Source organism: Rhizobacter sp. P5_A1, from assembly GCF_056400745.1.
Genome location: NZ_JBFUKR010000011.1, coordinates 53,896 through 161,451, shown reverse-complemented (window position 1 = coordinate 161,451; position 107,556 = coordinate 53,896). Strand labels below are relative to the sequence as shown.

Below are 107,556 nucleotides of genomic sequence, written 5' to 3'. Positions count from 1 at the left end.
GAGCTGCTGCCAGTGTGCGCCATCGTCCGAACGCATCACCAGGCCGCGCTCGCCCACCGCGATCCACGCAGCGCCGGCCTGTGCCGCCCCGAGCAGCACGGCGCGCTCGAGTGCACGTACCGCCTGCGCCGGCCGGTCCGGCGCCGCGCCGACGGGCTCCGTCGCGCACGCTGAAGCGCTCGCCGCGAGCAGCGCAACGCCCATCAGGAACCGCTTCATCCTCCGCTCCAGCACGACGAGGTGCTGCAGCTTGCGCCGCACGCGCACCGCACCGGCGTCGCCGGCCAGCAGCACGGGGTTCAGCGACCAGAACTCGGCCGTGCCAATGCGGCGCTGCTGTGCCTCCAGCACGGGCTTGTCCTGCTGCGAGAAGGCGTGCTCGATGAGACCGCGAATGTGCGCGTTGGCGTGCGGGTTGACGGCGAAGGAGCGCGTGGTCCAGAACCAGTAGTGGCAGGTGGTGGCCGTCTCCGGCGTGGCCAGATGCAAGTTGGCGGTGTCGACGCCTTGCTCGCGGGGCTCGCCCAACAGCGTCGAGCCCACGTTGAGCTGCATGCAGCCGGGCGCCGTCCAGGTGACCTCGGTCCACTGGTCGGTGGGACGCCCCTGCTCGCGCAGGTGCATGTCGAACACCTTGGGCGTCAGGTCGCCGCTGGAGAGCCAGGCGATGCGCACGCTGCGGTCGCCCAGGTCAGTCACCTGCGGCCGGCAGCGCGACAGCGCACCGCTGCCCAGCGTGCCGGCATGCAGATAGTCGGCGTGGGTCAGGTCGAGGATGTTGTCGACCAGCAGCTGGTGGTCGCAGGCGGTCGGCATGTAGCCCCGCACGGTGGCATCCTCAGAGGCCGAGGTGACGTGCGAGAAGTCGGGGATCAGCGACTCGTCGGCCTGCGCCGGATCACCCGCCCACAGCCAGACGAGGCGGTCGCGATCGCGCACCGCGCGGGCCGCGACGCTCGCCGCCTTCGGCACGCGGCCATCCCCATGCGGGTTGTGCACGCAGGCCCCGCTGGTGTCGAAGCGGAGACCGTGGTAGGCGCACTCGATCGAGCGGCCGTCGTCGCACAGCTTGCCGGCCGATAGCGGCGCGAAGCGGTGCGGGCAGCGGTCGGCCAGCGCGGCGATGCTGCCGTCGTCGGTACGGAACAGCACCAGCGGGTCGCCGAGCAGCGTGCGCGCCACCAGCTTGCCGCGGGCGAATTCGTCGGCAAAGCCAGCGACGTACCAGGTGTTGCGCAGATAGGAGGTCATACCGGGCTCCTGGTCACACGGCGTGCCGTTCGTAGATGGGCACTTCCGTCGCGTAGACGAAGAACGATTGCGCCGGCTCGTAGAACATGCCACCTTGTTCGGCGTTGATTGCCAACAGCGCGCGCTCATAGGCACGGAATGCGCCGACCGACGCCGTGTCGTCGAACCAGTGGCTGGCGACGCCTTCGTAGATCGGTACGTCCTTGGCGCCGAAGTAGGCGAGCATCGGATTGAACTCGCTGACCTGGTGGTTGTGCACGCAGCGGCGCATCTCCGCTGCCGCCAGCGGCGATGAGTCCAGTGCGCGCTCGTGCGCGCGCGCCCAGCGCTCGAAGAACAGCGGCAACGCCAGGGTGTCGGCCTTGCGCAGGTAGTGCAGGACCTTAGCCCCGCAGGCGCGGCCCGGGTTCGACACCGGCTGCTCGACCTCCACAGCCACCAGGCTCAGCGTTCGGCTGGTGTCGGCGAAATTCTCGGCGTCCGGCCCGACCTTCGTGCGCACATGCTCGTGCGCGAAGTTCGCGCGCATGTCCTCGGCGCTGTCCCACCAAAGCTCGGTCACCGAGTCGCGCGCCACCGTCATCGCGTGGGCGGTTTCCGCGCTGCTGCCGAACGCGGCGTCGAACACGTGGTTCTGCACATAGCGCCCGAGCTTGAGCGGCTTTTCCTTGGAGATCGCGCCATGCACGTGCTGCACGTAAGCGACGTACTCCGCATGCGTCATGCCGGGTTTGCGGCAGATCACGGCCATCATCTTGATCATCGTGGACCTCCTTCGGCGACTTGCATCATCGGGCGCCGGCAGCGGCCATCGCGTCGGGCGTGAAGGTGCTCTCCGAGTACGGCGGCACGATCGCGTACTGCACGTTCTTCGCGTTGTAGAGATTGCCGACGAAGGCGGTGCCCGAGATCAGGTCATTGAAGCCCATGGCACCGACCACGAGGCCCGGCAGGTCGGGGGCCACGAAGGTCTGCGCCCACAGCGTCTTCCAGAGCTGGCCGTTGGCGTCCCAGCGGTCGCCGAGCACGCAGGTCCAGGTGTCTTCGTCGCAGTAGTAGCGGCTCTTTGGCGCCTGGTGGCGCTTGCCCTCGCGCAGCGTGGCCTCGACGACCCAGACCCGGTGCAGTTCCCAGCGCACGAACTCGGGGTTCAGGTGGTGCGTGCCCAACACCTCGGCGTCGGTCTTGGGTTGCAACAGCCGGTTGGAGTTGTACGGAACGATCATCTCCTTCTTGCCGATCAGCTTGAAGTCGAAGCGCTCCAACCGGCCGGTGAAGACCTCGATCTCGTCGAAGGACATCACGCCCGCGGCCGCCGGCGTCGGCGTGTCGCAGCACGGGTTGGGCAGCTTGCGCACGCGGCGCTGGCCAGTGAGGTAGACCCAGGCCTGGGCCTTCGCCGCGTCGATGTTCTCGTTGCCGACGATGGCCTCGCCGGCGCGGATCGGCGGGCCGGAATTGACCAGGCGCACCTGCCAGTACACACCGCGCGGGCCGAATTGCTCGGGCGTCCCGTTCTGCAGGTAGTACGGCATCATCTGGTCGCCCACGCCATCGGTCGCGAGCACGGCCTTGCCGTCGTTGGTGAGCTGGTACATGTTGGTGTGGAACTGCCACGCCGTGCCGCGCCAGCGCAGCAAGTGGTTCCACATTGCCTCGGTGCCGGTCTTCGGGATCGGGAACGGGATGCCGCCGTACGCGCCTTCGACCAGGTCACCGTCGAGCTTGGCGCGGGTCGCGTTCTTGAAGGTGTTGTCGTACACCCATTGCGGCGCCGCTGCGGTGCGCCGCGTCTGATAGACATCGACGCGGAAGCTGTCCGGGTACTTCTTCAGCATCGCCTTGGTGCCGTCGGTCAGCTTGTCGGCGTACTGGTCGACGTTCTTCGCCGTGACCGAGTATTGCGGCTTGTCGTCCTTGAACGGGTCACCGCGCCGGCCGCCGGGCTTGTCGCCGGGAATGGGCGTGGTGTAGCCGCCGGTCCAGGCGGGAATGCTGCCGTCCTTGTTGCCGGCTTTCTCGGCGCCGAAGGGCGTCAGTTCGGTCTTCAGGCGCGCGGCTTCTTCAGCGCTGATGCCGGCCGACGCGGCGAAGGGCAGGCCGAGCGCGGCCAGGCAGGCGGTGACGATGAGGTGTCGTGTCATGGGTTGGATTCCAAAGTTCAGAACGTGCGGCGCAGCGTCAGTGCGACGAAGTTGCGGTCGGCCAATGCGTTGCCGCGGCCGAAGATCGGGCTGCCTCCGGTCTGGGTCGGTGCGAAATCGACAAACGGAACGGCGTTGCCGATGAAGTGCGTGTAGTTCAAGGCGAATTGCCACACCCCGAGGTAGTTGCCTTCGAGGCCGATGTTGGCGCTGCCATTGCCCCGCGCGTCCCAGGCGGTGATCGACGAGGCCCCATCCAGCGTGTAGCGCAAGCCGACCGGCACGCTCAGGTCCAGGCCCGACAACGCCTGCCGGTACGTGGGCGTGAAGATCAACTGAATGGCTGTGGCGTCGCGGGTACGACCCTGGTCGAGTTCGCCGTCCGGGTCATCCTTGTGCAGGACGCGGTTCCAGGCGATCTCGCCCACCAGGCTGGATTCGCGCGCGATGAAGCTGGGCCCGAAGGTGGCCAGCGTCGAGAGGTTCACGTGCGCGGTGCGCCCGGTGGCGTACTGCGGCTGTGGCTGGCCGGGGAAGAAGCCGTACAGCATGTTGGTGCTGCGAAGCGGCATGTTGTCGCGAATCGATGCTTCGCCGGAGAAGTTGAAATCGCCGAACGAGCGCGAGGCGCTGACACCGTAGGTCTTCACCGCCTCGGGAAAGACGAAAAACCAGTTGCCGGGCAGCGTGCCCTGCGCATTCAGCTGGCCGTAGAGCTGGCCGCCCTTGTCGTGGTAGCGCGCGGCATAGAAGCCCAGGTCGGTGTCAGCCAGGCGCCACTTCAACTGCAGGCCGAATTGGCCGGAGTTCTTCGGCTTGCGGTCTCCGCCTGGCGCCAGCACGAAGTTGCCGACATTGGGAATGCCAACGAACTCGGGTTGCTCGGAGCCCCACGGAATGTTCGTCGTCGAGAAGTAGCTCCCCGCGGGAGGCAGTCGATCGGCCTCCCAGCGAAACTGGACGTAGCCGCCTACCGAAAGCTCGGGCGAGATCTGCAACTGCCCGGACAGCTGCGGCACCGGGCGGATGATCTCCTTGAATTGCGCGTTCGGCGAACCCAGCAGCTTGAAGATGTCGATCGGCCCTTGCGCCCTGGCGATGCCGTTGTCGCCGAAGAACAGGCTCTCGCCGTACTGCAGCGCATGGCGACCCAGGCGGCCAGTCAATTTTCGACCGTCGCCTAGATCGAAGCCCCCGAAGACGAACGCATCGAGGACCTCGGCCTTGCGGCCGGCAAGTCGGCGCGTGTGTTCGGGGAACTCGTTGGCCGGCGTCTGGCCGTTGACCGGATCGGACGCGTCGCTCGTGCCGCGGTAGGCGGCGTCGTACCAGGCGGCAGTGCTGAGTCGCAGCCCATAGTCCTTGCGGTACACCGCGTCAAACTCGCTGAGCAAGTCGAGTCGCTTGGACACGAGGCCGCGCTTACGGAAGTTGTCGTCGCCGGCGTTGAAATTCAGGGCCTGCGGAAAGGCCGACGCTGGCACCCCAGGCACCAGCAGGCGAAACGAATCGACCAGCGCGGGGTCGGCGTTCTGGGTACGCGCCAGCAGGCCGGCCTTGACCGTGTTGTCGAAGCGCAGCGACCAGTCCGACTCGCCGAGGTCGATGCCGACGGCTTGTGCGGCGCCGGCCGCGAGTGCGGCGGCCAGCGCAACGGCGGTGCGGCCAGGCCGCGGTGAAGCTTGTCTCATTTGGAGATTCCTCTCTCTGTGGTTGATTTGTGCGAACAAGAGCAGCTAGGCGGGTGTTGCGACCAACCTGTCGATCTCTCCCGCCAGCTGCGACAGATCGGTTGCCGGCTCGGGTTGCGCCGTCCAGCGGGCTGCGCGTTCGGTCAGGTCATGCAGGCGCCGCACGCGCTCGCCGCGCCGTTCGGTGAATCGCCGCAGCAATCGCTGGCGGTCGAGCCCCTCGGCCACCAGCTCGCCCAACACGACGGCGTCTTCCAGGGCCTGCGCGGCCGACTGCCCGAAAGGAGGCGCGATGGCGTGCGCGGATGCGCCGACACACAACACCGCACCGCGATGCCAGGGGGCATCGCGCAACCGGCTGGTCACGCGGCGCAGCACGACCGGTGCCGACGGGTCCATCGCCGCCGCAACACGTCGCGGAAAGGAACCCCAAGACTTCAGCAGTCCTGTCAGCGCGTATCCGTCGGTCGGCCCATTCGCCTCGTCGGTGCCGACGACGGCCACGCCCGCTCTCGACACGCTGGTGGGCACGAGCAACAACTTGCGACCCACCGACCCGGCCATCCACGTCGCACGATCCAGCCAGGGCGGACGTGGAAGCAATGCGTGCCACCAAGCGTGGCGCAGAACGCCCGGTCGCGAGGGGCCGAGCAGCGCACTGGCCAGCGGCGATTCGGCACCTGCAGCAATCAGGACAAGATCTGCATCCCATATGCGTCCGTCGTCGGCGATGACGCGCCCGCGTTCGGAATCGACCGTGGTCACCGAGCAGCCACGATGCACCGCCGCACCGGCATGCACCGCGGCAGCTTCGAGCAGATCCAACAGGTCTGCGAAGGCAATGCCGACCGCGGGCGGTAGTTGCGGACCGGCAAGCAATGGCGTCGGCAGCCGAAAGCCCTCGTCTCCGTGCTCATCGACGACCGACAAACCGCTGTACACAAAACCGCGCCGCACACAGGCCTGCGCGACGCCGAGTCGCACCAGATCGCGCAGCAGATTCGGAACCACATCGATGTGCGCAGGCAGCGGAGATGCCGATGCCCGTGCCTCGAGCACTTGCACCTTCGCACCGGCCCGCACGCAGGCCAACGCGCAGCTCAATCCGGCGATGCCGCCGCCGACGACGACGATGCGACGGACCACAGCACTCGCCGCGGGAGGCTCCCCTGAAATTCCGGGCAAAAGCTCGCCCGACGCATGGTCGACGACCATTCGTTGCCTCCGTTTATTGGTGTGAGCCCTGTACCGGACTCGATGAACGGCAGCCTAAACTTCGCGTGGATTCAAGAGAAATCCTTTCGATCGAAGCGTCGATTCGATGGCGCGGAACGATCGAGGGCAAACCCGCATGAACACGCCTCGTTCGGACCATCGAGCGCAGCTGCGCGACCGCGCGTGAGATTTATATCCCTCCAACCTCCGATCCAAAGGCAAGAAACCCACGTGCGATTCCACAATTTCGATCTGAACTTGCTCGTGGCTCTCGACGTGCTGCTGAAGGAGCGCAGCGTGACGCGCGCCGCCGAGGTTCTCAGTCTCAGCCCGTCGGCCATCAGCAATTCGCTCTCGCGATTGAGAGCGTATTTCGACGACGACTTGCTCGTTCAGATTGGCCGCAAGATGGAACTGACCCCGCGCGCCGAGAGCTTGAGAGAGGGCGTGCGCGACCTGCTGCTGCGCTTCGACAGCACGATCGCCGTGCCACCTGCCTTCGCGCCGCACGACAGCGACCGGACGTTTCGCATCTTCGCCTCGGACTACACCCAGTTGGTGCTGGCACCGGCAATGATGACGCTGGCGGCCCGGCAGCGAAGCAAGGTCCGCTTCGAGTTTGCGCCGCAGGTTGCAACGCCGCACCTGGATCTCGAACGCGGCGAGGCCGACCTGCTGATCATCCCGACCGGATTCATGTCGCCCGATCACCCGCGCGAGGTCCTCTACCGAGAAGGCTTTGTCTGCATGGTGTGGCGCGGCGGAGCGCTCGCCGACGGAGAGTTGAGCTTCGATCGCTTCGTCGCCGCGGAGCACGTGGTGATGCAACCTGCCGGAGGACGCGCCGATGCTTTCGAGGGGTGGTTCCTCAAGCGCTACGGCGTCACGCGCCACGTCGCCGTGCAGACCTACAGCTTCATCACGTTGCCCGCGCTGCTGGTCGGCACCGACAGGATCGCGACCGTGCACGAACGCGTGGCACGCCGCCTGGTTGGCGCCTGGCCGCTCGAGATTCGCCCCACGCCGATGAAGATCGATCCGATGGAGCAAGCCATGCAATGGCACAAGTTCCGCACCAAGGATCCCGGCCTGACTTGGCTGCGCGGTCTGATCGTCGAGGCAGCGCGTCGGATCGACGAGTTCTGAATGGAGGGCCTTACTCGAAGCGCAGCCCGGCCTGCTTGGCGATCTGGCGGTGCAACTGCACGTCGTCGCGGATCTGGCGCAGCATGCGCTGGGCGTCGCCTCCTTCCGGCGTCAGGCCCATCTCCTGCAAGCGCTGACGCAGCGTCGGCGCGGCCAGGGCCTCGTTCAGCGCCACATTCAGGCGCTTGAGCGTCGCTGGCGGCGTGCCGACCGGTGCGAGAAGCCCGACCCAGCTCACGATGACAAAGTCCTTGAGCCCGGCCTCTACCGCCGTCGGCACCCCTGGCATGCGAGGGTCGCGATGCGCACCGGTGACGGCCAACACGCGCACCTTGCCCGCGTCGGCGTAGGCCTTCGCGGTGGCATCGAAGGTCATGTCGAGGATGCCACCCGCCACGTCGTTGAGGGCACCCGAGCTGGAACGATAAGGGACGTGGACGATGAACGTGCCCGTCAGCGATTTGAAGTACTCGCCGAGGAAATGGGTGCCGCTGCCTGGGCCCGAGCTGCCATAGCTCAATTTGCCGGGATGGCTGCGCGCATAGGCCACCAGTTCGGGCAACGTCTTCGCCGGCAGTGCATTCGACACCACCAGCGACAAGCCATAGCTGGCCAACATCCCGACCGGCAACAGGCTCTTGTCGGCCTCGTATTTCACCGCCGGATCGACAATCGGGAGGATGGCGTAGCTCGGGTTGGTGAACAGCAGGGTCTGGCCGTCCGGCGCCGCCTTCATCACCGCGTCGGTGCCGATGCGCGATCCGCCGCCTGGCCTGTTCTCAACGATCACCGTCTGCCCGAGCGCCGGGCCGAGCCGCTCGGCCAGCGAGCGCGCCGCCAAGTCGGTCACCCCACCGGCTGGAAACGGCACGACGAGGCGCAGTACCGGTGCCGCGCTCTGGGCGGCGCACGACAGCGAAACCGCAGCCGCAGCCAGCCCGATGAGGAAGCGATGTCGTCTCATGCCCATTTTCCCCCCGCGCACACCTCAGACCGCATCGAGCCCGTCCCAGCAGAGGTACTTCACCTCCACGTACTCATCGATTCCGAGGTGCGAGCCCTCGCGGCCCAGGCCGCTCTGCTTGATGCCGCCGAAGGGCGCCACCTCGTTGGAGATCAGCCCGCAGTTGATGCCGACCATGCCTGATTCGATGCGCGCGGCATTGCGCCAGATGCGCGCCGCATCGCGGCTGTACAGGTACGCGGCCAGGCCGAACTCGGAGTCGTTGGCCATTGCAATGGCCTCGTCCTCGGTCTCGAAGCGGAACAGCGGCATCACCGGGCCAAAGGTCTCTTCGTGCGCGATGCGCATTGCGCTCGTCACGTCGGCCAGCACGGTCGGCTCGTAGAAGTTGCCGCCGAGCGCATGGCGGCGCCCGCCGTGCAGCAGACGCGCGCCCTTGGCAAGCGCATCGGCCACGTGCTCCTCGACCTTGTCCACGCCCGCGACGTCGATCAGCGGGCCAAGGTTCACGCCGTCTTCCAGGCCGTTGCCCACGCGTAGCTTCGCGACACGCGCGACGATGCGCTCGGCCAGTGCGTCATACACACTCGATTGCACCAGCACGCGGTTGGCGCCGATGCATGACTCGCCGGTATTGCGAAACTTGGCGGACATCACGCCGTCGGCGGCAGCGTCGAGATCGGCATCGTCGAAGACGATGAACGGCGCATTGCCGCCCAGCTCCATCGAGCACTTCTTGATCGTCTGCGCAGCCTGCGCCAGCAGCATGCGCCCGACTTCGGTCGAACCCGTGAACGTGATCTTGCGAACCACGGGGTTGGACGTGAGCTCGCTGCCGATGGCGCGCGTGTCGTTGCCGGTGAGCACGCTGAACACGCCCGCCGGCACGCCGGCACGGTGCGCCAGCTCGGCCAGCGCAAGCGCCGTCATCGGCGTCTGGCTCGCGGGCTTGACGACCATCGTGCAGCCGGCGGCCAGCGCCGGGCCGGCCTTGCGCGTGATCATCGCGGCCGGGAAGTTCCACGGCGTGATCGCGGCGCAGACGCCCACAGGCTCGCGCAGCGCGATGATGCGCTGCGTTTCCTTGACGCCCGGGATCACGTCGCCGCGCACGCGCGTGGCCTCTTCGGAGAACCAGCGCACGAAGCCGGCCGCGTAGTCGATCTCGCCGCGCGACTCGGTCAGCGGCTTGCCCTCCTCGAGCGTGATCAGCGTCGCCAGGTCGTCCTTGTGCTGGACGATCAATTCGTACCAGCGGCGCAGCACCTCACCACGCGCCTTCGCGGTGGTGCGGCGCCACGGGCCAAACGCGGCCTGCGCGGCATCGATGGCGCGGCGTGTCTCGTCTTCGCGGCAGCGCGGCAGCTCGACCAGACGCGAACCATCGGCCGGGTTGTTCACCGCATAGCGGCCATGCGGCGTCTCGGCGAGCCATGCGCCGCCGATGTAGGCGGCTTCGCGCCACAGCGTGGCGTCGTTGAGCAGGTGTTTCATCGTGGACCTGCACTCAGCAGGGATACCGGCCGACGATGAACGCCGAATCGGGGTCGAGCGTGACTTCGCAGTCCGAGGCCGCCAGACCCTGGCGCAGCGACTTCATCCAGCGGTCGGGGATGCGCAGCGACGGCGCCCGCAGCGGCCCGCCGTTGAAGCCTGCGAGCCAGTCCTGATACTTCCACTGGGTGCGGTTGAGCGCGCCGATGGCAGGCGCCGAGGCCGCCGACGCAGCCATGTTGGCCTGGCGCGCTGGGTTGACCTTCCAGTAGAGCTTCATCGCCTCTTCGAAGCGGCCGGTGCGGGCCAGTTCGAAGGCGCGCGGGTAATAGTCGCCCATCCACTGCGTGTTGCTGGTGCCCGAGAACTGCAGCTTCATCAGGCTCATCAGCGGGATCGCATCGCCCTCGATCGGGCAGCTGATCACCACGTCGTCGCGGAAGTGGTGGTACATCTCGCAGATGCCCGCCGGCAACGGAAAGCCCTGCTCGGACTTGATCGCCACGACGTTGGGGCAGTCCTTCAGCAGACGGTGCATCAGCGCCAGCGACATGCCCGCGGGGTCCACGCGCTCGAATCCCCAGGTCGGGATCGGGAAGAGCATCACGCCCAGGTCGGTCGCATCGCAGAAGGCCTTCGTGTAGTCGTAGATCTCCTGCTCGCTGGTGGGCCAGAAGGTCGACGGGTACGACAGCAGCACCAGGTCCGCACCGGCCTTCTCGGCCAGTTTGACGGCCTCGATGTTGTCGGCCAGCGTGCCGAACGCGGCGTGGAAGAACAGGCCGAGCTTGCCGCCCGCCGTGTCGCGCGCCACCGCGGTGAACTGCGCGTTCTCCTGGGCAGTGATCGCCAGCTCGGAACACAGCAGCGTGTAGCTGAACCCCAGCTTCACGACCCGCTCGACGTCGTGGCGGATGCCGCGTTCGTTCAGGCGCTTGAGGTCGGCGCTGTAGCTGGGGATGGTGACGGACGAGCAGCCAACGAGGTGCTGGCGGGCCCAGGCGCGGGCGTCAGATTTCTTGTAAGCAGGCATGGGAGATTTCCTTGAAACGGAGTTATTTGGCAATGGGCAGGATGCTGACCGGCAGCTCCACGCCCAGGCCGAGTTGGCGGGCGCGGGCGAGCAGCATCTCGGCGACGACGATGTCCTGCAGCGCCGAACCGACGGACTTGTAGAGCACGATGTCGCCGTCGCTGCGCCGGGGCGCGATGCGACCGGCCACGAGGTCCGACAGCGGCACCAGCTTGCCCGCGATATCCACACTGGCCTTCGAGGCGGCGATGCCGTCACCCGTGTCGTGCGCCACCTCCTCGGGCATGTCGGCCACGATGCAGGAGGCGCGCGCCATCGTCTCTACGTCGACCTCGCGCTGCTCGGGCAGAGTCGAGCCGAGCGAGACGACGGTGGCGCCGGCGGGCAGCCAGGCACCGCGAAGCACCGGCGATTCGTCGCGGCTGCGCGCCGCGCACAGCACGACATCCACGCCCTGCGCCGCGGCCTCGGCCGAGTCGACCGCGGTCACATCCATAGTGGGGCGGAAGCCCTCGGCGAAGCGTTCGCGGCTGGCCGGCGTCGGGCTGAAGACCCGCACCGACTTCAGCGTGCGCACGGCCGCCAGGCATTCGAGCGCGTTGCGCGCCTCGAAGCCCGAGCCGATGACGCCCACGGTCAGCGGCCGCTGCGGTGCCAGCCGGTCCACAGCCAACGCTGCGGTGGCGGCGGTGCGCAGGCCGGTGACGCGGTTGCCGTCGATCAATGCCGCAAGCGCCATGGTCTGCTGGTCGAACAGCGAGATCAGGTAGCTGGCGCGGCGCCCGCGCGGTGAGGCCGCGATGAGCTTGCAGCCCATGGTCGCGCCGCTCGGCGAGATGGCCGTCAGGCTACGCAGCCAGAAGCCCTCGCCGCGCGCCATCGAGCGCGGCGGCACCATGGCAGCAGAAACCAGCAGACCGTAGGCGCCGGCCAAGGCGTCGACTGTTGAACGCCAGTCAGCGAGTGCGGCAACGTTGGCGTCGGAGAGGAACAGCGTGGGCGCGGGCAGCGTCAGGGCAGCGGTGGTGGACACGGGGCGGCGGCATTGGTGAGATGGATCGGACCATACTGACTTGGCCACGATCCGGGCACTGCTGTCCGCGCAAAGCAGAGTTGCGAAAAGTCGATGGACCAGCGCGCGCTCGTCAGCCCGCGGCGATGTCGTCCGCGAGCGCGCAGACCAGACGGTGCACCTCGCGTGTGGCGCGCGTGTGAGGCCGGCGCGGCGATTCGGCGAGCACGATGAAGCGCTCGAGCTCGGGCTGCACGATGCGCGCGGACGTGAGCCGCGCGTCGATACGGCCCGCGGCGACCGAAGCGATCGCATAGCCGGCGCCGGCGGCCGCAACCTCGTACTGCAATTGCACCGAGTCGGCTTCGATCGCCACGCGCAGATGCAGGCCGTGCTCCGCCGCGAGGCGGTCCAGCCGTGCGCGCAGCAGGTGCGGTCGAGCAGGCAGGACGAGCGGCAGCCCGGCAAGCTCTGCCAACGGCACCTCGTCGCGCGCGAGCGCCATGTCAGCGTGGCGCCCGATCAGGTGCAACGGCAACCGGGCGAGGAGGCGCGCGTCGCCAACGCTTGCTTCGTCCTCGCGGAGCACCACGGCCATGTCGAGCCGGCCCTCGCGCAGCTGCTCCTCGAGCAGCGCACTGGCGCCCTCCATCAGATGCAGCCGCACGCCAGGCATCTGCGCACGCACCGCCGTCGCGAGCAGCCCGGTATAGCGCGGCACAGCCGAGGGCAGCAGACCGATCAGCACCTCGCCGACCGGCCGACCGCGTGCGGCTCGGATATCGTCGGCGATCACCTCCGCATCCAGCGCCAACCGAGCCATGCGCGGCAAGAGCTGCGCACCGAACTCGGTCAACACGACGCCTCGACCGGTACGCACGAAAAGGCGCTCGCCGCATTGGCGTTCCAGATGCGTGATCGCACGGCTCACCATCGATTGCGGCATGGCCAGCGCCGTGGCACCTTTGCTCAGGCTCCCTGCGGCGGCGACACGCAGGAAGACTTGCCAGCGCGCATCGATGATGAGCGCCGGGAGTGGCAGTGCACCTTCGTCGGGCAGCGTAGTCGTGGGAGATCTCGAGCGAGCGCTGTTGGTCATCGATCAGTCAGGCTGATGCACCTGTTATCGGCTTGGAGGAAGTCTCTTGCGACGGCGCCATTCGTGCAACATGGAGTCAAAAAGTTCACGGCGCCTTAAACGCAGCACACCGCAACCGCGCCCATCGTGGCGATCCTTCGCAATTTTGACAGCGGCGTTTGCAGCCTCCCGATGCCACGCACCGGAGTTGGTGCTGGCCGGACGACAGCACTGATTGCAAAATACTACGCAGCGCGTCGGATCAGGACTGATCATCTCCGAGGGCTACGTCGATCGGCTTCCTGAACATGGGAGTCTCAGCGCGCCCGGTCCTCCGAGCCTCACACGGCTAGGGAAACCACCGCCTCGATGGAGCTTGCGTGTTTAGTCAGGATACCTGACTATATCGAGCGCTTCTTTCGGAACGAAAGTCCCGCGGACGGACGGGCTCGCCTGGTGTACTTCACTCCCAAAGGAATGGACTGGCTCGACGACTTCCGCCGTGCATTGCTGAGGGCCGAGGCCGAAGTCGCCAAGACCATCGGCGCGCAGGCCTTGCACGTCACCAAGCACGCATTGAGCCGGTACATCCCGCCCAGCCAAGCCACAGCCACCTGACGGGAATCTAAATCAGGGCGACAGCAGTCATTTTGGTCCGCGACTGGCCGTTGCCCGATTGGCAGAGGACTCGACGATGGTCGCACGAATCGACGAAGAGATCACCTTCCGGAAGCTCGAGCTCCTGCTGGCGTTCATGGAGACCGGGAACCTGGCACGTGCGGCGGAACAACTGGGCGTCAGCACCGCCAGCGTGCACCGCGCACTTCATTCGCTGGAGGCCGGCACGCGCTGCGCGCTGTTCCGCACGGAGGGGCGGAATCTGTTGCCCAATGAGGCCGCTCGCGCACTGGCCGAGACCGCTCGCGAGGTGCTGCGCGCGATGGATGAAGGCATTCGCTTGACCCGTGAACTGGCCGGCTATGGATCCGACCGCATTCGCATCGGCTCGCTCTATTCGTTGACCAGCCGGGTCGTTCCGGCGGTGGCCATGGGGCTGAAGCTGCGCAAGCCTGACATCCAGACCGAGCTGGTGCTGGGCTCGAATGCCGACCTGCTCCGCAAGCTGCACGAAGGCGTGATCGACGCGTCGTTGATGGGGCTTCCGGAGGATGCGCCCGACATCGAGTCCCAACTGCTGTTCGAAGATGACATCTTCTTCGCCGCACCGGAGAACTCGCGCTACGCGGGTCAGTCGGAGGTGGACCTGAGCGTCTGTGTCGAGGAGCGCTTCGTCAGCCTGAGCGAGGGCTTCGTCACCTACAGCGGTTTCCTGGAGGCGTTTCGCGTGGCCGGGTTCAGGCCGAACGTGGTCATGAAGACCGGCGACATCTTCTCGCTGATGAACCTGGTGGGCGGTGGCATGGGTTGCACGCTGCTGCCCGGGCGCGTGCGCGCGACGCTGCCGAAGAACGTGCAGTTGATTCCGCTGCAGACCAGGTTCTCCATGCGCCAGAAGATCAGCGTCAACTTCCTGCGCACGCGCGAGCGCGATCCAAACCTGCTTGCGCTGCTGGCCACTTGCCGCGGCTGCCAGCCTGACCTCGGCTGACCTTCGGGTCGGGCAACCTTCGCCTCGATACAAGGGTAACCCCTCGATCGTTTCGAAGCGTGCAACGGTTGTCTCCCGTGCTTGATTGATCGGAATCGGACCCACGAATAACGTGTGGTCCATGGATTCGCGCCCCTTCGATTGGCGAGCGGCGACAAGTCCTCCCACAAGCCGACGACGCGCGGCTCAATACTGGAGACATCAACCATGATCATCTACGGCACCGCGCTGCTGGCCGTCTGCCACCTGCTCGGCATCTTCCTCGGCGACCTGCTGGGCCACGCGTTGGGCGTGAAGACCAATGTCGGCGGCGTCGGCATCGCGATGCTCCTGCTGATCGTGATCCGCCTCTACATGGCGAAGAAAAACATCCTGCCGAAGCTGACCGAACTCGGTGTCGAGTACTGGGGTGCGATGTACATCCCGGTCGTGGTGGCGATGGCCGCCCAGCAAGACGTGGTCGCGGCACTGCGCGGCGGCCCGGTGGCGCTGCTGTCGGCGCTCGGCGCCGTTGCCCTGTGTGCCTGTGTCATCGCCGTCATCAACCGCACGGAGCACCGGCCGGCCGGCGCCGAACCTGCACCGGTGCTGCACGACAACCCCCTGCTGCTCGACGTGGAGTGAACCTCATGATTGAAATCCTTCAAAAGGCCGCCGCCCAGAACGGCCTCGTGACGGCATTCGCCGCGGTCGGCCTGGTGATGCTGCTGTCGATGCAGATCTCGAAGCACCTGACGATGGGGCGCGTGCACGGCTCCGCCATCGCGATCGTGATCGGTCTCGTGCTGGCCTACTGGGGCGGCATTTCGACCGGCGGGCACAAGGGCCTGGCCGACCTGTCGCTGTTCGGAGGCATCGGCCTGATGGGCGGCGCCATGCTGCGCGACTTCGCAATCGTCGCCACGGCCTTCGAGGTGCAGGCAACCGAGGCGCGCAAGGCCGGTATGGTGGGCGTCGTCGCGCTGCTGCTGGGCACGGTGCTTCCCTTCGTCGTTGGCGCCTCGGTAGCCTGGAGCATGGGCTACTCGGACGCGGTCAGCATGACGACGATCGGTGCCGGTGCCGTCACCTACATCGTCGGCCCGGTGACCGGTGCCGCGATCGGTGCGAGCTCAGACGTGATGGCACTCTCCATCGCCACGGGTCTCGTCAAGGCGATCATGGTGATGATCGGCACGCCGATCGCGGCCAAATTCCTCGGACTGAAGACGCCGCGCTCGGCGATGGTTTTCGGCGGTCTGGCGGGCACGGTCAGCGGCGTCTCCGCGGGACTGGCCGCCACCGACCGCAAGCTGGTGCCCTACGGCGCCTTGGTGGCCACATTCCACACCGGACTGGGCTGTCTGATGGGCCCGTCGATCTTGTACTTCGCCGTCAAGGCGCTGGTCGGCTGAGCGAGGTGAACACGATGGACCGCATGAACTGGAACACCAAGGCGCTCAACCGCGAGGACCGACTGGCTCGCGCCCGGCACGAACTCGGCTCGGACCTGACCGGCAAGCTCGTCGCCACCAAGGCAATCGGCATCCTGCTGGAGGCGACGCTGGAGCCCGGTGACCGCGTGTGCCTCGAAGGCAACAACCAGAAGCAGGCGGATTTCCTGGCTCAGGCGCTGGTGCAGGTCGACCCGCAGCGCGTGCACGCGCTTCACATGGTGCAGTCGGTGTTGTCCTTGCCCGAACACTTGGACATTTTCGAGAACGGCATTGCCAAACGGCTGGACTTCAGCTTCTCCGGGCCGCAGGGCGCCCGCTTGGCCAAGCTGGTATCGGCCGGCGGCATCGAGATCGGTGCGATCCACACCTACCTCGAACTGTTCGCGCGCTACTTCGTCGACCTCACGCCCAAGGTCGCGCTGGTGGCCGCGCACGCCGCCGACGCGGCGGGCAATCTGTACACCGGGCCCAACACCGAGGACACGCCGGCGATCGTCGAGGCGACGGCCTTTTCCGGCGGCATCGTGATCGCGCAGGTCAACGAGCTGGTCGACGGCAAGACGACCACCCTGCCGCGCGTCGACATCCCCGCCGACTGGGTCGACTTCGTCGTCAAGGCACCGCGTCCCAACGTCATCGAGCCGCTGTTCACCCGCGACCCGGCGCAGATCAGCGAGATCCAGGTGCTGATGGCGATGATGGCGATCAAGGGCATCTACGCCGAGTACGGCGTGCAGCGTCTGAACCACGGCATCGGCTTCGACACCGCGGCGATCGAGCTGCTGCTGCCGACCTACGGCGAAGCGCTCGGCCTGAAGGGCAAGATCTGCCGGCACTGGGCGCTGAACCCGCACCCGGCGCTGATCCCTGCGATCGAAGCCGGCTGGGTCGAGTCGATCCACTCGTTCGGCTCGGAGCTCGGCATGGAGGACTACATCCGTGCGCGCTCCGATGTGTTCTTCACCGGCGCCGACGGCTCGTTGAGAAGCCACCGCGCGTTCTGCCAGGCCGCCGGGCACTACGCCTGCGACCTGTTCATCGGCTCGACGCTGCAGATCGACCTGGACGGCAACAGCTCCACCGCGACGCTGGGCCGCATCTCCGGTTTCGGCGGCGCGCCCAACATGGGCGCCGATGCCCGCGGCCGCCGCCACACCAGCCCGGCCTGGCTGAAGGCGGGGCGCGAAGCGCGCCAGGGCCGCGCGGGGGCCGCCGGCACGCCACGCGGCCAGAAGCTGGTGGTGCAGACGGTCGAGACCTTCCGCGAGCACATGCAACCGGCCTTCGTCGAGCGCCTCGACGCGTGGACATTGCAGGAGCAGGCGGGCATGGACCTACCGCCGATCATGATCTACGGCGAGGACGTGACCCACATCCTGACCGAAGAAGGCATCGCCAACCTGCTGCTGTGCCGCAGCGACGCCGAGCGCGAGCAGGCCATCCGCGGCGTGGCCGGCTACACGGCCGTCGGCCTCGGACGCGACCGGCGCATGGTCGAGAACCTGCGTGACCGGGGCGTCATACGCCGGCCGCAGGACATGGGCATCGACCCGCGCGAGGCCACGCGCAACCTGCTGGCCGCGCGCAGCATGCGCGACCTGGTGCGTGCCTCGGGCGGCCTCTACAGCCCACCCAAGCGCTTCCGCAATTGGTAGATCGGAGACACGACATGAGCGACATCGCACCGGGGCTCGAAACCCTGGACTACAGCTTTCCCGGCCAACGCCCGGCGGGTGCCTTCGCGCCCGTGCTGGTCGGTGTGGTCGGTTCGGGCAACCTCGAGGTACTGCTGGAGCCCGGGCCGGGCACCCACTGCGACATCCACATCGAGACCTCGGCGCGCGGCTTCGGTTCGATCTGGGAGGCGGTGGCGCGCGACTTTCACCAGCGCCACCCGCTGGCCGGCGTGCGCGTGTCGGTCAACGACATGGGCGCGACGCCTGCGGTCGTCAGCCTCCGGCTGGACCAGGCCGTCTCGGAGCTCGCATCATGACCGCCAATGTTTCCGTGAGCTATGCCGAATGCTCGGCACGCGAGCGCCTCGCGCGCCTGGTCGATGCAGGCAGCTTCCACGAATGGCTGCCGCCGGCCGAACGCATCACCAGCCCGCATCTCGCGCAACTCGGCGTGCCATCGGCCTTCGACGATGGCGTCGCGATCGGCCGCGCGACGCTGGCCGGCCGACCCGTCTTCATCGCCGCGCAGGAAGGCGAGTTCATGGGCGGCGGCGTCGGCGAGGTGCATGGAGCCAAGCTGGTCGGGCTGCTGCAGCGCGCATTGCGCGACCGACCGGATGCGGTGCTGCTGCTCGCCGAATCGGGCGGCGTGCGCCTGCACGAGGCCAACGCCGGGCTGATCGCGGTGTCCGAGGTCATGCGCGCGTTGCTCGATGTGCGCGCGACGGGCATTCCGGTCGTGATGCTGATCGGCGGTGCCAACGGTTGTTTCGGCGGCATGGGCATCGTGGCGCGCTGCGCCGATTGGGTCGTGATGAGCGACATGGGGCGCCTCGCGATGTCCGGCCCCGAGGTGATCGAGGCCTCGCACGGCGTCGACGAATTCGATGCGCGTGACCGTGCCCTGGTGTGGCGCACCACCGGGGGCAAGCACCGCTGGCTCAGCGGCGATTGCGACGTGCTGGTCGAAGACGACGTGGCGCAGTTCCGCGCCGCGGCGATCGCTGCGCTCGACACGTCGACTCCCGTGACGCTGGAACGGCTGGAGGCCGAACACAGGCTGCTGGCGAAGCGGCTGCGGCTGCTGCCCGACACCGTCGACGGTGACGAAGCGATGGCCTTGTGGGCGCGTCTCGGTGTCGCCGACGCTGCGTGCGTGCCTGGTCTGGATGTCGATGCCGTGCGCGCGCTGCGCACCGTTTGAGGAGCCTGCGAATGGACTGGAACACCCTGGCCACGACCTTGTTCGAGGTCGATCATGGCATCGCGCAGGACGGCGATGTGCTGTGCGGCACCGCGCGCTTCGACGGCAAGCTGCTCGCGGTGATCGGCACCACGAACCACGCGCCGATCGGCGTGCGGCTCGCACTGGCTCAGGCGCGCGCCGTGCTCGATACGCTGGCGAAGCATCCCGGTCGCCCGATCCTGCTGTTGATCGACACCCAGGGACAACAGCTGCGCCGACGCGATGAGCTGCTCGGCATCAACCGCGCGATGGCCCACCTCGGCATGTGCATCGATCTCGCACGCCGGCGCGGACACCGCGTGCTTGGGCTCGTCTACGACCAGGCCTTGTCCGGCGGCTTCATCACCTCCGGCCTGATTGCCGATGCCTGCGACGCGCTGCCCGAGGCCGAGATCCGCGTGATGAGGATCCCGGCGATGGCACGCGTCACCAAGCTTCCCGAGGCGATGCTGACCGCGCTCTCTCAGACCAACCCGGTGTTCGCGCCCGGTGTCGCCAACTATGTGGCGATGGGCGGTGTGCGTGCGCTGTGGACAGGGGACCTGCCCGCGGCGCTGCGCGAGGCGCTGGCCGATGCACCTGTCGAAGACCGGCGTGCACGCGACGGCGAGCGGCGCGGCGGCCGCCGGCTCGCGGCGAGCGTGGTGCAGCGCGTGCTCGACGCCGCCTGAGGAGGTTGGCCATGGTGCCCCTGCGTCGACACCAGATCGTCTGGCTCGGTGATGCCGGCTGGCGCAGAGTGCACGATCGCGACTGGGACGCCGCTGCGCGCGACTGCCTCGTCCACTGGGCCGCAAGGCGACTGCCGCTCGTCGTGACACGGCAGACCGACCCCGCCCGCGAAGACTCGATCGCCGTTGGGTTGCCGGCGCCCGGGCGATGGGGGCGTCGGCGCCTGGCTCTCACCGTCGCACGCAACGACGTGCTGTATTTCGACGAGTTCCCCGTCGCAGCAAAGGTGCTCGACCTGTTGCCGGTTCCGGCGCGTCCGGCATGGCGCCGTCTTTGCGTCGAACTGAAGGCGGCGAAGGCCAATGCACGCGTATACGGCAGCTACGGCTGGCAAGTGCTGAGCGGGTTCGATCACGTGCGTGCCGGCTCCGATGTCGACCTGTGGGTGTCGGTGTCGGACATGGCCCAGGCCGATGCGGTGGCAGCATCTCTTCAATCCATCTCGGACGACCTTCCACGTCTGGACGGCGAGTTGATGTTCGACGATGGCGCGGCGGTGGCCTGGCGCGAATGGCTCGCCTGGCGCGCCGGACGCGTGAAGTCGTTGCTGGTGAAGACCATCGCCGGCAGCGCGTTGGTGCATTCGCCGGGCCGGCAAGGGTCTCCTGCGGCTTTCGCGCAGGCAGCATGATGCGCAGAGCCGTCGCCGGGGTTGCCGACCATGGCCGGGCTCCCTCACTACCGGCGCCCCGAGCCATCGGCCATGCCGCCACGCTCGCGCTGTACGACGAACTGGCCTTGTGGCCGAAGCCGGGCTTGGTCACGCTCGTCGACACCGGCAGTCACGACGACATGGACGCCCACACGTTCATGCGAAGCCTGTTCGCATTGCGCGGCTACTTCGTGCGCATTGCGGGTCTGGGCGAACTGCGTGCGCCGTTCGACGCCCTGGAACGCTGCGGCATCGAAGCCGAGGCCCGAATGCTCGCAGCCACCGGTGGCGTCAACACCCACCGTGGCGCGATTTTCACCCTCGGGCTGCTGTGCGCAGCGGCGGGTGCTGCCGTCGGCTCCGGACGCGACCCGACTCCTGCGGTGCTGCGCAGCACACTGCTGCAGTGCTGGGGCGATGCGCTCGCTGTGCGGGCCACGCGGCAGTCAGGCCTGCCGGGCGGCATCGCCGCGCGCCGACACGGTCTGCGCAGCGCCTCGGCGGAAGCGGCGCTGGCTTTTCCGGTGCTGTTCGACACCGCGCTGCCGGCGATGCAGGCCGCCGCGGCGCGCCGGCTGGCGCGGCGCAAGGTGCTGCTGGACACGCTGTTCCACGTGATGGCGATCCTGGACGACAGCAACCTGGCGCACCGGGGCGGCCTGGAAGGTCTTCGCCATGCCCAGCACACGGCGAGCGAGTTCCTCGCCGCCGGCGGCGCGGCGCGGCCCGGCGCAGTCGCGGCGGCCTTCGACATCGGCCGGGACTTCGTCAGCCGCCGCCTGTCGCCCGGCGGCGCGGCCGACACGCTGGCCGCCGCCTGCCTCGTCGTGCGCATCGGATCACTGCGGACGGCGTGACAGGCATCATGGGCTTCGCGGTTCTCTTCTCCGGACAGGGCATGCAGCATTCGGCCATGCTGCCCTGGCTGGACAAAGATGACCTCGTCGAACAGACGCGCCACGAACTCGGCATCGACGATTGGCGCGCCCACCTCGACGATCCGGATTGGGCCTCGCGAAACGTCAACGCCCAGACGCTTTTGACCGGCCTCAACCTCGCTGCCTGGGCACAGTTGTCACGATTGCTGTCACCTCCCGCGGCCGTGGCGGGCTACAGCGTCGGTGAACTTGCAAGTTTCGCCGCTGCTGGCGTGTTCGACGCGCGCACGGCCCTCGCGCTGGCTGGCACCCGAGCGCGTGCGATGGACCGCTGCGCCCATGCGGCACCTGGGGGCTTGCTCGCCGTCAGCGGCTTGGCGCCCGCGCAGATCGAGCGACTGTGCGCCGAGTCCGGTAGCGCGATCGCGATCGACAATGACAGTCACGCTGTCGTGCTGGGTGGGCCGCACTCGGCATTGGAGTCGGCACAGCGAGCGGCTGAAGCTGCGGGCGCGCAATGTACCCGGCTCAAGGTCAACGTGGCTTCGCACACGCCATGGATGCAAGCAGCCGCCGACGAGTTCGCGCTCGCCTTGTCGACGCTGCCGTTGCAGGCGCCGCGAGTGCACTTGTTCAGCAACGCTGCCGACCGCATCACGAGCGGCACGCAAGCCGCTCGCGCCCTGGCATTGCAGATCGCGCAGACGCTCCGCTGGAGCGCTTGCATGGACCACATCCATACGCGCCGGGTCGGGTGCGTGCTCGAAGTCGGGCCCGGCGCGGCCCTCGCGCGCATGTGGAATCAACGTTACCCGGACGTGCCCGCCCGCTCGGCCGATGAATTCCGAAGCGAGTCAGCGATCGTCGATTGGGTGCAGCGCAATCGCAGGGACTGAGCGCGCAGCATGTCGAGGCGGCAGCCGAGTCCGCCCCGACCGGCAAGTCTCAATGACTGTGCGGCGGCGCCAGCGGCAGCTCGAGAACGAATTCGGCACCGCCCTCCGCACGGTTGTGCGCGCTCAGCCGGCTGCCGCGCTGCTCGACGATGCCATAGCTGATCGACAGCCCGAGGCCCGTGCCCTTGCCCACCGGCCTGGTCGTGAAGAACGGCTCGAAAATGCGCGACAGGTGCTCGGGCAGGATGCCCGGGCCGTTGTCGCGCAGGCGCATGCGCACCTGCGCGTCGTCGCGCTCCAGCGTGAGCCAGAGCTGCGGGTGGCTCGCGCCCGGCCGTGAGGCCGCATCGACCGCGTTCTGCAGCAGGTTCATCAGCACCTGCTGCAGTTGCCCTGCACTGCCGATCACGATGCACGGCGGGCCGCGCTGCGCTGCCCCCGGCTTTCGTAGCACTTCGATCTAGAGCTCGAGGGTTTGCATCGTAGTTGATGCGGTGGTTTGCGCAGTGSCGCCMGCGAGCTGGCGGCACTGCGCGGCGAACATGGCCGGTGGCACGTACCCGAGGGTGCTGTGCGGCCGGTGGTGGTTGTAGTCGTCGCGCCAGTTGTCGATCACGCTGCGCATGTGGCTCAGGCTGGCGAACCAGCGCTGCGACAGGCGCTCGTCGCGGAAGCGGCTGTTGAAGCTCTCGATGTAGGCGTTCTGCACCGGCTTGCCCGGTTGGATGAAGCGCAGCTCCACGCCATTCCTTGCTGCCCAGGTCTGCATCGTGCGGCCGGCGAACTCCGGACCGCTGTCGGTGCGGATCACCTTGGGCAGGCCGCGCTCGGCCTTGGCCTGGTCGAGCACGCGCGTCACGTACAACGCCGGGATGGATGTATCGGCCGTGATCTGCACGGCCTCTTTGCTGCAGTCATCCACGACCGTCAACGTCTTGACCCGCCCACCGTTGGCCAGTTCGTCGAACGCGAAGTCCATGCTCCACACCTCGTTGGGTTGCATTGGGCGCACGAGCGGCTGTCGCTCGGGCACGGGCAGCTTCTTGCGCCGGCGCTTGCGCACCATCAGGCCTTCCTCGCGGTAGACCCGGTACGTGCGCTTGACGTTGATGGCCCAGCCGTCGATCCGCCTTCGTGGCGATGTGCGCGTTCATCTGTGATTCGGCCGAAGGCTACGAGGCCGCCATGCAGGAGCACGGCGCCGAGATCCGGGGCGACATCGCCAACTACACCGACATCGCGCCGGTGCTCCAGTTCAGCGAGGTCGTCCCGTCGAGCGGTCTGATCGTTGAACGCACCAGATCGAGTCTGAAGACACCCAGGCGCTGGTATCGGCCATCTCCGGACATTGGCGAAAATCAGCTGAGGGCGGGGCCAGCCTGGCATCGTCGTGGCCACGTCGGGATGACCTGCAGCTGCAAGCGTGCAATCAAAGTCGTCGAGCCTACAGCGACACTCGGCCAGGCAAAGCATCCATCCGCCAAACTCCGCCGGATAGCATCACCTCTCACAGACTTCTACCTCATCGCCATGAAGACGTACCAGATCACCGACCTAACCTTCCTCGGCGAACTGGTCGCGGCGGTGGCGAGGGACGAGATCATGCCACGCTTCGAGCGCCTGGCCTTCGTCGATGCGCGGCAGAAGACCTCGGCCTTCGATGTCGTCACCGAGGCCGATGAACAGGCTGAAGCAGGCATCGGCTCTGCCCTGCATGCGCGGTACCCCGGCGCTTCGCTGATCGGCGAGGAGGCCACGCACCGGGATCCGTCCCTGCTCCGGTCCATCGACGCGGCCGACTTGGCGTTCATCATTGATCCCATTGACGGCACCAAAAACTTTGCCTCGGGTCTTCCTCTCTTCGGTGTGATGGTGGCTGTGACCGTCGCCGGAGAAGTCGTCGCAGGGGTGATCCACGACCCGGTGCGCCGCGCTACCGCGTACGCGATGAAGGGCGAAGGCGCGTGGCTCGACCGCCCCGACGCCGGACGGATCTCGCTCCATGTGGCGGCGCCGGTGCCCGTGTCGGAGATGCATGGCATCGTGGGCACGAACTTCCTGCCGGAGCCGATGCGCACGCAGGTCAATTCGAGACTGTCGCGGTTTGCGACGACCGCCTGGTTCAGGTGCGCGGCTCACGAGTATCGACTCGCAGCGGCCGGCGGGGTGCACACGCTCTTCTACAACAAGCTGATGCCCTGGGATCACGCCGCGGGATGGCTGCTTCACCGGGAGGCCGGCGGCTACAGCGCTCACTTTGATGGCAGCCCCTATCGTCCCTCGCATATCAGCGGCGGATTGATCTGCGCCACTGACGAGGCAAGCTTCCATGCCGCACGAGCCGCATTGCTGAAGTAGGCACCTTGCACAAGTACGAACCGGCGGCTTCAAGAGCGGGCTTCGGGTGGGCAAGGCTTGGTTGAGCGTCGGCTCCGAGGCGTCCAAATGATTGGCGCGGAGGACAGGAGTGGGTCGTCCACGGGCGCGCGGTCTCCGCGAACAGGAGACCGCGAAGCGGTCCGCCGTCGTCTCGATGCTTCCATAGCTGACGCCCGCGAACAATCGTTCACGGCTAAAGAGCTGACCGTCGGCCGATCGTCCGAAAGCAGCCATTGATGACCACGCAGTGCGCATCCTGTCTGGATGTGGATGCGCGCTCAGCGCGGCAGTCAGGTACCACCCCCGAGGAATTGGCCGAGATTGCCGTTGCGCGCGCCAGACACCGGCACGCAGCCATCCGCTGTCATGCCGTACCAGATCTTGTTTATCGCGTTGGCCTGCGTCACCGTCACGTACGCGGACGACGTGTTGATGCCTCCGGCCGATACACAAAGCACGTTCGGCTCGGTGGTCGGATCGTAGGTGCAGGCGCCGGGTCCGGTATGTAGCCCCAGCGGCTATCACGACTACGCCGATGAGAAGCGAGACGCTTGGGCCGAACTCGGCAGCCGCATCGATGACATTCTCGCGAGCGGCATCGCATACAAAGCCAACATCCTCACCCAATGCGCGGAGAACCCCAGCTCGGTCGCGCGAAATGTCGCGCGATGCTTCCCGTGCGCCGCACTGAGATCCTTTCACGAACGATTCGTGGGTTCAGAAGCCGTAGCGCGCCAGAGATGCGGCTCTGCCGCGTGAGTACCGACAACGACTAGCGACGGTCGCGTGCTTAGCCAGCACTCGACAGATCCGCGAGTGCCTCGGAGAGCCCGCGGATGCCGAATCGAATCTGCTCGGTCGTCAGGCTCGCATAGCCGATGACAAGGCCTGCGGGCCTCATGCCGTGGTGCGGCATCGATCGAGCAAAGAGTCCCGACACGGTGTGCACGCCAACGCCTCGGCGGCGCGCCGCCTCGAGCAGGGCAGGCTCGGCCTTTGGAAGGAGCCGGGGGAACCAGACCACAACATGCAGGCCCGCGGCCGCGCCTTGCACCTGCGTGTCATCGGGCAGATGCCGAGCAATGGCCTCCAACAAGGCCGTGCGTCGACGTTCGTTCTCGCGTCTGATGCGCCGTACGTGTCGCTCGTAGGCGCCGCTTTCAATCAGCGAGGCCAGCACGCGCTGCTCGAGCAAGGGGGCATGGCGGTCGGTCAGACGCTTGGCCTGACGGAAGGCCGGGACCAGCGCAGACGGCAGCACCAGGTAACCGAGCCGCATCTGCGGCGAGAAGGCCTTGGAGAACGTGCCGACGTAGATCACGCGGCCCTCGGTGTCGATCGCCTGCAGTGCGTCGATCGGCCGTTGCCCGTAACGGAACTCGCCGTCGTAATCGTCTTCGATCACCCACGCTCGCTGCTGCCTGGCCCAGTTCAGCAACGCTTGCCGCCGTGCGATCGGCAGCGTTCCGCCAAGCGGGAACTGGTGGGATGGGGTCACGTAGGCTAGACGTACCCTGGCGTCGCGGGGCAAATGGTCGGTGTCGATGCCGTGCGCGTCTACCGGTGCGGGCAGCAGCCTGGCACCGGTCGCCTCGAAGCAGCGCCGCGCCATCAGGTAGCCCGGGTCCTCGAAGACGAAGGCATCGTCCGGATCCAGCAGCACCCGCGCGCACAGATCGATGGCCTGTTGCGAGCCATGGACGATGACGATCTGCTCGGCGTTGCAGCGCAAGCCGCGCGCGCGCCCCAGGTAGCCCTGCAGTGCGCGCCGAAGCGACAAGTCGCCCTCGGGCAGCGAGTAGTACAGCCGCTGCGGCGGATTCAGTAGCGCCGCGAGGTAGGCGCGCCGCCACGCCATGGCTGGAAAATCCCGCGTGGCGATCGCGCCGTAGAGGAAGTCGATCGGGGCCGGCTCGGCGGCAGGCAGCGCCGAGAGGACCATCTTCTCGACGCGGCGCCCGAAGCTCGAGAGCGGTGCAACGGGTCGGCCGTCGCGCTCGACGGCGGCCGGAACGCTCGGTGCCAGCGTGCTGGCCACGCACGCTGCGCGTCCGGCGGACGTGACCAGGAAACCTTCCGCCGCCAATTGCTCGTACACGGCTGTGACCGTGGTGCGCGACACACCGAGTTCGGCCGCCAGCGCGCGGGTTGAAGGCGCCCGCGCCCCGAGCGGCAGGGTTCCGTCGGCAATTTGGATTCGCAGCAGGTCATAGATCCGCCGGCCCGCTCCCGTGGCACCCGGGTGCCGGGACGAAGGAGGCGTTCGAGACTGGCCCATTGAAACTCCACAAGACTGGCACTTGCGATTGTGCCGGTGACCCGGGATAGTCCCAACCAGCCACAGTGACGAAAGGCTCCCGTCTCGCCATGTACATCCCGCCCCACTTTGCCGTTGCCGACCCGGCCGTGCTTCACCGGATCATCCGCGAGCATCCGCTCGGCGTGTTGGTGACACACGGAGGCGACAGCCTCGATGCTGACCACCTTCCGTTCGAGTTCGATCCCGGCGTTGGCCCGCACGGCACCTTGACCGCGCATGTGGCCCGCGGCAACACGGTGTGGCAGCGTTGCCCCATCGGCTCGTCGGTGATGGTGATCTTCCGAGGGGCCGAGGCCTACATCTCACCCAGCTGGTACCCGAGCAAGCACGAGTCGCACCGCCAGGTGCCGACCTGGAACTACGAGGTGGTCCATGCGCATGGCACGCTCACCGTGCGCGACGACGAGCGCTTCGTGCGCGGCCTGGTGGCGCGACTGACCAGACGGCACGAAGCCGCCGAGCCGAAGCCCTGGAAGATGTCCGACTCGGCACCGGAGTACATCGACGCGCAGTTGCGCAACATCGTCGGCATCGAGATCGCCATCACGTCGTTGGTGGGCAAGTCCAAGCTCAGCCAGAACAGGGAAGCGCGCGACCGGCTCGCTGCCGCCCAGGTCCTTGGCGAGCGGGGGCATGCCGAACTGGCGTTGCGGATGCGCAGCCCAGATTGACCGAGCGATCCTGTCCCTCCTCGCCCCATGTACACCGCCACCTTCACCTTCGCCAAGCGCGAGTTCGACGATGCGTTTCACGCGCTCGACCAGGTGATCGCGCAGATCGCCAAGTCCACGCCTGGCTACCTGGGCGAGGAGAGCTGGGAGAGCCCGGCCACGGGCTTGATCTGCAACGTCTACTACTGGGCGAGCCTCAACGCCCTGCAGCAGATCATCGAGCATCCGACGCATCTGGCAGCCAAGCAGAGACAAGGTCGGTGGCTCAATGGTTACCAGGTGACCATCGCCCACGTGCTGCGGAGCTATGGCGACGGCGGTGTCGCGCACCCGATGGCGACGCGCGAAGGCGGACTATCGACGCGGCAGATGCCGCCGTCAGCCGATCGTTGACAACGGGCTCATCGAGGGAATGAAGCATGGCGTGGGTGCTGTTGATGGTGGCTGGGCTGCTCGAAGTGGGGTGAGCCATCGGGCTCAAGTACACGCAAGGGTTCACGCGTCCGCGGCCCAGCGTCTTCACCCTTGCCGCCATGGTGCTCAGCGTCGTGCTGCTGGGCATTGCCATGAAGTCGCTGCCCGTGGGGGCTTCTTATGCCGTGTGGGTGGGCATAGGTGTTGTCGGCACCGCGATCCTCGGCATGCTGCTCTTGGGTGAGCCGGGAACTGCGGGACGGTTGATGAGCCTCGGCCTGATCGTCGCCGGAATCGTCGGGCTCAAGTTGGCGAGCGTGACCTGATGCGTTGCTCGGCGCATTCGACGAGTGTGCTTCCCCGGTCGTAACCACGAACTCCAATAGGACATGAACATGACTCAACATCCCACCGACCTGAACTTGGAATCGTGGCTTGTCACGGCCGGCCGGGCCTCGGAGCTTGGCGCTCCCCTGAACGTACCGCTGGTCCCGGCATCCAACTTCATCATTGGCCAGGGGCGCGACTATTCGCGCAACGACGGCACGCCGACCTGGGAGGCACTCGAGGAGATTCTGGGAGGACTGGAATCTGGCAGAGCGGTCACCTTTGCATCGGGCATGGCTGCGATCTCCGCCGTCTTTGATCAACTGCCTGCTGGTTCCAGTGTGGTGCTGCCCGATGACTGCTATCAAGGGGTCGCCGGGCTGGTCGCCGCGGGAGCTGAACGGGGCCGGTGGTCAGTTCAACGGGTTGCATTGGACGACACCGCCGGCTGGATCCAGGCCAGCAAAACCGCTGACCTGGTGTGGCTGGAGTCGCCTTCCAACCCGCTCCTCGGCGTCGCAGATCTGGAGGCCATATGCGCAGCGCCGCGCAAACCCGGCGCTATCGTGGCCGTGGACAACACGTTCGCGACGCCCTTGAATCAGCGCCCACTGGACTTCGGCGCAACGGTGGCATTGCAGTCGGCGACCAAGTTCATTGGCGGGCATTCTGACCTGCTGGCGGGTGTGGCGACGACGAAGGACGAGGCGTTCTGGCACGCCCTGAAGAAGTCGCGCGAGTTGACGGGCGCGACGCCGGGCACGCTGGAGTGCTTTCTGGCTGTTCGAGGTGCAAGAACCATGGCACTGCGCCTGCAGCGGGCACAGCAGTCGGCGATGGTCCTCGCTGAGCGGCTGGCCGCTCACCGTGCGGTTGAACTGGCCCGGTATCCGGGCTTGGCCTCACACCCGACACATGCAACGGCCAGGCGCGTGCTCAAGGGCTTCGGGACCATCATCTCGTTCGATGTGCGGGGTGGTGCGCCGGTCGCCGATGCTGTGTGCAGGAACGTCAGGCTGATCCGGCATGCCACCAGTTTGGGGGCAGTCGAATCGACGATGGAGCGCCGCGCCGCGATCCCGGGCCAAGGCCACCTGCCGCCATCGCTGCTGCGGCTGAGCGTCGGCATCGAAGATATCGACGATCTCTGGGCCGATCTCGACAGTGCTCTGCGCGCCGCTCTCACCTGACCAGAGGCCGCCACGAGGGCGACGAGTCTCATGGCAACCATGCGTGCTCGACCGAACGTCGCCGAAGACCACTTCGCTTCCATTGCACCACCTTGGTCGAGTAGGAGCCTTGGTCAACGCCTGCAAGGTCAAGCAGCGAAGCTCTCGGCAAGATGTAGAAGCGCCACGTCGTCCGTGCGCTTGCCGACAAACATGATCCCGGTCGGGAGACCATCCTGGCGGAAGCCGTTCGGAACCGAAATCGCCGGCAGCCCCAGGAAGGGCGCGAAGTTGGTGTAGGCCCGCAAGCTCGTCGAGCCCCACCCGGGATCGCGATTCACTGCCCCTCGGGTGTGGATCGTTGGCGCGGCGGGGATGCAGAGAAAGTCGACGTGCGACCAGGTTTCCCGTTCGGTCTGGCGCTCCAGCGCCTTCAGTCGATGCAACATTGTGAAGGCGTCGACAGCAGAGAAATCAGCCGCCTTGACGATGGCGTCACGCACGACGGCGGTGTAGGTGGCGTTGGAATGCGTGCTGATGAACTCCCCTAGTACGGCGGTCCGCTCGGACATCGACGGCCCGAAGTAGGTCATGTCCGAGATCTCCTTGAAGGGCGCGTAGTCGATGGTGACCGTGGCGTAGCCAAGCGCCTGCAACTGCGCGACGCCGTGTTCATAGGCTGCCCTGGCGTAGCCGTCGCCCAGGAAGTAGTCCCCTTGAGAATCAAGGGCGCCGAAGACGGGGGCCGCCACCGGTACCGATCTCGATGCCAACTCGATCGAGTACGGATCATCTTCGTCATAGCCCCCGGCCACGGCGAGCCACGGCGGACATCGTCTGTGCAGTTGCCAGCGAGACGGTGTCGAGCGACCGGGCGCAGGGCACCACACCCGAGGCGCTCAGCAAGCCGCTCGACGGGCGGTAGCCAACGACGTTGTTGAAGCCTGCTGGATTGCGTCCCGATCCAGCCGTATCGGTGCCGAGCGAGAAGTTGACGATGCTGCAGGCCACGGCAACCGCGGAGCCGTAGCTCGATCCGCCCGAGACGTGATCCGCGCTGTACGGGTTGACCGGGCTGCCATAGACCGAGCGCATGCCCGTCAGGCCGGTCGCGAACTGGTCCAGGTTGCACCTTCCGACGAGCACGGCCCCCGCTGCGAGCAAGCGCTCCACGACGAAGGCCGTCTTGGCGGGCGTGTAGGCGAACTCGGGGCAACCAGCAGTCGTCGGCATGCCCGCGACGTCGATGTTGTCCTTCACTGCGAATGGCACGCCGTACAACGGCAGTGCTGCGCGGGCCTCCGGCGGCAGCGCGGCCAGCTCCTCTGCACGCCGCCTAAGCGCCTCGGGCGAGACGGTAGAGATGAAGATCGGATTGGCCTTGTGGTGCTCGATCCGATGCAATACCTCATCAGCGATCGTCAGCGGGTGCAGTTCCCCGGTTGCAGCCTTCCGGACTAAGACGCGGATAGTGGGTGCTAGGCTTTGATTCATGGCGGATTTCGTAGGCGTAAGGACGAAGGACATCGCACCGGCGCACAGCGCGGTGGCTCAAAGATGGCACCGGCGGGCGCTCTTGGGACTAGGAAGGTGAAAGCGCGCGGCTGTGCAGCACTCCAACCACCGTGCCAAGCGACAGCCAGAGCACCGCGGTGGTTGCAAACGAGGAGATCGCGAAGGCAGACGCCAGCTTGCCGGCGATCGACGCGAGGCGAGATATGGCCGGCGTGGCTCGGGTCAGTTTCTATGGACGCGACACGGGTGCGACGGGAAGATCAGACCGAACACATCTTGTTCGCGCATCCATTGGGCTGTTTTCCCTCGTTGAACCGCCGTCGCGCTGTCCTGTCCTGCGGGATTGCGGCCGGCCTATTGGCGCGCGTTATCGTCGTCGCGCAGCCGACCTACCCTTCTCGCCTCGTCAAGCTGGTGGTGGCAGCGCCACCCGGAGGCCCTTCGGACCTTGTCGCACGCTCACTTGCCAACGGGATGAGCGCGGCGCTTGGCCGCCCCGTGATCGTGGAGAACCGTCCAGGCGCAAGCGGAGCAATCGCGGCTGTATCGGTGGCGCGCGCCGCGCCTGACGGCCATACGCTCATGTTGTCTTGGATCGGCAATGCGACGGGACAAACGCTGCTGCGCAATCCGGGTTTCGACATCAACCGCGATTTCATTCACGTCACGCAGATCGTCTCTGGATTCAACGTCCTCATCGCGGACCCCTCCGCAGGTTTTCGTTCGCTGTCGGACCTGATCGTTGCCGCCAGGCACGACCCCGCAAGCATCGCCTATGCGAGCGCCGGCAACGGAAGCTCCGGCCATGTTGCAATGGAGATGCTCAAGCAGCGCGCGGGCATCGTCATTCGGCACGTTCCGTATCGCGGCGGCGCGCCCGCCCTGACGGATCTGCTATCGGGCCAGATCCCGCTGATGTTCATCAATCAGGACGCCGCACTGCCCTTGGTGCGGACGGCGCGTGTCGTTGCACTTGCGATCACCAGTGCGCGCCGCAATGCGCTCTTCCCAGAAGTTCCTACAGTCGCAGAGTCCGGGTTTCCCGGCTTCGAGGCAACCACCTGGGTCGGCTTGTCGGCGCCGCGAGGAACACCGACCGAGATCGTGACGGCCATCTACAGGGCCGCCATGACGGCAATCAACGGGCCGATGGCGGCACAGCAACAAGCCATCGGCGCCGAAGTGGTGGCGTCTTCACCGGCGCAATACGAAGCCTTCGTTCGCACCGAGACCGCGAAGTGGGCGCGTGTGATCAAGACTGCAGGCATCCACGCCGACGGATGATCGAAGCCACCTTGGCGTGGGATGTCGTTCTCCTCGCACCGGCCTGCGTGCGCGCGACTGCTCTCACTTGCAGTTGTAGCTCGCCGTGGCGGTAACCGGGCCGATACCGGCGTAGGTCGCCTTCTGGGGGTACACGCACAGTGGCATCGTCACGCTGCTGTCGGACGAACTGACGTCGACGCGCGTCGGTGCGATGCCTTTCTCGACCCAGTCCCGCAACGCGTTGAATAGCTCGTCGCGCCCACTCACGGGCTGCGGCAGCGGCACCTTGGTGGCGCTGAGCGGCACGTTGGTGTTCGGATCGATGGACCCGATGATCCCGAACGAGCTGTCGTGCGCGAGGCCGGGGATCAAGAGCAGCCGGTCGAACTTCTGCACTTCGCTGTTGCCCCCCATGGCGGCAGAGACTCGCGTGAAGTAGTTGATCGACCCCTGCGGCATGATCTTGTCGTCGGCCAGCCCATGGTAGGACAGTATCCTGACCCCAGCATCGCGCACGCCGCTCAAGTCCGGGTTGTCGGTGTTGATGTTGCTGAAGTACGGTTGCAGCGCAACGCCTTGGGCGAACGCGGTCGCGAGACCAGCGTAGTCGAGCACCTTCCACTTGCTGGCGCCGTTGCCGGTCGCGTTGACGAACGCAGGGCCCGCGTAGGTCGGATCCTGCAATTCCAGTGCGACCTGGTCAGTTGCGATCGGGAACGGGTTCGTGGCAGCGAGCGAGAGGCCGAGGTTGGTGCCGCGAGTCAGGCCCCACCATAGATGGTCGGCACTGCCGAGCAACGGGCTGCCGCCGTTGTCGGCCAACGGATCCGGCGTGCTGCCGTTGGCGGTCTGCCCATACCAAATCTGGTTGATCACACGTGCCTCGGCCAGGCTCAGGCACGACGCATTCCCGCTCGCTCCGGTCACGCCATTGCCGGCCACGCCGTTGCACAGCACGCCGGCGTCCTTGCTTGGATCGTAGCGGCACTGAAGCGGATCAAGCAGGAAGCCCAACCCTTGCGTGTCGCACGCCTTCACCGCCGCGCCGCTGGCGAAGTTGAGCTTGGCACCGACGATCGGAGCGCCGAGCTCGCGCTGCATCGCGACCTGCGGATAGAGCTCGGCAGTGATGAACTTGCTCCAGTTGAACGCGGGCGCACCGGCCAAGATGCCGTCGAAGTCCTTCGGATACTTCTGCGCGATCTTGTAGCCCTGGCGGCCGCCGGTCGAAAAGCCATCCCAGTACGCCCGGTCCTGAGCCACGCCGTAGTAGGCCTTGGCGAGCAACTTCGTCTTGTCGGCCAGCTCATGCATGCTGCGTTCGGCAAAGTCCTGCCACAGCACGGTGTTGATGCTCCCGTCCGGGTTCATTGCGAACGAGCCGTTGTTCAGCAGCGCGTGTCCGTGATCCGACGCGCTGAATATGTAGCCCTTCCTGAGCGCCGGAAAGAAGATGGCGCGCGAGCCGATCTGCGTGACATCCGCATGCGTCCCGCCGGCCCAGCCGCCACTGCCGAACACGCGAATGATTTTGTTCCACGATGCCGCCGCCGGGAGCCAGACTTCGATGCCGATGCCTGCCGACGTGGATGGCGCGCCCACGGGCCCTGGATTGCCCGGTCCGACGAGCAACTTGACCAGGCAGACATCCACCGGCGCGACGGGCGGCGGCGGCGTCGCCGGTGTTCCCGACAACGCGACCGGGTCGCCGGCCTTGTAGGCCTTGACCAGCGTGACGGTCGTGTTCGCATCGGGCGCGAAGGCGGTCTTCATGCTGTCATCGCAGGTGAGCAGCGCGGCTGCGGCAGGTGCCGGCGCGGAGACAGCCGGACTCGTCGAGTCGTCGCCACCACCGCAGGCGGCCAGCGGCGCGGTCAGGAGAAGCAGAAGGTGTAGGGCGCCGCGGCGCGCCCCAGAACGAAGTTCGTCCATGATTTGTCTCCGATTGTTCTGAGAATGGGTGTTGCCATCCTCATCGGAGTAGACATCGAGGACCAATGAAATCGGCGGTCTAGGTATTAGACTTACCAATACGTCCGAGAACGCATGGGACCATGCCACCCACCGCCTCTACCCTGCTCAACCGACTACTGGCGCGCGGCAAGTTTCGCCATATCCAGGTCCTGCTGAAGCTCGCAGAGCTCGGCAGCGTGCAGCGTGCGGCCGATGCCATCGGGATGACGCAGTCGTCGGCGACACAGGCGCTCGCCTACATCGAACAGCTGCTGGAGGCGCAGCTGTTCCACCGCCATGCCCGTGGGGTCCGCCCGACGCCCGCCTGCATCGACCTGCTGCCCGTGGCTCGCCAGATCATGCAGGGCATGACCGAGGGCGCGGAGATGATCGCGGCACGCCACCGTCATGGCCAGGGCGTGGTCCGTCTGGTCGCATCGGCCTCGGCGATCAATGGCATGCTGGTGAACGCGTTGACCCAGTTCAACAAACGCGTTCCCTCCGTGCAGGTTCATATGCGCGAAGCTGAAGGCGAGGATCAGTTGCTCGCGGTCGCTCGCGGCGAAGCTGATCTGGTCGCCTGTCGACAACCCTCGGTCGTCCCCGAGGGATGGCAGTTCATGCCGCTGATGGACGACGAGGTGGTGGTGGTGTGCGCAGCAGACCATCCGCTGGCGCGCCGCCGACGGGTTGACGACGCGGAATTGGCGCAACAGCTGTGGGTCATGGCGCCTGCGGGCGCGATGACACGTGAACGCTTTGACGAATTCGCGGCAGGATTGGCGAAGACGCCGCGAACGCATCCGCTCGTCACGCGGAATCTAACCCTGCTGGTACACCTCATGCAGCAGCGAGAGGCGTTGAGCATGCTGCCGCTGAGCTTTGTGCGTCACCTCATCGAAGGCCATGAGCTCGCACAGGTCAAGACCTGCGAGGCACTGCCGATGCTTCCGCTTGGACTGTTGCAACCCACGATCGAGATGAACGACGCGATGTCCCGGCTGTCCAGCTTTCTGGTGCACGCTTTGGCGCGCGATAGGCATAAAAGGCGAGCGGAGATAACCATCTGAACGCTTGCGCAGGCTGCCGCGTAGGAGGTGTCCACGGGGTGGAGTGCAACCCTCCAAAGTTCGCCGAGCCAATGCGTTGGGAAGGCGGCGTTGTCCACACGACGCCCAGACATGGCGATCACCGTGCGAATGCCGGCGCAGACTGCTGCGCTGAGGCGGTGGACTATGCGGTCAAACCGCGTATGACTCGCTCCGGACGCTGCCCCACGAACGCATCTTGCAGCAAGCGCAGAATTAGACCTTGCCGCCCGGCCCCGATCTCGTGCGGGTTCCAATAGCGGTTCGCAACGGCCATCCCGGCGGCTCGCTCCAGGTCGGCGTCGCGCGCGACGGTGTCCCTCAGCGCGACGGGGGCGACGTTGTCGCGCACCATCTCGTACAACCCCGCTTCAAGGCCGCGGCCAAGTCCGTCCCGACCGGCAAGTCTCAATGACTGTGCGGCGGCGCCAGCGGCAGCTCGAGCACGAATTCAGCGCCGCCCTGCACAGGGTTGTAGGCGCTGAGCCGCCCGCCGTGCTGCTCGACGATGCCGTAGCTGATCGACAGCCCGAGCCCGGTGCCCTTGCCCACCGGCTTGGTCGTGAAGAACGGTTCGAAGATGCGCGACAGGTGCTCCGGCAGGATGCCCGGGCCGTTGTCGCGCAGGCGCATGCGCACCAGCGCGGCGTCGCGCTCAAGCGTGAGCCAGAGCTGCGGGTGGCTCGCGGCCGGCCGTGAGGCCGCATCGACCGCGTTCTGCAACAGGTTCATCAACACCTGCTGCAGCTGCCCCGCACTGCCGATCACGACGCACGGCGGGCCGCGCCGCCAGTGCATCTCGAAGCCGGCGCCGGTGCCCTTGCGGACCCAATGGATCGCCCGTTCGATGACCTCGTTCAGATCGACGGGCGTGCGCGCCTCGGGGTCCATCGCCGAGAAGCGCTTCAGACCGCCGACGATGTCGGCGGTGCGTTGCGCGCCTTCGAGCGTGCCTTCGATCAGCGACGGCAGGTCGCCGAGCAGGTGCTCGATGCGCAGGCTCGTGCGCAGCGCCTGCAGCGCCTCTTCGCTCTGGCCCTCGTGGACGGCAGCGAGGTACTGGCGCAGCCGCTCGCTGTAGCGCGCCAGCGCGTGGACGTTGCCGAGCACGAAGCTGATCGGATTGTTCAGCTCGTGCGCGACGCCGGCCACCAGTCGGCCGAGCGAGGCCATCTTCTCGGAATGCAGCAGCTGCTGCTGCGCGAGCTTGAGCGACTCGTGCGCCGCGCGCAGCTCGTGGTAAGCACGCTTGATTTCGGCGGTGGGCCGGCCGACCAACACGGTGCCGACGCGCCGGCCGGTCGCCGCGATGCGCGGCGTGCAGTTCACGTCGACCGGCACGCTCTGGCGTTGCGCATCGGTGAGCTGCAATTCGATCGCTTCGCCGCTGCGCGATGGCTTGCTGCGGCCGAGCACCGCACGCACGCGATCGGCGCTGGGCGCATCGGCGAGCAGCTCGTAGAACGAGGTGCCGCGCAGTTCGTCGTCGCTGCGGCCGACGAGCTCGCACAGCGCGGCATTGGTCTCTTCGATACGGCCGTGCTCGTCGCAGACCACGAGCACGTCCGACATCGCCGACAGCACGCTGAAGATGAACTGCTGCGATTGCTCGAGCTCGATGTTCTTCTGCTCGAGCTGGATCTCGTCGTGCACCAGCTGCGAGTAGACCTCGTCCATCTTCTGGATGACGTCGAGCCAGGTCGATTCGTCGACCCCTTCGATCGGCCCGGTCGGCACCAGGCTCTCCAGGCTGCGGCCCGGTGGCTTGGGCGGGCGATCGTTGTCGGCCACGGTCGTGCTCAGTGCACCGTGCAGACCATGCACGGGTCGAACGAGCGCACGACATGCTGGACCGCGACCGGCGTGGTCTCGCCCTCGCGCACCGGCGTGCCGACCAGCGCCTGCTCGAGCGCGCCGGGCGTGCCGGCGCTGTCGCGCGGCGAGAAGTTCCAGGTCGTCGGCGCGACGATCTGGTAGCTGACGATCCGCCCGCGCTCGGTCTGCACCCAGTGCCCGAGGCTGCCGCGCGCTGCCTCGCTCAGGCCCACGCCGGCGCCTTCGTCCGGCAACGCAGCGGTGGCGCAGTACGGGTCGTTGACGACGAGCTGCTGCAGCCACTGCTCCATGCGCGGCACGACCAGCGCCAGTTCGAGCAGGCGTGCCAGCACGCGCGTGTAGACGGTGCCGCCGTGACGCGCGACCGCGTCGCGCACGAGCGGATGGGCCGCGGCGAGCTGGCGTGCGATCGCGCCGGTCTCGACCACCTCGCCGGCCAGGCGCGGCGCCTTGCTCCAGGTGTAGGCGCCGGGCTTGTCCGGGTCGGGCCGGGTCACGCCGGTGGCCGGGTGGCGCGGGCCGCCGGCATCGCTGAGCCAGGCGTGTGTCGCGTCCTCGCGGATCGCCGCGGCGTCGAGCGGGCACAGCGCATTCGATACCGCGTGCCAGACGCCGGGCGCGAACGCGTGCCCGCCGCCGGGCTGCGGATAGGCGCCGTAGCTGAGGTAGCGGCCGGGCCCGGGGCCGAGCGCGGCGAGGCCCGCATCGCGGGCGATCGTCAGGAACAGGCGGAAGTCGCCGCGCGTCGGATCCTGCGCGTGCCAGGCTTGGAGTTCGGCCTCGCTGCGCAGCGCGCCGACCGCCTCGAGCTTCGCGGCGAACAGCTCGCGCTCGAGAAAGCCGCGAAATTCGCGCACGCGCGCCAGCAGGCGCGTGCGCTCCGAGGCCTCGACCGGCCGCGTCGAGCCGCCGGGCTCGAGGCTTTGCGTGTGCGGCCACTTGCCGGCGAGCGTGCCCAGCAGCTCGAACCAGCGCTGGCGCGCCGCGATCGCCGCGCGCACCTGCTCGCCGGTCTGCGGCGCGAAGCGCCGTTGCGCCTCGGCGTGCCACGCCCGCGCGGCATAGACCGGGCGCGTGAAGTCGGGCATGAAGAACAGGTAGAAGTGCGTCAGGTGGTCGGCCAGGTTCTCGGTCGCCAGGATCACGTTGGTGACATGCTGGCCGTTCGGCGGCATCTCGATCCCGCCGAGGTCGGCCAGTGCGCGCGCCGACGCGACCGATTGCGAGACCGAGCAGATGCCGCAGATGCGCGGCACGATCACCAGCGCGTCGTGCGGCGCCTTGCCGTTCAGGATCTGCTCGAAGCCGCGGTACATCGGCGCGTTGACGTGGGCCGACCCGACGCGGCCGTCGGCGATCTCGAGCGTCACCTCGAGGTCGCCTTCGACGCGATTGAACGGCCCGACCAGCAGACGCGTCATGGCCGCCACATCGCTTGATCCATCACTTGATCCGCGTCTTGCGCGCGGCCGGCGCGACGACCACGTGATCGGCCGTCGCGTTGAGCTTCACGCGCCGCGGCGTCGCCGACTTCGACAGCGACGCGAGCGCGACGAACCAGGCCTTCGGCATGTCGGTCGGCAGGCCGATCGGAATGCCGGCGATCTTCGGTGTTCGATGGAACGGATGCCCGGGCTCCTGGAAGCCCGGCTCGGTGCAGCTGATGCAGGCGTATCCGCCGCGCGTGCAGGAACCCTCGCCGTTCCAGAGCCGCGTGTTGCAGTCGGCATGCGCCTGCGTGCCCTTGCACCCCATGTGCTCCATCATGCAGCCGAGGTCGGAGGGCTTCTCGGCGCTGGCCTTGAACTCGTAGTACTCGTTGCGCGTGCAGCCGTGGTGCACCAGCTGGTCGGCGTAGAAGCGCGGGCGGGCCAGCGTGTCGAGGTCGGCCGGATGCATCGTGTCGGCGGCGAGCGCCATCAGCGTGTCGGTGACCCAGCCGGGGTGCGTCGGGCAGCCGGCGACATTGATCACCGGCAGACCGCTGCCCGAACGGAATGCGGCGCCCAGCAGGCCGCCGGGGCGATCATCGTCGTACTGCAGGCCGCAGGCATCGGTCGGGTTTTCGCCGCCCGCGGTGATGCCGCCCCAGGCCGCACAGCTGCCGATCGCGACGACGTGGCGCGCCTTCGCGGCCAGGCGCCGCACCCACTCGATCATCGGCAGCCCGGTGCCGGCGAGCACATGGAAGCGGCCCGTGCCGTTCGGCCCGCGCAGCAGCGAGCCCTCGACGCACAGCGCATCGACGCGCAGCGTGCCGTCGAGCACGGCAGCCAGCATCTCGGCCACCTCGCTCCCGCTCGCGAGAGACAGCGACGGATGCCACAGCAGGTTGATGCCGGCGTCTCGAAGCTGGCCGTGGAAGTCGGTCGTGTCAGCGCACAGCAGCGACATGCTGCAGCCGCCGCAGCCGCCCGATTGCAGCCACAGCACGTTCAGCGCCGAACCGGTGTCTTCGATCGCGTCCATCGCGTCACCCTTCGAGTCCGAAGCGCTGCATCTTGCCGCGCAGCCCGACACGCGACAGCCCGAGCTCCTTGGCCGCGCGCGTCTTGTTCCAGCGGTGGCGCAGCAGCGTCTCGCGCAGCACCATGGCCTCGATCACGTCGAGCCGCTCGCCGAGCGTGCCGCTGGCAGGGAGCGGCGCGGCGTGCCCGTTCAGCGCGGCCGAGCGGCCGGCCTGGCCGTGCAGCACGCGTTTCGAGAACGCCTGCGCCTCGACCCGATCGCCCTCGCCGAGCGCGATCGCGCGCGCCAGCTCGTTGCGCAGCTCGCGCACGTTGCCGGGCCACGGGTAACCCATCAGGCAGGCCATCGCTTCGTCGCTGATCGTGATGCCGCTGCGGCCGAGCTCTTGGCCGACCTCGCCGAGCAGGCGCAAGACGATCGGCCCGATGTCGCCCGGGCGCTCGCGCAGCGGCGGCACCGTCAGCGCGACGCCGGCGATGCGGTAATAGAGGTCTTCGCGGAACAGCCCCTCGCGCACGCGCTGCTCGAGGTCGCGATGCGTCGCGGCGATCACGCGCACGTCGACCGGCACCGGGCGCGCGCCGCCGACCGGCCGGACCTCGCCCTCCTGCAGCACGCGCAGCAGCCGCACCTGGAATGCCGCCGAGGTCTCGCCGATCTCGTCGAGGAAGACCGTGCCGCGATGCGCGCGCTGGAACAGCCCCGGATGATCTTCGTACGCGCCGGTGAACGAGCCGCGCTTGTGGCCGAACAGTTCCGACTCGAGCAGCGTGTCGGGGATCGCCGCGCAGTTCTCGACCACGAACGGGGCACCCGCGCGCGGGCTCGCGTAGTGCATCGCACGCGCCAGCAGCTCCTTGCCGCTGCCGGACTCGCCGAGCACCAGCACGCTCAGGTCGTAGCGCGCGACGCGCGCGGCCATCTCGCAGACGCCGTCGAGCGGGCTGCCCGGCGCGCGCTCGATGCGGTCGAAGTCGAACACCCGGCGCGCCCGATCGAGCTTGTGCGCCGCGCGCTGACGCAGCACCGGCGTGCTGGTGCGCAGCTCGACGTCGAGGCGGTTCATCTCGCGCTGCAGCGTTTGCGCCTCGGCGGCGGTGCGCACGGTGCCGAGCAGGTGATCGGGCGCCCAGGGCTTCAGGATGTACTGGTAGATGCCGGCGTCGTTGATGCCGGCGATGATGTCTTCGGAGTCGGTGTAGCCCGAGATCACGATGCGCACCGTGTCGGGCCAGCGCTCGCGCACCTCCTTCAGGAACACGACGCCGGTCAGGCCCGGCATGCGCTGGTCGCACAGGATCACGCTGACCTCGTGGCGTTCGAGCTGGGCGCGCGCTTCGTCGGCGTTGCTCGCGGTGAGCACCGCGAAGTCTTCGTCGAGCGTGCGGCGGATCGCGTCCTGCGAACGGACCTCGTCGTCGACGACGAGCACGCGCGGCAGCTCGAGCACGGCACTCATGGCCCTCTCGACCCGTCGTCGACGCGAAAGCCCGGCTCGCGGTGCAGCGCGAGGTGGCGCGGCGTGAACGCATGCGGCAGCTTGTGGACGAAGTGGTAGCGCGCCACGTGGTAGCTCGGGTCGAAGCCGTAGAAATTGCGGTGCATGCGGGTGAGTTCGTCGTTGCGGTGCTCGGCCAGCGGACGCCGCGCCTGGTCGGCGATGCGAGCGGCCTGCTTGCGTGCGATCCGCTCCGGCAGATTGTGCGTCAGCGCCAGCGCCAGCGCGTCGGTGATCGCCCCGAGCTCGAAGCGATCCGGGCTCATGTCGACGCAGCGATCGATCAGGTTCATGCGCCGGGCCGCGCTGGCCGACAGCGGCAGGCGGCGCTGCATCAGCGAGCGCGCACCCTCGGGGCCGAGCCGGCGCGGCAGCAGGTAGGTCCAGTATTCCGAACCGTAGAGGTTGCCCATGTTCTTGTAGTGCGGGTTCAGCACGACGCCGCGATGCGCCCACACCTCGTCGGCCGCGAGCGCGAGGAACGCACCGCCCGCGCCGGCGTTGCCGCGCAGCACGGCGACCGTGAGCCGCTCGGTCATCGTGATCAGTTCGAGCACGACATCGTTCATCGCGTTGATGTTGCGCCACGACTCGTCGGCCGCGCTGTCGCCGGCGCGGTGCGCCGCGGCCTCGATGCAGTTCAGGTGGATGCCGTTGCTGAAGAAGTCGCGCCCGCCGAGCAGGAGCAGCACGCAGGTGTCGCGCTGCCCGACCTCGCGCAGCGCCGCGAGCAGGCGCCGGCACTGCGCGGTCGACATCGCGCCGTTGTGGAAGTCGAACGACAGACAGCCGACGCGCGCGCCCGCCGGGCCGATCTCGCGGTAGCGCAGTTCGCCCCATTCGTCGTCGGATCGTTCGAGCGGCGCCGGCCGGTCGGGCAGCGCGGCGGCCTGTTCCGCGAATGCGAGCGCGGCCGGCAGCTTGAACGCTGCACCGTCGCCGCAGGCCGCGGCAGTGCGCGCCTGGCCGATCCACACGGCGCCGTCGGCGGTGCGCCGCAACAGTGCGCCGTCGCGCCGAGCGATCACGTCGCCGGGTGCCGCAGGCGGCAGCGACGCGACGACGGCCGCGGTCGCCGCGTGGCCGTCGCCGAGGTGGCAGGGTTGGCCGAACAGCGCGTCGGCGACGCCCGGCTGGCCATCGGCGCTGCGCAGCTTCGCGAGCACGCGCGAGGTGGTGTCGCGCTGCCAGTCGATGCGGCGCGCGGATTGCGCCATCGCCGCACGCCATGCCTGCGCAACTGGCGGCAGCGGCGCCGCAGCGACCGCGCGAAGCTCGCCGCCCTCGGCGTAGCGCGCCACCGCACGCAGCGTCGCTGCGACCGCCGCTTCGGTCACCTCGCGGCGATACAGGCTGCCCTTGGCGGCCTCGCGCATCTCGAACGCGCCGTGATCGCAGACCGGGCCGGCGTCGAACTCGCCATCGGCCTGCAGGACCGTGACGCCCCACTGCGCGGCGCCGTCGAGCACGGCCCAGTCGAGCGCGGCCGGCCCGCGGTCGCCGGGCGGGCCCGGGTGCACGACCAGGCAGACGGTGCCGCGCCAGACCGAGTCCGGAATGCGCCGCTTCAGGAACGGCGCGATCAGCAACTGCGGCCTGAACATGGCGACCGCCTCTTCGGTCACGCGATCGGCGATGTCGAGCTCGACCGAGACGCGGTGGCCGAGCGCGCCGAGCTCGACGAACAGGCGCTGCGTCAGGCTGTTGAAGCTGTGGCACAGCAACAGGATTCGCAGCGGCGCCGGCAAAGCCTGTGCGTTCACCGCCGGGCCTTCTCAGCAGATGCGCGGCAGCTGCTCGCCGCTGAGCCAGTCGACAACGCGGCAGCCGCCGAAGCGCGTTTCCATCTGGACAAAGTGGTGCGGGTCTTCGGTGACGCTGCCGATGCGAACCGCGCGGCCGCCGAGCGGGTGCGCGCGCATCGCGGCGAGCACCGCCGCGGCGTGCTCGGGTGCGCAGACGGCGACCAGCTTGCCTTCGTTCGCGACGTACAGCGGATCGAGGCCGAGCAGCTCGCAGGCCGCGTCGACCTGCGGCAGCACGGGAATGGCGGCCTCGTCGAGCCTCATGCCGACACCGGACTGGCGCGAGATCTCGTTCAGCGTGGTCGCGAGGCCGCCGCGCGTCGGATCGCGCAGCACGCGCACCGCACCGGGCGCTGCGTCGAGCATCGCGGCCACCAGCGTGTGCAGCGCCGCGCTGTCGGATTCGATCGTGGTCTCGAACTCGAGCGACTCGCGCTTCGAGAGCACCGCGACACCATGCTCGCCGATCGTGCCCGAGAGCAGCACCGCGTCGCCGGGCCGCGCGTTCGCGCCGCCGATGTCCACGCCGCGCGGCACGACGCCGATGCCGGTCGTGCTGATGAACACGCCGTCGCCCTTGCCCTTCTCGACGACCTTGGTGTCGCCGGTGACGATGGGCACGCCGGCCGCACGCGAGGCCGCAGCCATCGACTCGACGATGCGCTTCAGCTCCGCGAGCGGGAAGCCCTCTTCGATGATGAAGCTCGCCGCCAGGTACAACGGCCGCGCGCCGCACATCGCGACATCGTTGACGGTGCCGTGCACGCTCAGGCTGCCGACGTCGCCTCCGGGGAAGAACAGCGGCGAGACCACATGGCCGTCGGTCGCCATGACGAGACGATGCCCCGCCGGCACCTCGAACGCGGCGCCGTCGTTGCCCTGGCGCAGGCCCTCGCTGTCGAACGCCGCGATGAACAGCTCCTCGATCAGCTGCGCCGCGGCGCGCCCGCCGGCGCCGTGGCCCATGTCGATGCGGCCGTTGCGGATGTCGAGCGGACGCAGATAGTTCTTGCGCGCGGTGGTCATGCGGCCACCTCCACCACCCTCGCGCCAGCGGTACGCGCATTGCGGTCGATGGCTCGGCCCCATTGCGCTGGTCGATCCCCGCGAACGGGGCCCCTCGCCCTTCGCTTCATGCGGCCACCTCCACCCGCACCGGGATGTCGCGGAAGCGCCCGTACGAGTAGTGCGCCGCGCAGGCGCCTTCGGACGAGACCATGCACGAGCCGACCGGGTTCTCGGGCGTGCACACGGTGCCGAAGATCTTGCAGTCGGTCGGCTTCTTGACGCCGCGCAGGATCGCGCCGCATTCGCAGGCCTTGTTGTCGGCGACCGGCCGGTAGCCCAGGCCGAAGCGGCGCTCGGCATCGAACGACGCGAACCCGGGCCGGATCTTCAGCGCGCTGTACGGCACCTCGCCGAGGCCGCGCCACTCGAAGCTCGGGCGCAGCTCGAAGACGTCGGCCACCAGCGCCTGCGCGGTCAGGTTGCCCTCGGCGGTGACGGCGCGGATGAACTCGTTCTCAACCTCGTAGCGACCCTCGTTGACCTGGCGCACGAGCATCAGCACCGCCTGCATCACATCCAGCGGCTCGAAGCCGGCGATCACGACCGGCTGGCGGTACTCCTGCGCGAAGTGGTCATAGGGCGCCGAGCCGATCACGATGCTGACGTGCGCCGGGCCGACGAAGCCATCGATCGGCACGGTGCCGTACTGCCGGACTTCGGAGCTCTCGAGGATGTGCGTGATGGCCGACGGCGTCAGCACGTGGCAGCACAGCACGCTGAAGTTGGTCAGGCCCTCGCGGTGCGCGGTGCGGATCGCGAGCGCGGTCGGTGGCGTGGTGGTCTCGAAGCCGATCGCGAAGAACACCACATCGCGTTGCGGATTCTGGCGCGCGATGTGCAGCGCGTCGGTAGCGGAATAGACCATGCGGATGTCGCCGCCGCGGGCCTTCGCGCGCACCAGCGAAAGGCTCCCGGACGCCGGCACGCGCATCGTGTCGCCGTAGGTGCAGACGATCGCGCCGTGCTCGAGCGCGAGCTTGATCGCCAGGTCGATGCGGCCGATCGGCAGCACGCAGACCGGGCAGCCCGGGCCGTGGATCATGCGCACGTTGTCGGGCAGCAGCTCGGTGATGCCGTAGCGCGAGATCGCGTGCGTGTGGCCGCCGCAGAACTCCATGAAGCTGTACCGGCGTTCGGGGGTGGCCTCGACGCGCAGGCGCGCCGCGATCTTCTGCGCTACGGCGCCGTCGCGGAACTCATCGATGTACTTCATGGCCGGGCCTCCAGCGCCGGCGTCGCGCCGGCGAGTTCACCGAACATCGCGAGCGTGCGCCGCGCTTCCTCGGGATCGATCTGCCCGATCGCGTGACCGACGTGGACGATGACGTAGTCGCCGACGACCGCTCCCGGAACGAGCGCGATCGACACCTGCTTGCGGATGCCCCCGAGATCGACGACGGCCTGCTCGGCATCGAGCAGCTCGATCAGGCGGGCGGGAATGGCTAGGCACATGAGGGGCTTTCGTTGGAGGCGTAGGTGGGTGTCGGCTGCCGTGCCGCGACCCAGGCTTGGCCGAGGGCAAGCCCGGCGTCGCCGCAGGCGTGGCGCTGCGGACGCAGCACGCGCAGGCCGCGGCCCTGCAGGTGACGCGTGACGCGATCGGTCAGCACAGCGTTGGTGAAGCAGCCGCCCCCCAGACACACGGTGTCGATGTCGGACCGGTGCGCGGCGGCCGTGGCCCAGTCGGCCAGCGCCGATGCCAGTGCGGCGTGAAACCAGGCGGCGGCTTCGTCGACCGCCGTGGGGGGCGTGTCGAACAGCCGGCCGAGCAGCGGCGCCAGGTCCAGAACACCGTGCACATCGATCTGCGTGATGTCGAGATCCACTGGCTCGGGCGCAGCAGCAAGCCCGCGTGTAGCGCACTGCTCCAGCGCGATTGCCGCCTCGGCCTCGTGCGCTTGTGTGATGTTCAGACCGAGCGCAGCGGCGGCCGCATCGAACCAGCGGCCGGTGCTGCTGGTGGGCGGGCAGTTCAGACCGCGGTCCAGCATCCGGCGCACACCACGGGCGGCTGTCGCGCCGACGATGGCGCCGAAGCGCGGCTCGATCTCGTCGCCGCGGCCCATCGCGTGCAGCGCCGATGCGGCCATGCGCCAGGGTTCGCGCGCCGCCTTGTCGGCGCCGGGCAGGCCCAGGTGGCGCAGGTGGCCGAGGCGCTCCCACTGGCGCTCGCCGACCCGGAGCAGCTCGCCGCCCCAGGCCGTGCCGTCGGTGCCCAGGCCGACCCCGTCGAGCGCGAGGCCGATCACCGGCTTGTACAGCCCGTGCTCGGCCATCACCGCGGCGACGTGGGCATGGTGGTGCTGAACGCCGATGGCCGGCACGCCGAGTTCGGCGGCGAGTTGCAGCGCCAGCCGCGTGCTGAAGAAGTCCGGGTGCAGGTCGTGCGCGATCGCGGCGACCGGGCGATCGCACTCACCGAGCAGCGCCGCAACCGACGACTCGAGCGCCCGGCAGGGCTGCGGATCGCTCAGGTCGCCATGCACGCGCGACATCCTCGCCTCGCCCGCGACCGTCCGGCACGCGGCATTCTTCAGCCACGCGCCGACCGCGAGGACGTCGGGCAGCTCAGTGGTCGCCGTGCTGCGCATGATGGGCTCCGGCGGGCGCGAGGCCCGCGACACGGCGCGCCTCGACCAGCGCAGCCTCGAGGTCGGCCACGCGTTGCAGGGCCGCCGCGTCGGTTCCGTGCTGCGGCGCCACGCGTTGCTCCAGCCAGCGCAACCACGCGCTCATTCCCTCGCCGGTGGTCGCCGACACCTGGAGGACCTCGATGGTGGGATTCACGCGGCGCGCCAGGTCGATGCAGCGCTGCACGTCGAAGCGCAGGTGCGGCAACAGGTCGGTCTTGTTCAGCAGCATCAAGGTCGAGGCGGCGAACATGTCGGGGTACTTCAGCGGCTTGTCCTCGCCCTCGGTCACCGACAGGATCACCACCTTCGCCTCTTCGCCCAGGTCCCAAACCGCAGGGCAGACGAGGTTGCCGACGTTCTCGATGAACAGCAGGCTGCGTACGTCGTGATGGTCGTGATGGTCGTGATGGTGATCGTGCAAGCGCGAGAAGGCCTCGGCCACCATCGGCGCATCGAGGTGACAGCCCTTGCCGGTGTTGACCTGGATCGCCGGTGCGCCGGTGGCACGGATCCGGTCGGCATCGAAGCTGGTCTGCTGGTCGCCCTCGATCACCGACACCGCCAGTCCCGGCTCGCGCGCGCGCAGCGCCTCGATGGTGGCGCACAGCAGCGTAGTCTTGCCGGAGCCCGGGCTGGAAACCATGTTCAGCGCCGTCACGCCATGCGCCGCGAAGTGCTGGCGGTTGGTGCGCGCGGCGCGGTTGTTCTCGCCGAGGATGTCGGTCTCGAGCTTGATCGCGCGGGCCTGGCTCATGCCGGGCACCGAGACGCGCGCCGTGCCCGCACCGAAGTGCAGGTCACCGCGGAGCGGGTCGACGTGCACATGGCCGTGGTCGTGGTGATCATGATGCGCATGCACGTGCGCATGCGCACGGGAATGATCGTGCGCATGCACGTGCTCGCCAACGTCCGAACCGCTCTTGCCCGCATCGGCGCAACCACAGACAACACACATGCTCTTTCTCCTTCACTCGTCTTCGACCAGCATTTCCACCACGCGCAGCTCGGTGCCGCCGGTGGGTTGCAATTGATAGCCGCCACACTGCGGGCAGGCGTCGCCGCGCTGCGCGATCACGACCGCGCCGCAGCAGCGCATGCACCAGGCCGCACCGGCGGGTTCGTCGATGTCGAACCGCGCGCCGGCCAGGCAGGTGCCGGGTGCCAGGGCTTCGAGCGCGAAACGCAGCGCACGCGGTTCGACGCCCGCCAGTTGCCCGGCCTCGAGGCGAAGTGCCGTGACGCGAGCGAAGCCTTCGCGCCGTGCGCTGTCCTCGACCAGCTTCAGGACGCCGCCGGCCAGACTGGCTTCATGCATGGGCGACCTCGACGGGCATGGACTGCTCCTGCTTGAACGGTACACAGGGATCGTACGCGGCCATCAGCACGTCGAGCCGGCGCCGTGCCTCGTCGGTGTGTGCCGGCGGCCAAGCCTCCAGCGCACGGGCGAGCGCGCCGTCGGGATGGAAGTTCCACTCGGTCGGCGCGATCACCTGGCAGGCGCGCACCCGCGCCGCATCGCCCTCGCCGTCGAGTCGCACGTGGTGAATCAGCAGTCCGCGCGCCATCTCGACCCAGGCCACCGCCTCGCCGCGCGCGAGCGGCAGCGCACCCAGGCTCAGCCACGCGCATGCGGGTTGCGTGTGAGCGGACTGAGCCGCTTCGGGCAGCGCGAGCCGCACGCTCTCGGCAAGCCGCGCGCCGAGCTTGAGCCAGGGCGTGTCCAGGGGCTGCGCGGTGATGTCGTTGAGGCGCGTCCACACGCCGGTCTCGGCACAATCGCCCTGCCAGTGCGGCCGGCGCGCCGCCGCAGCACCGTCGGCCAGACACGCCGTCCAGGCGCGCAATCCCTCGGCATCGGCGTGTACGCGCAGCGGGGCCACACCGGGCAACATCGCGCTCGCCGCGGGCCGACACGCACGCAGCAGGCGCGCGGGCAGGCTGTCGGTGCGCTCGCACCACTCTGTCAGCCACACGGCCGGATCGGACTCCCAGGCCGTCACCCACTCGGCCAGCGGCATGCGGATGGCGTGGGCCTCCAGCCACGCATCTGCCTCGCCCGGCATCGAAGCGAAGGCCGGCGAGCTCGCGAGCTCGCGGGCGGCCGCATCGAGACTCGCATCGGACGCCGGTGTCTCTGGCAGGCGACGCGGCCAGTCGAGCCACAGGCGACGCAGGTGTTCGCGCAAGGTCTGCTGCGCCAGCCACGCGCGCGCCTCTACCGACACGGGCTCGCTGCGCCCGAGCGCCGCCTCCACGGCCAGGTCCGCACACGCGATGTGCGCGTGGCCGCACAGGCTGAACAGACTGCCCAGTGTCGCGGCCAGTCGACCCGCCGGCAAGCCGCGGGTGAGGCGACCGACCCAGTCCGGGCGCGTGTTGCGCAGGTTGTCGGGCCGGGCGTGGCCGGGTCGCACCCACAGCGTGCCGCCGAAGCTGTCGATGACGGTCATGGCGAAGCAGCCCGGACGGCGCTGCGGCCGAACAGGAACGAGCGCCGTGCCGGTGGCGGCTCGGCGGGTGACGACGGTGTCGTCACGATCTCGGTCGACTCCGGCGCGCCGCGCAGCGTGGTCAGCACTGCCAGTGCCGTGGCACGCGCGGCGGCCTGATCGGCGAACTCGAACATCGGCGAGAACAGCGAACACGCCGAGAACGCGCCGATGGCCGGTTCGTGCGCGCCGATGAAATCGAACACCTCGCCACCCAGTGCATGCCGCTCGGTGCGTCCGACTCCGTCCACCGCATCCTCGCACCGTATCGGCAGACGCACGAGGTTCATGAACCACGGTGTGATGAGAACGCCGACACCGGCAGCCGCCGCTGCTTCATCGTCCTTCGAAGGGCACTCGAAGCCGATCGCCTCGACCCGCAGCGCCGCGTTCAGCACCGGCACACCGGCCATGCGGGTGCGCGCGATGTTCGAGAACAGGGCCGCCAGGTCGGCGACGCGGCGCTCCCATCGGGCCACGGGATCGGCACGCAGCGTCATGGCGCCGAGGCCTCGTCCGCCAGCACCATGAACTGCTCGGCCTCGCCATCGCACTGCGGGCAGCGCCAATGCGCAGGCAGCTCTTTGAACGGCGTGCCGGGCTCGACCTGCCACACCGCGTCACCGAGCGCCGGGTCGTACACCCACCAGCAGATCTTGCATTCGAGCCGCGCGCCCGCGGGCAGCTTGGCCAGGTTGCCAAGGTAACTGCCCTCGAAGCGCGCATCCGCATTCATGGCCCTTCCACCCACGCCAGCACCTCGGTCAGCCGCTCGTGCGAGTCGTCCAGGTCCTCCTTCGCGGCTTGCGCGACGTCGGGCAGTTCGACGACTTCGACGGTGTTCAGGATCACCACGTCCTGCGAGTTGTAGTAGACAACGCGCCAGCAGTTGGGCATGCGCGTGTTGGTGATCCGGCAGTTTCCGTAGCCGCGCGACAGGATCAGCACGCGGCCGGTGCCGAGGTGGTGGTCGAGAAAGCCGATGTCCTCGACCGACATCGGCAGCAGCGTCAGGTTCACCACGTTCGCAGGCTGGCCGGCGCGCCAGACGCGCCACTGGTCCTCGATCTCGGCGAGCAGCGTCGGCGCGTTCTGCACATTCGGCGGCAACGCGTCCTGCCAGCGCGGCACCGTGGGCGACACGTCTTCGAGGGCCGCCGTTTTCAGTGCCTGCGGCACGGCGCCGAGCTCGATGCTGTCCGAGGTGACGACGCCGTCGACCGACGCGACCACGCGCCACACGCCGGCGAACACCGACTCCTGGACCCGCAGCTCATAGCCGCCCGGTTCGCTGCCCTTCACGACTGCGCTGACCTCGCCTTCGCCCAGCACCTGGTTGATGAGCTTCAGGTCGGCGGCCGGCAGGCCGCCGAGGTCGACTCCGAGATTGACCGCCCCGTGGCGCACGAGGTCGAGCTGCGCCAATGCCTCGTGCAACGCGCGCCGCGCCTGACGGCAGTCCACGACGTCCTCGGGCTCGGGCAGCACCGGCGCGCGGAAGGTCTCCATGCCTTGCGGCATCGGCAGGTACTCGAGGGTCTCGTCCTCTTGCTGGCTGCCCGGGCCGATGCCAACGGCCACGACCGGAATGGGAAAGTCTTTCATCGCAAGCTCCTGTTCAGGTCAGTGGCAAGACGCGCCGGCCGCCGTCGCGCTGACGACCGGAATGCCGATGGGAGCGCGCGAGACCGGCATCGCGAGCGCCTGCGTCACCCGGTCGACGAACACCTCCCAGTCGTGCATGCCGCTGAGCGTGGTGACGTACTGGCCATCGCGCAGGAATAGCAGCGTGGGCCAGCGCTGCGACCCGAAGCGGCGTGCGAGCGCGTTCTCGGATTCGCGCGGCACCACGCCGACCTTGAAGCGCCCCGGCAGGCTGCGCTGCAGCTCTGGCAGCACGACGGCCACGTCCAGCCCCTCGGGGAACTGCACCGGGTCGCCGGCGAACAGCACGACCCGGTCGCCGCCCTCGGCGGCCCAGGCATCGATGCTGGCCTCGTCGACCCAGCTCGCGCCGAACTGTTCGACCAGCCGTCCGACCAGTGCCGAGGTCACGACCTTCGGTGCCTGGACGGGCAGTTTGACGAGGGTTTCCGACCCCAGGGAATCAATCCTTGCAGCGGTACTCATGAGAGGCTTTCGGTGGTGTGAGTCGGACTCGCGCCGGAGAGTGCGCGCAACTGCGCGGTGGTCCAGCTCGATGGCAGTTCGAACGCCGCGTCCGCGACGTCGGTCGGGTCGAGGGCGTCGCCGGCCATCGCCAGCTGAAGCAGGTCCAGCGTCGCGTTGATCTCGCCGGCACGGCGGGCGTCGAGGCGCTCTTGGGCGCTGTCGATGAAGACCAGCAGCCATTCGCCGGGAGCGACATCGCCGAGCAGCGCGGTGCGCACGCGCCGCGTCTCGCCGCGCCCGTCACATTGCGCGTGCCCCGGGTCGGTTGAGATCACTTGCATGGGGATGCCGATGCACATGTCGTGGGTGGCCTCAAGTGGTTGAAGGAAAGAAGCGCTCATCGCCGACACGGCAAGCCACCGCTTCTGGCGGACGCTCGCCCTCGTAACGGGAGAGTTCGAGCTGCATAAAGCCGACGGCCTCGTGCTCGGCGAGCGGCTGTGTGCGCGGTATCGGCTTCGCGCCCCAGCGGCGCAGCGCGTCGATGCCGAGTGCGAGTGCGTCTTCCATCGCGGCGCGCACGACCGGCCGCAGGCTGCCGCCGTAGTCCTCCAGCTCTTCAGGCTGGCAGCCCACCAGGAGCACCTCGCGCGGGAACTGCTCGGTCAGCAGCGCGAGCATCAACACCTCCTGGAAACCGGTCTGGTGCAGGCTCATCTTCTTTGCCCCCATGAAACGCGGCACCTCGTCGTTCTCGACCAGTTTGAGCGTGCCCGGAGCGAGCCCGTAGTCGATCGCGTCGAAGATCAGCAGCTTGCCGGCCTGTTGCACGTGCTGGATCAGGTACAGCCCCTGCGTGCCGCCGTCGATCAGCTGCACGTGCGGCGCGAACTCGTAGCGCTGCTGCAGCGCCTCGATGCAGCGCACGCCGAAGCCTTCGTCGGCCCAGAGCAGATTGCCGATGCCCAGCACGGTGATGCTCGCATCGGTGTCACCAGGGTAGTGACAGGCGCTTTCGGACGGATCGACGCTCATGGCTTGCACACTCCAAATGAAAGATCAGTGCACCGCGCGACCGCGCGGCGACCGAAGGCGCAGGTTTTTCCACGCGCGGAAGCTGTCCCAGCCGGCCTGAAGCGCAAGCCAGAACATCGCGTCGGTACCGAACACGATCGCGCGACGCAGCGCCGTGTCAGGCGTCATCGCGCGCTGCCCGTGCACGAGCTCGTGCAGGCGCCGGCGCGACAGGCCCAGCATCCGCGCCGCCTCGGACTGCGACAGGGCCATCGGGGCAAGGTAGTGGCGACTCAGGAAAAGCCCCGGATGCCACGGCGCACGGGCCGGCACGCCGGCCGGTGGTCTGCGCTGCCACGACGTTGACACGACCGGTGACATGTCATTCCTTGAAGGTCCGGTGTCCGGAGATCATGGTGCTGACGACGCTCGAGCGTCCCATGATGTCCTCGCGAATCGCGGCGTAGATGTGCACGATCGCGAACACCACCAAGCCCCACATCCCGAGGTGGTGCCAGGTGTGCACGTCCTGCGACTGGCCGAACAGCGGAATCACCCAGCCGAACAGGTGCTCCTGCCACGAACCCATCTGCGCGCCTTCGCCGTACATCGCGAAACCGGTCAGGATCATGAACACAGTGAGCAACAGAAAGCCGAAGACCATCGCGAAACGCGCGAGCGGGTTGTGACCGACGAAGCGACCCGGTCGCGGCGCCAGGAAGGCGTACCACTTCAGCATGCCGCCGAGTTCGGCCCAGTAGGCCCGCTGGAAGACCGGCACCCAGAACAGCTCGCGCGCATGGTGGTTGCCGACCAGCGCCCAGTACACGCGGCCGAGCAGGCCCACCGCCAGCACGTAGCCGGCGGCAAAGTGCGTGAAGCGGATGTAGCCCATCAGGAAGTTGGCGCTGGCCTCGCCAGGTTGCGTGGGCAGCGGCGAGCCGATGAAGTAGCCGGTGAGGCCCAGCACGACGATCGCCAGCGCGTTGATCCAGTGCCAGATGCGCACCGGGGCTTCGTAGACGTAGACCGACTTGATCGACCGGGCCGCCGCGAACTCGCGCGCGTCGGTCGGGTCCTGGACGACACCGGACGCGACCGGCGTGTGGGGCGTGGACATGAGCGTGTCTCCTCGGGGTTGGCGTGGCGTTCGCAGTCAGACGCGGGCGAGCATCAGAAGCCCGACCACGGCCAGCGACGACCCGGCGAGACGCCACAGGCCTGCGCGCGCCTGGACCAGGCGCACGCCCGCCGCCAGGCCTGTGGCATGCAGCAGTGCCGTCGTCAGCAGGAACCCCGCGGCATAGGACGCGAAGCCGGTGCCGGCAGGGATCTCGCCGCCGTGCGCGACGCCGTGCAGCGCACCCGTCACCGCGATCAGTGCGAGCCCGAGCGTCGGCGGCAGGCGTTTCGCGAAGATCAGCATGACACCCATCAGCACCACGCTGGCCGCGATGCCGCTCTCGACGAACGACGGCGCGAGCCCTGCCGCACCGAGCACCGCGCCGATCGACATGGCGATCAGAAATGCAAACGGCCCGAGTGCACGCTGCGCACCCTGGCAGGCTGCCGCCGACCACGCGCCGACCGCCACCATCGCGAGCAGGTGATCGGGGCCGAGCGGGTGATCGAGTCCGGCAAGGAAGCCGTGCGTGCCGTGGCCGGCGTGCGCCGAGGCTGTGCCGGCGAGCGCCAGCAGCGCGGCAGCAAGCGCGAAGCGTCGTGTCGTCTTGGTCATCTTTGTCTCCTGGACGTCTTGGTTGGGGTGTGCCGCTCAACGGACCTTGACCGTCGCGAGCTCGGCGCCGTCCGGGCTCATCACGTGCGTCGAGCACGCGAGGCACGGGTCGAACGAATGCAGCGTGCGCAGGATCTCGACCGGCTGCTCCGGGTTGGCCATTGGCGTGTTCATCAGACTGGCCTCGAACGCGCCGATCTGGCCCTTGTTGTCGCGCGGGCTGCCGTTCCAGGTCGTCGGCACGACACACTGGTAGTTCTCGATGCGGCCGTCCTTGATGCGGATCCAGTGACCGAGCGCGCCGCGCGGTGCCGCCACCGTGCCCACGCCCTTGGCCTCCTTGGGCCAGGTCGACGGGTCCCACTTCTCGACGTTGGCGGTACTCGTGTCGCCGGCCTTGATGTTGGCGACCAGCTCGTTGTAGTCGTCGAGCATCATCTCGGCGCAGTACTGAGCCTCGAGCGCGCGGGCCAGCGTCCGGCCGATCGTCGTGGGCAGCAGCTGCTTGGCCGTGTACTGCGTTTCCTTCATGCCCAGCGCCTTCGGGAAGGTGCTGTTGATGATGGTGGCCGAGCTCTCGATCTGCTCCTTCACGCGCTGACAGTGCTTGTTGCCTTTCAGCGCATGCGCGTAGCCGAGGATGTAGCGCGCCAGCGGCCCGACCTCCATCGCGTGGCCGCGCCAGCGCGGCGACTTGATCCACGAGTACTTGGCGCTCTCGTCGAGCTCCTTGATGTCGGTGCGCGTGCCCTTGGTCTTGTCGCCCAGCACGTAGTTCGGTTCGGTCACGCCGTCCCACGGGTGCAGGCCCTTGGACTCGTCGGCGTACTTGTACCAGCTGTGCGGCACGAACTCCTGAACCTGCTCGGGGTCGCGCGGGTCGACGGGGTGGATCACGTCCCAGTTGCCATCGAGGATGGCACCGCCCGGCAGCTGCTGCGTCGAGTGGTCGCCCATCACCTTCTCGTAGGTGCCGTAGTCCATCACGTTGGTGGCCGAGAGGCCGCCGCCGAACAGCCAGCCGGCGTTCTTGTAGATCGTGCCGATGGCGAGCACGTCGGGGATGTAGACGTTGTTGTTGAACTCGATCATCTCGTCGATGCGAGCCTTCACGAAGTTCAAGCGCTCCATGTTGATCGGCGCCCCGGCGGCGCCGTTGCCATCGATGTTGATCGCGCACGGCACGCCGCCGACCAGGTAGTTCGGGTGCGGGTTCTTGCCGCCAAAGATGGTGTGGACCTTGACCCACTCCTTCTGCAGGTCGAGCGCCTCGAGGTAGTGAGTCACCGCCATCAGGTTGGCCTCAGGCGGCAGCACGTACGCCTTGTTGCCCCAGTAGCCGTTCATGAAGGGTCCGAGCTGGCCGCTTTCGACGAACTTCTTCAGCCGATTCTGGATGTCGCGGAAGTAGCCCGGGGACGACATCGGGTGCGACGGCGACACGGTTTGCTGCAGCTCCGAAGTCTTCTTCGGATCGGCCTTCAGCGCCGAGACCACGTCGACCCAGTCGAGCGCATGCAGGTGGTAGAAGTGGACCGCGTGGTCGTGCTCCTGCAGCGTCTTGGCCATGATCTCGCGGATCAGGTACGCGTTCTTCGGGATCTTGATGCCGAGCGCGTCCTCGACTGCGCGCACCGAGGCCAGCGCGTGGCAGCCGGTGCACACACCGCAGATGCGCTCGACGAAGGCCCAGGCGTCGCGCGGGTCCCGGCCCTTCAGGATGACCTCGAGGCCGCGCCACATCGTGCCGGTCGAGACGGCGTTGCGGATGACGTTGTTGCTGTCGAGGTTGACCTCGCAGCGCATGTGGCCCTCGATGCGCGTGACCGGGTCGACGACGATGCGCCGACCGGTGTTGTCCATCTTGAAGCCTTGAGTTTCGTAAGCGCCCATGTGTGTTGATCCTCAGGCCTTGGTGGTCGTGTCGTTGTTGTGTGTCGCGCGCTTGATCGCCGAAACAGCGGCGTGTGCCACCGCGGCGGCGCCGACCACGCCGGCAGCCGTGCCACCGACCTTGTCGGCGTTCGCTTCGATGCCGAACTGGTGGATGTCGGTCAGGCGGTTGTAGAACGAGCCCTTGTCCCAGAAGCCGTCCTCACTGCAGCCGATGCAGCCGTGGCCGGCCTTGATCGGGAAGCTCGTGCCCTCGTTCCACTGCACGGTGGAGCAGGCGTTGTAGGTGGTCGGGCCCTTGCAGCCGACCTTGTAGAGGCAGTAGCCCTTGCGCGCCGATTCGTCGTCCCAGGCCTCGACGAACTGGCCGGCGTCGAAATGCGGCCGGCGGTAGCACTTGTCGTGGATGCGCTGGCTGTAGAACATCTTCGGCCGACCCTGGCGGTCGAGCTCGGGGATGCGGTCGAACGTGAGCATGTAGGTGATCACGCCGGTCATCACCTCGGCAATTGGCGGACAACCCGGCACCTTGATGATGGGCTTGTCGAAGATGACCTTGTGGATCGGCGTGGCCTGCGTCGGGTTCGGCTTGGCGGCCTGCACGCAGCCCCAGCTCGCGCACGAGCCCCAGCTGATGATGGCCTTGGCGTCTTTCGCGACGTGCTTGAGCTGCTCGATAAACGGCTTGCCGCCGATGATGCAGCTCATGCCGTCCTGGTTCAGCGGCGGGTTGCCCTCCACGGCGAGGATGTAGTTGCCCTTGTACTTGACCATGATCTCTTCGAGGATCGCTTCGGCCTGGTGGCCGGCCGCCGCCATCAGCGTGTCGTCGTAGTCGAGCGAGATCATCGACAGCACCACGTCCTTCGCGAGCGGATGGGCGGAGCGGATGAAGCTCTCGGAGCAGCAGGTGCATTCGAGGCCATGCAGCCACAGCACCGGCGTGCGCGGCTTCGTCTCCATCGCGTGCGCGATCTGCGGCACGAAGGCGGGCCCGAGGCCGAGCGAGGTCGCGGTGAGCGAGCAGTACTTCAAGAAGCTGCGCCGCGAAATGCCTTGACGGCGCATCACCTCGTAGAACGTCTCCATGTGAGCTGTCTCCTGTTGTTGCTTCGACGATCCGGACCACCGGACGCGCCGGTGTGCGTCCTTCTCTTCACAAGTCGCGAGCCAGTTTCGAGACCATCGCGGGAAAACCCCGAGCAGGCTGCGCAAGCTGTTGTTCCGATTGAGAAAAAGATGTGCGCTCGGCGCGCGTCGGTCCGGGCCGAAACACGCGCCGATCGGTGCGCTTGCAATCGAGCTGCCGATGCGGAAGGTCAGTGTTCGGTTGTCAGTCCAGGTGCCAGACGCCGATCGCGGCGCGCAGCCGGCCAGCTTCGTCGATGGCCGAGGCACTGCCCCGTGCGCTGCGCTGTGCCAGCGCGGTGTTCTCGCGCGTCGACGCATCGAGAGCGCGCAGCCGGTCGTTGATCTCATGCACGCCCGACGACTGCGCGAGCGCCGCCGCGCGGATCTGCGCCACCATCACGCCGACGACGCGCACGCGGCCGCTTGCCGCGTCGATCTTCGCGCCGAGCTGCGTCGCGAGGGCCACGCCCTGCTCGGTGTCGCGCCGCGACTGCGCGGCGAGCGCCTTGATATGCACTGAAGCCTCACCGCTACGCTGCGCGAGCGCGCGCACCTCGCTGGCGATCACGGTGAACGCGCGACCGAGCTCGCGGTCACGCGCTGCGACCGCGGCCGCGTTCATCGCCGGCACGCCGGTCTGGGTGGCGAGCGCGTCGATGTCGGCGCTGATCTCGCCGATGCGGTCGACGAAGCCGGCGATGCCACCCATCGAGCCCTGCAGCGTGCGTGCCATCGCGCAGGCCTGCTCGGCTGCGGTCGTGGCGAGCGCCGCCGCGTCGGTGGCACGCCCGGCGGCATCGGTCAGCGCCGATCTCGGCCTGAGGAGCGCCGCACATGGCACATTCACGCTGACACCAACGACCGCCATGCGCGAGGCACTGCGGGATGACTACGCCGCCATGACAGGGATGATCTTTGGCGACGTGCCGCCGCTCCATGCTGTGCTTGCAAGCACCGAAGAGATCGAACGCCGCGTGAACGGATGAGCTTGTCCCGCCCTGTCGCCCACTGACTCGCCCGAAGGACGAGGGGGTGCAAAGGGGGTAGAAAAGAAAAAACGGGCCGCGAGTGCCCCGTTTTCCTTTTGTGTTGGCGGAGTGGACGGGGCTCGAAGGCGCGCCCTCCACCGGCGTGACAGTCACTATGCGGCCACGGTAATACCAGCTCCATGGGCGCGACGCGCCGGACGTGAACCGTGTGTCAGCTTCGAGGAACAGCGATCTGGCCGATCGCTTCGGCACAGCGACATGGTCGGCGCGGAGGTGGTCACAGGCGGGCAAGGGCTCCATGCTGCTCGTCAGCGATGGGCAGAATGCGTCGCGGCTTGGACCATCGATTCTCGTGAGGTTCGTCGACGTGTAGCGGCACTTGGCCGCGACCTGACCCGAGTCTGACCGCGCGATCCCGCTGGTGCAGCAGCCGCTTCGACAAAGTCCGCCACGGTTTGCCAGCCAGCCCTCAGCTGGGTTTCGCTTTTGCCCACGTAGTGGCCCAGCGTCACGTCGCCACCTGCCGCGTGATTCAACATCCGCTTCAGGACGCCACCGGAAACGAGTTCCTCGGCGATGCTCGCGAACGTCGCGCGCAGGCCATGCCCTTGCACTGCCGTGCCGGCTTGCGCGTTGATCCAGGCCAACGTCTTGCGCGCGTCCACGATTGGGAACACGGGCTCGTCAGACTTCCTGCCCAAACAATTGCGTTCCACGATCTCCACCGCCTGCCTGGACAAAAGGAGTTTGTGGTCGCTCCGATTCTTGGTGTCCCGCAGCACGATCTTGCCACCCTTGCGATCGACATCGCCGACCTTGATCGGCGGGTATTCATGGCGCTTGCTGCCATGGATCTCTACGCCGCGGCAGCCCGTAAGCAGTTGGAAGCGGTAGTAGTCCGCCGCGACCTTGGACGGTGCCGCATCTGCAGCTCGCCACCAGGCGCCGAGCCGTTCCGGGGGAATCGGTGAGGGATCGCCCTTCTGTGGCGCCAGCACGATGCGGTCGCGACCCGCCGTGTCGCGGCCCAACGGGTTGTCGGGGATGATGACCCCATGCCAGCGCAGCACAGCACGCATCACCTGCATCGCATAGGCGGCCTGGCGCTCGGATCGCTTCAGCAGTCCTGTGTAGATACCGCGGATGTCGTCGGCGGTGATCTTCGATAGCACCTTGTCAGCGACTGGATAAAGCTCGCCGTCGGCGAACTTCTTACCCGTCGTCGATATCCGGCCCGGTTCGAGCATCGCCAAGTAGTCGGCCCGAGTTCGCGCCTTTAAGGGCAGGCCATCCTTGGCGCGTCGCTTCTTCTCGACGTACTCGCGCAACGCCTTGTCGAGCGTCACGCCTCCCTCGCGCTCGGCGCGGTCGCGCGCCGCCGTTTCAGCGCGCAGACGAGCCTCTTCCTTTGCTGGCCAGTCCACCCCATCACGCGCAAGCGCCCGGATGCGCGCGGCCTCGGCGCACGCCGCGGCCAACTTTATCTGGCCGGGCCCCTCGCCATACTCTTGAGGCAGGCGATGTTGACGCTCTCCATCCGCCCCCTTGACGGTGTACCGGACAAGAAGAGTGCGGGTCCCATCGGGAGCAATGCGCAGTTGCAAGCCGCGGTCGAGAGTCAGCTTGTAAGGCTCCGCTTTCGGCTTGCAGGCGTCGATCGCTCGAACGGTCAAAAGGGGCATATCGCGGTTTCCGTGTCCGACTGGTGTCCGAAAAATCCTGAGATCGGATGCTATCGGTCGGAATCGCATGGCACAAAAAGTTCGCGTAACCTATTGATTTGTATGGATATTGTGTCGTCTCAAGAAATCCCAGAAAGTCCCAGAAAATCCCCATAAAATCGACTGTTAATCCGTAGGTCCCTGGTTCGAGCCCAGGTCGGGGAGCCACTGAAAAAGCAAGACGACACAAGGCCTTAGCGGTTCTCGCCGCTGAGGCCTTTGTTTTTTTCGGCCCGAAAACAGTGGTTAGCAAGCGCTACTGTCAGCAGAAATCGGGTCGGTGCGCTGTCGGAGCTCGTCGCTCGAAGTCGCCCGCCGCCGGTCGGTGTCGCGTGTTGTCGCTCCCTGTCGATAACGCGACGCAGCCAACGCGGTGGTCGATTGCGTGCAGGAAGTCACGAAGCACACCACGCGTTCGATGCGACAGAGCGCTGCACAGTCGCGCAAGGCCGAAAGGCTAAACCGCGATTCAGAAACGTCACAGGCACCCCTTAACCCTCAGGAGTCTGTGATGAAAGATAAATTCCCCCACGCCACCCACCCCGCGACCGCGGCCACCCCTGTCGCTGCGGCCGCCGCTGCCGTGGCTCAAGCGGCGCCCGCCGAACAACCGACGACGGCCCGCGGCCGCCCGCGCAAGGCCAAGCCGTACCAGATTGACGGCCGCAGCGGCTGGTGGGGCAACCCCACGCTACCCAACGGTTCGCGCCCGCTCAAGGCGTTCAAATCCGAAGAAGCCGCGGCCGATTGGATTGCAAAAACCTACGCGCTGGCCGCCCAGACCCAACAGCCCGCTCTGGGCGGGCCCGACGTCGCCACGCTGGCCCAGGCGCTCTACAAGTACGCCTTCCAGTTCACCGTCGTGAAGGGTGGCGCCGAGGCCGAGCTCACGCGCATCAACAACTACCTGCAGGGCGGCGGCCTGCCCACCTTGCGTCTGGTGGTCGATGCCCAGGGACGCCGCAAGCTCGAGCCAGTGCAACCTCGTGCGCACGCGAAGAACCTGGTGGCCTGGAAGGAATACGTCGACGTGCGGCGTGAGCTCCGCGCCGAGACCTATGCGCTCATCCATCGCTTCGGCAAGATGAAATGCGGCGCCCTCACCACCGACATGCTGCGCGGGCTGCACACCACGATGACCTGCGAGGGCCTGAGCGCCAGCACCGTGCAGAAGGAGCTGGCTCTGCTCAAGGCCATGTTCAACGCCGCCATCCGCGAGTGGCGTTGGACGGGCTTCATCAACCCGGCCGTGGGCATCGAACTCGGCAAGTCCGAGTCGCGCTTCGTGCGCGTCAGCAGCGAGGAAGAGCAGCGTCTGACACAGGCGCTCACCCGCTGCGACAACCCTCAGATGTGGCCGCTCGTCGAGCTTGCCATCACGACCTGCATGCGCAAGGGTTCGCTGCTCGCCATGAAATGGTCGCAGGTGAGCCTGGAGACCAAGGAGGTGCACGTCTGGGGCAAGGGGTTCAACGTCACATTGCCGCTCTCGCCACGCGCCGTTGAATTGCTCAAGACACTGCCGCGCGACGGCAGCGACAAGGTCTTCTCTATGTCGTCCAACGCCGTGCAGCTTTCCTGGAACCACGTTCGCAGCAACGCGCGCCTGTCGCTGCAGTTCCGCGACCTGCGCCACGTCGGCGCGACGTTTTATGCCAAGGCTGGTTTCAATGCGCATCAACTCCAGAAGGTACTGGGCCACAAGTCGACACGGATGGCCGAGACGTATGTGAACCTCGTGAACTCCGACGTTCAGGAAGCCCTGGAGCGCGCGGAAGCCGACGGCGCAGTGTCTCGACACATGCCACCTGCCGATGTGCACCCGGGCCGTGACGTCAAGGCCATCATGGCGGAGCGTCGTGCTGAGCGGCTGAATGGCCGGGCGGCACTGCCGGCGAACGTGCTGCGGTTCCCGAAGCGGGCGGCCTGATACGACCGCGGCTTCGAGAGGCCGAGTCCGGTGACGGGCTCGGCCCTTTTTGTTGGAGCGACGGTTTGAGTCACTCGCCGACTCGCGCAGACCGTGGGTCGAACGCTAAGGCGAAGCAAAGGCCGCTGGCTCCCAGGAGCGCCAGCGGCCGAAGCGTTGCAACCCTCGCGGTCGCGCGAAACGGGATGGGTCAGACGGTCGGCAACTGGAACACCTGGCCGAGAGCATGCAGGTCGGCAGCCGATGCGCCGGTCAGCTCGCGCCTCTTGGTGTTGGCAGCCAACTTACGTGGCTTGCGGGATGCGTTCGGAACGACCGGCTCAAGCTCGTGAGCCGCCGGAACCAAAGAAGGCACAGGAGGTCCGGCCTGGACTGCCAATGAACCAGATACCTCGGGAGCAGGCATGGCCGCGGGCTGCCACTGCAACTGGTCTTGCTCCGCCAGAACGAGCACGTGTTCGACCGCGGCCTCGAACCACACCACGGCACGGCCGAAGCGCTTCGGCGAGGGGAAGCGGCCCTGTTTGACCAGACGCTCCAAGGACCGCTCGCTGCAGCCCATTCGTGCAGCGACCTGCGCCTTGCTGAGCATGCGCCGCTCACTCGGCGTGTTGGCGGCGAGACGGTCGTCGCTCGCAGCGTGGGCGGATGGCAGGCATTGTTGAGCGGTGGCGGTCAGGCGACCACGCCGATGTGGGCCACTATGAAAAGCACCAATACGCGAGCAACCTTGGCGCCGGCGCCATCGAGACTGGCATTGCGGCATCGAGCACGCCTGCCGTCATCCTCGCGCCTGCGAGCCCTACACGAGCGCAAGGAGGCTCTGGCAGGGTCAGCCGTGACCCCGATGACCGCGCATTGAGGTCCATCAGCCACGCCACCATGACCGCCGCGGTGACGAAGTTCGAAAGCATTGCCGGGCAGATGCCCCTCGGGCACACCACGCCTGAAGCCGTCAAGGCGTTCGTCGACGGTCTGCGCCGCGAGGGCAAGAGCAATGCCTCGGTCTTGCGCTACCTCCGCGCCTTGAAAGCGGTGACTCAACTGCTGGGGGCCTTCGAGTGGTTGGGCACCAGCCATTCGAACCCATTCGCTCAGGAGGCGGAGCGCGTTCGTCTCCCCGAGCCGTCCATCGAGCAGCCTCCCTTTGCGCTCCAAAACCTACAGAAACTGCTGTCGTCCCCCAGATACCTGGCGATGAAGGGTGCGGCAGACCCACATCGTGCCGCGCGATTCTGGGCGCCCTTGCTGTGCCTCTTTACGTACGCGCGGCCAAGGGAGCTCATGCAACTTCAGGTGTCTGACCTCGAACGGCATGACGACGCCTGGGTGCTGCGGGTGTCATCGACGATGCAGTTGGACCCTCGAACTGGCGCGCCTCTCATGCGCCGGGTTCCGCTGCACGAAGAACTCGTTCGTTGTGGATTTGTGCGATTCGAAGGACTGGTGGTCTCGCATCTGTACGTCGACTACCCGCTCGGTCGCGCGGACGAGGTGTTTCCCAGGCAGATTGCCGCCTAGGAGCCGCGAACCATGCGCAAGCGGGTACGCGAACAACGTGGACGGGTTCTGTCTGGTTTCATCGGACAGCGATTTCACCCGCTTGGCAACACGGCTCAGGGAGGCCGGAAAGGTCGTGTACGGGCTCGGCGAACAGAAGACCCCCGAGGCGTTTCGAGCTGCCTGCAATCGCTTCATCTTCTTCGAAGTGCTTCGCCCATCGTCCGGTGACCCGCCTGACCAGGCCAAGGTCGACGCCCCGAGTCTCCAGGACACCTTTACGCAGGCAGTCGCGGCGACGTCTCGAGACACTGGCTGGGCTTCCTTGTCGGCCGTCGGTTCTTACATCGCCAAGAACGACCCGTCGTTTGATACGCGTCTGTATGGCAGCGCCAAGCTGAGTGAACTGGTCCGAAAGCAGTCGTACTTGGAGGTCAAGGAGACGGTCGACGCTTCCGGCTTTACGCATCTCGCGATTCGTCGACGATAGTGGTCAGCACCCTCACCCAGTCCAGGCGCGACATGCGCCGCCGTGGACGTGGCTCGCGGCACCCGTCCTGCGTCATTCGGCGATAGGCACAAGATGGCCAACGAGCGCCTGCCGCCCTTCTTGTCCAACGCGCACGGCCAAATGGGGCATCCCAAGGCAGAGCTGTTGGCCAATGTACTGCGCACATACGACCTCGCAGAGACCATTGCTCTTGTCGCCGGCTTGTCGACCGCGCCAAGGCTCCAGGCAAACAGCTACCGAATTGAACTTCTTACCCAAATTGCCGTTGCAGTCTGCGATGGCAGCAAGCGCCCCACCTGGCGGCACCTTAAGACTTGGCTCAATCGCCAACTTGGCACTTACGACATCGCCATGCTGGAGGACCCAGCCGAAGACGTCTTCATAACCAACGTGATTTCCCCGGTGGGTGATTTCCGAGTCATCGGAGGACTTTGGGAGGCTGGCGACAGTGCCGCTACGCTGCTCGTCGAGACCCACCCGAATTCCAGCCCAAACACTGCGGCATCCGTGCCAGTTCCCGCAGCCTTGAAGACACGACTTCTGTACGTTGCGCGCGGCACCTTCAGACCAGCCACCCCTAGTAGTTGGTCTCCCTCATGAACTCTTGCCAAGCGATAGGCTGCCTGCGTCGGGTGGCCGCTGCCATCAGGGGAAGTCTTCTCCGCCCCGGCGACCTGGTCGCGCGCTACGGCGGCGAGGAGTTCGCCTGCATCTTGCCCGGAACCGACTTTGACGGAGCGCTGGCCGTGGCTGCCGGCATCGAGCAAAGCGTGCGCGGATTGCAGATCGAGCATGCGGATTCGGACGTGTCCGACGCAGTCACCCTCAGCGTCGGCGTCTCCGCGAGCCTGCCGGATCGCGATGGCGATCCCGCCGGCTTGCTCGCGCTGGCGGATGCCCAGCTGTACCGTGCCAAGCACGACGGACGCGGGCGCGCCTGCGGCGCCGTGCTGGGCGCGAAAGCCTGATGCATCGCGAGACGCGTCGGCGTGGAGATCACGCCCCCGACTGCACAAAGCGCCGCCAGACGCCGACACCCGCCGCATCGTAGCGGCGCACGGCCTCGAAGAAGCCAGCGCGCAATTCGGTCGAAATCAATGGCTCGGGGAGCATCGGATCGAAAACAAGCTGCCGGACCGCCCGGTCGCCGCGCAGAAAGGCTTCGCGCGCCGCGGCGCGTGGGCTGAGCGAGTCGAGGCGCGCGAGCGAGCGCTGCAGGCTCGACGTGGTCTCGCGATAGCCGCGCTCCAACAGCGCCGTCGGCCACAGTCGACGCGCACGCGTTTCGCGCTGGGCGTCAAAGGCGCAGGCCACGAACACCGGTGTCGTCAACTCGAGGCCCAGCGCATGGAGGCGCTCTCGCGCGCCCTGGACCCCTGTGGCGAAGTTGTCTGGGCGAACGTACAAGCCCGGATCCAGTTCGCGCATGCCGACGAGCGCGAGCGCACGCTCCCTGCGCCGCAAGGCCTTCCGGTCCGAGCGCGCGTGCCCTCCCGTCAAGACGGCGATCCAGCCGCCGTCCCACGCACGGGTCCGCCTGCCGGACTGCCTCCAGGTCGCCACGTCGGAGCCGAGCGCGCGCCCTTTCGACCCGAGGCGATAGGCGCCCCGCTCCGCGGGCTCGATCAGGTCGGCGCTCGCCAGGCGCGCCAATGCGACGCGTGCGGCGTTGCCCGAAATTCCGAACAGCGCACAGGCCTGCACCGCCTCGGCGGCACCGAGCACCTCGTGTTCGGCGGCCAGCAGCAAGTTGAGCAGCAGGTGCCGCGCTGTCGGGCCTCGTATATTACCTACGTTGGATACATCTGCCATGTCATGTAATATATCGAGACTCTCGACAATTGGCGAGCGTCCACCATGACAAACCTCAGCGCTGCTCCGGTACCGGCGACGTTGGCCGAGATGATTCGCCGCCTCGACGAGGGCTGCCGGACCGGCGCCAGAGAGATGGGCGCCGAGGCAGGCACCGTGCCGGTCAGCCACTACCTTGATCGCGTTCACTGGCAGCAGGAGCAGGACGTGCTCTTCGCGCAATGGCCGATCGTCGCCGCCCACGGCTCGGAAGTCCCGGCCGGATCGGCGCTGCCGTTCGATGCGCTGGGCGTGCCCATGGTCTTGACCCGATCGCGCGACGGTCGGGCGCGAGCCTTCCTCAACGTGTGCAGGCATCGAGGCATGGCATTGATCGCCTCCGCGGGGCCGGAGCCTGCGAGAGCGACACCCTGCAAGTCTCTGGTCTGCCCGTACCACGGCTGGGCCTACGAACTCGACGGACGCCTGCGTCATCGCCTTCATGCCGAGACCTTCGACGGCATCGACCCTGCCACGCTGAACCTGGTCGAACTGCCGTGCGACGAAGCGGGCGGGTTGATCTTCGTGAAGCGCACGCCCGGCCCGGCGTTCTCGGCCACGGCCTTCCTGAAAGGGCTGGAAGACCACCTGCACTGGCTGGGCCTCGCGGACATGAAGGTGTTCCGCAAGGTCGATCACGTCTATTCGGCGAACTGGAAGCTGACCGTCGATGCGTTCCTCGAGGGCTATCACATCCGGGTGCTGCATCGCGACACGATCTATCCGTTCTTTGCCGACGCGTACACCGTCAATCTGCACGCCGGCCCGCACCAGGATTCACTGGTCGCCCGGCGCACGGCCTTCGAGGCTTTCGAGCCACCGCGCGACCGCAGCGCGTTGTGCAAGCTGGCCACGCCGACGCAGTTGGTCTTCCCGAACACCTTCCTGATCTGGCACCCCGACTACGTCAGCCTGATCGGCATGTTCTCGCCGGCTGCGGATGAAGTCCGGTGGGTGCACACGATGTTGATCCCGCCCGATCGAGCCGGCGACGACTGGACCCCGCACTGGGAAAAGACCTTCGCCCTGATCGAGCAGACGGTCTTTCAGCAGGAGGACATCGCGACGGCGGTGGCGATCCAGCGCGGATTGGCAAGCGGCGCCAACACCGGCCTGCATGCCGGCCGCCTCGAACACGAGGTGCTGCGCTTTCATCGTGGCATCGATGCGGCGATCGGCGGAACGCTGGTCCCCGCGGGCGCTTCCACGCGTCATCCTGTTCGCTGACCGCGACCGATGACCAATGCGATGCCGCCCAGGATCGCGATCGATGCAAGCACGAGCCGGAGCGTGACCGACTCGCCAAGCCACACGACGCCACCGGCGGCCGCGAGGACGGGCACGCTGAGTTGCACAGTGGCGGCGCTCGTCGCTCTCAATCCAGCCAGCGCCGTGTACCAGATGGCATAGCCGATGCCGGAGGCCAGTGCCCCCGATGCCACGGCGCACGCGATACCCGCTGCGTCGAGCGACACGCGCGGCAGCATCGACAGGCTCAGCGCGGCGGCCCACACGATCGCCCGCAAGAAGTTCCCGGCCGTGGCGCGCAGCGGGTCGCCACTGCCCTTCGCCCGCAGCGAGTAGACGCCCCATGCCATCCCCGCCGCGAGCATCAGAACCGAGCCCTGCAAAGGCGGTGCCGACAGGCCGGGAAGCAGCAAACCCACCAGCCCGCAGAGTGCGCCGGTCAACCCCACTGCCTGTCGAAGTCGCAGACGCTCGCCCTGGTACAAGCCGAATCCGATCATCGTCGCCTGGACGGCGCCGAACAGCAGCAGCGCACCGGTCGCCGCAGTCAGGCTCACGTACGCGAACGAAAAGGCGGCGGCGTAGCCGAAGAGCGCCAGCGCTGAAGTCCAGCTTCCGGCCGCCGCCGCCTTGCCGTCGCGCATCCGGGCCACGAGCGCCAGCGCGAGGGCGCCAGACACGATCCGGATCAGCGTGAAGCTCGCCGCGTCGATGGCCGTGTGCCGCAGCGCGACACGGCAGAGCAGCGAATTCGCCGCGAACGCCACCATCGCCATCAGCGTCAGAACGAATACGCGTGTGCGGGGCATCGCCGGATTCTGCAGCCTCCGGTCCGCGCAGAACCACGCTCGCCGCGTGCCGCGCCGGCCCGCTTCCGGCCCGGACCGACTTGACGAAACTCACTATAGATGGGTATGTTACTACTCGCAATATGCCTTTATGGGTAACAATATGTCCATGTCTTCAACCCCTCCCCTGGCGGTCATGTCTGCCGCACAACGGCTTGGCGAGAACATCCGCCTGGCCCGCGGACGCAGGCGCCTGAGCCAGGAAGAACTGGCGCAGGCCTGCGGCATCACCCGCAAGACTCTCTACGGCCTCGAGAAGGGCGCATCGAGCACGACCATCGGCACCGTCCTCGCTGTGCTGTGGAAGCTGGGCCTGCTCGACACCGCGTCGGCCCTCGCCGACCCCGATGCCGACGAGCACGGCAAGATTCTGGAGGCAGCGCGTCGGCCCAGACGCGTGCGCCACCCGGTCGAGACCGACAACGACTTCTGATCATCATGGCAAGCGACCCACAAGCCTGCTACGTCCACATTCAGCTTCCAGGAACCCTCGAGACGGTGCCTTGCGCATCGCTCAGGGTCCGCGCGCTGACGGCGGGAACCTACGAAGGCACGTTCACGTACGGCAAGCGCTATCTCGAACGGCCCGAGGTCATGGCCCTGGACCCGTTCCACCTGCCCTTGTCGACGCGCCCGCAGAAGTTCACGAAGCTGAAGGGCATCCCCGGCGCCGTTCGGGACGCCAGCCCGGACGCCTGGGGACGGCGCGTCATCCAGGCCAAGCTGCAGCGCCCCGAAGCGAGCGTCCAGGAAATGGAGTACCTGCTCAACGGGCCGGACGATGGTGCCGGCAACCTGAGCTTCGGGCGAACGGTGACGCCGCCTGCCCCACGGCGGCCGTTCAATCGCACGCACCAGCTGGCCGCCCTCGTCGCAGCGGCCGAGAAGCTCGAGCAGGACGGCCGGCTTCCGCATGAGGTGCTGGAGGAACTCGAGCCCGGCACGCGCATGGGCGGCGCCAGGCCCAAGGTGACGGTCGAGGACGATCGCAGGATCTGGCTCGCGAAGCTGCCCGAGAAGGCCGACCGACACGACATGCAGCGCATCGAGTACGCGACGCTCGAACTGGCCCGCGCCGCGGGCATTCGTGTCTGCGGCGCGCGCCTGGAGCGCGTCGGCGAGCGACACACGCTGCTGCTCGACCGCTTCGACAGGGCGTGGAATCCGGATGCCCAGGCCTACTCCCGATACGGCCTCGTCTCGGGCCTGACCGTGCTCGATGCCGAGGACGGCCATCTCGGCCGGGATCGCTGGTCGTATCCGTTGTTGGCCGATGAACTTCGACGCTGGTCGGTCAACAGCAACGCGGACCGTCGCGAGCTGTTCCTGCGCATGGCGTTCAACGCGATGGTCACCAACACCGACGACCATCCGCGCAATCACGCGCTGCTGCACACAAGGGGTGGATGGCGGCTGTCTCCTGCCTACGACCTCGTGCCTGTCCCGATGGTCTCGATCGAGCGCCGGGACCTGGCTCTGGAGGTCGGCCGCTTCGGCCGCGCCGCGAGCCTCTACAACCTCCTCTCGCGGTGCGAAGCGTTTGGCTTGACGAAGGAAGGGGCACAGGCGCTGATCGACGGAATGCTCGGCGTCGTCCGTGGCTGGCGCGAACACTTCATCCAGCGCGGGGTCGAGCAACGCAGCATCGAGATGCTCGAGCAGGCGATGCTTCCGCCTTCGTTCTTCCGTGCCGCGCCGCCGGACGCCGCCTGACGCGCGCCCGACGACGCTGATTCCCGCCTCTCGTTGCGCCGCTTCACGAATGTCCTCAAACTCTCCCTGCGTGCCGGGCTGGCGGACGCTGAATCGCACCCGAACCGGAGGTCGACATGAGCACCGATGCATCCCACGACAAGGGCCCTGATCTCGCCGACGGCGTGGCGCTCGGAACGCTCGCCGACGGGGCGATGCTGGCCGGCCACGTCGGCGACGACGCGGTCCTGCTCGCGCGCCGCGGCGACGCGTACTTCGCGATCGGCGCCGAGTGCACCCACTATCACGGCCCGCTTGCCGAGGGGGTGATGGTCGGCGACACGGTGCGCTGCCCGTGGCACCACGCCTGCTTCAGCCTGCGGACCGGCGAAGCGGTCGGCGCACCGGCGTTCGACCCGGTCGCGTGCTGGCGCACCGAGGTCCGAAACGGCCAGATCGTCGTGCTCGGCAAGGTGGAACCGAAGCAGGAAACCCGCATCGCCTCGGCGGCCGCTGCGCCGCAGCGGATCGTGATCGTCGGCGGCGGCGCGGCCGGTTTCGCGTGCGCCGAGATGCTGCGGCGCCGGGGCTACGCGGGCAGCCTCGTGATGCTCAGCGACGACGCCGCGCCGCCGGTCGATCGCCCGAACCTGTCGAAGGACTACCTCGCCGGCAGCGCGCCCGAGGACTGGGTGCCGATGCGTCCGGACGGCTTCTACACCGAGCAGGCGATCGACCTGCGCTTGAAGGCCAGCGTCGTCGATCTCGACACGCGCGCCCGCGAGCTCGAACTCGCCGACGGCAGCCAGCTCGCCTACGACCGGCTCCTGCTCGCGACCGGTGCCGAGCCGGTGCGCCTCGCCATCCCGGGCATCGAGTTGCCGCATGTGCACACCTTGCGCACGCTGGCCGATTGCCGCGCGATCATCGCGCGCGCGGCCTCGGCGCAGCGTGCGGTCGTGATGGGCGCGAGCTTCATCGGCCTGGAGGTCGCCGCCTCGCTGCGCGCGCGTGGCATCGAGGTGCATGTCGTTGCGCCGGACAAGCGCCCGATGGAGCGCGTGCTCGGTCCGGAACTCGGCGACTTCGTGCGCCGCCTGCACGAGGAGCACGGTGTCGTCTTCCATCTCGAAGACACCGCCAGCGCGATCGACGCGCGCCAGGTGACGTTGCACGGCGGCGGCAGCCTCGCCGCCGACCTGGTGGTGGTCGGCGTCGGCGTGCGGCCCCGGCTCGCACTGGCCGAGAAGGCCGGACTCGCGCTGGACCGCGGCGTCACGGTCGATGCCTACCTCGAAACCAGCGCGCCAGGCGTCTTCGCCGCCGGCGACATCGCGCGCTGGCCCGACCCGCACAGCGGCGCGGCGATCCGTGTCGAGCACTGGGTCGTCGCGCAGCGCCAGGGCCAGACCGCCGCGCTGAACATGCTCGGTCGACGCGAGAAGTTCGCTGCCGTGCCGTTCTTCTGGAGCCAGCACTACGACGTGCCGATCAACTACGTCGGCCACGCCGAGGGCTGGGACGAGATCGCGATCGAGGGCGACATCGCGGGCCGCGACTGCACGCTGCGCTACAAGCGCAACGGCCGCGTGCTCGCACTCGCCTCGATCTATCGCGATGCCGAGAACCTGCTGGCCGAGGCCGCGATGGAACGCGCGGCAGCACCCGGCTGACCCCGGCGCGGGCGTGCCGATTGCCCGGGTGCGGTGGGAGGCAAGCGATGAAGATTGCCCAGGTCGCTCCGTTGTTCGAGAGCGTGCCGCCGGCCGGATACGGCGGCACCGAGCGGGTCGTTTCGTACCTGACCGACACGCTGGTCGAACTCGGCCATGACGTGACGCTCTATGCGAGCGCCGATTCGCGCACGCGCGCCCGGCTCGTGCCGGTGCTCGACCGCAGCCTGCGGCTCAACGAGCGCCGCCCCGATCCGCTGTTGTGGCATGTCATGCTGATAGACCGCCTGTGGGACGAGGCCGCGCAGTACGACGTGATCCACTTCCACACCGACATCGTCCACCTGCCGATCGCGCGCCGCTGCGGTGCTGCGGCGATCACCACCCTGCATGGCCGGCTCGACCTGCCCGACCTGGGCACGCTCTATCGTCACTTCGGCGATGTGCCGCTGGTGTCGGTCTCGGCCAGTCAGCGCGCACCCATCCCGTGGGCGCACTGGCTCGCGACGGTGCACCACGGCGTGCCGGCCGACCTGTATGCCTTCCATCCCGAGCCGGGCGAATACTTCGCGTTTCTCGGCCGGATCGCGCCGGAGAAGCGCGTCGATCGCGCGATCGAGATCGCGCTCGCCTGCGAGACGCCGCTGCGAATCGCCGCCAAGGTCGACACTGCCGACCAGGCCTATTTCGCGCAGCACATCCAGCCGCGGCTCGCGCACCCGCTGATCCGCTTCGTCGGCGAGATCGACGATGCGGCGAAGAACGATTTTCTCGGCCGGGCGCTTGCGTTGCTGATGCCGATCGACTGGCCCGAGCCCTTCGGCCTTGTCGTGATCGAGGCCTTTGCTTGCGGTACGCCGGTGCTGGCCTATGGTCATGGCTCAATTCCCGAAATCGTCGACCACGGGTGTACCGGATTCATCGTGAACGACCAGGAGCAGGCCATTGCCGCCGCGCGCCAGATCGCGCGTCTCGACCGCAGCCGCTGCCGCGCGGTATTCGAGCGGCGCTTCACCGCCAGCACGATGGCGCGGGCCTACCTGGGCGTCTATCGCGGACTGTCGGCCGCGAAAAATTCCGACGCGCAGTAGGGCCAGCACAGGAGTTCGCGATGGCGGATCGGATCCAGATCGACGACAAGTGGTACGTCGCCGTCACGGCCTCGGGCGGAGAGAGCGCGCGCCACGTCCTCAAGCATGCCCAGACCTTCGCGATGTTCGACCGCTTCGGCGACATCGAACCCGGCGAACAGGGTCTGTATCACGACGACACGCGCTACCTGTCGATGCAGGAGCTGACGATCAACGGCACGCGGCCGCTGTTCCTCGGCGCCACGGTGAAGCAGGCGAGCAGCCTGTTGATCGTCGAGCTGATGAACCCCGATCTGGTGATCGACGGCGCGCCGGCGATCCTGAAGGGCACCGTCCACGTGTTCCGCGCGAAGCTGCTGTGGCAAGGCGCGTGCTACGAACACATCCGGCTCACGAATCACGGGCGCGAGCCGGCGGCGATCCGTCTCGAGCTGCAGTTCGCCGCGGATTTCGCCGACCTGTTCGAGGTGCGCGGCATCCGGCGCGAGGCCGTCGGCGACCTGCTGCCGACCGAGATCGGCGACGACGAGGTGATCCTGCCGTATGCCGGCCGCGACGGCCTGACGCGGCGCGCCCACCTGCGTTTTTCGCCGACACCGACCCAGCTGACGCAAAGCCGTGCCCGCTACGAGCCGGTGCTGCAGCCCGGCCAGGAGCACCACTTCTATTGCACGGTCGTCTGCAACGGCAACGGCGCCACGACCGTGCAGTCGCTGCCCTACGAGGCGGCATTGCGGGAGTCCGTTGCATTGCGCTGCAAGGAGGCCGGGCACCACTGCCCCATCGAGACCTCGAACCCGCTCGTCAACCGCTGGCTCGAACGCTCGGCCTCCGATCTGGCGATGCTGACGACCGAACTGCCCGGCGGCCGGTACCCGTTCGCCGGTGTGCCCTGGTACTGCACCACTTTCGGCCGCGACGGCATCCTGACCGCGCTGGAGTGCCTGTGGATCGACCCCTCGCTGGCCGCCGGCGTGCTCGCCTTCCTGGCCGAAACGCAGGCGACCGTCGAAGACCCGGGCAACGACGCCGAGCCCGGCAAGATCCTGCACGAGGCGCGGCAAAGCGAGATGGCCCGCACCGCCGAGGTTCCGTTCCGCCGCTACTACGGAAGCGTCGACGCGACGCCGCTGTTCATCGTGCTGGCCGGCGCCTACCACCGCTGGACCGGCGACACCGCGTTCATGCGTCGGCTGTGGCCGAACGTGCTGCTCGCGCTGCAGTGGATCGATCGCTATGGCGATCTCGACGGCGACGGTTTCGTCGAATACGCGCGGCGCAGCGCCGACGGCCTGGTGCAGCAAGGCTGGAAGGATTCGCAGGATTCGATCTTCCATGCCGACGGTGAACTGGCGCAGGCGCCGATCGCGTTGTGCGAGGTGCAGGGCTACGTCTACCAGGCCCGGCTTGCCGCGGCCGAGCTCGCAAGGCAGTTCGGCGAGAGTGCGATTGCCGAGAGGCAGTCGGCGCAGGCCGAGGCGCTGCGGGAGCGTTTCGATGCGGCGTTCTGGTGCCCCGAGATCGACAACTACGCGATCGCGCTCGACGGGCACAAGCGCCAGTGCAAGGTGCCGTCGTCGAATGCCGGCCACGCGCTGTGGAGCGGCATCGCGAGCCCCGAGCACGCCGATCGCGTCGTCGATCGCCTGGTCGCCGGGGAATTCTTCAGCGGCTGGGGCGTTCGCACGATCCCGGTCGGTCAGGCGCGCTACAACCCGATGTCCTACCACAACGGCTCGATCTGGCCGCACGACAACGCGCTGATCGCCGCCGGCATGGCGCGCTATGGGCGGATGAAGGAGGCCACGCTGCTGTTCGACAGCATGTTCGACGCCAGCCTGCACTTCGAACACCACCGCCTGCCGGAGCTGTTCTGCGGCTTCCCGCGGCGGGCCGGCGAAGGACCGACGCTGTACCCGGTCGCCTGCTCGCCGCAGGCCTGGGCCTGCGCGACCGTCTTCGCGATGCTCCAGGCCTGCCTGGGCATCGACTTCGACGCGCGGAAACGCCGCCTCGCGCTGAAGACGCCGCGCCTGCCGCTGGGCATCAGCTGGCTCGCCGTGAAGCAGCTCGGCACACCCGGCTGCAGCGTCGATCTGGTGCTCAAGCGCTACGAAAGCAGCGTCGGCGTCGAGGTGGTCCGCAAGGACGCGCAGGCCGAGGTCGTGGTGATCGTGTGACCCCGTGCAGGCCGGCACAAGGGGTCAATAGAGGATCCGGCAGCGGATCGTGTCCGGCAGGCCGCACAGGTCGGCGAGCGCCGCCTCGGGGGCGGCATTGTCGACATCGATCACGACATAGCCGACCTCCTCACGCGTGCTGAGGTACTGCGCCGCGACGTTGATCCCGTGCGCCGAGAGCCGCTCGTTGACCCGCGCAATCACGCCCGGCACGTTGCGGTGGATGTGCAGCAGGCGGCCGCGGCCGGTGTGCTCCGGCAGCGCGACCTCCGGGAAGTTGACCGCCGAGGTCGTGGAACCGTTGTCGCCGTAGCGCAGCAGCTTGTCGGCGACCTCCTTGCCGATGTTGACCTGGGCTTCCAGCGTCGAGCCGCCGATGTGCGGCGTCAGCAGCGCGTTGTCGAACCGGACCAGCGGCGACTCGAAGCGCACCTCGTTGCCGCTCGGCTCCTTCGGGAACACGTCGATCGCGGCGCCGCGCAGGTGGCCGGTCTCGAGGGCATCGGCGAGCGCGTCGACGTCGACGACGCTGCCGCGCGAGGCATTGATCAGGTGCGCGCCGGGCCTCATCGCGGCGATCTGCGCGCGGCCGATCAGCCCGCGCGTGGTCGGCGTCTCGGGCAAGTGCAGCGTCACGACATCGGCGCGCGCCAGCAGCTCGTCGAGGCTGTCGAGCTGGCGCGCGTTGCCCAGGCTGAGCTTGGCGACGATGTCGTGGAACACGACGACCATGCCGAGCTGCTCGGCCAGCACGCCGATCTGCGTGCCGATGTGCCCGTAGCCGACGATGCCGAGCGTCTTGCCGCGCGCCTCGTACGAGTGCTCGGCGCTCTTGGTCCAGCCGCCGCGATGCAGCACCGCGTTCTTCGCCGGGATGCCGCGCAGCAGCATGATGATCTCGGCGAGCACGAGTTCGGCCACGCTGCGCGTGTTCGAAAACGGCGCGTTGAACACCGGCACGCCGCGCAGCATCGCGGCGTGCAGGTCGATCTGGTTCGTGCCGATGCAGAACGCGCCGACGGCCATCAGCTTCGGCGCGGCCTGCAGCACCTCGGCCGTCAGCCGTGTGCGCGAGCGGATGCCGAGAAAGTGCGCATCGGCGATGGCCGCGCGCAACACGTCGCCGCTCAGCGCCTTCGGCGCCTCGACGACATGCGTGTAGCCATCACGCCGCAGCGCGTCCGCCGCGGAGGCGTGGATGCCTTCGAGCAGCACGACCTTGAGGCTGGCCTTCGTGGCCGACGTCGATTGCGAAGTCGATGGCGTCATGCGCCCATTGTTGCCGCGGCCTCCTGTCGCACTGCGCCGGCGTGCCGGCGTGCCCCCGCCGGCCGAAGGGTCGTCGCTCGGGAGCTCAGACCAGCAGCTGCTTCAGCTTCGCGATCGTCGCGGGCAGGTCAAGCGGCTTGGTCCAGTAGTCCTCGAAGCCCAGCGATTCGACCAGCGCGATCTGCTTCGGCATCGCATCGGCGCTGACGGCAACGCACGGGATGTCGCGCGTGCTGCGGTGCGCCTGCAGGCGCTTGAACACGTCGACGCCGGGCATGTCCGGCAGGTTCATGTCGAGCAGGATCACCTTCGGCTGGTGGCGCGCGGCCGCGGCGATGCCTTCGGCGCCGGTCGATGCGCAGAGCAGCCGCCATTCGGGCTGGGTCGCGAACAGCTGCTCCATCAGCACGACGTTGACCTCGTCGTCCTCGATGTACAGCACGACGTACTCGCGACCGGTGTCCCATTGCGACGGGAGGCTCAGCTGCGCGGTGTTCGAGTCGCCGACAGAGTCGGCGGCCACCGGGAGTTCCACCTTGAACACCGATCCGCGGCCCAGCTGCGACGAGACGTCGAGCTTCCCGCCCATCGCCTCGACCAGCTGCTTCGTGATGACCAGGCCGAGACCGGTGCCCGGGACCGCGGTCGCCTCGGCGTCGAGCCGATCGAAGGGCTCGAACATGCGCCCGAGCTGCGACTCCGACATGCCCTTGCCGGTGTCGTCGACGACGAGCTCGCCGACTTCGCCGACCCGGTAGACGATCCGCACGCGGCCGTGGTCGCGGTTGTACTTGATCGCGTTGGAAAGCAGGTTCAACACGACCTGTTCGAGCGCGACCGGGTCGGCGCGAACCGCCGAGGTGTCGGGCCGCTCGACGTCGATGACGATCCGGATGTCGCGCTCCAGCGCCACCAGGTCGAGCGCCTCGACGCAGCGCCTGACGAGCGCGTGCACATTCACCGGCTTGGCCTTCAGCCGCTTGGTGCCGCGCTCGATCTTCGTGATCTGCAGCAGCTGGTCGATCAGTCCCAGCAGGCGCCGGCCCGAATGCTGGACCATCTCGAGGCGCTGCCGGTGCGCGCCCGGCAGCGGGTTGTCCTGGTCCATCTCCATCAGCTGGGCGAAGCCGAGGATCGCGTTCAGCGGTGTGCGCAGTTCGTGGCTGACGTGCGACATGAACTCGCTCTTCGCCGCGCTGGCGCGCTCGGCGCTCAGCTTCTGGCGCCGCAGCGCTTCGAGCGAGCGCTCACGCGTCACGTCGCGGCACGCGCCGACGCGTCGATTCGTCTGCGGCAGTGCCCTGAGCGCGAGCGCGAGCAGGCGCGGCTTCTTCGGGTCCGTGTCGCCGATGCGCACCGTCAGGCGTTCGGTCTCGCCGGGCGGGATCGCCGACTGCAGGAACGCGTGCGCGCGCAGCTGATCGGCATCGACGATCAGCGACGCCCAGTCCTCGAGCGGCATCGCGACCGCGGTCGCGCTGGGAATGCCATGCAGCGCCGCGGCGGCCTCGTCGAGGTGGACGATCCGCGTGTCCGCATCGAACTCGATGAACCCGAGCTCGACCGCGGCCTGCACGACGCTGACGCGCTCGCGGTAGCCGCTGATCGCGACCGGCGCGGCCTGCCCGTGGGGGCCGGGCTCGCGGCCGACGAGCGTGCAGACCACCCACTCGCCATCGGCCACTTCGGGGTGGATCTCGACCTCGAGCGGCGAGGCCGCCGTCTCGCCGTCTGCGAGACTCGCATGGCCGCGCCAGTCGGCGCCGCTGGCCAGGACGTACTGGATCGCCGCGCCGACGATCGACCGGTCGGCGGCCGCCACCCACGCGAGCAGCTGCGAAACGTCGCCGACCGGGCCGTCGGCGTCAGCGGCGTCGATGGGCTGGGCGGCCGCAGCGCGCCCACCTCGGTGCAGCGCCCTCCACTGGCCCTGCCGATTGCGCCCCAGCGTCTGCGTGACAGCACAGCGCGCCTCGAGGCGCCGCAACATCGACGCTTGCGCCAGGCTGTCCGAGGCTTGCCCGGCGCCTTCGATCGCACGAATGGATGCGGCATCGTCCGGCTCTCTGGCCGTCATATCTCTTCTCCCCAGCGTCGCCCGTGACATCAGGCCGAACATGGACAAGCAATTTGCGTGACCGCGGGGTCACGCCCTGATTCAGGAACCGTCGAATATCGCCGATCCGGCTGACGGCTGCCTGCGGCACGCGCGGCACGCGCGGCACGCGGCCCGAATCTTGATCCAACTCAAGGCTCCCAATCAACGCCGCTCAAGCGCCCGGTCTCGCTCGCGTCGTACCCGACCAGCGCCGCGACGACCGCACGGTAGGCCGGCGACTGCAGCAGCTGCAGCAGCTCGGGCATCGGCGGCTCCGCGAGCGCAGCGCCGTTCAGGGCCAGAAAGTAGCGCTCGCGCACCAGCGGGATGAAGTGCAGGCCGAAGCGCTGCGCCGCGGTCTGCACGCCGACGCCGACGTCGGCCATGCCGCTGGCGATGAACGCGGCCACCGCCGCGTGGGTGAACTCGGTGTTGTCGAAGCCGCTGACCTCGCCCGGCGCGACGCCGTGCTTCGCGAGCATCAGCTCGGTCAGCATGCGCGTGCCCGAGCCTTCCGGCCGGTTCACGAAGCGCAGGTCGCCGCGCCGCAGGTCGGCCAGGCCGCGCACCCGCTTCGGGTTGCCAGGCGCCAGGAACAGGCCCTGCGCGCGCGTCGCGACGTGGACGAGCCGGTGCGCGTCGGGCCGCAGCCAGCGCAGGTAGCGCCGCGCCGCCTGGGCCTCGAACTCGCCGATCGGCACATGGAAGCCGGCCAGATCGCATTCGCCGTGCGCCAGCGCGGCGACCGACTCGAAGCTGTTGCGGTAGCGCAGCTCCACCGCCAGCCCGACGGCGGCGAGCCGCTCGACCAGTGCGGCGATCGCATAGCCGTGGCTCGCGTGCAGGCGCAACGCGCGCGGGACGCGTGGCAGTGCGCGGTCGAGCTCGTTCTCGAGCTCGGATGCCAGCGATTCGAGCATCGGCGACAGGCGCGCGGCGATGCGGCGGTCGGCCCAGATCAGCTTCTCGGCCAGCGGCGTCAGCACCGAGCCGCGCCCGCGCCCGGCAATCAGCAGCGGGTGGCCGAACAAGGCCTCGGCGCGCTTGATCTGGCCCCACGCGTGGCGGTAGCTGACGCCGAGGCTGCGCGCGCCCTGCGCGATCGCCCCGCTCTCCTGCACGGCCGCGAGCAACGCGAGCAGGCCGGCGGTGTCCAGTGCGGCATCGGCGCTGGCGTCGGCGTCGGCGTCGGCGTCGGCGTCGCGGCCGAGCTTCCATTCGGGGGTGATGTTGATTCGGAGCAATCGGCAACCTCGTGCATATTTTGGCCGGCGCCGACCTTTATCGTCCAGCGAACTTCTCTCGCCAAATGGTCAGGCCCCTGCCGATTTTCGGGCCGACAGTCCGAGGACCTTCCGGTGATCAACGCCCCCGTCATTCCGATCCATGCCGAATCCGCGCCGCGGCGCCGGCGCGCGCAGAAGGAGCGCGCGGTGCGCGAGCCGGCACTGCGCGAGGTGCAGGCCGCGCTCGGCGACGCGGCCTTGCGGCGCGATCTGCTGATCGAGCACCTGCATGCGCTGAACGACCGCTACGGCCAGCTGCGCACCGACCACCTCGCGGCGCTGGCGCAGCTGCTGCGGCTCTCGCAGGCCGAGGTCTACGAGGTCGCGAGCTTCTACCACCACTTCGAGGTCGTGCGCGAGAACGCCGATGGCGGGTTCGATGCGGCCCCGCAGCTGACGCTGCGGGTCTGCGACGGCCTGGCCTGCGAGCTGGCGGGCGCGCGCGAGCTGCTCGCGCGTCTGCCCGAGGTGCTCGGCGCCGAGGTGCGCGTGGTCGCCGCGCCCTGCATCGGCCGCTGCGAGCAGGCGCCGGCGGTCGCGGTGCACCAGCATGCGCTGGCGCACGCCAGCGTCGAGTCGGTGCAGGCCGCGGTCGCCGCACGAGCCCGGTCCGATGAGCCGCCGCCCGCCGTCGACCTCGCCGGCTACCGGGCCGCGGGCGGCTACGCCACGCTGCGCCAGTGCCTGAGCGGCGAACGCAGCGTCGATGCTGTGCTGCAGGCGCTCGAACATTCGGGCTTGCGCGGGCTCGGTGGCGCGGGCTTTCCGGCCGGGCGCAAGTGGCGCATCGTCCGCGAGCAGCCGGCGCCGCGGCTGATGGCCGTCAACATCGACGAAGGCGAACCCGGCACCTTCAAGGACCGCGTCTACCTCGAGCGCGACCCGCACCGCTTTCTCGAAGGCATGCTGATCGCCGCGTGGGCCGTCGGCATCGACGCGATCTACATCTACCTGCGCGACGAGTACCACGCATGCCGCGCATTGCTGACCCGCGAGCTCGCGGCAATGCGCGCCGCACCGCCGGCCGGCGGCCGCTTGCCGACGATCGAACTGCGGCGTGGTGCCGGGGCCTACATCTGCGGCGAGGAGTCGGCCATGATCGAATCGATCGAGGGCAAGCGCGGCATGCCGCGGCTGCGCCCGCCGTATGTCGCGCAGATCGGCCTGTTCGGCCGACCGACCCTCGAGCACAACCTCGAAACGCTGTACTGGGTGCGCGACATCCTCGAAAAAGGCGGTGACTGGTTCGCCGGCCACGGCCGCCATGGCCGCAAGGGCCTGCGCTCGTTCTCGGTCTCGGGGCGCGTCAAGCGGCCCGGCATGCACCTCGCGCCGGCCGGCATCACGGCGCGCGAGCTGATCGACGAATACTGCGGCGGCATGCTCGACGGCCACACGCTCTACGCCTACCTGCCCGGCGGTGCATCGGGCGGCATCCTTCCCGAGCGGCTCGCCGACGTGCCGCTCGACTTCGACACCTTGCAGCCGCACGGCTGCTTCATCGGCTCGGCGGCGCTGATCGTGCTGTCGCAGAGCGACACGCACTGCGACCGCGCCAGCGATGCGGCGCGCAACCTGATGGCCTTCTTCGAGCACGAGAGCTGCGGCCAGTGCACCCCGTGCCGCAGCGGCACCGCGAAGGCGCGCGAGCTGATCGCGACCGACACCTGGAACGCGCCGCTGCTCGGCCAGCTCTCGCAGGCGATGCGCGACGCGTCGATCTGCGGGCTCGGCCAGGCCGCGCCGAACCCGGTCGACTGTGTGCTGCGCTACTTTCCCGAGGAACTCGCGCGATGAACGCCCCCACTTCACTCGCGCTGCTGGTCGATGGCGCGCCGCCGGTCGAGTTCACGCTCGACGGCCAGACCGTGCGCGCGCGCCCCGACGAGACGCTCTGGCAGGTCGCGAAACGCGCCGGCATCGCGATCCCGCACCTGTGCCACAAGGAAGGCCTCGAGCCCGCCGGCAACTGCCGCGCCTGCATGGTCGAGATCGATGGCGAACGCGTGCTCGCGGCCTCGTGCTGCCGCAGCGCGAGCGCCGGGATGACGGTGCGCACCGACAGCCCGCGCGCCGCGGCGGCGCGTGCGATGGTGATCGAGCTGCTCGTCAGCGATGCGGGCGCGGCGTCGAATCGCCATACCCGCGCGTCCGAGCTGACGCGCTGGGCCGACCGGCTCGGCGTCGCGTCCGGCCGCCTGCCGCAGCGCGACGCGCACTACGCCGCGCCCGACACCTCGCACGCCGCGATCGCCGTGAACCTCGACGCCTGCATCCAGTGCACGCGCTGCCTGCGCGCCTGCCGCGACGAACAGGGCAACGACGTGATCGGCCTCGCGCTGCGCGGCGCGCACGCAAAGATCACGTTCGATGCCGGCGACGCGCTCGGCGCGTCGAGCTGCGTGGCCTGCGGCGAGTGCGTCCAGGCCTGCCCGACCGGCGCGCTGATGCCGGCGCAGGGGGCGGGGCTCGAGACCGTCACGTCGCAGGTCGACTCGGTGTGCCCCTATTGCGGTGTCGGCTGCCAGCTCACGTGGCATGTCGGGCCGAGTGCCGCGGGGACCGAGACCATTCACTTCGTCACCGGCCGCGATGGCCCGGCGAACCACGGGCGCCTGTGCGTGAAGGGCCGCTACGGCTTCGACTACATCCACAACCCGAAGCGCCTGACCGCACCGCTGATCCGGCGCCCCGGCCGCGCGAAAGACCCGGCCGACATCGAGCGCGTGAAGCGCGGCGAGCTGCGCCTCGACGAGCTCTTCGCCGAGGCGAGCTGGGACGATGCGCTTGCGCTCGCGGCCGGCGGCCTGGCGCGCATTCGCGATGACGCGGCGCACGGCGCCGGTTCGGCGCTGGCCGGCTTCGGCTCGGCGAAGGGCAGCAACGAAGAGGCCTACCTGTTCCAGAAGCTGGTCCGCACGGCGATGGGCAGCAGCCATGTCGATCACTGCACGCGGCTGTGCCATGCGAGCTCGGTCGCGGCGCTGCTCGAGGGCATCGGCTCCGGGTCGGTCAGCAACCCGGTGGCCGATGTCGCGCAGGCCGAGCTGATCTTCCTGATCGGCGCGAACCCGACGGTCAACCACCCGGTCGCGGCGACCTGGATCAAGAACGCGGTCGATCGCGGCGCCCGCCTCGTGATCGCCGATCCGCGCCAGACGCAGCTGACGCGACGCGCACACTGGCACCTGCAGTTCCGGCCCGACACCGATGTCGCGCTGATCAACGGCCTGCTGCACACGATCATCGACGAAGGCCTGGTCGACCAGCGTTTCGTCGACGCGCGCGTCAACGGCTTCGATGCGCTGAAGGCCGCGGTGGCCGAGGCCACGCCCGAGCGCATGGCCGAGATCTGCGGCATCGACGCGGCCACGCTGCGCGAGGTGGCGCGCGCGTTCGCGACCGCGAAGAGCGCGATGATCCTGTGGGGCATGGGCGTCAGCCAGCATGTGCACGGCACCGACAACGCGCGCGGGCTGATCGCGCTGGCGCTGATCACCGGCCAGATCGGCCGGCCCGGCACCGGCTTGCACCCGCTGCGCGGCCAGAACAACGTGCAGGGCGCGAGCGATGCCGGGCTGATCCCGATGATGCTGCCGAACTACCAGCGCGTCGGCGATGCGCAGGTGCGTGCGCAGTTCGAGGCGCTGTGGGGCACGTCGATCGATGCGCAGGCCGGCCTGACGGTCGTCGAGATCATGCACGCGGTGACCGCCGGGCAGATCCGCGGCCTGTTCGTCGAGGGCGAGAACCCGGCCATGAGCGACCCCGACCTGACCCACGCCCGCACCGCGCTCGCGACGCTCGAGCACCTCGTCGTGCAGGACATCTTCGCGACCGAGACGGCGATGCTCGCGGACGTGATCCTGCCGGCCTCGGCGCAGCCCGAGAAATGGGGCAGCTACACCAACACCGACCGGCTGATCCAGATCGGCCGCCCTGCCCTGGCGCCGCCGGGGCAGGCGATGCAGGACCTCTGGATCATCGAGCAGATCGCGCGCCGCCTCGGCGCCGACTGGCACTACTGGCACGCCGACGACGGCACTGGCCAGACGGCAGCCGCGGCGCCGGTCGGGCGCGTCTATGAAGAGATGCGCTCGGTGATGGCCCCGCTGGCCGGCGTGCCCTGGTCGCGCCTGCTGCGCGAAGACGCCGTCGTCACGCCGGCAACGCGCGAGGACGAACCCGGCGAGGCCGTCGTGTTCATCGACCGCTTCCCGACCGCCGACGGCCGCGCCGCGCTCGTGCCGACGCAGTACCGGCCCGGCGCCGAGCAGGCCGACGACGCCTACCCGCTGGTGCTGACGACCGGCCGCGTGCTCGAGCACTGGCATACCGGCGCGATGACGCGCCACGCGAGCATGCTCGATGCGATCACGCCCGAAGCGCTTGCAACGCTGCACCCGACCGACGCGCAACGCTTCGCGCTGACCGACGGCGCGACCGTGCAGCTCACGACACGCCACGGCGCGGTGCGCGCGCGGCTCAGCGTCAGCCCGCAGGTTCGCCCGGGGCAGGTGTTCCTGCCGTTCGCGTTCTGGGAAGCCGCGGCCAACCAGCTGACCGGCGACGCGGTCGACCCGGTCGCGAAGATCCCCGGCTTCAAGGTGACCGCGGTGCGGGTCGGCCCCGGCTGAATCACCGCGCGTCGCAAGCTGTGGGGCGAACAGCCGCGATGGGCCGTGGATGCAACATACATCTACGTTTCACTTCAGTGCATCGCTGCCGGCGCAGTACGGAGTTCTGCGCGGGCATGTTTCAGCACGGTCCAGGAGCCGCTCAGCGCAAGAACACCCATCGCGCCTGCGACGAGCAGGTCCGGCCATGCGTTGCCGGTGCCGAACACCCCCAGTGCTGCCAACATGACCGCGATGTTGCCAAGGGCATCGTTGCGAGAGCAAATCCAGACCGACCGCATGTTGGCGTCGCCGGTACGGAAGCGGTAGAGCATCAGGGCCACACCAGCGTTGACCGCAAGCGCGGCGAACCCGACGGCGCCCATCGTGGCCGGCTCAGGCGGCACGCCGCCTTGCAGGTTCCAAAGCGCCTTCCCCAGGACGAAGACTCCGAACGCTCCCATGCAGGTCGCCTTGAAGAGCGCGGCCCTGGATCGCGTCGACGCGGCCATTCCGAGCACAGCCAGACTGATGGCGTAGTTGCACGCATCCCCGAAAAAATCGATTGCGTCTGCGAGTAGCGAGATAGAGCCCGAGGCCCACGATCCACCGAGTTCGACCGCAAACATGAGCGAATTGAGCGCAAGCGCCGCCCACAGCACCTTTCGGTAGTCTGGGTCAACAGGCGGCGGCGACGAACAGGATGAACCGGAGCAGCAAGAGGCGGACATTGGCAGGGCCTTCATTCGTGTGAGAGCATTTGAAGGCCTGTAGCTGGTACAGGGTCAAGCTGTGGGGTTAATCGATGCGAATTGGCGAGTTGGCGCAGAAGGCCGGGTGCGACGCGCAGACGGTGCGGTTTTACGAACGCGAGGGCCTTCTGGAGGAGCCGGAACGCGACGAATCCGGCTACCGCCGCTATGACGAGCGGCACGCCGCGAGATTGGCCTTTGTGAGGCACTGTCGTTCCCTGGACCTGCCGCTGCCGGAGGTGCGGCAACTGCTCGACTTCGCGGCGCAGCCTCGCCAATCGTGTGCGCAAGTGAACGACCTGCTCGACGAGCACATCGCGCTGGTCCATCAACGCCATGCGACCCTCAGGACCTTAGAGAAACAACTGGTGGCCTTGCGTCGAACGTGCGATGGCGACGCATCGCGCTCGTGCGCCATCCTGGAGTCGTTCATGAGCGCGGCCGCGCAGCATGCTTGCGCCTCTCACTCCGAACGCCGAACGCGGGATTCGGATCAGGCGTAGCGCCGCGCGCCGCTCTCCAGCGCCACCGGCTTGATCCGCGACGCCATGCCGGCGCAGCCGAAGGCCTCGAAGCGGTCGATGCAGAGATCGCGCGCGGCGGTCGTCGCGTCCTTCAGGAACTTGCGCGGGTCGAACTCGGCGCGGTCGCGGCCCATCGCGCGGCGCATCGCGCCGGTCATCGCGAGGCGGATGTCGGTGTCGATGTTGACCTTGCGCACGCCGTGGCGGATGCCCTCCTGGATCTCCTCGACCGGCACGCCGTAGGTCTCCTTGATCTCGCCGCCGTGCTCGCGGATCACCGCGAGCCATTCCTGCGGCACCGACGACGAGCCGTGCATCACCAGGTGCGTGTTCGGGATGCGCGCATGGATCTGCTTGACGCGGTCGATCGCGAGGATGTCGCCGGTCGGCTTGCGGCTGAACTTGTAGGCGCCGTGCGAGGTGCCGATCGCGATCGCCAGCGCGTCGACGCCGGTCTGCGCGACGAAGTCGGCGGCCTGCTGCGGGTCGGTCAGCAGCTGGTCGTGCGTCAGCAGCCCTTGCGCGCCCGAGCCGTCTTCCTCGCCGGCCATGCCGGACTCGAGCGAGCCGAGGCAGCCGAGTTCGCCTTCGACCGAAACACCGACCGCATGCGCCATCTCGACCACGCGGCGCGTCACCGCGACGTTGTAGTCGTAGCTCGCCGGCGTCTTCGCGTCTTCCATCAGCGAGCCGTCCATCATCACGCTGGTGAAGCCGGAGCGGATCGCCTGCAGGCACACCGCGGCGCTGGCGCCGTGGTCCTGGTGCATCACGATGGGGATGTCGGGGTACGTCTCGGCGGCGGCCTCGACCAGTCTGCGCAGGAACGCCTCGCCGGCGTATTTGCGCGCGCCGGCCGAGGCCTGCAGGATCACCGGGCTGTCGGTGGTCTGCGCGGCCTGCATGATGGCCTGGATCTGCTCCAGGTTGTTGACGTTGAATGCCGGCACGCCGTAGCGGTGCTCGGCGGCGTGGTCGAGCAGCTGTCGCAGCGAGATCATGGCCATCGGGGACTCCTGAGGTGAAGGTTGAATGAGGTCCGGCGCGCGTCAGGCGCGCGCCATCGCGAGGGCGGTGTCGAGCATCCGGTTCGAGAAGCCCCACTCGTTGTCGTACCAGGCGCAGACCTTCACGAGCCGGCCGCTGACCTTGGTGCAGGTCGCGTCGAACACGCTCGAGCGCGGGTCGTGGTTGAAGTCGACCGACACGAGCGGCTCGTCGGTGTAGCCGAGCACGCCGGCCAGCGGGCCAACGCTTGCGGCGCGCTGCATCAGCGCGTTGACCTCCTCGATCGTCGTCTCGCGCCCGGCGCTGAACACCAGGTCGACCAGCGAGACGTTGATCGTCGGCACGCGCACCGCGAAGCCGTCGAGCCGGCCGACGAGCTCGGGCAGCACCAGGCCGACCGCGGCGGCGGCGCCGGTCTTGGTCGGGATCATCGATTGCGTCGCCGAGCGCGCGCGGCGCAGGTCCTCGTGATAGACGTCGGTCAGCACCTGGTCGTTGGTGTAGCTGTGGATCGTCGTCATCAGGCCGTTGTCGATGCCGATCGCGTCGTTCAGCACCTTCGCGACCGGCGCGAGGCAGTTCGTCGTGCACGACGCGTTCGAGACCACGGTGTGCGCCGCGCGCAGCGTGCCGTGGTTGACGCCGTAGACGATGGTCGCGTCGACATCGGCGCCGCCCGGTGCGCTGATCAGCACCTTCTTCGCGCCGGCCGCGAGGTGTGCGCCGGCCTTCGCCTTGCTCGTGAACAGGCCGGTGCACTCGAGCACGATGTCGACCTCGAGCTCGCGCCACGGCAGCTCGGCCGGGTTGCGGATCGAAGTCACGCGGATGCGCCGCCCGCCGATCACGAGCTGGTCGCCGTCGTGCGAGACGTCGAAGTCGAAGCGGCCGTGCGTTGTGTCGTGGCGCGTCAGGTGCGCATTGATGCGCGCATCGCCGAGGTCGTTGATCGCGACGATCTCGATCGGCGGCGAGGCCTGCCGGCGCTGCGCTTCGAACAGCGCGCGCAGCACGTTGCGGCCGATGCGGCCGTAGCCGTTGATGGCGATTCGGGTGGGCGTGCTCAAACGGAGATCTCCTGTGCGGCAGTGGGTTGGTGGGCGAAGAGCGAACGGGCATTGCCGAGCAGCACGCGCGCGCGCTCGGCCACGGCCTCGGCGGTGATGCCGAAGAGCTTGAAGAGCTCGCCGGCCGGCGCCGATTCGCCGAAGCGGTCGAGGCCGACGACATCGCCGTATTCGCCGACGAACTTCCACCACGGCGCGGTGCTGCCGGCCTCGATCGCGATGCGTGGCAGGTGGCGCGGGATGGTCTGGTGCCGGTACGCGGCATCCTGGCGCTCGAACAGGTCCATGCACGGCACCGAGATCACGCGCGCCGCGATGCCTTCGGCCGCGAGCAGCTCGGCCGCGGCCAGTGCGACGCCGACCTCGGAGCCGCTCGCGAGCAGCGCGACGCCCTCGCGCTCCGGCTGGCGCAGCACGTAGGCGCCGCGCGCGATCGCGTCGAGGCGCGGCGTGCCGTCGCCGGCGTGCGGCAGCGCCTGGCGCGACAGCAGCAGGCAGGCCGGTCCGTCGGCGCGATGCAGCGCCTCGCGCCAGGCGACTGCCGTCTCGGTCGCATCGGCCGGGCGCCAGACATCGACGTTCGGGATCAGCCGCAGGCTCGCGGCATGCTCGATCGGCTGGTGCGTCGGGCCGTCTTCGCCGAGGCCGATCGAGTCGTGCGTGAACACGTAGACGACCGGCAGCTTCATCAGCGCCGACATGCGCACGCCGTTGCGCGCGTAGTCGGAGAAGGTCAGGAAGGTGCCGCCGAAAGGCCTGAACCCGCCGTGCAGCGCGACGCCGTTCATGATCGCGGCCATGCCGAACTCGCGCACGCCGTAGTGCACGTGGTTGCCGGTCGCGGTGCCCTTCAGCGCGCGGTGGCCCTTCCAGTCGGTCAGGTTCGAGCCGGTCAGGTCGGCCGAGCCGCCGAGCAGCTCGGGCGTGGCCGGGCCGAGCTCCTGCAGCACATCCTGCGAGGCCTTGCGCGTCGCGACGCTGGCGCGCTTGCGTTCGGCCTCGACACAGGCCGTCGCGAGCGCCGCTTCGGTCTCCGCGGTCAGCGCGGCCGGGCCGGTGCGGCGCAGCAGTTCGGCGGCCAGGTCGGGGTAGGTGGCGGCGTAGGCCGTGAAACGCTCGTCCCACGCCGCGTGCTGCCGCGCGCCGGACTCGAGCGCCGACCAGGCCTGCACGACCGGCGCGGGGATCTCGAACGGCGCGGCGTTCCAGCCCAGTGCTTCGCGGGTCAGCGCGATCTCGGCCGCGCCGAGCGCCTCGCCGTGCGCCTTCGCGGTGCCGGCGCGGTTCGGCGAGCCCTGGCCGATGCGCGTCTTGCAGCAGATCAGCACCGGACGGTTCGAGCGCTGCGCCGCAGCGATCGCCCGGTCGAGCGCATCAAAGTCATGGCCGTCGACCGCGCGGATCACGGTCCAGCCGTAGGCCTCGAAGCGCGTCGGCGTGTCGTCGCCGAACCAGCCGCGCACGTCGCCGTCGATCGAGATGCCGTTGTCGTCGTAGAACGCGACCAGCTTGCGCAAGCCCCAGGTGCCGGCGAGCGATGCGGCCTCGTGGCTGATGCCTTCCATCAGGCAGCCGTCGCCGAGGAACACGTAGGTGCGATGGTCGATCGGCGCGTGGCCCGGGCGATTGAACTCGTCGGCCAGCAGCTTCTCGGCCAAAGCCATGCCGACCGCGTTCGCCAGGCCCTGGCCGAGCGGGCCGGTCGTGGTCTCGACGCCGGGCGTCACATCGACCTCGGGGTGACCCGGCGTGCGCGAGTGCAACTGCCGGAAGCGCTTCAGTTCGGCCATCGGCAGCGCGTAGCCGCTCAGGTGCAGCAGCGCGTACAGCAGCATCGAGCCGTGACCGTTCGAGACGACGAAGCGATCGCGGTCGATCCAGCGCGGGTCGGCCGGGTCGTGCTTCAGGTGGTGGCGCCACAGCGCCTCGGCGATGTCGGCCATGCCCATCGGCATGCCCGGGTGACCGGAGTTGGCGGCCTGCACGGCGTCCATCGCCAGTGCGCGCAACGCATTCGCGCAGGTCGTGCGCCGCGCAACGGCCAGGCTCGCGCCGGCAGGGGTGTTGATGATCGTCTTCATGGCGTCGTCCGGTTCAGTGCGTGAGCAGTTTCTTGCGCCGCTCGACGAGGCGCAGGATCATCGGCGTGAAGATCAGCTGCATCGCGAGCTCCATCTTTCCGCCCGGCACGACCAGCGTGTTCGCGCGCGACATGAACGAGTCGTGCAGCATGCTCAGCAGGTAAGGCATGTCGATGCCCTTCGGGTCCGAGAAGCGGATCACGACCAGGCTCTCGTCGGCGGTCGGGATCGTGCGCGCGATGAACGGGTCGGAGGTGTCCACCACTGGCACGCGCTGGAAGTTGATGTGCGTGCGCGTGAACTGCGGGCAGATGTAGTGCACGTACTCGTGCATGCGGCGCAGGATCACGTCGGTCACCGCCTCGGTCGAGTAGCCGCGCGTGCTCTTGTCGCGGTGGATCTTCTGGATCCACTCGAGGTTGATCACCGGCACGACGCCGATCAGCAGGTCGGCCAGGCGTGCGACATCGACCTTGTCGGTCGTCACGCCGCCGTGCAGCCCTTCGTAGAACAGCAGCTCGCTGGCCGGCAGCGGCGCCCATGGCGTGAACGTGCCGGGCGGCTGCTTGAACGGCGCCGCTTCCTCGTCGTTGTGCAGGTACTTGCGGCTCGTGCCGGTGCCGCTCTCGGCGTAGCTCGCGAACAGCGCCTGCAGCTCGTCGAACAGGTTCGCGTCTTCGCCGAAGTGGCTGAAGTGCGGCCGGTTCTGCGTTTCGGCCTCGGCCATCGCGGTCTTCATCGCGACGCGGTCGTAGCGGTGGAAGCTGTCGCCCTCGACGATGGCCGCGGCGACGCCTTCGCGCCGGAAGATGTTCTCGAAGGTTCGCGTCACCGAGGTGGTGCCCGCGCCGGACGAACCGGTGATCGCGATGATGGGGTGTTTGGCGGACATGGCGGTTCTCGTTCTTGATCAGGCGGTGACAGCGAACAGGCCGCGGCGCCCGAACAGCGGCGAGTCGAAGGCCTCGGGCGGTTCGTCGCGGTGGTAGCCCTCGATGCGCGCGACCTCCTGCTTCGAGCCGAAGACGAACCCGATGCGCTGGTGCAGCGCGTCGGGCGGCACGGCCATCAGCCGCTCGCGCCCGGTGCTGGCGGCGCCGCCGGCCTGCTCGATCAGGAACGAGATCGGGTTCGCTTCGTACAGCAGCCGCAGCCGGCCGGCGCGTGCCGGGTCCTTGCTGTCGCGCGGGTACAGGAACACGCCGCCGCGCATCAGGATGCGGTGCGTCTCGGCGACCAGCGAGGCGATCCAGCGCATGTTGAAGTCGGCGTCGCGCGGCCCGGTCTGCCCGGCCATGCATTCGTCGACATAGCGCTTCACGGCCGGCTCCCAGAAGCGGCTGTTCGACGCGTTGATCGCGAACTCGCACGTCGTCTCGGGAACGCGCAGGTTCGGGTGGCTGAGCACCCATTCGCCGAGCATCGGGTCGAGCGTGAACGCGTGCGTGCCGCGGCCCAGCGTCAGCACCAGCATCGTCGACGGGCCGTAGATCGCGTAGCCCGCGCCGACCTGCGCGGTGCCGGGCTGCAGGAAGTCATCCGGGTGCGGATCCTCGCCCGGCGTCGGGGCGCGCAGGATCGAGAAGATGCTGCCGACCGAGACGTTGACGTCGATGTTCGACGAGCCGTCGAGCGGATCGAACAGCAGCAGGTACTTGCCGCGCGGGTACTGCGACGGCAGCGTGTACGGCGCGTCCATCTCCTCAGAGGCCATGCCGGCGAGGTGGCCGCCCCATTCGGTCGCGCGCACGAACAGCGCGTTGCTCAGCACGTCCATCGCCTTCTGCTCTTCGCCCTGGATGTTGATCGCGCCGGCCGTGGCGGGATCAACGCCTTCGTTGCCGAGCGCGCCGGTCAGCGCACCGAACGCGACCTTGCGGGCGATGGCCTTGCAGGCCAGCGAGACATCGGTGACGAGCGCGTTGAGGTCGCCGGTGGCACCGGGATAACGGCGGCGCTCCTCGATCAGAAACTGGGTCAGCGTGGGCTTTCCGGCGGTGGGCATGGTGGTCTCCTGTCTTGGTTCGGATCGGTTCAGCGGTTCTGTTCAGCCGCTCTGTTCAGCATTCGGTCGCGGCGCGCACCGGCAGCGCCAGCTGCAGCAGAAGCTCGTGCGGCGTCGCGAGCCGCCACACGTGCGCCGGGGCCAGCACCGGCGCATGGCCGTAGCCCCAACCGGCCCACGCGGCCTGGCAGCCCGCGGCGAGCGCGGCGGCGATGTCGACCGCCGCGTCGCCGATCATCAGCAGGCGCTGCGGCACGAGGCCGAGCGCGGCGGCGGCCTGCCGCAGCATCAGCGGCGCGGGCTTGCGCTGCGCCAGCGTGTCGGCACCGTGCACCGCGGCGAAGAAGCCGAGCAGCCCGGCGTCCTCGAGCACCGCGCGGGCGAGCATCGTCGGCTTGTTCGTGATCACGAGCAGCGGGCGTTGCGCGGCGAGTTCGGCGAGCGTGCACGGGATGCCGTCGAAGACCGCGCTGCCGGCCATCGGCGCTTCGAGCGTCGCGGCATCGAAGCCGCGGCGCAGGCGCGCCGCGAGTTCGTAGCTGTCGCGCGCCGCGAGTTCGCGCGTGGCGAGTGCGCGTGCGATCAGCGCGTCCGGGCCGTCGCCGATCCAGCCCTGCACGGTGTCCAGCGCGAAGCCGGGCAAGCCCTCGCCGGCCAGGGCCGAATTCAACGCGTACGCGATCCCGCCGGCGCTGTCGATCAGCGTGCCGTCGAGGTCGAACGCGATCGCGTCGAAGCGCTTCATCGGCGGGCTCCTTCGGCACCGTCGCGCAGTGCCGCGATCGAGCGGCGGTAGTCGCCGCCGCTGAACACGGCCGAGCCGGCGACCAGCGTGTCGGCACCGGCCGCGACGACGCGGCGCACGTTCTCGGCGTTCACGCCGCCGTCGACCTCGAGCCAGATCTCGCGCCCGCTGGCGTCGATGCGGCGGCGCACCGCCTCGATCTTCGGCAGCACGCTCTCGAGGAAGGCCTGTCCGCCGAAGCCGGGATTGACCGACATCAGCAGCACCAGATCGAGTTCGTGCAGCGTGTGGTCGAGCCAGTGCAGCGGCGTCGCCGGGTTCAGCACCAGCCCGGCCTTCACGCCGTGCGAGCGGATCAGCTGCAAGGTCCGATCGACATGCTCGCTCGCCTCGGGGTGGAACGAGATGATCGAGGCGCCGGCCTTCGCGAACAGCGGGATCAGCGCATCGACCGGCTTGACCATCAGGTGCACGTCGATCGGCACCGGCCGCTCGCCGCGTCGGCAGTGCGGCTGGATCGCCTCGCAGACCATCGGGCCGATCGTCAGGTTCGGCACGTAGTGGTTGTCCATCACGTCGAAGTGAATCAGGTCGGCGCCGGCCTCGATCACCGCCTCGACCTCGTCGCCGAGCCGCGCGAAGTTGGCCGACAGCAGGCTCGGCGCGATGCGCACGCCGCTCATGCAGGGCTCCCGGCGTACAACGCGTGAACTGCATTCAGCGGCCGCGATGGGCGCGCCAGCCCCTGCAGTTCGTCGAGGCTCAGCCAGGCCTGCTGCCGCAGTGCGGTGCCGGGCTCGGCGCGCAGCGGCTGCGCCGGATCGCCGAGCCGCGGCAGCACCAGGCCGGCGGCGGAGAAGTCGGCGCCCTCGGTCCAGTAGGTCGGCGTCACGACGGTCCACAAGCCGGCGCCGGTGGCGGCGCGCAAGCCGTTCGGCGAATCCTCGAACGCGACCGCGCTCTCCGGGCCGACACCGAGCGTCTGCAGCGCGAGCCGGTAGATGTCGGGTGCCGGCTTCTTCGCGCGGACCTGGTCGCCGCACGCGATCACCGCGAACATCTCGATCCCGCGCGTGCCGAACGCGGCCTGCAGCAGCGCATCGACATTCACCGCGGTCGTCGTGCTCGCGATCGCGAGGCGGCAGCCGGCATCGAGCGCCTCGTCGAGCAGCCGGGCGACGCCGTCGCGCAGCGGCACGCCGCCGTCGCGAACCGCCGAGCTGTAGAGCTTGGTCTTGTCGGCATGGATCTCGGGCACACGCTCGAGCAGGCGCCGGCGCAGCCCGGGGCTCAGCGCCAGCGACTCGATGTAGCTCGCGATGCGCTCCTTGCCGCCGGTCACCGACAGCAGCTCGCGGTACTCGGTGCGGCTCCAGTTCCAGCCCAGGCGCTGGCGGTCGAACGCCAGGTTGAAGGCGACGCGGTGCGCCTCCTCGGTGTCGGCCATCGTGCCGTCGACGTCGAAGATCAGGGCCTCGATGCTCATGACTGCCCCTCGTCCGATGGGTACATCGGCCGATCCCCCGAGGGGATGCGGGCCGGCTTGGGAGCGGCCCGGCGCTCGGCCCGCCGCGCCGTCATTGGCTGATGACCGTTCATGGAAGCCCTCCTTTTGAGGCGAACACGCGGCTCGCCAGAATGTCCTCGGCCTGCAGCGTCGCGAGCTGCTCGCGCGACAAGGCCTCGGTCGATGCGAACAGCCGCGTCGCGTGGCGCAGGCGAATGCGGTCGAGCGCGTTGCGGATCGAGCGCGCGTTCGCGAAGTGCGGTTGCTGCCGGCGCAGCGTCACGTAGCGTGCGAAGGCCGGTTCGGCGGACGCGTCGAACTGGTAGTTCAGCTGGGTCAGCATCAGGTGCGTGATCTGCATCAGCTCGGCCTCGCTGTAGTCGGGAAAGTCGATGTGGTGCGCGATGCGCGAGGCCATGCCGGGGTTGCTCGCGAAGAAGGTGTCCATGCGATCGCGGTAGCCGGCGAGGATCACGACCAGGTCGTCGCGCTGGTTCTCCATCACCTGCAGCAGGATCTCGATCGCCTCCTGGCCGTAGTCGCGCTCGTTCTCGGGGCGGTACAGGTAGTAGGCCTCGTCGATGAACAGCACGCCGCCCATCGCCTTCTTCAGCACCTCCTTGGTCTTCGGCGCGGTGTGGCCGATGAACTGGCCGACGAGGTCGTCGCGCGTCACCGCGACCAGATGCCCCTTGCGTACATAGCCCAGCTGCTTCAGCACCTCGGCCATGCGCATCGCGACGGTCGTCTTGCCGGTGCCGGGGTTGCCGGTGAAGCACATGTGCAGCGACGGAGGCGTCGACTGCAGCCCCTGCTCGGCGCGCAGCTTGTCGATCAGCAGCAGTGCTGCGATGTCGCGGATGCGCCCCTTCACCGGCGCCAGGCCGACCAGCTCGGCATCGAGCTGGTCGAGCACGGCGCGCGCCCCTGACGCTTCAAGCAACTCAGTGGGTGCAGTGGCGGCCACGGCTTGCATCGCTTCGCCCCGGGCTCAGTACCGTGCGCCTTCGGGCGCGCGCTGCACCGCGTAGCTCTCGATGCTGTAGCGGATCGTGCGCCCCGGCTCCTCGGTGCGGATCAGGCGGAAGCCGGGTTCGTCCTTCGGCCGGTTGACGATGAACGACATCACGACCGACTCGGTGCCGTGCGTCGAGTCGAACGCGGTGAGCCGGATGTAGTGATCGGGGAAGGTCTTGCGGCAGCTGCGCAGCTCGAGCATCACGCCGGCGGCGTCGTGGATGTCGAACATCGGGTTGCCGAACATCTCCCAGTAGGTGTTGCGCGGGTGCGGGTCGTCGGTGTATTCGAGACCGATGGCCCAGCCCTTGCCGAGGCAGTAGTCGATCTGCTTGGTGATCTGCGCGTCGCTGAGGTCGGGCAGGAACGAGAAGGTGCCCTGGGTGATTCGCATGCTGTGTGCTCCTTGAGGATCAGGCGACCGACGCGGTCGGCACGTAGTCGGACGAGTCGGTCGACGCGTAGTTGAAGCTGATCTCGCCCCAGGTATCGAGCGCGGCGGCGAGTGGGGTGCACCACTTGGCTGCGTCGCGCAGGATCTGCGGGCCTTCGTTCTTGATGTCGCGCCCTTCGTTGCGGGCCAGCACCATCGTCTCGAGCGCGACGCGGTTCGCGGTCGCACCGGCCTGGATGCCCTGCGGGTGGCCGATCGTGCCGCCGCCGAACTGCAGAACCACGTCGTCGCCGAACAGGTCGAGCAGCTGGTGCATCTGGCCGGCGTGGATGCCGCCCGAGGCCACCGGCATCACCTTCTTCAGCGCGCCCCAGTCCTGGTCGAAATAGATGCCGCGCGGCAGGTCCACCTTAGTGTGCGTGTCGCGGCACACGTTGTAGTAGCCCTGCACCGTCAACGGATCGCCCTCGAGCTTGCCGACGGCCGTGCCGGTGTGCAGGTGGTCGACGCCGGCCAGGCGCAGCCACTTCGCGATCACGCGGAAGCTCACGCCGTGGTTCTTCTGCCGCGTGTAGGTGCCGTGGCCGGCGCGGTGCATGTGCAGCAGCATGTCGTTCTGCCGGCACCAGTGGCTCATGCTCTGGATCGCCGTCCAGCCCACCACGAGGTCGACCATCACGATCACCGAGCCGAGCTCCTTCGCGAACTGCGCGCGGCGGTACATCTCTTCCATCGTGCCGGCGGTGATGTTCAGGTAGCTGCCCTTGACCTCGCCGGTCGCGGCACTCGCCTTGTTGACCGCGTCCATCACGCACAGGAAGCGGTCGCGCCAGTGCATGAAGGGCTGCGAGTTGATGTTCTCGTCGTCCTTCATGAAGTCCAGGCCGCCCTTCAGGCCTTCGTAGACGACGCGGCCGTAGTTGCGCGCCGACAGGCCGAGCTTCGGCTTGGTGGTCGCGCCCAGCAGCGGCCGGCCGAACTTGTCGAGGCGCTCGCGCTCGACGACGATGCCGGTCGGCGGGCCCGGAAAGGTCTTCACGTAGGAGACCGGGAACTGCATGTCCTCGAGCCGCGCGGCCTTCAGCGGCTTGAAGCTGAAGACGTTGCCGATGATCGACGCGGTGACGTTCGCGATCGAGCCTTCCTCGAACAGCGAGAGGTCGTAGGCCACGTAGCAGAAGTACTGGCCCGGGTTGCCCGGCACCGGGTCGACGCGATAGGCCTTCGCGCGATACATGTCGCAGGCCGTCAGGCGGTCGGTCCAGACGACCGTCCAGGTCGCGGTGCTCGATTCGCCGGCGACCGCGGCGGCCGCTTCGATCGGATCGACGCCTTCCTGCGGCGTGATGCGGAACAGCGCCAGGATGTCGGTCGGCTTGGGCTCGTAGTCGGCGTCCCAGTAGCCCATCTGCGCGTACTTCAGCACGCCGGCCGAATAACGCTTCTTCGCGTCGGTGATCTGCGTTGCCTCTGTCATGTTGCCCATCTGGATTCCCCTGCTGTTGCGCGTGGTCGTGAAGGTCCGATGGGTGGAATGTAGGCAACCTGAACGATTTGGAATAATAAAACCTATTAGCAGTCTCATATGCTTTTGCTAATATGAAACCATGCCGCTCACACGCAACGCAACCTTTCGCCAGCTGAACGCCTTTCACACCGTCGCGCGGCTCGGCAGCGTCTCGCTCGCGGCCGACGAACTGCACCTGACGCAACCGGCGGTATCGATCCAGATCGCCGCGCTCGAAGCGTCGGCCGGCTCGCCGCTGCTGCAGCGCAACGGCCGCGGCGTGCGGCTCACCGAAGCGGGTGAATTGCTGGCCGGCTACGCGAGCCGCATCGTCGACCTGTGGCGCGAGGCCGGCGAAGAGATGGCTACCCTGCAGGGCGTGTTCTCGGGCACGCTGCGCGTGGGCACCGTGACGACCGCCGAGTACCTGCTGCCGCCGCTGCTCGTCTCGTTCATCAACGACCGGCCGAAGATCAAGGTCAAGCTGCAGGTCGGCAACCGCGACGAGATCGTGCGCATGCTCGCCGGGCAGGAGATCGACATCGCGATCATGGGCCGCCCGCCCTCCGAGCTGAAGACCGACTCGCGCACGTTCGCGCGCCACCCGATGGCCTTTCTGGCCGCGCCGAGCGATCCGCTGATGGCGATGCGCGGCCTGACGCTCGCCGATGTCGCCGAGACCCGGATCCTGGTGCGCGAGCGCGGCTCGGGCACGCGCACGACGGTCGAACGCGTCTTCCGCGACCAGGGGCTGCCGCTGCGCATCGGCTCCGAGCTGTCGAGCAACGAGGCGATCAAGCGCATGTGCGCGGCCGGCTTCGGCGTCGCGTTCCTGTCGATGCACACCTGCGTGCTCGAGATCGAGGCCGGCCTGCTCACGCTGCTGCCGCTGGCCGACAACCCGATCGTGCGCGACTGGTACGTGATGCACCTGGCCTCGCGCCAGCTGCCGCACGTCGCGCTGGCCTTCGAGGAGTTTCTCTGCGACAAGGGGCAGATCGAGATCCAGCGTCAGCTCGGCGAGACGCCGGCGCCGCGCGCGGCCTCGAAGCGCCGCGCGGCGCGCGCGAAGCAGCCCGCCGCGGCCGCGAAGCCGGCGGCGGTCAAAGCGCCGCGTGCGACGAAGACCTGATCAGACTTCCTTGGTGTCGAACATCAGCAGCTCGACACCGGCCTGCGCGAAGTTCGCGAGGTCTGCCGCGGTCGCCTGGCCCTCGGGCGATGCGAGGGCGCTCTGGATCGCGGCCATCGAATCGAAGCTCAGGATCGCGACGAGCCGGTAGGCCGAATCGCCCTGCCCCGATGCCACGAGCCCGCTGCTGACCTCGTAGCCGCGCAGGCCGGGGATCTTCTTCGCCGTCGGCACGTGGGTCGAGAAGTAGTACGCGTCGAACGCCGCGGCGTCGGCGGGCTTCTTGTACAGCGCAAGCACTTTCGCCATCTCATGTCTCCTTGGAAAGTCTCGGTCGGAACCGTGATTGAAGCGCGAACAGCGGCCGCGCGTGGCGCGCGAGCAGAAGGCCCAGCGCCAGCCAGGCCAACAGGACCCGGCCATCGGCATGCACACGGGTCGGCTTCGCCAGCGTCGGTGCGGTCAGCGCCGCCGCGAGCCCTTCGGACGATTCGAGCCGCACGAAGCCCAGCCCGCGTTCACGGCCGAGCAGGCGCAGATAGGGCTCGCGCAGCGCCGACAGGTGCTCGCTGCCCGGTGTCGCGCCGAGCGCCGGCATGGGCGCCGCGGCCTGGTCCTCGGTCATCCGCTCGCCGCTGACGCTGGCGCCGCGACCGGGCCCGTACAGATCGGTCTGCGCGACCTCGTCGGCCTGCCAGAAGCCCAGCGGGCGCCCGCTCGGGTCGCTCTTCGGGATCGGCGACGGCCGCAGGTCGCCGACGCCGACGATCAGCCCCGCGACCTCGCCCGGCTTGTCGTCGAAGCTCGGGCGGTGCAACGGGCTCAGCGGCGGCGCCTCCTGGCCGTCGGTGACGAAGACCAGCGACGGCTGGCCCGGCAGCTGGCGCGCGAGGTCGATGCCGCTGTGCAGGCCTTTCGCGATCTCGCTGTTGCCGCTCCAGGCCATGCGGCCATCGATGCGCGCCAAGGTCGAACGCAGCTCGGTCAGGTTCGCGCAGACCTCCACCGGCTCGAACAGCAGGAACGCGCGGTACTCGGTGAACACGGCCCAACCGACCTTCGATCCGCACGGCAGGTGCAGCAGCGCGTCGCGCAGCGCGTGCTTCGCATGCACGAGGCGCGAGACCGGCTTGCCGTCGAGCAGCTCGTCCTGCACGTCCATGCTCTGCGTGATGTCGAGCACGATCACATGGTCGAAGCGCGCGCGCTCGACCGGGAACTCGGGCCGCAGCAGGCAGGCCGCGAGCGCGAGCGCGGCGCCAGCGAGCAGCCAGCGATCTGCGTAAGCGCGCCAGGAGCCCGCGAGCCGGTGCGTCAGCTCCGACACGTTCATGGCAACCCCGGCGCGTAGCCGCGCATCGTCGTCACCGCACGCTCGCGGTTGCGCTCCTGCCCGGCGGCGGCAGGTTCGTCATCGTCCGGGTCGGGCAGCAGGCGCTGCGCACGCTCGAGGTTGTAGCGTGCGTCCCACTGGCTCGGGTCGTCGCGCAGCACGTCCCGGTAGTACTCCTTCGCGAGTTCGAGCAGCGCGATCGCCTGGCCCGGCTGCGCGCTCGCACGCACCTCGATCGCCTGGCGCATCAGCAGGTTCGCGCTGTTGTAGCGCGCCGCCGCGCCGACGCGCGGGTCGCTCTGCAGCGCGCGGTAGCGGTTCAGCGCCGCGTCGCGCGCGCCGCTGGCGGCCTGCGCCTGCGCCTGCACATAGGCTTGCGCGAAGCGCAGCTCGGGCGGCTGACCGGGCGCTTCGGCCGGCAGCCGGCCGGCCGCGATCGCCGCGTTCATCTGCGCCGCGTTCCGCAGCGCCGCGCCGTCGAACACCGCCGCGGCCACGGCCAGCGTAAGCAGCGCGAGCACGACGCGGGTGCGGCGGCGCGTCGCTAGGCCCATCGACGCAGCTCCAGCAGGTTCGCGGCGAGCAGCAGCAGCACGCCAGCCAACGCCGCCGCGTAGCCCCAGCCCGACAGGTCGCGGCGCGGGATCGTGTCGGCGTAGGTGATCGGCAGGTTCTCGAGCCGGTTGACGTCATCGAGCGCCTGCTGCAGCGCTTCCGGCGTGCCGGCTTCATAGGCGCGGTACGGCGTTCCCAGCGACAGGAAATAGCGGTGCAGAAAGTACTCCGGCACCGCATCGGCCTGGGCCGGCGGGTCGGCCTGGTCGGGCAGCAGCCCGGGGCTGCGCGCCGAGCGGATGTAGATCCAGTAGATCGCCGCGCGGGTCTTGCGCGCGAGCTCGGCGATGCGCTCGCGCGCGTCCGGCTCGAGGCGGTCGCCGCCGTCCGAGACCAGCAGGATGATGCGCGAGCCGGTGTAGGGCCGGTTCTCGAAGTAGCCGAGCGCGGCCTCGACGGCGAGCGCGATGTTGGTCTCCGACAGGCCGCGCCCGATGTTGCCGGCATTGATCGCGGCCTGGATCACCTCGCTCTTCTGCGTGAACTCGAGCAGGCGCAGCGGCAAGGTGCTGAACACGATCATGCCGAAGCGATCGTCGGGCCGTCTCAACGCGAACTCCGACAGCACGCGCCGCGCGACCACGCCCTTGGTCTCGCGCGCCTCGTTCGCGCGCAGCTTCGAGTAGTAATCGAGCGCTTCCGGGCCGGTGCCGCGCATCGGTGCGCTGCGGCCGCCGCCGAAGCTCTGGTCCATGCTGCGGCTGCGATCGAGCACGAGCACGATCTCGGCGCCGCGCCCGACCCGCTCGACCTCGTACTCGGGCCGGTACGGCCCGGCGACGCCGACGATCAGCGCCGCCAGCGCGAGCAACGCGGCGGCGCGCAGCGCCCACTGCAGCGCCTGCGACGCGCGATCGCGCGGCAGCAGCGCGACCCAGGCGTTCGGCAAGGCGCCGCGCACCGGTGCGAACAGCGGCAGCAGCGCCAGCGGCAGCAGCCACAGCCAGGCCGGCTGGTCGAAGCTCATTGGTGCACCCTACGGCCTTCGGCCGGTCCCGCCGAGCGGGAACGAGCCCCTTCGGGCGGCCGGGCGAGGCTCATGCCGCTCCCCGCTCGAGATCACGGCAGCGCCGGCACAACGCGAGCAGCGAATCCATCTCGAGCGTGTCGCGGCCGCCGGCGAAGAATTCGGCGCGCGAATCGGCGAAAAAGCGCGCGAGCTCGTCGCGCAGCGGCGCGAAGCGCGCGTGCCGTGCGACGAAGCGGTCCAGCGCCGGCTCGAACAGCACTTCGCCGGCGGTCTCGTTCAGCGCCGCATGGACGCGCTCGAACGCGGCGCGACGCTGGCTCGCGTCGGGCTGCGCCGGCAACGCGCGCAATGCCGCCCAGGCGCGGCCGAACGGCCGGCGTCGCTGCGCCGACCACGGCAGCACGAGATAGACCTGCGCCAGGTAACCGAGCAGCAGCAGGACCGCCGCGACCTCGACCGCGAGCCGCGTGCGCGCGGCGGCGGTCGGCAGTTGCGGCGGCTCGCGATCGGGGCGCATCTCGCCGAGCCCTTCGCGCGGCGACGGCTCGGCCGGCGCGAGCGCGCCGACCGTGATCGGCCAGGCATCGACGCGCACGGTCTGCGACCGCGGCGACCCGTCGAAGCGCAGCTCGATCGCCGGCATCTCGAGCACGCGCAGCTCGCGCGGCGCGAGAAAGACCTGGTAGTCGAGCTGCAGCGTGTGCGGAACGCCGGTGACCGAGCGCTGCAGCACGACGCGCTGCAGCTCCAGCGCACGGCCCCGCGCGCCGGCGCGCGGCAGCGAGTCCTCGTCGAGCTTCAACCCGGCCGGCACCTGCAGCGCGATGCGGCGCGAGACCACGTCGCCGACCGTGTAGCCGAAGGCGCGCGGCTCGTCGCTGCGCGCGTCCAGCGTGACCGGCGCGGCGCCGGCGCTGCCCAGCGCGAGCATCGCCAGCAGCACCCCTCGACGTGCCCGGTTCATGAGTGGAAGTGGCGGGTGACGGCTTCGGCGTCGTACCCACCTTCGATGAACAGCGGCCGCAGCCGCCGCGCGCGGAACAGCTGCAGCAAGGCCTCGCGGCGCTGCGCGTGCGCGGCCTCCCAGCGCGCGCGCAGCGCGGGGCGCCACCAGACCAGGCGCTGCCGCCCGCTCTCGGGGTCGATCACCTGCGCCAGGCCGCGCGCCGCGCTGAGCCCGAACTCGAGCGGGTCCCACAGCACGGTCGGCACGACCTCGTGCAGGCTCAGGCTGTCGAGCACGTCGGCGATCAGCTCGAGCGGCAGGTGGAAGTCGGACACCAGGAACAGCAGCGCGCGTTGCCGGCCCAGCCGGCGCGACGCGGCCAGCAACCCGCGCGCATCGCGGCCGCCGGGGTGCAGCACGCGCAAGCGGCGCGCAAGCTCGGCGCCGGCGCCGCGCGCGCGGCTCTGCGGCTGCAGCAGGTCCTCGCGCAGCACGCTGTCGCAGCCGACGAAGCCGAAGCTGTCGCCGGTGCGCCAGGCCGACCACGCGAGGCTCTCGACGAAGTCGGCCAGCACCGCGAGCTTGGGCGCGCGGCCAGTGAAGCCCATCGAGGCCGACAGGTCGGCGACGACCGTGACCGGGATCGATTTGCGCTGGCTGTAGATGCGCACGCGCCAGTCGCCGAACGGATCGCGCAGGCTCGCATGCAGGTCGAGCCGGCGCGGGTCGGGCGCGTCGAGCAGCGACGCGTGGCCGCGGAACTCGAAGCCGCTCTCGCCGCGCGTGCTGCGGTGGTGGCCCGGGAAATGGCCGCGCACCGGCGCGCCGACGCGGTAGTGCACCTCGCGAATCGTCGCTGCGGCGGGCGGGTTCGCGTCAAGCATCGGCCGGCCCTCGACGCGGGGGGATCACGGCGCCGCGACGCTGCCGAGAATGCCGGCGATCAACGGCGCGGCGATCTCGTGGCGCCGCATCTCGTAGACCGGCTGGTAGCACAGGCGGTGCGCGATCGTCACCTCGAACACCGCCTGCACGTCTTCGGGCGTCGCGTAATCGCGGCCCTCGAGCCACGCGGTGACGCGCGCCGCGCGCAGCAGCATGCTCATGCCGCGCGGGCTCGCGCCGGCGAGCATCAGCTGCGCGGTGTCGAGGTCGGAGAGCCTGACGCCGTAGTCGGCCGGGGCCGCGGTCGCGCGCCACAGCTCGAGCGCGTACTTCTGCAGGGTCTCGGAGGTCTGCACGCTGCGCTGGATCTGAAGCGCGATCTCGTTCAGCTCGCGGTGCGCGAGCAGCCCGGCGGCAAGGGTGTCGATGAGCCGGTCGGTGTCGTGGTAGCGCGGGTCGAACATCAGCGCGCGGCGCTGGTCCTCGTCCGCCGGCGTCTCGATCGTGACCTCCATCATGAAGCGGTCGCGCGCGGCGGAGGCGATCTCGAAGGTCTCTTCGCGCTCGACCCGGTTGCGATCGGCGAAGACCAGCAGGTGCGGGAAACGCCATTCACGGTTGAAGGCCGAGACGCTGCGCTCGGCCATCACGCGCAGCAGCAGCGAGTGCACCTGCGGACGCGCGCGGTTGATCTCGTTGAAGAAGAAGATCGCGAGGTCTTCGCCGTGCTCGATCAGCGGCCCTCGTTCGACCGCCGGCCGGCCCTCGGCGCTGATGTAGGTGTAGTAGATCAGGTCGTTGGGCATCAGGTCGATCGTGCCCTCGGTGCGCGCATAGGCGCCGCCGAGCACGCGCGCGAACGCGCGCAGCAAGGTGGTCTTGCCGACGCCGACATCGCCCTGCAGCAGCACATGGCCGCGTGCGAACACCGCGGTGTTGACGAGGCGGATGACGCGCTGCTGGCCGATCACCGCGGCGCCGACCTCGCGTTCGAGCGCCAGCGCCCGCTCGCGCCAGTCATGCAACAGCGCATCGCTGCGATCCATGCGTTTCCTCTCTGACCACGCGGCGTTGGGACACAGTGTCACGCCTGCGAGACGGCGCGGACCGCACGCCGGCGAACCGTCGATGCAAGCAAGAGCCGAGCCGCCGCCGGGTGCACCATTCACCCCGGCACGTCGAAGCTCCAGCGTGCGCCGACCCACAGCGCGCGCGGGGCGCCGGGGGCGACGAACTGCTCGTTGCGCCAGTCGGCCGGCGCGCGCAGCGTGCCGCGCGCGTCGAAGGCGTTCTCGGCCAGCAGGCCGCCGCTCGCATAGCGGCGGTCGAACAGGTTCGAGACCTTCGCGAACAGCTCCCAGCCGCCGCCGAGCTGCCAGTTCGTCGTCAGGTTCACGACCGCGAAGCCGCCGACCCGGCCGGCGCCGAAGAAGTCGATGCCATCGGCCTGGTGGGCGTTGTTCTCGTTGCCGCGCACGAACTGGCCGGCATACGCGGCGAGCTGCGCACCGACGCTCCAGCCCGGCAGCGGCCGCGTGTCCACGGTGAGCTTCAGACTGTGCGACGGCAGGCCCGGCAGGCGGTTGCCGGGGCGCACCTCGATCTCGTCGGCGGCGCAGTTCGGGCTCGCGCCCGCGCTGCTGTTCGACGCCGACAACAGGCAGGCCGACGATTCGAAGGTCGCGCGCAGGTAGCTGTACGACATGCCCCAGTCGACCGCCGCGCTGCGCTGCGCGACGCCGAGCTCGACGCCCTGCCGCAAGGTGCGGCCGAAGTTCGCGAAGTAGCCGGCCGAGCGGCCGTTGCCGATGAACAGCAGGTCGTCGCGGTTCGCGGTCCGAAACACCGACGCGTTCCAGCGCAGATCGGCGCCGGCGCGGCCGCGCAGCCCGGCCTCGAGCGTGCGCGAGACGACCTGCTTCAGCGGCGGGTCACCCTGCAGCGCGTTGGGCAGCACGCAGGCGTGCTCGGGGTCGGAGCAGCCGAGCTCGATCGGGCTCGGCGCGCGCGTGCCCTGGCTGAAGCCGCCGTAGGCGGTCAGCGCCGGCGTGATCTGCCAGGTCAGCCCGGCCGCGGGGTTGAACTTTCTGAACTTGCCGGCGCCGTCGAGCGCGGTGTCCAGGCCGAGCGTGCTGCGCCCGAGGTCGACGGTGCGCACGCGCGTGTCGTTGTAGCGGCCGGACAAGGTCAGCGTCAGCCCCGGCGCCAGCGTCACCAGGTCGGAGACGAACGCGCTGGCGGTCCGGCTCGTGCCGGCGATCAGCGCGGTGGCCTGCGCAGCGTGCGTGACGACGACCGCGCGGGTCGCGTCGAGAACGCCTTCGGCCTCGCTCTGTTCGAAGTCGTTGCGGGCGCGGTCGTACGAGACGCCGACACTCAGCCGGTGCGCGCCGAGCGTCCGGCTCAACTGCACGGCCACGCCCTCGCCGCGCTCGCGCGTGCGGGTGCGATGCTCGATCGCCGACTCGGGCACGGCCGGCGGGTCGTAGGCGTCGTTCAGGTCGCCGTTGACGGTCGCCGCGTTGACCCGGCGCGTGTAGAAGGTGCCGGCCAGCTCGAGCCCGTCGCCGAGCTGGCGCGTCGCGTTCAGCGTCAGCATCGTCAGGCGGTTGTCGGTCGGGTCGGGCAGCGTGTAGACCTGGGTGCGGCCGGTCGCCAGCATCGACTCGGGCAGCGGGCCGTTGCCGATCAGGTGGCTCGTGCCGTACAGCAGGCTGAGCTCCCACGACTGCTCGGCCGTGCGCTCGCCGCCCTTCAGGAACAGCTGGCGCACGCGCGACGGCGAATGATCGCGCCAGCCGTCTTCGTCGAAGCTGCTCAGCGCCGCGAACAGGTGACCATGTTCGCCGAGGCGGCGGCCGTAGCTGAACTCGCTGCTGACGCGGCCGAACGAGCCGCCGCGCAGCTCGATCTCACCGCCCGGGTGCGTATCGCCGCTCTTGGTCTTCAGCACCAGCGCCCCGCCCAGCGTGTTCAGGCCGAACAGCGGGTTCGAGCCGGGCAGCAAGGTCACGCTCGCCAGCGCGCCGCTCGGGATCAGGTCCCAGTTGACGACGTCGCCGAAGGGCTCGTTGACGCGCACGCCGTCGAGGTAGACCGACAGCCCCTGCGGCGTGCCCAGCAGCGGGCTGGCACTGAAGCCGCGGTAGTTCACGTCCATCTGGAACGGATTGCCCTGCGTCTCGTTGACGTTGACGCTGCCGAGCTGGCTCGCCATGAACTCGGGCAGGTTCAGGCTCTGCAGCTGACGCAGGCGCGCACCGTCGGCGCTCTGCACGTTCGACGGCACCTGGTCGCGCGGCACGCCGGTGCCGGGCAGCGGCGAGGTGCCGACGACCTCGACCGGCTGCAGCATCGTGACCGGCGCGGTCTGCGCATGGAGCGCCGGCGTGGCCACGATCAGCGCGGCCCATGCCAACGGAGAGTGGCGCATGCGGCGCCGCGGGTACTGCATCGGGGTCTCCTGGGTCGCTCTGGTTTGCATCGACCCTATCAAAAGCGAGCCGGCGGCGACAGGGAAAACTTCCCGGCCCGCGGGGCTTCGAGGCCACACCCGAGCGGCGATCTCAGACCAGCGCGCTGCCGATCACGCGATGGTGGATCGCCAGGTGCGCGAGCGCGGCCGAGGTCGTGACGCCGAGCTTCTCCTTGATGACGGACTGGTGGTTCGAGACCGTCTTCGGGCTCAGCTTCAGCGCCTGCGCGCACTCCGCCAGCGAATGGCCCTGCGCGAGCAGGCGAAAGATCTCGAACTCGCGCAGGCTCAGCTCCGCGAGCCGCTCGGCCTCGCGTGCCGGGTCGCGCTGCAACAGGCCCGGTGCCAGATCCGCGCCGAGGTAGCGCTCGCCGGCATGCAGCGCGCGCACGGCGTCGACCAGGCCCTGCGGCGCCGCCGCCTTCGTCAGGAAACCGCGCGCGCCGGCCTCGAGCGCACGGCGCACGAGCAGCGGGCTGTCGTACATGCTGAAGACCAGGATGCGCGCCGCGGGCGCGCGCAGCAGCACGCGCCGGATCAGCTCGAGGCCGCCGCCGCCGGGCATCGACAGGTCGGTCGCCAGCACATCGGGCGGATCGGCCACGAACGCGGCGTACGCGGCCTCGCCGGTGGCAGCTTCGGCAACGACGCGGATGTCGCGCGCCTGTTCGAGCAGCCGCAGGTAGCCGCTGCGCACGACCGGGTGGTCGTCGACGAGCAGCACGCGGATCATGCGGCCCGCGCCGATTCGGCGACCGTTGCGGCAGCGGTCGGCAGCGGAACGCGCAGGGTCAGCCGCAGCCCCGCGCCCGGCGCGCTGTCGATCCGCAGCTCGCCGCCGAGCGCCGCGGCGCGCTCGCCGGCGCCGAGCAGGCCGAGGCCGCGTGTCGCGCGGGCCGGGTCCATGCCGCGACCGTCGTCGGCGATCGTCAGACACAGTTGGCGCGCGGCGTCGCGCGCCAGCACCAGGCGCACCTGGTTCGCCCGGGCGTGCCGCGTCACGTTCGTCAGCGCTTCCTGCGCGACGCGGTAGACGGCGATGTTGATGCGCTCCGGCAGCAGCGCGTCCATCTCGTCGAAGTGGAACACGCAGGGCACGCCGCTGCGCGCCTCCCAGGATTCGCACAACTCCTGCAGCGCCGCCACCAGGCCGAGCGCGTCCAGGTTCGCCGGCCGCAAGCGGCGCAGCAGCCCGCCGACGAGCTGGTACAGGCTCTGCGCCGCGATGTCGGCACGCGCCGCGGCGCCGAGCAGCGCGGCGCGATCGTCGGCGGCGCAGCGCCGCAGGCACGCCGTCTCGATCAGGATCGCGCTGCAGCGCTGGCCCAGTTCATCGTGCAGCTCGCGGGCGAGCGCGAGGCGCTCGCTTTCCTGCACCGCGATCAGCTGCTGTGCGAGTTCGCGGTTGTGCCCGAGCAGCTCGGACGCGCGCGCTTCGGCGAGCTCGCGCAGGCGCAGCGCCGACTCGGTCTCACGCCGGCGCCGCAGCGCGTACCAGGCCAGGCCGAAGGCGAAGACCATGCCGGTCAGCGGCAGTTCGTCCAGCTGCCAGCGTTCATAACGCGCCAGGCCCCCGACGAGCGACTCGTTCAGGTTCAGCGCCAGCGACGCGCCGTAGCATGCGAGCACTGCGGCCAGCACGATCCACAGGTCGCTGCGCCAGCGCGTCGCGCTGCGCCGGCCGGGCGGGCTCGATTCATCCGCCATGGGAGGCAGCTCGCGGCGGGCTCAGCCGATCGACGTTGACACGCTCGTGGGCGTAGATCTCGCGACACGAGCGCGCGTAGTCGTCGGGGCCGAGGTAGTCGATCTCCTGGTCGTACTTCGCGAGCTCCTGGATGAAGCGCGGGTCGAACATCGCGCGCTTGAAGGCGTCGTGCAGGGTCGCGACGATGGGCGCCGGCAAGCCGCGCGGCCCGGCCAGCCCGTACGGCGACATCGCGACGACGTCGAAGCCGAGCTCGCGCAGCGTCGGGACCTGCGGCCAGCGCTTCGAGCGCTGCGCGGCGAAGGTCACGAGCAGCCGCAGCCGGCCGCCGTCGACGGCCGGGCCGAAGCCGGTCGAGTTGACCCCCGCCATCACCTGCCCAGCCGCGATCGCGTTGATCTGCTCGGCGGTGCCCTTGTACGGGACGTGGATGTAGCGCAG

General features: G+C 68.6%; 105 protein-coding genes and 1 pseudogene (1 of these 106 only partly in view). 36 read left to right on the top strand and 70 right to left on the bottom strand.

Translation table 11 applies throughout. The annotated features are described in order from the left end of the window. From AC1DTW_RS14615 to AC1DTW_RS14595, 5 genes are all read right to left on the bottom strand, one after another. Window positions 1-1,251 (bottom strand): Rieske 2Fe-2S domain-containing protein (locus AC1DTW_RS14615; RefSeq protein WP_477981899.1); only part of this gene is annotated, 1,251 nt, incomplete at its 3' end. A 13-nt stretch (window positions 1,252-1,264) separates the two neighbouring features. Next, window positions 1,265-2,014 carry an EthD domain-containing protein gene (locus AC1DTW_RS14610; protein WP_477981898.1) on the bottom strand — a complete coding sequence of 250 codons (750 nt, stop codon included), beginning with the start codon at window positions 2,012-2,014 and terminating at the stop codon, window positions 1,265-1,267. A 25-nt stretch (window positions 2,015-2,039) separates the two neighbouring features. Then, window positions 2,040-3,395 carry a DUF1329 domain-containing protein gene (locus AC1DTW_RS14605; protein ID WP_477981897.1) on the bottom strand — a complete coding sequence of 452 codons (1,356 nt, stop codon included), beginning with the start codon at window positions 3,393-3,395 and terminating at the stop codon, window positions 2,040-2,042. 17 nt (window positions 3,396-3,412) lie between these two features. Next, on the bottom strand, window positions 3,413-5,086 hold the full coding sequence (locus tag AC1DTW_RS14600; protein ID WP_477981896.1) for a DUF1302 domain-containing protein: 1,674 nt from the start codon (window positions 5,084-5,086) through the stop codon (window positions 3,413-3,415). 45 nt (window positions 5,087-5,131) lie between these two features. Further along, window positions 5,132-6,301 carry an FAD-dependent oxidoreductase gene (locus AC1DTW_RS14595; RefSeq protein ID WP_477981895.1) on the bottom strand — a complete coding sequence of 390 codons (1,170 nt, stop codon included), beginning with the start codon at window positions 6,299-6,301 and terminating at the stop codon, window positions 5,132-5,134. A 264-nt stretch (window positions 6,302-6,565) separates the two neighbouring features. Between AC1DTW_RS14595 and AC1DTW_RS14590 the strand changes: the two genes are divergently transcribed. After that, complete coding sequence (locus AC1DTW_RS14590) at window positions 6,566-7,447, top strand: LysR family transcriptional regulator (protein WP_477981894.1); 882 nt, start codon at window positions 6,566-6,568, stop codon at window positions 7,445-7,447. Between the two features lie 10 nt (window positions 7,448-7,457). Here AC1DTW_RS14590 and AC1DTW_RS14585 read toward each other — a convergent pair whose 3' ends face one another. From AC1DTW_RS14585 to AC1DTW_RS14565, 5 genes are all read right to left on the bottom strand, one after another. After that, window positions 7,458-8,411 (bottom strand): Bug family tripartite tricarboxylate transporter substrate binding protein, encoded by a 954-nt coding sequence (locus tag AC1DTW_RS14585; protein WP_477981893.1) that lies wholly within the window; start codon window positions 8,409-8,411, stop codon window positions 7,458-7,460. Window positions 8,412-8,435: 24 nt separating this feature from the next. Next, on the bottom strand, window positions 8,436-9,905 hold the full coding sequence (locus tag AC1DTW_RS14580; protein ID WP_477981892.1) for an NAD-dependent succinate-semialdehyde dehydrogenase: 1,470 nt from the start codon (window positions 9,903-9,905) through the stop codon (window positions 8,436-8,438). Between the two features lie 13 nt (window positions 9,906-9,918). Continuing rightward, entirely contained in the window at window positions 9,919-10,938 is a 1,020-nt protein-coding gene (locus AC1DTW_RS14575) for a dihydrodipicolinate synthase family protein (RefSeq protein ID WP_477981891.1), read from the bottom strand. A gap of 22 nt (window positions 10,939-10,960) precedes the next feature. Continuing rightward, the gene (locus AC1DTW_RS14570) at window positions 10,961-11,971 is read right to left on the bottom strand and encodes an ornithine cyclodeaminase family protein (protein WP_477981890.1); all 1,011 of its coding nucleotides are present in this window, start codon (window positions 11,969-11,971) and stop codon (window positions 10,961-10,963) included. Window positions 11,972-12,083: 112 nt separating this feature from the next. Further along, a complete protein-coding gene (locus AC1DTW_RS14565) occupies window positions 12,084-13,049 on the bottom strand; it encodes a LysR family transcriptional regulator (RefSeq protein ID WP_477981889.1) in 966 nt (321 codons plus the stop codon). A 456-nt stretch (window positions 13,050-13,505) separates the two neighbouring features. Here AC1DTW_RS14565 and AC1DTW_RS14560 point away from each other — a divergent pair, with 456 nt between their 5' ends. From AC1DTW_RS14560 to AC1DTW_RS14510, 11 genes are all read left to right on the top strand, one after another. Beyond that, window positions 13,506-13,646 carry a hypothetical protein gene (locus AC1DTW_RS14560; protein ID WP_477981888.1) on the top strand — a complete coding sequence of 47 codons (141 nt, stop codon included), beginning with the start codon at window positions 13,506-13,508 and terminating at the stop codon, window positions 13,644-13,646. 76 nt (window positions 13,647-13,722) lie between these two features. Further along, a complete protein-coding gene (locus AC1DTW_RS14555) occupies window positions 13,723-14,637 on the top strand; it encodes a LysR substrate-binding domain-containing protein (RefSeq protein WP_477981887.1) in 915 nt (304 codons plus the stop codon). A 207-nt stretch (window positions 14,638-14,844) separates the two neighbouring features. Beyond that, the gene (gene madL / locus AC1DTW_RS14550; RefSeq protein ID WP_477981915.1) at window positions 14,845-15,261 is read left to right on the top strand and encodes a malonate transporter subunit MadL; all 417 of its coding nucleotides are present in this window, start codon (window positions 14,845-14,847) and stop codon (window positions 15,259-15,261) included. Window positions 15,262-15,266: 5 nt separating this feature from the next. After that, window positions 15,267-16,031, top strand: coding sequence for a malonate transporter subunit MadM (gene madM / locus AC1DTW_RS14545; protein ID WP_477981886.1), 765 nt, complete (start codon window positions 15,267-15,269; stop codon window positions 16,029-16,031). 14 nt (window positions 16,032-16,045) lie between these two features. After that, entirely contained in the window at window positions 16,046-17,728 is a 1,683-nt protein-coding gene (gene mdcA, locus AC1DTW_RS14540) for a malonate decarboxylase subunit alpha (RefSeq protein WP_477981885.1), read from the top strand. Between the two features lie 14 nt (window positions 17,729-17,742). Further along, window positions 17,743-18,066, top strand: a complete 324-nt coding sequence (gene mdcC, locus AC1DTW_RS14535; protein ID WP_477981884.1) for a malonate decarboxylase acyl carrier protein — start codon at window positions 17,743-17,745, stop codon at window positions 18,064-18,066. Next, a complete protein-coding gene (locus AC1DTW_RS14530) occupies window positions 18,063-18,953 on the top strand; it encodes a biotin-independent malonate decarboxylase subunit beta (protein WP_477981883.1) in 891 nt (296 codons plus the stop codon). Before mdcC ends, AC1DTW_RS14530 begins: the two co-directional genes overlap by 4 nt. A gap of 11 nt (window positions 18,954-18,964) precedes the next feature. Continuing rightward, on the top strand, window positions 18,965-19,666 hold the full coding sequence (locus AC1DTW_RS14525; RefSeq protein ID WP_477981881.1) for a biotin-independent malonate decarboxylase subunit gamma: 702 nt from the start codon (window positions 18,965-18,967) through the stop codon (window positions 19,664-19,666). Window positions 19,667-19,677: 11 nt separating this feature from the next. Then, complete coding sequence (mdcG, locus tag AC1DTW_RS14520) at window positions 19,678-20,358, top strand: malonate decarboxylase holo-[acyl-carrier-protein] synthase (protein WP_477981880.1); 681 nt, start codon at window positions 19,678-19,680, stop codon at window positions 20,356-20,358. Further along, on the top strand, window positions 20,358-21,236 hold the full coding sequence (locus AC1DTW_RS14515) for a triphosphoribosyl-dephospho-CoA synthase (RefSeq protein WP_477981913.1): 879 nt from the start codon (window positions 20,358-20,360) through the stop codon (window positions 21,234-21,236). Before mdcG ends, AC1DTW_RS14515 begins: the two co-directional genes overlap by 1 nt. After that, window positions 21,233-22,153, top strand: a complete 921-nt coding sequence (locus AC1DTW_RS14510; protein ID WP_477981879.1) for an acyltransferase domain-containing protein — start codon at window positions 21,233-21,235, stop codon at window positions 22,151-22,153. Before AC1DTW_RS14515 ends, AC1DTW_RS14510 begins: the two co-directional genes overlap by 4 nt. Window positions 22,154-22,202: 49 nt before the next feature. On the opposite strand, the gene AC1DTW_RS14505 is transcribed toward AC1DTW_RS14510, so the two are convergent. Both AC1DTW_RS14505 and AC1DTW_RS14500 read right to left on the bottom strand, forming a co-directional pair. Then, the gene (locus AC1DTW_RS14505; protein ID WP_477981878.1) at window positions 22,203-22,562 is read right to left on the bottom strand and encodes a sensor histidine kinase; all 360 of its coding nucleotides are present in this window, start codon (window positions 22,560-22,562) and stop codon (window positions 22,203-22,205) included. A 51-nt stretch (window positions 22,563-22,613) separates the two neighbouring features. Further along, window positions 22,614-23,264, bottom strand: a complete 651-nt coding sequence (locus tag AC1DTW_RS14500) for an IS3 family transposase (protein ID WP_477981911.1) — start codon at window positions 23,262-23,264, stop codon at window positions 22,614-22,616. Between the two features lie 29 nt (window positions 23,265-23,293). Between AC1DTW_RS14500 and AC1DTW_RS14495 the strand changes: the two are divergent. After that, window positions 23,294-23,410 (top strand): annotated as a pseudogene (locus AC1DTW_RS14495) (EthD domain-containing protein); the annotation flags it as partial. A gap of 273 nt (window positions 23,411-23,683) precedes the next feature. Further along, complete coding sequence (locus AC1DTW_RS14490) at window positions 23,684-24,511, top strand: inositol monophosphatase family protein (protein WP_477981909.1); 828 nt, start codon at window positions 23,684-23,686, stop codon at window positions 24,509-24,511. A gap of 811 nt (window positions 24,512-25,322) precedes the next feature. Here the strand turns inward: AC1DTW_RS14490 and pdxR are convergent. Beyond that, a complete protein-coding gene (gene pdxR / locus AC1DTW_RS14485; RefSeq protein WP_477981877.1) occupies window positions 25,323-26,810 on the bottom strand; it encodes a MocR-like pyridoxine biosynthesis transcription factor PdxR in 1,488 nt (495 codons plus the stop codon). 89 nt (window positions 26,811-26,899) lie between these two features. Between pdxR and AC1DTW_RS14480 the strand changes: the two genes are divergently transcribed. The 4 genes from AC1DTW_RS14480 to AC1DTW_RS14465 all read left to right on the top strand — a co-directional run bounded on the left by AC1DTW_RS14480 (window position 26,900) and on the right by AC1DTW_RS14465 (window position 29,454). Further along, window positions 26,900-27,523: an FMN-binding negative transcriptional regulator gene (locus AC1DTW_RS14480; protein WP_477981875.1), complete on the top strand. Its 624-nt coding sequence runs from the start codon at window positions 26,900-26,902 to the stop codon at window positions 27,521-27,523. A 27-nt stretch (window positions 27,524-27,550) separates the two neighbouring features. Continuing rightward, the gene (locus tag AC1DTW_RS14475) at window positions 27,551-27,916 is read left to right on the top strand and encodes an antibiotic biosynthesis monooxygenase family protein (RefSeq protein WP_477981874.1); all 366 of its coding nucleotides are present in this window, start codon (window positions 27,551-27,553) and stop codon (window positions 27,914-27,916) included. 77 nt (window positions 27,917-27,993) lie between these two features. Further along, on the top strand, window positions 27,994-28,263 hold the full coding sequence (locus tag AC1DTW_RS14470; RefSeq protein ID WP_477981907.1) for a DMT family transporter: 270 nt from the start codon (window positions 27,994-27,996) through the stop codon (window positions 28,261-28,263). A gap of 69 nt (window positions 28,264-28,332) precedes the next feature. Continuing rightward, window positions 28,333-29,454, top strand: a complete 1,122-nt coding sequence (locus AC1DTW_RS14465) for a trans-sulfuration enzyme family protein (RefSeq protein ID WP_477981873.1) — start codon at window positions 28,333-28,335, stop codon at window positions 29,452-29,454. Window positions 29,455-29,582: 128 nt separating this feature from the next. Here the strand turns inward: AC1DTW_RS14465 and AC1DTW_RS14460 are convergent, their stop codons facing one another. Both AC1DTW_RS14460 and AC1DTW_RS14455 read right to left on the bottom strand, forming a co-directional pair. Next, a complete protein-coding gene (locus tag AC1DTW_RS14460; protein WP_477981872.1) occupies window positions 29,583-30,248 on the bottom strand; it encodes an amidase family protein in 666 nt (221 codons plus the stop codon). Further along, a complete protein-coding gene (locus AC1DTW_RS14455) occupies window positions 30,232-30,927 on the bottom strand; it encodes an amidase family protein (RefSeq protein ID WP_477981871.1) in 696 nt (231 codons plus the stop codon). The genes AC1DTW_RS14460 and AC1DTW_RS14455 overlap by 17 nt, the downstream gene beginning before the upstream one ends. Before the next feature lie 297 nt (window positions 30,928-31,224). On the opposite strand from AC1DTW_RS14455, the gene AC1DTW_RS14450 reads away from it, so the two are divergent. Continuing rightward, complete coding sequence (locus AC1DTW_RS14450) at window positions 31,225-32,232, top strand: Bug family tripartite tricarboxylate transporter substrate binding protein (RefSeq protein WP_477981870.1); 1,008 nt, start codon at window positions 31,225-31,227, stop codon at window positions 32,230-32,232. Between the two features lie 63 nt (window positions 32,233-32,295). Here AC1DTW_RS14450 and AC1DTW_RS14445 read toward each other — a convergent pair whose 3' ends face one another. Further along, window positions 32,296-34,146, bottom strand: a complete 1,851-nt coding sequence (locus AC1DTW_RS14445; RefSeq protein ID WP_477981869.1) for a tannase/feruloyl esterase family alpha/beta hydrolase — start codon at window positions 34,144-34,146, stop codon at window positions 32,296-32,298. Between the two features lie 122 nt (window positions 34,147-34,268). Here AC1DTW_RS14445 and AC1DTW_RS14440 point away from each other — a divergent pair, with 122 nt between their 5' ends. Continuing rightward, window positions 34,269-35,237, top strand: coding sequence for a LysR family transcriptional regulator (locus tag AC1DTW_RS14440; RefSeq protein WP_477981868.1), 969 nt, complete (start codon window positions 34,269-34,271; stop codon window positions 35,235-35,237). A 426-nt stretch (window positions 35,238-35,663) separates the two neighbouring features. On the opposite strand, the gene AC1DTW_RS14435 is transcribed toward AC1DTW_RS14440, so the two are convergent. The 24 genes from AC1DTW_RS14435 to AC1DTW_RS14320 all read right to left on the bottom strand — a co-directional run bounded on the left by AC1DTW_RS14435 (window position 35,664) and on the right by AC1DTW_RS14320 (window position 57,674). Then, window positions 35,664-37,046, bottom strand: coding sequence for a sensor histidine kinase (locus tag AC1DTW_RS14435; RefSeq protein ID WP_477981867.1), 1,383 nt, complete (start codon window positions 37,044-37,046; stop codon window positions 35,664-35,666). Window positions 37,047-37,054: 8 nt separating this feature from the next. Continuing rightward, entirely contained in the window at window positions 37,055-38,512 is a 1,458-nt protein-coding gene (locus AC1DTW_RS14430) for a nickel-dependent hydrogenase large subunit (RefSeq protein ID WP_477981866.1), read from the bottom strand. A 22-nt stretch (window positions 38,513-38,534) separates the two neighbouring features. Next, window positions 38,535-39,560, bottom strand: a complete 1,026-nt coding sequence (locus AC1DTW_RS14425; RefSeq protein WP_477981865.1) for an NADH-quinone oxidoreductase subunit B family protein — start codon at window positions 39,558-39,560, stop codon at window positions 38,535-38,537. Between the two features lie 4 nt (window positions 39,561-39,564). Next, window positions 39,565-41,019: a sigma-54-dependent transcriptional regulator gene (locus tag AC1DTW_RS14420; protein ID WP_477981864.1), complete on the bottom strand. Its 1,455-nt coding sequence runs from the start codon at window positions 41,017-41,019 to the stop codon at window positions 39,565-39,567. Then, window positions 41,016-42,821, bottom strand: a complete 1,806-nt coding sequence (locus AC1DTW_RS14415; RefSeq protein WP_477981863.1) for an enoyl-CoA hydratase-related protein — start codon at window positions 42,819-42,821, stop codon at window positions 41,016-41,018. Before AC1DTW_RS14415 ends, AC1DTW_RS14420 begins: the two co-directional genes overlap by 4 nt. Window positions 42,822-42,833: 12 nt before the next feature. Beyond that, window positions 42,834-43,889, bottom strand: coding sequence for a hydrogenase expression/formation protein HypE (gene hypE / locus AC1DTW_RS14410; RefSeq protein ID WP_477981862.1), 1,056 nt, complete (start codon window positions 43,887-43,889; stop codon window positions 42,834-42,836). A 106-nt stretch (window positions 43,890-43,995) separates the two neighbouring features. Next, window positions 43,996-45,144, bottom strand: coding sequence for a hydrogenase formation protein HypD (gene hypD / locus AC1DTW_RS14405; protein ID WP_477981861.1), 1,149 nt, complete (start codon window positions 45,142-45,144; stop codon window positions 43,996-43,998). After that, a complete protein-coding gene (locus tag AC1DTW_RS14400; protein ID WP_477981860.1) occupies window positions 45,141-45,383 on the bottom strand; it encodes a HypC/HybG/HupF family hydrogenase formation chaperone in 243 nt (80 codons plus the stop codon). Before AC1DTW_RS14400 ends, hypD begins: the two co-directional genes overlap by 4 nt. Beyond that, complete coding sequence (locus AC1DTW_RS14395) at window positions 45,374-46,522, bottom strand: Kae1-like domain-containing protein (protein ID WP_477981859.1); 1,149 nt, start codon at window positions 46,520-46,522, stop codon at window positions 45,374-45,376. Before AC1DTW_RS14395 ends, AC1DTW_RS14400 begins: the two co-directional genes overlap by 10 nt. Beyond that, window positions 46,500-47,519, bottom strand: coding sequence for a hydrogenase nickel incorporation protein HypB (gene hypB, locus AC1DTW_RS14390; RefSeq protein WP_477981858.1), 1,020 nt, complete (start codon window positions 47,517-47,519; stop codon window positions 46,500-46,502). The genes AC1DTW_RS14395 and hypB overlap by 23 nt, the downstream gene beginning before the upstream one ends. Window positions 47,520-47,531: 12 nt before the next feature. Beyond that, a complete protein-coding gene (locus AC1DTW_RS14385) occupies window positions 47,532-47,879 on the bottom strand; it encodes a hydrogenase maturation nickel metallochaperone HypA/HybF (RefSeq protein WP_477981857.1) in 348 nt (115 codons plus the stop codon). Then, a complete protein-coding gene (locus AC1DTW_RS14380) occupies window positions 47,872-49,014 on the bottom strand; it encodes a hydrogenase maturation factor HoxV/HupK (protein ID WP_477981856.1) in 1,143 nt (380 codons plus the stop codon). Before AC1DTW_RS14380 ends, AC1DTW_RS14385 begins: the two co-directional genes overlap by 8 nt. Beyond that, a complete protein-coding gene (gene hybE, locus AC1DTW_RS14375; RefSeq protein WP_477981854.1) occupies window positions 49,011-49,553 on the bottom strand; it encodes a [NiFe]-hydrogenase assembly chaperone HybE in 543 nt (180 codons plus the stop codon). The genes AC1DTW_RS14380 and hybE overlap by 4 nt, the downstream gene beginning before the upstream one ends. Continuing rightward, window positions 49,550-49,789 (bottom strand): rubredoxin, encoded by a 240-nt coding sequence (locus AC1DTW_RS14370; protein WP_477981853.1) that lies wholly within the window; start codon window positions 49,787-49,789, stop codon window positions 49,550-49,552. Before AC1DTW_RS14370 ends, hybE begins: the two co-directional genes overlap by 4 nt. Next, window positions 49,786-50,658 (bottom strand): hydrogenase expression/formation protein, encoded by an 873-nt coding sequence (locus AC1DTW_RS14365; RefSeq protein ID WP_477981852.1) that lies wholly within the window; start codon window positions 50,656-50,658, stop codon window positions 49,786-49,788. Before AC1DTW_RS14365 ends, AC1DTW_RS14370 begins: the two co-directional genes overlap by 4 nt. A gap of 18 nt (window positions 50,659-50,676) precedes the next feature. Next, on the bottom strand, window positions 50,677-51,183 hold the full coding sequence (locus AC1DTW_RS14360) for a thioredoxin domain-containing protein (protein ID WP_477981851.1): 507 nt from the start codon (window positions 51,181-51,183) through the stop codon (window positions 50,677-50,679). Then, a complete protein-coding gene (locus tag AC1DTW_RS14355; RefSeq protein ID WP_477981850.1) occupies window positions 51,180-51,524 on the bottom strand; it encodes a HypC/HybG/HupF family hydrogenase formation chaperone in 345 nt (114 codons plus the stop codon). Before AC1DTW_RS14355 ends, AC1DTW_RS14360 begins: the two co-directional genes overlap by 4 nt. Window positions 51,525-51,537: 13 nt before the next feature. Next, entirely contained in the window at window positions 51,538-52,200 is a 663-nt protein-coding gene (locus AC1DTW_RS14350) for a HyaD/HybD family hydrogenase maturation endopeptidase (protein ID WP_477981849.1), read from the bottom strand. Between the two features lie 24 nt (window positions 52,201-52,224). Then, window positions 52,225-52,560 carry a HigA family addiction module antitoxin gene (locus AC1DTW_RS14345; protein WP_477981847.1) on the bottom strand — a complete coding sequence of 112 codons (336 nt, stop codon included), beginning with the start codon at window positions 52,558-52,560 and terminating at the stop codon, window positions 52,225-52,227. 1 nt (window position 52,561) lies between these two features. Next, window positions 52,562-53,299 (bottom strand): Ni/Fe-hydrogenase, b-type cytochrome subunit, encoded by a 738-nt coding sequence (gene cybH, locus AC1DTW_RS14340; RefSeq protein WP_477981846.1) that lies wholly within the window; start codon window positions 53,297-53,299, stop codon window positions 52,562-52,564. A gap of 36 nt (window positions 53,300-53,335) precedes the next feature. Beyond that, the gene (locus AC1DTW_RS14335; protein WP_477981845.1) at window positions 53,336-53,917 is read right to left on the bottom strand and encodes a HupE/UreJ family protein; all 582 of its coding nucleotides are present in this window, start codon (window positions 53,915-53,917) and stop codon (window positions 53,336-53,338) included. A 36-nt stretch (window positions 53,918-53,953) separates the two neighbouring features. After that, window positions 53,954-55,810 (bottom strand): nickel-dependent hydrogenase large subunit, encoded by a 1,857-nt coding sequence (locus AC1DTW_RS14330; protein ID WP_477981844.1) that lies wholly within the window; start codon window positions 55,808-55,810, stop codon window positions 53,954-53,956. 12 nt (window positions 55,811-55,822) lie between these two features. Continuing rightward, the gene (locus tag AC1DTW_RS14325) at window positions 55,823-56,899 is read right to left on the bottom strand and encodes a hydrogenase small subunit (RefSeq protein ID WP_477981842.1); all 1,077 of its coding nucleotides are present in this window, start codon (window positions 56,897-56,899) and stop codon (window positions 55,823-55,825) included. 244 nt (window positions 56,900-57,143) lie between these two features. Then, window positions 57,144-57,674, bottom strand: coding sequence for a methyl-accepting chemotaxis protein (locus AC1DTW_RS14320; protein WP_477981841.1), 531 nt, complete (start codon window positions 57,672-57,674; stop codon window positions 57,144-57,146). Here AC1DTW_RS14320 and AC1DTW_RS14315 point away from each other — a divergent pair. Beyond that, a complete protein-coding gene (locus tag AC1DTW_RS14315) occupies window positions 57,664-57,927 on the top strand; it encodes a hypothetical protein (protein ID WP_477981839.1) in 264 nt (87 codons plus the stop codon). The genes AC1DTW_RS14320 and AC1DTW_RS14315 overlap by 11 nt on opposite strands. 311 nt (window positions 57,928-58,238) lie before the next feature. On the opposite strand, the gene AC1DTW_RS14310 is transcribed toward AC1DTW_RS14315, so the two are convergent. After that, complete coding sequence (locus tag AC1DTW_RS14310) at window positions 58,239-59,612, bottom strand: tyrosine-type recombinase/integrase (protein WP_477981838.1); 1,374 nt, start codon at window positions 59,610-59,612, stop codon at window positions 58,239-58,241. 550 nt (window positions 59,613-60,162) lie between these two features. Between AC1DTW_RS14310 and AC1DTW_RS14305 the strand changes: the two genes are divergently transcribed. Beyond that, window positions 60,163-61,581, top strand: a complete 1,419-nt coding sequence (locus AC1DTW_RS14305) for a tyrosine-type recombinase/integrase (RefSeq protein ID WP_477981837.1) — start codon at window positions 60,163-60,165, stop codon at window positions 61,579-61,581. A 190-nt stretch (window positions 61,582-61,771) separates the two neighbouring features. On the opposite strand, the gene AC1DTW_RS14300 is transcribed toward AC1DTW_RS14305, so the two are convergent. Continuing rightward, on the bottom strand, window positions 61,772-62,173 hold the full coding sequence (locus tag AC1DTW_RS14300) for a helix-turn-helix transcriptional regulator (protein WP_477981836.1): 402 nt from the start codon (window positions 62,171-62,173) through the stop codon (window positions 61,772-61,774). A gap of 290 nt (window positions 62,174-62,463) precedes the next feature. Between AC1DTW_RS14300 and AC1DTW_RS14295 the strand changes: the two genes are divergently transcribed. The 4 genes from AC1DTW_RS14295 (at window position 62,464) to AC1DTW_RS14280 (ending at window position 64,560) form a co-directional block, all read left to right on the top strand. Continuing rightward, the gene (locus tag AC1DTW_RS14295; protein WP_477981835.1) at window positions 62,464-63,102 is read left to right on the top strand and encodes a site-specific integrase; all 639 of its coding nucleotides are present in this window, start codon (window positions 62,464-62,466) and stop codon (window positions 63,100-63,102) included. A 37-nt stretch (window positions 63,103-63,139) separates the two neighbouring features. Further along, window positions 63,140-63,571: an NYN domain-containing protein gene (locus tag AC1DTW_RS14290; RefSeq protein ID WP_477981834.1), complete on the top strand. Its 432-nt coding sequence runs from the start codon at window positions 63,140-63,142 to the stop codon at window positions 63,569-63,571. Window positions 63,572-63,664: 93 nt separating this feature from the next. Further along, window positions 63,665-64,192: an anti-phage protein Upx-like protein gene (locus AC1DTW_RS14285; protein WP_477981832.1), complete on the top strand. Its 528-nt coding sequence runs from the start codon at window positions 63,665-63,667 to the stop codon at window positions 64,190-64,192. Window positions 64,193-64,224: 32 nt separating this feature from the next. Continuing rightward, window positions 64,225-64,560: a diguanylate cyclase gene (locus AC1DTW_RS14280; protein WP_477981831.1), complete on the top strand. Its 336-nt coding sequence runs from the start codon at window positions 64,225-64,227 to the stop codon at window positions 64,558-64,560. Between the two features lie 28 nt (window positions 64,561-64,588). Here the strand turns inward: AC1DTW_RS14280 and AC1DTW_RS14275 are convergent, their stop codons facing one another. Further along, entirely contained in the window at window positions 64,589-65,341 is a 753-nt protein-coding gene (locus AC1DTW_RS14275; RefSeq protein WP_477981830.1) for a PaaX family transcriptional regulator, read from the bottom strand. Window positions 65,342-65,449: 108 nt separating this feature from the next. Here AC1DTW_RS14275 and AC1DTW_RS14270 point away from each other — a divergent pair, with 108 nt between their 5' ends. Further along, window positions 65,450-66,670 carry an aromatic ring-hydroxylating oxygenase subunit alpha gene (locus AC1DTW_RS14270; RefSeq protein WP_477981829.1) on the top strand — a complete coding sequence of 407 codons (1,221 nt, stop codon included), beginning with the start codon at window positions 65,450-65,452 and terminating at the stop codon, window positions 66,668-66,670. Here the strand turns inward: AC1DTW_RS14270 and AC1DTW_RS14265 are convergent. Continuing rightward, window positions 66,655-67,500, bottom strand: coding sequence for a DMT family transporter (locus AC1DTW_RS14265; RefSeq protein WP_477981828.1), 846 nt, complete (start codon window positions 67,498-67,500; stop codon window positions 66,655-66,657). The genes AC1DTW_RS14270 and AC1DTW_RS14265 overlap by 16 nt on opposite strands. A gap of 175 nt (window positions 67,501-67,675) precedes the next feature. Between AC1DTW_RS14265 and AC1DTW_RS14260 the strand changes: the two genes are divergently transcribed. From AC1DTW_RS14260 to AC1DTW_RS14240, 5 genes are all read left to right on the top strand, one after another. Next, entirely contained in the window at window positions 67,676-67,972 is a 297-nt protein-coding gene (locus AC1DTW_RS14260) for a helix-turn-helix transcriptional regulator (protein WP_477981827.1), read from the top strand. Window positions 67,973-68,292: 320 nt separating this feature from the next. Continuing rightward, on the top strand, window positions 68,293-69,252 hold the full coding sequence (locus AC1DTW_RS14255; RefSeq protein WP_477981826.1) for a type II toxin-antitoxin system HipA family toxin: 960 nt from the start codon (window positions 68,293-68,295) through the stop codon (window positions 69,250-69,252). Window positions 69,253-69,368: 116 nt separating this feature from the next. Continuing rightward, entirely contained in the window at window positions 69,369-70,904 is a 1,536-nt protein-coding gene (locus AC1DTW_RS14250) for an FAD-dependent oxidoreductase (RefSeq protein ID WP_477981825.1), read from the top strand. Window positions 70,905-70,951: 47 nt separating this feature from the next. Next, a complete protein-coding gene (locus AC1DTW_RS14245; RefSeq protein ID WP_477981824.1) occupies window positions 70,952-71,995 on the top strand; it encodes a glycosyltransferase family 4 protein in 1,044 nt (347 codons plus the stop codon). Between the two features lie 20 nt (window positions 71,996-72,015). Further along, window positions 72,016-74,175, top strand: coding sequence for an amylo-alpha-1,6-glucosidase (locus AC1DTW_RS14240; protein ID WP_477981823.1), 2,160 nt, complete (start codon window positions 72,016-72,018; stop codon window positions 74,173-74,175). Window positions 74,176-74,199: 24 nt separating this feature from the next. Here the strand turns inward: AC1DTW_RS14240 and serA are convergent, their stop codons facing one another. From serA to AC1DTW_RS14225, 3 genes are all read right to left on the bottom strand, one after another. Next, on the bottom strand, window positions 74,200-75,444 hold the full coding sequence (gene serA / locus AC1DTW_RS14235; RefSeq protein WP_477981821.1) for a phosphoglycerate dehydrogenase: 1,245 nt from the start codon (window positions 75,442-75,444) through the stop codon (window positions 74,200-74,202). A gap of 85 nt (window positions 75,445-75,529) precedes the next feature. Further along, complete coding sequence (locus AC1DTW_RS14230) at window positions 75,530-77,521, bottom strand: hybrid sensor histidine kinase/response regulator (protein WP_477981820.1); 1,992 nt, start codon at window positions 77,519-77,521, stop codon at window positions 75,530-75,532. A gap of 170 nt (window positions 77,522-77,691) precedes the next feature. Next, complete coding sequence (locus tag AC1DTW_RS14225) at window positions 77,692-78,786, bottom strand: substrate-binding domain-containing protein (protein ID WP_477981819.1); 1,095 nt, start codon at window positions 78,784-78,786, stop codon at window positions 77,692-77,694. A gap of 117 nt (window positions 78,787-78,903) precedes the next feature. Between AC1DTW_RS14225 and AC1DTW_RS14220 the strand changes: the two genes are divergently transcribed. Together AC1DTW_RS14220 and fdhF are read left to right on the top strand one after the other, a co-directional pair. Continuing rightward, window positions 78,904-80,625 carry an NADH-ubiquinone oxidoreductase-F iron-sulfur binding region domain-containing protein gene (locus AC1DTW_RS14220; RefSeq protein WP_477981905.1) on the top strand — a complete coding sequence of 574 codons (1,722 nt, stop codon included), beginning with the start codon at window positions 78,904-78,906 and terminating at the stop codon, window positions 80,623-80,625. After that, on the top strand, window positions 80,622-83,465 hold the full coding sequence (gene fdhF / locus AC1DTW_RS14215) for a formate dehydrogenase subunit alpha (RefSeq protein WP_477981818.1): 2,844 nt from the start codon (window positions 80,622-80,624) through the stop codon (window positions 83,463-83,465). The genes AC1DTW_RS14220 and fdhF overlap by 4 nt, the downstream gene beginning before the upstream one ends. A gap of 74 nt (window positions 83,466-83,539) precedes the next feature. Here fdhF and AC1DTW_RS14210 read toward each other — a convergent pair whose 3' ends face one another. After that, entirely contained in the window at window positions 83,540-84,175 is a 636-nt protein-coding gene (locus AC1DTW_RS14210; RefSeq protein ID WP_477981903.1) for a cation efflux transmembrane domain-containing protein, read from the bottom strand. 74 nt (window positions 84,176-84,249) lie between these two features. Between AC1DTW_RS14210 and cadR the strand changes: the two genes are divergently transcribed. After that, window positions 84,250-84,699 (top strand): Cd(II)/Pb(II)-responsive transcriptional regulator, encoded by a 450-nt coding sequence (gene cadR / locus AC1DTW_RS14205; protein ID WP_477981817.1) that lies wholly within the window; start codon window positions 84,250-84,252, stop codon window positions 84,697-84,699. Here cadR and fba read toward each other — a convergent pair. The 11 genes from fba to AC1DTW_RS14150 all read right to left on the bottom strand — a co-directional run bounded on the left by fba (window position 84,690) and on the right by AC1DTW_RS14150 (window position 96,030). Beyond that, window positions 84,690-85,727 (bottom strand): class II fructose-bisphosphate aldolase, encoded by a 1,038-nt coding sequence (fba, locus tag AC1DTW_RS14200; protein WP_477981815.1) that lies wholly within the window; start codon window positions 85,725-85,727, stop codon window positions 84,690-84,692. The genes cadR and fba overlap by 10 nt on opposite strands. Before the next feature lie 42 nt (window positions 85,728-85,769). Next, a complete protein-coding gene (gene gap, locus AC1DTW_RS14195) occupies window positions 85,770-86,795 on the bottom strand; it encodes a type I glyceraldehyde-3-phosphate dehydrogenase (RefSeq protein ID WP_477981814.1) in 1,026 nt (341 codons plus the stop codon). Beyond that, window positions 86,792-88,876 carry a transketolase gene (tkt, locus tag AC1DTW_RS14190; protein ID WP_477981813.1) on the bottom strand — a complete coding sequence of 695 codons (2,085 nt, stop codon included), beginning with the start codon at window positions 88,874-88,876 and terminating at the stop codon, window positions 86,792-86,794. The genes gap and tkt overlap by 4 nt, the downstream gene beginning before the upstream one ends. 13 nt (window positions 88,877-88,889) lie before the next feature. Then, window positions 88,890-89,768: a phosphoribulokinase gene (locus tag AC1DTW_RS14185; RefSeq protein ID WP_477981812.1), complete on the bottom strand. Its 879-nt coding sequence runs from the start codon at window positions 89,766-89,768 to the stop codon at window positions 88,890-88,892. Between the two features lie 18 nt (window positions 89,769-89,786). Beyond that, window positions 89,787-90,881: a class 1 fructose-bisphosphatase gene (locus tag AC1DTW_RS14180; protein ID WP_477981811.1), complete on the bottom strand. Its 1,095-nt coding sequence runs from the start codon at window positions 90,879-90,881 to the stop codon at window positions 89,787-89,789. Window positions 90,882-90,936: 55 nt separating this feature from the next. Beyond that, a complete protein-coding gene (locus AC1DTW_RS14175) occupies window positions 90,937-91,626 on the bottom strand; it encodes an HAD-IA family hydrolase (RefSeq protein WP_477981810.1) in 690 nt (229 codons plus the stop codon). Then, window positions 91,623-92,309: a ribulose-phosphate 3-epimerase gene (gene rpe / locus AC1DTW_RS14170; RefSeq protein ID WP_477981809.1), complete on the bottom strand. Its 687-nt coding sequence runs from the start codon at window positions 92,307-92,309 to the stop codon at window positions 91,623-91,625. Before rpe ends, AC1DTW_RS14175 begins: the two co-directional genes overlap by 4 nt. Further along, entirely contained in the window at window positions 92,306-93,112 is an 807-nt protein-coding gene (locus tag AC1DTW_RS14165) for an HAD-IA family hydrolase (protein WP_477981808.1), read from the bottom strand. The genes rpe and AC1DTW_RS14165 overlap by 4 nt, the downstream gene beginning before the upstream one ends. A 109-nt stretch (window positions 93,113-93,221) precedes the next feature. Beyond that, window positions 93,222-94,109 carry a CbbX protein gene (gene cbbX / locus AC1DTW_RS14160; RefSeq protein ID WP_477981807.1) on the bottom strand — a complete coding sequence of 296 codons (888 nt, stop codon included), beginning with the start codon at window positions 94,107-94,109 and terminating at the stop codon, window positions 93,222-93,224. 15 nt (window positions 94,110-94,124) lie between these two features. Further along, a complete protein-coding gene (locus AC1DTW_RS14155; RefSeq protein WP_477981806.1) occupies window positions 94,125-94,544 on the bottom strand; it encodes a ribulose bisphosphate carboxylase small subunit in 420 nt (139 codons plus the stop codon). Window positions 94,545-94,563: 19 nt separating this feature from the next. Beyond that, on the bottom strand, window positions 94,564-96,030 hold the full coding sequence (locus AC1DTW_RS14150) for a form I ribulose bisphosphate carboxylase large subunit (protein WP_477981805.1): 1,467 nt from the start codon (window positions 96,028-96,030) through the stop codon (window positions 94,564-94,566). 121 nt (window positions 96,031-96,151) lie between these two features. Between AC1DTW_RS14150 and AC1DTW_RS14145 the strand changes: the two genes are divergently transcribed. Beyond that, window positions 96,152-97,183 carry a LysR family transcriptional regulator gene (locus AC1DTW_RS14145; protein WP_477981804.1) on the top strand — a complete coding sequence of 344 codons (1,032 nt, stop codon included), beginning with the start codon at window positions 96,152-96,154 and terminating at the stop codon, window positions 97,181-97,183. On the opposite strand, the gene AC1DTW_RS14140 is transcribed toward AC1DTW_RS14145, so the two are convergent. From AC1DTW_RS14140 to AC1DTW_RS14090, 11 genes are all read right to left on the bottom strand, one after another. Then, window positions 97,184-97,492, bottom strand: a complete 309-nt coding sequence (locus tag AC1DTW_RS14140; RefSeq protein WP_477981803.1) for an EthD family reductase — start codon at window positions 97,490-97,492, stop codon at window positions 97,184-97,186. A 1-nt stretch (window position 97,493) separates the two neighbouring features. Next, window positions 97,494-98,516 (bottom strand): vWA domain-containing protein, encoded by a 1,023-nt coding sequence (locus AC1DTW_RS14135; protein WP_477981802.1) that lies wholly within the window; start codon window positions 98,514-98,516, stop codon window positions 97,494-97,496. Beyond that, entirely contained in the window at window positions 98,513-99,070 is a 558-nt protein-coding gene (locus AC1DTW_RS14130) for an MxaK protein (protein WP_477981801.1), read from the bottom strand. The genes AC1DTW_RS14135 and AC1DTW_RS14130 overlap by 4 nt, the downstream gene beginning before the upstream one ends. Continuing rightward, window positions 99,061-100,098 carry a vWA domain-containing protein gene (locus AC1DTW_RS14125; protein ID WP_477981800.1) on the bottom strand — a complete coding sequence of 346 codons (1,038 nt, stop codon included), beginning with the start codon at window positions 100,096-100,098 and terminating at the stop codon, window positions 99,061-99,063. The genes AC1DTW_RS14130 and AC1DTW_RS14125 overlap by 10 nt, the downstream gene beginning before the upstream one ends. Before the next feature lie 70 nt (window positions 100,099-100,168). Further along, window positions 100,169-101,065, bottom strand: a complete 897-nt coding sequence (locus AC1DTW_RS14120) for a hypothetical protein (protein WP_477981799.1) — start codon at window positions 101,063-101,065, stop codon at window positions 100,169-100,171. Beyond that, window positions 101,062-101,931, bottom strand: a complete 870-nt coding sequence (locus AC1DTW_RS14115) for a DUF58 domain-containing protein (protein ID WP_477981797.1) — start codon at window positions 101,929-101,931, stop codon at window positions 101,062-101,064. Before AC1DTW_RS14115 ends, AC1DTW_RS14120 begins: the two co-directional genes overlap by 4 nt. A 24-nt stretch (window positions 101,932-101,955) precedes the next feature. Then, window positions 101,956-102,978, bottom strand: a complete 1,023-nt coding sequence (locus AC1DTW_RS14110; RefSeq protein WP_477981796.1) for an AAA family ATPase — start codon at window positions 102,976-102,978, stop codon at window positions 101,956-101,958. A gap of 119 nt (window positions 102,979-103,097) precedes the next feature. Continuing rightward, window positions 103,098-105,386 carry a TonB-dependent receptor gene (locus AC1DTW_RS14105; RefSeq protein ID WP_477981795.1) on the bottom strand — a complete coding sequence of 763 codons (2,289 nt, stop codon included), beginning with the start codon at window positions 105,384-105,386 and terminating at the stop codon, window positions 103,098-103,100. 112 nt (window positions 105,387-105,498) lie between these two features. Further along, entirely contained in the window at window positions 105,499-106,140 is a 642-nt protein-coding gene (locus AC1DTW_RS14100) for a response regulator (protein ID WP_477981794.1), read from the bottom strand. Continuing rightward, complete coding sequence (locus AC1DTW_RS14095) at window positions 106,137-107,114, bottom strand: sensor histidine kinase (protein ID WP_477981793.1); 978 nt, start codon at window positions 107,112-107,114, stop codon at window positions 106,137-106,139. The genes AC1DTW_RS14100 and AC1DTW_RS14095 overlap by 4 nt, the downstream gene beginning before the upstream one ends. Further along, window positions 107,104-107,556: the end of a Bug family tripartite tricarboxylate transporter substrate binding protein gene (locus tag AC1DTW_RS14090; RefSeq protein WP_477981792.1), read on the bottom strand. The gene runs 531 nt beyond the window's last position; 453 of the gene's 984 nt are visible here — the last part of the coding sequence; its start codon lies beyond the right edge, outside the window; its stop codon occupies window positions 107,104-107,106. The genes AC1DTW_RS14095 and AC1DTW_RS14090 overlap by 11 nt, the downstream gene beginning before the upstream one ends.

Excerpts from the sequence above, each read along its gene's own strand:
- AC1DTW_RS14440 (WP_477981868.1), top strand. The coding sequence starts at position 34,269 with ATGCCACCCACCGCCTCTACCCTGCTCAACCGACTACTGGCGCGCGGC.
- AC1DTW_RS14335 (WP_477981845.1), bottom strand. The coding sequence starts at position 53,917 with ATGACCAAGACGACACGACGCTTCGCGCTTGCTGCCGCGCTGCTGGCG.
- AC1DTW_RS14265 (WP_477981828.1), bottom strand. The coding sequence starts at position 67,500 with ATGCCCCGCACACGCGTATTCGTTCTGACGCTGATGGCGATGGTGGCG.
- AC1DTW_RS14565 (WP_477981889.1), bottom strand. The coding sequence starts at position 13,049 with ATGACCAACAGCGCTCGCTCGAGATCTCCCACGACTACGCTGCCCGAC.
- AC1DTW_RS14100 (WP_477981794.1), bottom strand. The coding sequence starts at position 106,140 with ATGATCCGCGTGCTGCTCGTCGACGACCACCCGGTCGTGCGCAGCGGC.
- AC1DTW_RS14595 (WP_477981895.1), bottom strand. The coding sequence starts at position 6,301 with ATGGTCGTCGACCATGCGTCGGGCGAGCTTTTGCCCGGAATTTCAGGG.
- AC1DTW_RS14345 (WP_477981847.1), bottom strand. The coding sequence starts at position 52,560 with ATGTCACCGGTCGTGTCAACGTCGTGGCAGCGCAGACCACCGGCCGGC.
- AC1DTW_RS14610 (WP_477981898.1), bottom strand. The coding sequence starts at position 2,014 with ATGATCAAGATGATGGCCGTGATCTGCCGCAAACCCGGCATGACGCAT.
- fdhF (WP_477981818.1), top strand. The coding sequence starts at position 80,622 with ATGAACGCCCCCACTTCACTCGCGCTGCTGGTCGATGGCGCGCCGCCG.
- cbbX (WP_477981807.1), bottom strand. The coding sequence starts at position 94,109 with ATGCAAGCCGTGGCCGCCACTGCACCCACTGAGTTGCTTGAAGCGTCA.
- hypD (WP_477981861.1), bottom strand. The coding sequence starts at position 45,144 with ATGAAGTACATCGATGAGTTCCGCGACGGCGCCGTAGCGCAGAAGATC.
- AC1DTW_RS14180 (WP_477981811.1), bottom strand. The coding sequence starts at position 90,881 with ATGCCCACCGCCGGAAAGCCCACGCTGACCCAGTTTCTGATCGAGGAG.
- AC1DTW_RS14140 (WP_477981803.1), bottom strand. The coding sequence starts at position 97,492 with ATGGCGAAAGTGCTTGCGCTGTACAAGAAGCCCGCCGACGCCGCGGCG.
- serA (WP_477981821.1), bottom strand. The coding sequence starts at position 75,444 with ATGACGCCATCGACTTCGCAATCGACGTCGGCCACGAAGGCCAGCCTC.
- mdcC (WP_477981884.1), top strand. The coding sequence starts at position 17,743 with ATGAGCGACATCGCACCGGGGCTCGAAACCCTGGACTACAGCTTTCCC.
- AC1DTW_RS14525 (WP_477981881.1), top strand. The coding sequence starts at position 18,965 with ATGGACTGGAACACCCTGGCCACGACCTTGTTCGAGGTCGATCATGGC.
- fba (WP_477981815.1), bottom strand. The coding sequence starts at position 85,727 with ATGGCCATGATCTCGCTGCGACAGCTGCTCGACCACGCCGCCGAGCAC.
- AC1DTW_RS14105 (WP_477981795.1), bottom strand. The coding sequence starts at position 105,386 with ATGCAGTACCCGCGGCGCCGCATGCGCCACTCTCCGTTGGCATGGGCC.
- AC1DTW_RS14370 (WP_477981853.1), bottom strand. The coding sequence starts at position 49,789 with ATGAATGCGGATGCGCGCTTCGAGGGCAGTTACCTTGGCAACCTGGCC.
- AC1DTW_RS14530 (WP_477981883.1), top strand. The coding sequence starts at position 18,063 with ATGACCGCCAATGTTTCCGTGAGCTATGCCGAATGCTCGGCACGCGAG.
- AC1DTW_RS14515 (WP_477981913.1), top strand. The coding sequence starts at position 20,358 with ATGCGCAGAGCCGTCGCCGGGGTTGCCGACCATGGCCGGGCTCCCTCA.
- AC1DTW_RS14320 (WP_477981841.1), bottom strand. The coding sequence starts at position 57,674 with ATGGCACGCACGCTGCAGGGCTCGATGGGTGGCATCGCCGGCTTCGTC.
- AC1DTW_RS14490 (WP_477981909.1), top strand. The coding sequence starts at position 23,684 with ATGAAGACGTACCAGATCACCGACCTAACCTTCCTCGGCGAACTGGTC.
- AC1DTW_RS14145 (WP_477981804.1), top strand. The coding sequence starts at position 96,152 with ATGCCGCTCACACGCAACGCAACCTTTCGCCAGCTGAACGCCTTTCAC.
- AC1DTW_RS14175 (WP_477981810.1), bottom strand. The coding sequence starts at position 91,626 with ATGAAGCGCTTCGACGCGATCGCGTTCGACCTCGACGGCACGCTGATC.
- madM (WP_477981886.1), top strand. The coding sequence starts at position 15,267 with ATGATTGAAATCCTTCAAAAGGCCGCCGCCCAGAACGGCCTCGTGACG.
- AC1DTW_RS14400 (WP_477981860.1), bottom strand. The coding sequence starts at position 45,383 with ATGTGCCTAGCCATTCCCGCCCGCCTGATCGAGCTGCTCGATGCCGAG.
- AC1DTW_RS14185 (WP_477981812.1), bottom strand. The coding sequence starts at position 89,768 with ATGTCCGCCAAACACCCCATCATCGCGATCACCGGTTCGTCCGGCGCG.
- tkt (WP_477981813.1), bottom strand. The coding sequence starts at position 88,876 with ATGAAGACGATCATCAACACCCCTGCCGGCGCGAGCCTGGCCGTTGCG.
- AC1DTW_RS14425 (WP_477981865.1), bottom strand. The coding sequence starts at position 39,560 with ATGGACGCGATCGAAGACACCGGTTCGGCGCTGAACGTGCTGTGGCTG.
- cadR (WP_477981817.1), top strand. The coding sequence starts at position 84,250 with ATGCGAATTGGCGAGTTGGCGCAGAAGGCCGGGTGCGACGCGCAGACG.
- AC1DTW_RS14245 (WP_477981824.1), top strand. The coding sequence starts at position 70,952 with ATGAAGATTGCCCAGGTCGCTCCGTTGTTCGAGAGCGTGCCGCCGGCC.
- cybH (WP_477981846.1), bottom strand. The coding sequence starts at position 53,299 with ATGTCCACGCCCCACACGCCGGTCGCGTCCGGTGTCGTCCAGGACCCG.
- AC1DTW_RS14585 (WP_477981893.1), bottom strand. The coding sequence starts at position 8,411 with ATGAGACGACATCGCTTCCTCATCGGGCTGGCTGCGGCTGCGGTTTCG.
- hybE (WP_477981854.1), bottom strand. The coding sequence starts at position 49,553 with ATGACGCTGCGTGCCGATCCCGTGGCCCGATGGGAGCGCCGCGTCGCC.
- AC1DTW_RS14110 (WP_477981796.1), bottom strand. The coding sequence starts at position 102,978 with ATGGATCGCAGCGATGCGCTGTTGCATGACTGGCGCGAGCGGGCGCTG.
- AC1DTW_RS14115 (WP_477981797.1), bottom strand. The coding sequence starts at position 101,931 with ATGCTTGACGCGAACCCGCCCGCCGCAGCGACGATTCGCGAGGTGCAC.
- AC1DTW_RS14165 (WP_477981808.1), bottom strand. The coding sequence starts at position 93,112 with ATGAGCATCGAGGCCCTGATCTTCGACGTCGACGGCACGATGGCCGAC.
- AC1DTW_RS14560 (WP_477981888.1), top strand. The coding sequence starts at position 13,506 with ATGGACTGGCTCGACGACTTCCGCCGTGCATTGCTGAGGGCCGAGGCC.
- AC1DTW_RS14240 (WP_477981823.1), top strand. The coding sequence starts at position 72,016 with ATGGCGGATCGGATCCAGATCGACGACAAGTGGTACGTCGCCGTCACG.
- AC1DTW_RS14445 (WP_477981869.1), bottom strand. The coding sequence starts at position 34,146 with ATGGACGAACTTCGTTCTGGGGCGCGCCGCGGCGCCCTACACCTTCTG.
- AC1DTW_RS14600 (WP_477981896.1), bottom strand. The coding sequence starts at position 5,086 with ATGAGACAAGCTTCACCGCGGCCTGGCCGCACCGCCGTTGCGCTGGCC.
- AC1DTW_RS14300 (WP_477981836.1), bottom strand. The coding sequence starts at position 62,173 with ATGCTCAGCAAGGCGCAGGTCGCTGCACGAATGGGCTGCAGCGAGCGG.
- hypE (WP_477981862.1), bottom strand. The coding sequence starts at position 43,889 with ATGACCACCGCGCGCAAGAACTATCTGCGTCCGCTCGACATCCGCAAC.
- AC1DTW_RS14130 (WP_477981801.1), bottom strand. The coding sequence starts at position 99,070 with ATGGGCCTAGCGACGCGCCGCCGCACCCGCGTCGTGCTCGCGCTGCTT.
- pdxR (WP_477981877.1), bottom strand. The coding sequence starts at position 26,810 with ATGGGCCAGTCTCGAACGCCTCCTTCGTCCCGGCACCCGGGTGCCACG.
- AC1DTW_RS14430 (WP_477981866.1), bottom strand. The coding sequence starts at position 38,512 with ATGACGCGTCTGCTGGTCGGGCCGTTCAATCGCGTCGAAGGCGACCTC.
- AC1DTW_RS14125 (WP_477981800.1), bottom strand. The coding sequence starts at position 100,098 with ATGAGCTTCGACCAGCCGGCCTGGCTGTGGCTGCTGCCGCTGGCGCTG.
- AC1DTW_RS14295 (WP_477981835.1), top strand. The coding sequence starts at position 62,464 with ATGACCGCCGCGGTGACGAAGTTCGAAAGCATTGCCGGGCAGATGCCC.
- AC1DTW_RS14305 (WP_477981837.1), top strand. The coding sequence starts at position 60,163 with ATGAAAGATAAATTCCCCCACGCCACCCACCCCGCGACCGCGGCCACC.
- AC1DTW_RS14330 (WP_477981844.1), bottom strand. The coding sequence starts at position 55,810 with ATGGGCGCTTACGAAACTCAAGGCTTCAAGATGGACAACACCGGTCGG.
- mdcA (WP_477981885.1), top strand. The coding sequence starts at position 16,046 with ATGGACCGCATGAACTGGAACACCAAGGCGCTCAACCGCGAGGACCGA.
- AC1DTW_RS14150 (WP_477981805.1), bottom strand. The coding sequence starts at position 96,030 with ATGGGCAACATGACAGAGGCAACGCAGATCACCGACGCGAAGAAGCGT.
- AC1DTW_RS14135 (WP_477981802.1), bottom strand. The coding sequence starts at position 98,516 with ATGAACGTGTCGGAGCTGACGCACCGGCTCGCGGGCTCCTGGCGCGCT.
- AC1DTW_RS14360 (WP_477981851.1), bottom strand. The coding sequence starts at position 51,183 with ATGAGTACCGCTGCAAGGATTGATTCCCTGGGGTCGGAAACCCTCGTC.
- AC1DTW_RS14605 (WP_477981897.1), bottom strand. The coding sequence starts at position 3,395 with ATGACACGACACCTCATCGTCACCGCCTGCCTGGCCGCGCTCGGCCTG.
- AC1DTW_RS14455 (WP_477981871.1), bottom strand. The coding sequence starts at position 30,927 with ATGAATCAAAGCCTAGCACCCACTATCCGCGTCTTAGTCCGGAAGGCT.
- AC1DTW_RS14350 (WP_477981849.1), bottom strand. The coding sequence starts at position 52,200 with ATGAGCGTCGATCCGTCCGAAAGCGCCTGTCACTACCCTGGTGACACC.
- AC1DTW_RS14575 (WP_477981891.1), bottom strand. The coding sequence starts at position 10,938 with ATGCCTGCTTACAAGAAATCTGACGCCCGCGCCTGGGCCCGCCAGCAC.
- AC1DTW_RS14420 (WP_477981864.1), bottom strand. The coding sequence starts at position 41,019 with ATGAGTGCCGTGCTCGAGCTGCCGCGCGTGCTCGTCGTCGACGACGAG.
- mdcG (WP_477981880.1), top strand. The coding sequence starts at position 19,678 with ATGGTGCCCCTGCGTCGACACCAGATCGTCTGGCTCGGTGATGCCGGC.
- hypB (WP_477981858.1), bottom strand. The coding sequence starts at position 47,519 with ATGTGTGTTGTCTGTGGTTGCGCCGATGCGGGCAAGAGCGGTTCGGAC.
- AC1DTW_RS14380 (WP_477981856.1), bottom strand. The coding sequence starts at position 49,014 with ATGACCGTCATCGACAGCTTCGGCGGCACGCTGTGGGTGCGACCCGGC.
- AC1DTW_RS14385 (WP_477981857.1), bottom strand. The coding sequence starts at position 47,879 with ATGCATGAAGCCAGTCTGGCCGGCGGCGTCCTGAAGCTGGTCGAGGAC.
- rpe (WP_477981809.1), bottom strand. The coding sequence starts at position 92,309 with ATGAGCGGCGTGCGCATCGCGCCGAGCCTGCTGTCGGCCAACTTCGCG.
- AC1DTW_RS14325 (WP_477981842.1), bottom strand. The coding sequence starts at position 56,899 with ATGGAGACGTTCTACGAGGTGATGCGCCGTCAAGGCATTTCGCGGCGC.
- AC1DTW_RS14210 (WP_477981903.1), bottom strand. The coding sequence starts at position 84,175 with ATGTCCGCCTCTTGCTGCTCCGGTTCATCCTGTTCGTCGCCGCCGCCT.
- AC1DTW_RS14155 (WP_477981806.1), bottom strand. The coding sequence starts at position 94,544 with ATGCGAATCACCCAGGGCACCTTCTCGTTCCTGCCCGACCTCAGCGAC.
- AC1DTW_RS14475 (WP_477981874.1), top strand. The coding sequence starts at position 27,551 with ATGTACACCGCCACCTTCACCTTCGCCAAGCGCGAGTTCGACGATGCG.
- AC1DTW_RS14120 (WP_477981799.1), bottom strand. The coding sequence starts at position 101,065 with ATGAACCGGGCACGTCGAGGGGTGCTGCTGGCGATGCTCGCGCTGGGC.
- AC1DTW_RS14095 (WP_477981793.1), bottom strand. The coding sequence starts at position 107,114 with ATGGCGGATGAATCGAGCCCGCCCGGCCGGCGCAGCGCGACGCGCTGG.
- AC1DTW_RS14580 (WP_477981892.1), bottom strand. The coding sequence starts at position 9,905 with ATGAAACACCTGCTCAACGACGCCACGCTGTGGCGCGAAGCCGCCTAC.
- AC1DTW_RS14465 (WP_477981873.1), top strand. The coding sequence starts at position 28,333 with ATGACTCAACATCCCACCGACCTGAACTTGGAATCGTGGCTTGTCACG.
- AC1DTW_RS14255 (WP_477981826.1), top strand. The coding sequence starts at position 68,293 with ATGGAGTACCTGCTCAACGGGCCGGACGATGGTGCCGGCAACCTGAGC.
- AC1DTW_RS14270 (WP_477981829.1), top strand. The coding sequence starts at position 65,450 with ATGACAAACCTCAGCGCTGCTCCGGTACCGGCGACGTTGGCCGAGATG.
- AC1DTW_RS14395 (WP_477981859.1), bottom strand. The coding sequence starts at position 46,522 with ATGCGCAGCACGGCGACCACTGAGCTGCCCGACGTCCTCGCGGTCGGC.
- AC1DTW_RS14285 (WP_477981832.1), top strand. The coding sequence starts at position 63,665 with ATGGCCAACGAGCGCCTGCCGCCCTTCTTGTCCAACGCGCACGGCCAA.
- AC1DTW_RS14555 (WP_477981887.1), top strand. The coding sequence starts at position 13,723 with ATGGTCGCACGAATCGACGAAGAGATCACCTTCCGGAAGCTCGAGCTC.
- AC1DTW_RS14310 (WP_477981838.1), bottom strand. The coding sequence starts at position 59,612 with ATGCCCCTTTTGACCGTTCGAGCGATCGACGCCTGCAAGCCGAAAGCG.
- AC1DTW_RS14230 (WP_477981820.1), bottom strand. The coding sequence starts at position 77,521 with ATGACGGCCAGAGAGCCGGACGATGCCGCATCCATTCGTGCGATCGAA.
- AC1DTW_RS14365 (WP_477981852.1), bottom strand. The coding sequence starts at position 50,658 with ATGAAAGACTTTCCCATTCCGGTCGTGGCCGTTGGCATCGGCCCGGGC.
- AC1DTW_RS14260 (WP_477981827.1), top strand. The coding sequence starts at position 67,676 with ATGTCTGCCGCACAACGGCTTGGCGAGAACATCCGCCTGGCCCGCGGA.
- AC1DTW_RS14250 (WP_477981825.1), top strand. The coding sequence starts at position 69,369 with ATGAGCACCGATGCATCCCACGACAAGGGCCCTGATCTCGCCGACGGC.
- madL (WP_477981915.1), top strand. The coding sequence starts at position 14,845 with ATGATCATCTACGGCACCGCGCTGCTGGCCGTCTGCCACCTGCTCGGC.
- AC1DTW_RS14355 (WP_477981850.1), bottom strand. The coding sequence starts at position 51,524 with ATGTGCATCGGCATCCCCATGCAAGTGATCTCAACCGACCCGGGGCAC.
- AC1DTW_RS14480 (WP_477981875.1), top strand. The coding sequence starts at position 26,900 with ATGTACATCCCGCCCCACTTTGCCGTTGCCGACCCGGCCGTGCTTCAC.